Below are 113,502 nucleotides of genomic sequence, written 5' to 3'. Positions count from 1 at the left end.
GTGCTCGACCGCCATATCCAAAGGAGGGGAGGGAGGCAATGCACGACTCATCGCGTCTGCCCGGCCCGATCTCCACCCTCTGGGAGTGGCAGTACCGGGGGGCCTGCCTCGGCATGGACTCCTCGGTTTTCTTCCACCCCGAAGGAGAGAGAGGCGGTTCCCGTCGACGGCGGGACGAACGAGCAAAGGCCATTTGTCAGGACTGCCCCGTCCTGGACGAGTGCCGGGACCACGCCCTGAGCACCCGCGAGCCCTACGGCGTCTGGGGAGGCATGAGCGAGGAGGAGCGGCGCGCTTACTACGAGCGACAGGCACGCCGTTTCGCCGACGAACCGGCCTAACGCTCCGCCCTGCATCAGGGAATCGACAGCACGGACATTCCCAACTCACGACAATCATCCAGACGCAGTGCTTCAATGAAGCAGGCACTGCGTGCACATGGTGAAGGGGGAGGCACCCAAGGTGCCTCCCCCTTCACCATGCCGTGGCGCCGGGCGGCGCACACGACCTCAACGGCTCACTTGGTGACGACCGCCAGGACGTCGCGCGCCGACAGGATGAGGTAGTCCTCACCGGCGTAGCTGACCTCGGTGCCCCCGTACTTGGAGTAGATGACGACGTCGCCCTCGGCGACGTCGACGGGCACGCGGTTGCCGGAGTCATCGACGCGGCCCGGGCCCACGGCCACGACCTTGCCCTCCTGGGGCTTCTCCTTGGCGGTGTCGGGGATGACCAGGCCGGATGCGGTGGTCTGCTCGGCCTCAGCGGTCTGGACGACGATACGGTCCTCGAGCGGCTTGATGGAGATCGACATTGGAGACCTCCTCCTTCTCTTCAACGTGCAGTAGAACGGCTTGTTCGCCCTCCCCAGGCGTGCCCGGCCGCCGTCGCGGGGGTCGGTCCGGCACGATGCAGGAGTGCGAGTCGCAGAAGGTGCCCGCCCTGCGTCCCAGGACCGGGAGAGCACTCCGCTGCGCCTGACGGAGAATCTACGTCGGCGTTAGCACTCAGTCAACGCGAGTGCCAAAGCGTGGCGGCGGTTTCGCCGTGGGCGTCAGCCCTCGTCAGCGCCGGCGCTCCCGGGTCCAGGCGACAGCCTCCTTGACGCTCGTCTCCTGACGTCCCAGGGTCGGGTCGCGTCGGGAGACGACATCGGCGACGGCCTTGATCGCCGCCGCTCGCTCGCGCGCCCAGCCGACCGCCCACCCGATGCGGTCACTGCGGGCCCGCGAGTCGCCGACGCCCTCGACGTCGACGCCGACCGCACGGCAGATAGCGACCGCGCGCGGCTCATGGAAGTCCTGGGTCACGAGCAGGGCCCGTTCAATCCCGAAGATCCTGCGTGCCCGCACGCAGGTGTCGTAGGTGTCGAAGCCCGCGTAGTCCACGGCGATCGCCTGGTCGGGAATCCCCTGGGAGAGGAGGTACCTGCGCATGACAGTGGGCTCGTCGTAGCCGGCGCGCCGGTTGTCCCCGGAGACCAGGATCGCCTCGACGCGACCGCTGGTGTAGAGCTCGGCGGCGGTGTCAAGGCGGTGAGCCAGCCAGGGCGAGGGCTGTCCGTCGGCGTCGACGGCCGCCCCCAGGACGATCGCCACCGGCGCCTTGGCAGCCTCGCCGTCGCCGCGGCCTTTACCGGCGATCTCGATGTGCCCGGCGCTGATCGTCCACGCCCAGATACTGGCCCCGGCCGCCAGGAGGGCCATGACCCCCATAACTGCCGCAGAGATCCGCACCAGCGACCGCAGAAGCGCCCTGGGGCGCCCCGCAACGTCAGGCCGCCGGGCTGTGCTCACGCCGTCGTCCTCGCACCCCGCAACGGCACCGGCACCCTGACTGGCACCGCCCCGGGGTTCCCCCTCAGTCATCAGTCCCCACCCGTCTTCCCGTCCAGCGCCTTTTCGGCCCCGCCGGTGCGCGGCGCCTCGGCACACAACCCTACTCACCGCCTGCCAGGCAGGGCCCCAGGGCCTTCTCAGCCCCTCTCCCGACCTCCCTGCGTGGGCCCCTTCCCGCTCCACCCAGTGAACATCACGCCCACTGGCAGGTTCTGCATGGAATGATCGGGGGTGATGGCTGAGAACCACGTCGCGCTCCTGCTGACCCCCGAGGGCTGGGAGCTTCTGTCCTCCCTGCCCCCCTACGACCCCTCCGAGGCCCTGTCCCTGGGTCGTTCTCTGCGCGAGGAGGGACACTCCCCCGCCCTGGTGGCGGCCGCGCTGACGCAGCAGCGCCTGCGCGAGCGGGCCACGGCGAAGTTCGGCCCCTTCGCCCAGCAGATGCTCTTCACCGCCGACGGCCTGGAGCAGGCCACCCGCCTGACGGTCTCGGCCCACCATGCGGCCCGTTACGCGGCCGCGGGCGTGACGAAGGTCGCGGACCTGGGTTGCGGGATCGGGGGCGACGCCGTCGCCCTGGCCGGGCTCGACCTGCCGGTACTCGCCGTGGACCGAGATGAGGCCGCAGCCGCCCTGGCCACCATCAACCTCATGCCCTTCCCCCACGCGAGCGTCGAGTGCGCCGACGCCCTGGAGATCGACCTGGTCGAGCGAGGGGTGGACGCCGTCTTCGCCGACCCCGCACGCCGCGCCGAGGGACGTCGCATCACCGATCCGGAGCAGTGGTCCCCGGCCCTGTCGCAGGTGCTCGCACTGCGCGAGACCGTGCCCGCCCTGGGCGTCAAGGTCGCCCCCGGCATCGACCACGCCGCGCTGCCATCGGACGCCCACACCCAGTGGGTGAGCGTGGACGGCGACGTCGTCGAAGCGGCCATCTGGTGCGGACCGCTGGCGCCGGAGGGCCCCGGGCGCTCCGCACTGATCCTGCGCTCAGGAGCGCAGAACGCAACCGCCTGCACACTGGTTGATCCGAGCACCTCCGACCCCTCGCAGCCGCCGGTCCAGGTCGATCCGATCAACTCGCCCGAGGAACTGGGCAGCATCATCCACGTTCCCGACGGCGCCGCCGTGCGCGCCGGACTCATCGCCCACCTGTGCGAGACCCTGGACGCCAGGCCAGTGGGACCCCGGATCGGCTACCTCACGGGCGAGCGCCTGCCCGATGAGGCGACTGCCCCCTTCGTACGCTCCTTCCGACTCACCGAGGTCCTGCCGCTACGGCTCAAGACCCTGCGCTCCCGTGGGCGCGAGCTGGGCATCGGGCGCCTGGAGATCCTCAAGCGCGGAGTCGACGTCTCCCCCGACGCCCTGCGCGCCTCGCTGAGGCTCAGCGGCCAAGAATCGGAGACCTGGATCCTGACCCGGTTGGGAGACAAGGCGAAGGGCGCCGTCCTCGTCGTCGAACCGATCACCGGCACCTCATCAGCTCACTCATCGACATAACAGACCCCCATTATTCCCGCGACGACAGACCCCCGGTCAGCACCCGCGAGGGAACCGGGGAACCCGAGGAGGCCAGGACATGCAGAACACGACTGACACGACGAGCCCGAACGCCGCGTCCGCCGACGCTCAACTGCCGCCGGCCCGCCGCCCCCAGTCCCTTGACTTCGCCGGATCGGCCCGCTCCACGTTGGGGGTGGAGTGGGAGCTGGCCCTCATCGACCGAGACAGCCTCGACCTGCGTCAGTGCGCCGAGGAGATCCTCCAGAAGGTGGGCCCGGACCCGCACGTGCACGGCGAGATGATGCTCAACACCATCGAGCTGGTCTCCGGGGCGCGCAGGACCGTGGCCGAGTGCATGGAGGACATCGCCTTCGCCTTCGACCGCGTTCTTTCCGTCACCGACCCGCTGCGCGTGGACCTGGCCTCGGCCGGGACCCACCCCTTCGCCGACCCGCTGGTGCAGAAGGTGACCAATGCCGAGCGCTACGCGCGCCTGGTGGACCGCACCCGGCTGTGGGGCCACCAGATGCTCATCTTCGGCACGCACGTGCACGTCGGCGTCGAGGACCGGAGCAAGGTCCTGCCGATCCTCAAGGCCCTGCTCACGCGTACCGCCCACCTGCAGTGCCTGAGCGCCTCCTCGCCCTTCTGGGCGGGGGCGGACACTGGCTACGCGGACAACCGCGCCATGATGTTCCAGCAGCTGCCCACCGCCGGCGCCCCCGAGCAGTTCAGCACCTGGGAGCAGCTGGAGAGCTACACCGGGGACCTGGTCCACACCGGCGTCATCGAGGACTTCACCGAGATCCGTTGGGACGTGCGCCCCTCGCCGCGCCTGGGAACCATCGAGGTGCGGGCCTGCGACGCCGCCACGAACCTGACCGAGCTGGCCGGCATGGCGGCACTGACCCAGTGCCTCGTGGAGTCCTTCTCCCGCACCCTGGACCGGGGTGAGGAGCTCGATGCGCTGCCGGACTGGTACGTCGCCGAGAACAAGTGGCGCTCAGCCCGCTACGGCATGGACGCGATCCTCATCGTCAACTCCGCCGGTGAGGAGGAGCTGGTGGGAGACACGGTTGAGCGGATGCTCACCGAGCTCGCTCCCGTCGCCGAGGATCTCGGTTGCGCCGCCGAACTGGACTCCGTGCGCACCACGTTGGAGACGGGGGCCTCCTACCAGCGTCAGATCGCCGCCGTCAGGGCCTACGGAGGGCAGCGGGAGGCGGCCGTCAGGTTGCTGCTGGCCGAGGCCCGGGCGGGCAGGCCCCTGCGTCCCACCGAGGTGCTCTCGCTGGCGGCCAAGTCCTGAGCCGAGCGCCGGCGACCTACCTGTGGCCGGTGGCGTCGGGGCCCCGGCTGCGGCTCAGGAGCGCCCTGTGCGCTTCCGCATCTCCTCACGCAGGAGGCTGGTCATGCTGGTGACGGGAATCCCCAGCAGGGCGGGAAGCGGGATCGTCGTGTGACCGTGGGAGAAGCTCCTCTCCAGCCTGCGCACCACCCGCGGAGGCAGCGTGGGGCGCAGGCGCGCCAGAGTCGCCTGCGGCGCACGCAGGTGGACCAGGACACAGTCGTTGTTGCCGACCTTGAACCAGCCATTGAGGGTGCGCGCACCGAAGCCCTCAATCTCCTCCCACCAGATGAGACCCACCGAGTCTCGCCCCATACGGTCGTGCACGCCCGCGGAGTCGATGACCAGGGTCGGCTTAGGTCCGGACAGGTATCGCCACAGGTCCACCAGGCTCAGCGGCAGTCCGACGGCGCAGGCGACCACGCCCACGATCGCAATCACGGGCAGCCTGCGGTACTGCGACAGGAAGTCCACCGGATACCCCACCCACAGGCACGCGCTCACGATCCCGACGACCACGAACATGACCAGAGCGCCGAGCTTTCCTCGAAGGACCGCCGAGGAGGCGGAGAGGACCCGGGCGGAGGGGTCGGCGTGCGCTGCAACAGAAGATGTGGACACGAATTCTCCTTATCTTCCCACGGGACGAAAAATGGAAAATGCACGAGAGAATAACACGCACTGGCGCCACAGCAGAATAAGGAGCGAAATACTGAGGGGATATCGGAGCATTTTCCGCTCCACCCGCGCCGCGTACTTGCCACGCCGTTGAATTGTTGCCACCGCAATACTCCGAAACATTGCGTTTAAATAATGAACATCCTACATTCGCGCCCATGACCTCATTCCCCTCTCAGTCCTCCCCTGAGACTCTGCGCACCAGCGGAATCGGCGTCTCGTCACAGCCCCTCGCAGGAGGCAGCGAGCCCCTGACCGTGCGCCCGGGTTGGTTCATGATGACGTGCAGCGCCCTCGTGGGCCTGATCGGCACCGCCCTGATCGGCTTCGCCGCCTTCCTGGTGACAGTGGCGATTCAGCGAGGAACCCTCGCACAGATCGGCGCGGTCAGTGCCGCCATCATCGTCATCGGGCTGCTTCTTCTTGGAGTAGCGGCCGGCAACGCGCGTTCCCGCACCATCGTCAGCTCTGCAGGACTCGAGCTTCACCCATTCATCGGACGGACAAAGACGCTGAGCTGGCAGCAGGCCCATGACCGCATCTGGCTCCACACCGCCCATATCTACGGCAGCTGGGCGATCACCGTGTGCAAGATCAGCGTCGCTCTGGATGAGAAGCAGGTGGTGCTACCGGGCGCCGTCACCCAGGGGCTCTTCCGTAAGCGCACTCAGGCCCGTGCGGAGCGGATCATCGAACAGATCAACGCCATGGATCCTCTGAACCGCTGACTCAGCCCATAACTGAGAAGTCAGCCTGATATCCGGGCCCGCACCCTGTTCCGATTCCGAGCGAGCACGGGCCCGAGTACTCTCCCGTAATCGCTGTTCTCCGGGGCGATCACTCCTGACTTGATACGAGGGCCCAACCACGTGCCCGGGTGCGCTGCTCCCAGAAGCTGCGGTAGGGCCCCTCAACGGCTACGAGCTCGTCGTGGTGCCCCCGCTGGGCGACGTGCCCGGCGTCGTCGAGGACGACGACCTGGTCGGCGGCGGCGATCGTCTCAAGCTTGTGGGCGATGACGATGAGGGTCGAGGTGCGGCGCAGCTCCTGCATCGCGGCGACGATATTGGCCTCGTTCTCGGCGTCCAGTGCGCTGGTGGCCTCATCGAGCAGGACGATCGGGGCTCGTTTGAGCAGGGCACGGGCAATGGAGACGCGCTGGCGCTCCCCACCGGACAGGGCCCGCCCGCCCTCTCCCACGCGCGTGTCCCAGCCATGGGGCAGGCGGTCGACGATCTCCGTGACGCCGGCGAGGTCCGCGGCCCAGCGCACCTGGGCGTCGTCGGCCGCGGGGTTGCCGATGCGGATATTGGCGGCCAGGGTGTCGTCGAAGAGGTAGACGTCCTGGAAGACCATGGAGAGCTGCTCCATGAGCTGGGAGGTCGGCATATCGCGCACGTCGGTGCCGCCGACACGCACGGTTCCCGAGTCCACATCCCAGAAGCGGGCGACGAGGCGGGCGATAGTCGTCTTTCCGCTGCCGGAGGGACCCACGATCGCGCACATGGTGCGTGCCGGCACCTTCATCGAAACCGCGGTCAGGACGGGCGCGTCGGGGCGGTAGCCGAAGACGACATCGTCGAGCTCGACGACGCCCGGCTCGGGCAGCGAGCTGGGCTCCTGCGGCTCGGCCATGAGCTCGGCGTCCATGACGGCGTCGAGGTGGTTCATCATCTGGCGCCGCTCCTCCACGCCCATGACGGCTGCTCCGATGTCGTCGAGCATGGTGGTGAAACGCAGGCACATGCCGATGACGGCGATGGCCACCAGCGGCTCCATGGCGCCAGAGGCGGCCAGCGAGGAGGTCAGGACGATCATGGCGACGACGACGATCTGGCTCAGCGCGCCGTTGACGAGGTTGCCGGCGGACTCCCACCACAGGGCGTGCCTGGAGGCTCGGGCCCCGTCGTCGAAGGCGGCGGTCAGGCGGCTGTAGCCGGAGGCTGCCCGACAGGATCGCAGGGCGCCCTGGCAGCGGGCGATCTCGACGATGCGGGTGGCGAGCTCGCGCTCGGCGGGCTCGGAGATGGACTTGCCGCGGTCCAGCAGACGGCGCGAGAGGCGCACGAGTCCGGCGAACAGGGGCGCGGCCAGCGTCAGCAGGAGCCCCAGGCGCCAGTCCCAGGCCCAGGAGCCGACCCCGACGACCACGCATGCAGCAGCAGTGGAGGTGAGCAGGTACATGAAGTGGGCGGCGGACTCCCCCAGGGCCACCATCTCCTGGCTCACAGCCCGGGACAGGGTACCGGCGGAGTCGGCGGTGAACCAGCGCAGGGGCAGGCGCGAGATCCGGTCGCCCACTGCGTGGTGAACGTCGTGCATGAAGCCCAGCGCCCCCGACATGCCCAGGCGCCGCCCATGGAAGTCACAGACGGCCGCACCGAGACCGAGAACGACCAGCACGACGAGCCAGCCACCGAAGGACAGCCCCCACCGGGGCGCTCCGGTTGCCAGAGCCACTGAGGCGGGCAGCAGCACCAGCAGCGCCAGTCCCACCAGGACCCCGTTGACTCCCGCCAGGGCAATGCACCCCCGGGTCTGTCTCCAGGAGGAGTCGGTCATGAGTCGGCGGAAGCGGGACAGCAGGGAGTCCGCCGGCTGGGAGGACCCACCGGGAGCCGAGGGCTCCGGACGCGCGGCCCCCGTCCGCCCGCCCCGGTCATCGATGTGGGAGGCCACTGCTGCCGGGGCACCGCCGTCAGCCGCACTGTCGGCCACACCGTCGTCCGGACTGTCGGCCGCGCCGTCGGCGAGGGCGGGGCCAACCGTCCTGGTCTCAGTCTCGTCACCGTCCACCTCCGTGGCACCTTCGATCTCGCCGGCCTGGCGCAGCAGGGCCCGGTAGTGGGGCTCATCGGCCAGGTCATCGTGGGCGCCGGCGGCGACGATGCGTCCGCCGTCCATGACGGCGATGCGGTCGGCGCCGCGCACGGCGGCCGGCCGGTGGGCGATGACCAGGACGGTGCGGTCCTTGACCAGGGCGCTCAGTGCCTGCTGGATCTCGGCCTCGGACTCGGGGTCGGCCATGGCGGTGGCCTCGTCGAGCACGATGACGGGGGTGTTCAGCAGGATGGCGCGGGCGATGGCGATGCGCTGCTCCTGACCACCCGACAGTGCCGTGTCCTGCCCCAGGACGGTGTCGTAGCCCTGTGGCAGCGCCATGATCTCCTCGTGGATGCGGGCCACGCGGGCGGCGGCGCGCACCTGCGCCAGATCGGCCTCGGGGCGCCCGAGGGCGATGTTCTCGCGCACGGTGGTGGCAAGCAGCTGGGCGTCCTGGAGGACGAAGGAGACGGTGGAGTACAGGGTGGACTCGTCCATGTCCCGCAGGTCCACCCCGCCGATGCGGACGGCTCCGGCGTCGGGGTCGGCGAAGCGGGCGATGAGGGTGGCCAGTGTCGACTTGCCCGAGCCGGAGGGGCCCAGCAACGCGGTCACGGTTCCCGGTTCCAGGGTCAGGCAGGCGTCGTCGACGGCGAGGACCTCCCCGTAGGAGAAGGAGACGTGGTCGATCTCGACTCGCTCCGCGCGGGGCTGTGCGGGCCGGTCGGCGGCGGGCAGGACGGGGGTGTCGAGGACCTCGCACAGGCGCAGGGCTGCCGCGCCTGCGAGCTGGTAGGACCAGGAGATCGAGGCGATGGTGATGAGGGCGGCGGGCAGGACCAGGGCAACGAGGGTGGTGGCCAGGACCTGGGGCAGGGTGACGGCCCCGGCGTGGATGAGCAGCGCCCCACCGCCGAGGTTGACCAGGAGCAGCACGGGGATGGAGACCCAGGTGAAGGACAGGCAGGTGACGGTCACCAAGGGCATCGCCCAAGCGCGGTAGAAGGCGGAGAACTCGTCCGCAGCGGTGAGGTAGGCCGAGTGGGCGCGTCCCACGCGTCCGAAGGCCTTGACCACACCGATCCCGGAGACGAACTCGACCATGGCCGAGGAGATGGCGGCCAGCTTGCGGTCCATCTCCACGGTCTTCTCGTTCATGCCGCGCATGGACACCGAGTAGGTGAGCGCGTAGAGGACGAGTGCGGAGACGGCCAGCAGGGCCAGCCGCCAGTCGATCCAGAAGGCGCACCCCAGCAGGGCCAGCGGGGTGACGATGGCGTTGAGGCGCTCGACGGGACCGTGGGCGATGACGGTGTGGACGAGGGTCGTGTCGTCCTGAACGGCCTTGCGCAGGCGCCCGGAGGTGGAGGCGGTGAACCAGGACAGCGGGGCGTGGGAGATGCGCGCAACGATGTCGCGGCGCAGGCGGTCGCGCAGGGACAGGTCGGCCAGGTGGGTGATGAGCAGCGCCAGGAAGTACAGCAGCAGGCGGGTGGAGTAGGCGCTCACGAGCACCATGACCACGCCTGACACCTGCTGAGGATCCGGGCTCAGGCCCGCCCGGTGGGCGCGCAGCAGGATATCGCCGAGCTGGACCAGTGCGATGTAGGGGGCCACCGCCAGGACCGCGGAGAGCAGGACGAGGACCTGACCGATCCGCAGGCGGGTGCGCACGGGGGCGCCGAGGCGGGCGATGGCTGCCTGCCCCTCGCGCGAGCGCTGGGCGTTGCCCTGAGTGGTCGGCTCAGCTGCGTCGTCAGGCGCTGCTGCACCGGCTGAGGGCGGCGACGACGGCGCGGGCGATGGATGCGGCGAGGCTCCCGGAGCTGACGACTGTGTCCGCGTGCTCATCAGGTATCCCAACCTTCCGTCGACCCTAATTCTGAATGGCTTTCAGAACTTAGTGAGGTCCACCTTACTCTCGCCGCTGAACCTCGGGCAACAGCTCGCACGGACCACTACGGTGCTGCCATGACACGATCTGCGCGACTGGGCCGACCGACCGGACCGAGACCGGGCTTCTCGCGCGACGACGTCGTCGATGCCGCCCTCGGGATCGGCATCGCGGAGTTCACGCTCACGGCGGTGGCCAACACCTGGGGGTGGCGGTCTCCGGGCTGTACCGCACGATCTCCTCGCGCGAGGATCTGCTGGCCGCCTGCCTGGAGAGGATCGCCGCCGAGGTGGAGACTCCGGGCGCCGGGAGGCGCTGGCCCGATGCGGTGCGGGCCCACGCCGAGGCCATCTGGGCGATGCTGGAGCGCTACCCCGGCCTGGCCGGAGTCATCATGGGGGTGCCGTGGGCCCACCAGCTCTTCGCCGCCCCCGTGGCCCAGGCGTGCCAGGTCCTGGTCGACGGCGGCCTGGGGGTCGAGGAGGCCGGGGTGGTCCTGGACTTCGTCGGCGACACCGTCATCTCCACGCACGCGCAGATTGAGGTCATGCGCTCCCCCGTGGCCTCCTCGGGGCTGGGCGGCCCCACAGGACTGGAGGAGACCAGCCGGTTCGCGGCCGCCGCCGGGAACCCTCCCCTGCCCGAGGCGCTGACGCCCAACGAGAGCTGGCTGGAGCGCGGCGGCCTGGACCGCAAGATCGAGATCATCATCCGGGGAGTGGCCGTGGGCCTGCCCCCGAGCGCAACGGATACGGGAGGGCAGTCGGCGTCAGGGGGCGACGTCAGTGGGCGACGCTGACGTCCAGCGGCATCCCCGAGTCCGGGGCGAAGTCCATGGGGCTGGGGGCGACACCGGCGCGCACGGCCGCTGACCCCAGGGCTGCGATCTGGGCGCCGTTGTCGGTGCAGAAGCGCAGTGGTGGCAGGCGCAGGGTGATGCCGGCCTCCTCGCAGCGCTCGGCCGCCAGGGAGCGCAGGCGGGAGTTGGCCGAGTACCCTCCCCCGACGACGAGCGTGTCGCAGCCGGTGTCCAGGCAGGCCTGGACCGCCTTGGCCGTCAGGGAGTCGTTGACGGCCTCGGAGAAGGCGGCGCAGACGTCAGCACTGGGCACCTTCTGGTCTAAGTCCTCCAGAGACTCCACGTAGCGGGCCACGGCGGTCTTGAGACCGGAGAAGGAGAAGTCGTAGCGGTGGCGCTCCTTGTCCTTGCCCGCGGCCAGCCCCCGGGGGAAGCGGATGGCGCCGCGGTCGCCCTCCTGGGAGAGCCGGTCCACGTGCGGGCCACCGGGGTAGGGCAGGCCCAGGAGCCGGCCGACCTTGTCGAAGGCCTCACCGGCGGCGTCGTCGAGAGTGCCGCCGAGCTCGACGACGTCGGTGGCGACGTTACGGATGCTCAGGAGGTTGGAGTGGCCGCCGGAGACGATGAGTCCGACGAAATGCTCCGGCAGGGGGCCGTCAACCAGCTCATCGACCGCCAAGTGCCCGATGACGTGGTTGACGCCGTAGATCGGCCGGTTCAGGCTCGCGGCCAGGGCCTTGGCGGCGGAGATGCCGACGGTCAGGGAGCCGATGAGTCCGGGACCGGCGCACACGGCGACGGCATCGACCTCGCTGAGGTCGACACCGGCCTTCTCCAGCGCGGCGTCGAGGGTCGGCAGGAAGGACTCCAGGTGGGCGCGTGAGGCGATCTCGGGGATGATGCCGCCGAAGCGCGCGTACTGGTCCATGGAGGTGGCGGTGACGTCGGCGAGGAGCTCGCGGCCGCGCACGAGGGCCACGCCAGTCTCGTCGCAGGTGGACTCGATACCGAGAATGAGAGGGTCGCTCACGGGGCCAGACTATCGCCTGGAGAGACGGACGCCGAACAGGCGCCTATCGAGGCCTCGGGTGCCGCAGCCTTCATGACAGCCCTGATCGATGCCCGCGTTCCGCTGGCCCTGGTGACCTCCGCCCGGCGCGCCGGCGCACAGGTCCTCCTCGTGGGCGACGGCGTCCCCGAGGCCAGCTCGCACGTCCCCCGCATCGCGGACTTCACCGGGATCACCTTCACCATCCATTAACGCCGAGCCGGGCACTTCACGGGCGGGGACATTCCACGCGGCCGGGCGCGCGTCGTTCCGGGCGGGGCCATTCGACGCCGTCGGGGACAGCAATCCTGTCACCGTACGCGCAACATGCCCCCGTCCGGAAGAGAATGCCCCCGCACGCGCAGAATGCCCCCACCGGCGTGCGCTGGTAGAAGGTATGCACGTAGAACACCACCGAGCCGGGCACTTCTCGCGATCCCCGACAGAATGTCTGGAGGACGACGCGAGACGTGCCCGGCTCGGTATGGAGTGAGGCAGGTGGATCAGTGGGCGTGCTGGCCCTTCCACAGGGCGTGGCCGAGATCCCGGTTGAGGCGCGAGATGACCTCGAGCGGAACCGACTTGGGGCACACGGCCGCACACTCGCCGATGTTCGTGCAGCCGCCGAAGCCTTCGGCATCGTGCTGGTTGAGCATGCTCACCACGCGGGCCAGGCGCTCGGGCTGACCCTGCGGCAGCAGACCCAGGTGCGAGATCTTCGCACCGGTGAACAGCATGGCCGAGGCGTTGGGGCACGCCGCCACGCAGGCACCGCAGCCGATGCAGGCGGCCGCCTCGAAGGCGGCGTCGGCCTTCTCCTTCTGCACGGGCACCGAGTGGGCCTCCGGGGCCCCACCGGTGTTGACCGAGATGTAGCCACCGGCCTGGACGATGCGGTCCAGGGCGGAGCGGTCCACGATGAGGTCGCGCAGCACCGGGAAGCCGGTGGAGCGCCACGGTTCGATCGTGATGGTGGAACCGTCCTTGAAGGAGGGGTCCTCCGCCAGGTGGCGCATGTGCAGCTGGCAGGTGGTCGAGCGGATGGGCCCGTGGGCCTGCCCGTTGATGACCACACCGCACTGACCGCAGATGCCCTCGCGGCAGTCGGAGTCGAAGGCCACCGGCTCCTTGCCCTCGGCGAAGAGCTGCTCGTTGAGCAGGTCGAGGACCTCGAGGAAGCTCATGTGCTCCTCGATCCCACTCATGGCGTACTCCTCGAAGTGGCCCTTCGAGTCCTGGTTCTTCTGGCGCCAGATCTTGAGCTTGATGTTCACTTGTAACTCCGCTGCTTGAGCTCGATGTCCTTGTAGACGAGGTCCTCCTTGTGGAGGATCGGCGGCTGGTTCTCCCCGCCCCACTCCCAGGCGGCGACGTAGAGGAACTCGTCATCGTGCCGCAGGGCCTCACCCTCGGGAGTCTGGGACTCCGCCCGGAAGTGGCCACCGCAGGACTCCCGCCGGTGCAGGGCGTCGATGCACATGAGCTCGGCCAGCTCGAAGAAGTCCAGCAGTCGGCCGGCCTTCTCCAGGGCCTGGTTGAGCTCGTCGGCCTGGCCCGTGATGCGGGCGTCGCGCCAGAACTCCTCCTTGAGGGCCCGGATCTGCCCAATGGCGTCGCGCAGCCCGGCATCGCGCCGTTCCATGCCGCAGTACTCCCACATGATGCGGCCCAGGGCCATGTGGAAGTCGTCCACACTGCGGGTGCCGCGAAGAGCCATGAGGCGGGCGACGCGCTCCTCGACGGAGCGCTTGGCCTCGGCGATCTCCGGGGCGTTGGGGTCGACCTTGCCCAGGCGCAGCATGTCCGCCAGGTAGTCGTTCATGGTGTCGGGCAGGACGAAGTAGCCGTCGGCCAGCCCCTGCATGAGGGCGGAGGCACCCAGGCGGTTGGCGCCGTGGTCGGAGAAGTTGGCCTCTCCGGCGATGTAGAGGCCCGGGACGTTGGACTCCAGGTCGTAGTCCACCCACAGGCCACCCATCGTGTAGTGCACGGCTGGGTAAATGCGCATGGGGACCTCGTAGGGGTCGTCCCCGGTGATGCGCTGGTACATCTCGAACAGGTTGCCGTAGCGGGCCGAGACGGCGTCCTTGCCCAGGCGGTTGATGGCCTCGGAGAAGTCCAGGTAGACGCCGCGACGCATCATCCGCTCGTTGCCGTTGGCGTCGCGCTCCTTGATGGCCGGCCCCACGCCACGACCCTCGTCGCACATGTTCTTGGCCTGGCGCGAGGCGATGTCACGCGGCACGAGGTTGCCGAAGGCCGGGTAGATGCGCTCGAGGTAGTAGTCCCGCGCCTCCTCGGGAATGTCGCGCGGGTCCTTGTCGCAGTCCTCGGCCTTCTTGGGCACCCAGATGCGTCCGTCGTTGCGCAGGGACTCACTCATGAGGGTGAGCTTGGACTGGAAGTCCCCGGACTGCGGGATGCAGGTGGGGTGGATCTGCGTGTAGCAGGGGTTGGCGAAGTAGGCGCCCTTGCGGTGCGCGCGCCACACGGCGGTGGCGTTGCACCCCATCGCGTTGGTCGACAGGAAGAACACGTTGCCGTAGCCGCCACTGGCCAGCACGACAGCGTCGGCCAGGTGGGTCTCGATCTTCCCGGAGACCATGTCGCGGGTGACGATGCCACGGGCGCGACCGTCGACGATGATGAGCTCGACCATCTCGTGGCGACGGAACTCCTTGACCGTGCCGGCGTGCACCTGACGCTCGAGGGCCTGATAGGCACCGATGAGGAGCTGCTGGCCGGTCTGGCCGCGGGCGTAGAAGGTACGGGAGACCTGCACGCCACCGAAGGAACGGTTGTCCAGCAGACCGCCGTACTCGCGGGCGAAGGGGACACCCTGGGCCACGCACTGGTCGATGATGTTGGCGCTGACCTCCGCCAGGCGGTAGACGTTGTCCTCGCGGGCGCGGTAGTCACCACCCTTGACCGTGTCGTAGAAGAGCCGGTAGACGGAGTCCCCGTCGTTGCGGTAGTTCTTCGCGGCGTTGATACCGCCCTGGGCGGCGATGGAGTGTGCGCGGCGGGCCGAGTCCTGGTAGAAGAAGACCTTGACGTTGTAGCCCTGCTCGCCCAGGGAGGCGGCCGCGGCGCCGCCGGCCAGGCCGGAGCCGACGACGATGATGTCCAGCTTGCGGCGGTTGGCGGGGTTGACCAGCTTGGCCTCGAACTTGCGCTGCTCCCAGCGCCGGTCGATCGGGACGGAGTGGGGGGCCTTGGTGTCGGCGATCTTCTCGCCCTCGTAGTACAGGCCGTCGATGAGTTCAGTCATAGTCGTTCACTCTCAGTGGGTCGCCGCAACACACTCGGCGAAGTGCTCGGCGGAGGAGCCGATCGCGTCACAGAACTGCGGGTAGTAGTCGCCAGTGGCCATGGGGGCATCGACATAGCCGAAGAGGATCGCCGTCGGAACAGCCATGAAGGCGGCGAACAGCGCGAAGGCCAGCACGAAGGCGATCAGCCGGATGAAGGGGACGGTGTTCCCCCGCACCGCGCCCAGCGTCTGCAGGGCGGACCACACGCCGTGCCACACGTGCAGGCACAGGGCGGCCAGAGCGACCGCGTAGATGAGCCACACCCACCACAGCTGGAAGCCGTAGTACATGTTGAGGTAGGCCCGTCCGTGCACGTAGTGTCCCCCCGGCGTCAGTGACAGGGTGGTGTACTGCAGGATGTGCCAGATGATGAACAGCAGGAGGATGACACCGCCCCAGCGCATGGTGCGCATGGCGTAGCGGGAGGCGAAGTACTCGGCGCCGGGCTTCTTGACGGCGTACTTGTCGTTGCCGCGGGCCCGCTTGTTGCGCGCCCACAGGTGGAAGGCGCTGCCGGCGTGAGCCAGGAGGCAGGCGATGAGAGCCAGGCGGAGGATCCACAGGACACCGCCGTAGGGCATGATCGGCACCAGCAGTGCTCGCAGGAACACGGCGTAGTGATCGTAGGCGACCTCACCCTCGAAGTAGTGCAGGTTGCCGTAGGCGTGGAAGAGTACGAAGAACAGGAACACCAGTCCCGAGATCGCCATCATGCGCTTCATGAAGACGGTCGTGGAGAAGGCGGTCCGCCTCTTCAGGGAAGGAGCAGATGTTTTGGCCACGGCAGAAGGCTAGCCGGGCACCAGGTCCCGTAGGCCCCATCTGCGCCCCCACCAGCGATGTTGGGGAGACGATCCGCGGAATCCTGGGGATCTCAACGGGTCTCGATTCGTCATTCAACGCCGCGGAATATGCTGACGCCGACGTCTGAGGCCTCCTTTTCGTCACGGGGGCGTCAGACAAATCTGTGAAGTGGCCGACACTCACCGCTTGTCCTCCCGCGGCCCGTGTTTATCTCCGGTCGCTGCAGCATCCATCTGCTTCTTAAGGCCCAGCGCAATCCGTCCAGTCGGACTCTGGGGCTTGCTCCCGGTGAGACGCCCCACGGACTCAGGTCTCGCCGGGCTCACCGGCCTCGGCCCCCACCGGCCCCGGGCGCGGGCGCAGGGTCAGACGCATGACCACGGCGTCCTCCGGCGGCACCTGGTAGTAGCGGCGGCGCCGGCCAATGGGGACGAAGCCGTGCCTGGTGTAGAGCCGCTGGGCGGCCTCGTTGGACTGGCGCACCTCCAGCAGGACATCGGGGCAGCCCGCCTCTCGGGCGGTGGAGACGAGCTCGGTGAGCATGAGGGAGGCGATCCCTCGTCCGCGCGCGGCCGGGATGGTGGCGATGGTCAGCAGGTCCGCACTGGTCAGACCGCCGGCGTGGTAGAGCCCGGCGTAGCCCAGGAGCCGTGGCCCGTGCGCCCCGGTTCCAACAGCGCAATCCGCGGGGTCATAGGCGTCACCGTCGCCATCGCTCTCTTCGGACTCGACGACGACGTAGCGGCGGTCCGCCATCGGCCCGTGGGAGGCCGCCAGCTCGGCGGCCAGCAGGTCTCGGCTCCAGGCCTCGGCTCCGAAGAGCTCGCCCTCGAGTCGGGCGACGGCCTCCAGGTCCCCCGCCGCCATCTCCCGCAGACCGGGGGCCCGGCCCGCTCCGGTCGCCTCGGGCACCTCAGTGTCCTTCTTCACCCCGGTGTCAGTGCACGCGCTTGCGGGCAGCGGGCATCTGCACGTCGGCGTGGCGCAGGTAGAGCGGCTGAGTGCTCAGCTCCTCGCCGCGCTCGAGGCGGGCCAGGGCGATGCGCACCTGGGTCAGGACGTCACCGGAGACGGGAGCCAGGGCCTCGCGGCAGGAGGCCGTCTCCACCAGCTCGGGGTAGAGAACAGCGCCGGAGCCGGCCACGACGTCGATGCTTCCACTCCCCCCGCCCGGTCCCGGTGCCTGCTCGGCGAGGCGCTGGGCGACCTGGGCCGGGGGGCAGACGATGATCTCGGTCAGGCGGGTGACGTCGTCGGGACCGTTGGCGCGGAAGAGTGCCGTATAGACCTCGCGCCTGCGGGCGTCGGTGGCGACCAGGACGACCGGATCCGCCTGCCCCTCCTGGGCTCCGAGCTCGTCCAGGGCGCGGCGGGCGACGGCGTCGAGGCTGGAGACACCGTGAACGGGGATGCCCCGGGTGCGCCCGACGACCCCGGCCGTCACCAGGCCCGCGCGCAGACCGGTGAAGGGGGCCGGTCCGGTGGCGGCGACCACGGCGTCCAGCGGGCGCTCGGCCGCCTCGGGAGCAGACATGGCCTGGGAGAGCATCTGTCCGAGGGACTCGGCGTGACGGCGGGTATCGGCCTGTTCGTCCTGGCTCAGCACCTGCAGGGCGCGTGTGGCGGCGGGGGCGGCGTCGACGACCGCGACCTGAGTCCCCAGGGAGGAGTCGATGGAGAGGATTCGCACCGGACCAGCCTATGCCCTCGGGTCTCGCGGCAGGTTGACGCGGCTCTCGGGGATCGTGTCCCCCAGGGTCTCACCGGCGGTCGCGTCGGCGTCGTCCTCGGCCCCGTCCCCCAGGAGGGACAGGTCGATGGCGGCGCGGGGGATGCCCCGCCGTACTGCGGCGCCCTGGGTGTCGAACTCGTTCCGGCTGAGCCGGTCGGCGCGCTCGGCCATGTCGGCGCGGTTGCGGGCCTGGCGCAGCGGGGCAGTCACCTTGCGCTCGTGACGGACCGTGATGATGACGGTGACGATCCCGACGACGACGACCGCCAGGACCGGCCCCCAGATCGCCCAGCCCCCCGTAGTGGAACGCTCCTCGCTCTGAGCGGCAGAGGTCTTGGGCTTGGACCCGGCGCGCTCACGCAGGATCTCTCCGTAGTCGCGCAGCTCGATGGGGCCGGCCAGGCGCCGCGTGGCGGCCTCCCCCATCGCCGTCACCGTGGTGCCACTCAGCGAGTACCAGGCGTTGGCGTTGCGGTCGTGGACGAGGTGGGCCTCGCCCATCTGGTCGACGTCGGTGGCCAGGTCGTCGTCAAAGACGGGGGTGCAGGTGGCGTGCCCCTTGTCATGGACCACCTCGAGAAGACCGACGGGCTTGCCGCCCGAGGAGACGGTCGCGGCCCAGTCGCCGGTGTCGACGGGTTGGGCGGAGGGCTGGGAGCCGTCGAGGAAGCCGGAGGCCCAGGTGTAGACGCTGCGCGGTTCACCCACCGTGATCTCGCCCTGCTCGCCGGTGCTCTGACGCACCTGCGCCACGCACTCGCTCTCCATGAGCGCCTTGGCCTCGTCACGCGAGTCGGCGTCGGCTGGGACACCCGCCACGCCGCCGGCCGACGTGATCGGCACGGGGCGGGGGCCGGTGTCGGCAACGGCGCGGGCCGGCCCCGGGGTCAGGAGACAGACACCCAGGAGCGTCGCCGCCGCAGTCGGCAGGATCAGGCGCCGAGAACGCCGGGGACGCCGGGAGCGCTGAGCGGCCCGGATGGGGATGGCGTTGCGGACCGGTGCCACGGTGGCGGGAGTGTTCACAGCGGCACTCCCGGCTGGCAGGAGGCGTCTGCTCCCAGTGCGCTCAGGTCGACGTCGGCCCAGCGCGGACCGACGGCGCGCACGATGATCGTCCGGTTGCCGTCGTCGACCTCGCCGAGGTCCACGACCGGCTCCCCGGCCACCGAGCCGGCGGGAGACTCCGCCCCGGCGGGGGCGTCGTCGGGCTGCGGGTGCTCGGCGCGCACGGCTCCGTGGGGGCGCAGCACCTGGATCTCCAGGCGGTCGGGGCTCAGGGCCTCGACCTTCTCCTCGCCCCACTCGACCAGGGTGACGGCCCGTTCCAGGGAGGAGTCCAGGTCGAGGGCGTCGATCTCCTCCAGGGAGGTGATCCGGTAGGCGTCCACGTGGATGAGGTCGGGGCCGTCGGACAGGGCGGGGTGCACGCGGGCGATGATGAAGGTGGGTGAGGAGACCCGGCCACGCACCTCAAGGGCTGCGCCGATGCCCTGGGCGAGCGTGGTCTTGCCGGCCCCCAGCCCCCCGGAGAGCATCACGAGGTCACCGGCGCGCAGCAGGCGGGCCAGGCGGGCCCCCAGTGCCCGGGTCTCTTCGGCGTCGCCGGTGGCGACGGTGATCCCGGGGGCGGTCTGCGGTGTGTGCGGCGCTGGGCTCATATTCCCTCCTCTTCCATGCATGGCTCCGATGGTGGAACCGGTCGGCCCGGCGGGGACCGGCGATATCCGACGTCTGCTGTCTAGGGTCGAGAGTAGTCGCCGGTGCCGGATTCCCCGACGTAGCAGCGCGGGACACGAGCTCCCAACCGGGTCACGATCTCGTAGTTGATGGTGCCGCAGGCCTGCGCCCACTCATCCGCGGTGGGGACGGCCTCCTGGTCTGATACCGCGGGGGCTCCCCAGAGCACGGCGGTGTCCCCGACCCGGGCCGCTGCCGGCAGGGGCGCGCCGGTCTCGTCCACGGCCGGGCCGAGGTCGATAACCACCTGGTCCATGCACACCCGCCCCACGACGGAGGTCATGAGGCTGCCGACTCCCACGGGACCGGCGGAGCTGGCGGCGCGCGGGATGCCGTCGGAGTAGCCCAGGGGCACGAGCCCCACCCAGCGATCAGTGGGGGCGCTCCAGGTCCCCCCGTAGGAGACGGCCTGCCCGGCCTCGATGCGCTTGACCTGCACCAGCGGGGACTCCAGGCGCATGGCGGGCCGCAGCCCGAGCTCGGCGCCGGTGGCCACGGAGGGGTCGGGACTCAGCCCGTACAGGCCGATCCCCACACGCACCAGGTCCATGCGGGCCTGCGGGTGCCACAGGAGTCCTCCGGTGGCAGCAAGGTGGTGAGTGGGTGGGTTGAGGCCGGCGTCTCGTACGACCTGCTCGGCCTGCCGGTAGCGCTCCAGGTGCTCCTCGGTGGAGCCGCTGGCCGGCTCGTCGGCGCGCGACAGGTGCGACCACAGGCCGACGACGTCGACCGTTCCCTCATCCTCGGCCCGCCTCAGCGCGGCGGCCAGGGCGGGCAGCTCCTCGACGGTGGCACCGCCGCGCGACATGCCGGTGTCGACCTTGAGATGGAGACGCGCCGCCCTCCCCTGCGCCCGGGCCGCCGCAGACAGGGTCTCGAACTGGGGCAGGGTGGAGACCGACAGGTCCAGGTCGGCCGCCAGGGCGGCACGCAGGGGCGAGTCCTCGGCGGCCGCTCGGTCAGGCTCCGTGACGGGCAGGAGCCAGGTGAGGAGCCGGGGGGCCTGCGAGGCGGGCTCCCCCGCCGGGCGGCTCACACCGGCCTCGTCCAGAAGGGCACGCAGAGTCAGGGCCTCGGCGAGCTGGGCCACCCCCAGCCAGGAGGCTCCCGCCGACAGGGCCGTCAGAGCGACCGGCCCCAGCCCGTGACCGTAGGCGTCGGCCTTGACCACGGCCATCCACGGCACGCCCGCCACCTGCGCCAGGCGCCGCCCGTTGTGGGCCACAGCCGCCAGGTCGACGACGGCCCGCGAGGTAGTGGCCGCCAGTGGTGGCGCGCACTGGGCGACTGCCGGGCGCGGAGCGGCGGACGGGGGCATTGCGGCTGAGTCCAAGGAGGTGGTCACGGCGCGATTGTCGCACTGGGGCCGGTAGCGCCGCTGTTTCCTGGCGCACGCCTCCGGTCAGGAGTCCTGACGGATACCGCGTGGCTGACACGTCTCAGGCGTGGGGCACCGCCTGGAGCCAGTTGAGCTCGAGGCGGGCCGGACCGAGGGCAGCGGCGATGTCCAGGGCGGCGATCGGGTGCCCGCCGGTCCCCGCGCTCCCGGTGCCCTGCGGGCTTGCTGCGGCGTAAGCCCCGGCGAGCGCGTGCAGCCTGACGCCGGCGGCCACCGAGTCGACCAGCGCGTCCAGCACCGGGTCCGCCCCGGAGGCGTCCGGCGCGCCCTGCTCCCAGAGGGCTGCGGCGCCGGCCAGGACTGCTCCGAGGATCCCGGCGAGCACGTCCCCGCTTCCGGCGCTCGCCATCCAACCGGGTCCTCCGTCCACGCTGACCAGGGGGCGCTGCGGCGCGGCGATGAGGGTGGTGGCCCCTTTGAGCAGGACGGTGGCACCGGTGAGGCGGCAGATCTCGCGGACGGCGAGCCCCGGGTGGGCCTCGACGCGCTCGCGGCTCCAGCGACGGGTCTCCTGCGTCGGCGGCCCTTTGTCCGCCAGTGCGCTCAGCAGCGCGGAGGCCTCTCCGGCGTGCGGGGTCAGCACGTGCAGCGGTGTGCAGCTCAGGTCCTCGGTGAGGAGCTCGGGCAGGATACTCAGGGCGCCGGCGTCGACGACGGTGGGGATCCGGGTCGGGCACTGCCGGTCTTTGCCGCAGGGACCCAGGGTGGAGGCGAGTACGGTCCGCACCTCATCGGCCCTGGTGGTGTCAGCGGGGTCGATGCCCGGCCCCAGGACGAGCGCCTGAGCGCGTCCGGCGGCGGGGACGACCTCGGGTCGGGCGGCCAGGACGAGGTCCTCCACGCGCCTGGGGGCGGACAGGCGCACCATGCCGGCGCCGGCTCGTACTGCACCGCTGGCGACCAGGACGGCGGCGCCGGGGTAGGTCTCGCTGCCGGCCCACAGGCCGACCACGCCGCGGGTGTACTTGTGGTCGCCGGGGCCGGGCTCGCCAACGGCGCGGGTCAGGTAGTCGCCCAGGGCGCCGTCGACGGGGCGGCGGGCCAGGGGCCGGCTCGTGGGCGCGGGCAGCCCGAGGGGGACGACGTCGACGACGCCACACAGGTGCCGGGCCGGGGGCAGGCACTGGCATCCCTTGAGGCAGGTGAAGGTGACGGTGCGGTCGGCGGCCAGGACCGGGCCGTTCACTGTGCCGTCGTCGACGCCGGTTCCGCTGGGCAGGTCGACGGCGATGACGCGCAGCGGGCGACGCCCCGGCTCCCCGGCGGCGATGAGCGGGGCGATGAGGGCGGCGGCGTCAGGTCGCAGCGCCCCGGTGGCGCCGATGCCGGTGAGCCCGTCCAGGACGAGTCCGCCGTGGACGAGGAAGGCCTCGATAGCGGCCACGGCCTCGGCGGAGTCCTGGCCGGTTCCGTCGTCGCTGCGGTAGCCGGCGCCGTGAATGGTGACGCCGTGGCCGCGGGCCTCCTCCAGGGCGACGGGATGGGGGTGCTCGGTGGCGAGCACGGCGCTGACCGCGCAGCCGCTGTGGGCGAGCAGACCTCCAGCCAGGAGGGTGTCGGCCCCGTTGTGGCCGCCGCCGACTAAGAGGAGTACCGGGGCCCCGGAGATCCATCCGGGGCCTGTCTGCGTCCCCGCCGTCTCACCTGCTCCTCCCAGCGGCGTCGCCGGGGACAGCGGTGAGGCTGGGGTGGCGGCCACCCCCATGGGGCTCATCGAGGTCAACGGCGCCGGAACCGGCCGGGCGGGGGCCACCGCGGCGCCCGCATTGCCGGTTCCTTGGCGCAGCTCGCGCAGCGCCGCCCGGGCCACCGCGTGGGCGGCGGCTCTCATGTAGCGGTCAGTGCCTGCGGTGACAGGGGCCTCCGCGGCCGCTATCTCCTGAGCGGGCCAGGCGCAGGTGGTGGGGTCGGTGACGTCGTGGGAACGCGGGAGGTCGTTGAGGTCACTCATCCGTCCCATTGTCCTCCGCTCCGCTCTCCTCGCCCCTTCAACACGACTTTGAGACGGGCAGTTTCACAGAGCAAGACCTCGCGGGTGGCCGCCGGTCCGCTTTGTCCGTCCGCGGCCGAGCGCCAAGAAGTTGTCTTTTCCAGAATTGGTGGCGCGTTCACCCCTCGCGCTGCCCGCTCACCCGGCACAATGGCCGAGTGATCCGCGCTGTAGGGACCGACCTGGTTGATATCCCCCGCCTCGAAGGCTACATGGACCGGGTACCCGGCCTGCGCGAGCGGCTCTTCACCCCCGCCGAGCTGGCCGCCTGCCAGAAGCGGGCCGCCTCACTCGGGGCGCGCCTGGCGGCCAAGGAGGCGGTTCTCAAGGCCCTGGGGTCGGCCTACGCCGAGCTCGGGCTGGACGCGCCCCAGGGGTGGGAGTACCAGGACATCGAGGTGACCTCCACGCCCGGCACCCCACCGCGCCTGCGCCTGACCGGGGCGGCCGCGATGGCCGCCCGCCAGGCCGGCATCGGCCACTGGCACATCTCCCTGGCACACGACGGCGGTATGGCCCAGGCCTTCGTCGTCGCCCAGGCCGATCGCGTCGACAACGACGACGACCTGACTCTGTCCTCTCAGCGCTCACAGGCCCGCACGAAGCAGCAGATCCGGTCCCTGCGCCCGGCCCTGTAGACGACGGTGCCGAGCCCGGACTGCGGGCTCGGCACCGTTGCGGGGCGAGTCGACGTCTCGGCGTCGGTCCTACTCAACGGTCACGGACTTGGCCAGGTTGCGCGGCTGGTCGATATCCAGCCCCTTGGCCCCGGCCAGCGCAGCAGCGAAGATCTGCAGCGGCACCACGGTCAGCAGCGGCCACAGGATCGTGGGAGTGACGGGCATCCGGATGATGTGGTCGGCGAAGGGCTCGACGTCGGTATCCCCCTCCTCCGCGATGACAATGGTGCGCGCGCCGCGGGCCCGGATCTCCTGGATGTTGGAGATGACCTTGTCGTGCAGGACAGGGCGGCGCGGGGTGGGCACGATGACGAAGACCGGAAGGCCCTCCTCGATGAGCGCGATCGGGCCGTGCTTGAGCTCACCGGCGGCGAAGCCCTCCGCGTGGACGTAGGCGAGCTCCTTGAGCTTGAGCGCCCCTTCCAGCGCCACCGGGAAGCCGACGTGGCGGCCCAGGAACAGGAAGGAGGACTTGTCCGCCAGCTCGGAGCCCAGCTCACGCACGCGGGCCTCCTCGTGGTCCAGGACGTGCTGGATGCGGTCCGGCATGGCGGCGAGGTTGTCCAGGTACTCGGCGACCTCGTCGGGCCACTTGTTGCCGCGCAGCTGGGCCAGGTAGAGCCCCAGCAGGTAGCAGGCGGTGATCTGGGCGAGGAAGGCCTTGGTGGAGGCCACGGCGACCTCCGGGCCGGCGTGGGTGTAGAGGACGGCGTCGGCCTCGCGGGCGATGGTCGAGCCGTAGGTGTTGACGATGGCCAGGACCTTGCTGCCCTGCTCGCGAGCGTGACGCACGGCCTGGATGGTGTCCATGGTCTCGCCGGACTGGGAGATGGCCACGGTCAGGGTCTTCTCGCTGACGACCGGGTCGCGGTAGCGGAACTCGTGGGCGAGCTCGACCTCCACGGGGATACGGCACCAGTGCTCGATGGCGTACTTGGCGACGTGCCCGGCGTAGGCCGCGGTGCCGCAGGCGATGACGATGATCTTGTCGACGCTGCGCAGGACGGCGGGGTCAATGCGCATCTCGTCGAGCTGGAGCTCACCGCGCTCATCGACGCGGCCGCGCAGGGTGTCGGCCACGGCGGTGGGCTGCTCGTGGATCTCCTTGTCCATGAAGGTGTCGTAGCCGCCCTTGACGGCGGCGGAGGCGTCCCAGGAGACCTCCCAGGTCTTGGGCTCGACGGCGTTACCGTCCTTGTCCCAGACGTGGACGGCGTCGGCGGTCAGCAGGAGGACCTGGTCGTCGTCGACCTCGGCGGCCTTCTTGGTGAAGGCGACGAAGGCGGCGACGTCGCTGCCCAGGAAGTTCTCGCCCTCGCCCAGGCCGATGACCAGGGGGCTGGAGCGGCGGGCGGCGACGATCGCCGCGGGGGCCAGGTCGGTGACGGCCAGCAGCGCGAAGGCGCCCTCGAGGCGGGCGGTGACGGCCTGCATCGAGGCGACCAGGAGGTCGGCGACCCGGGTCGGGTCGGAGGCGGCGGACGGGTCCTGGCGCAGACGGGAGGTGAAGTCGATGTCCAGGACGTGGGCGACGACCTCGGTGTCGGTGTCGGAGACGAGCTCGCGCCCGGCGGCCTCGACCTCCTCGCGCAGCGGGCGGAAGTTCTCGATGATGCCGTTGTGGACCACGGCGAGGTGGCCGGCGCGGTGGGGGTGGGCGTTGGCCGTCGTCGGGCCGCCGTGGGTGGCCCAGCGGGTGTGTCCGATGCCCGCGGTGGCGGGAGCCGGCGGGGTGGCCTCAAGGATGGCGCGCAGCCCGGAGAGCTTGCCCGCCTCCTTGACGACATCCAGGCCGGAGGGCCCCACCAGCGCGACGCCCGCAGAGTCGTAGCCGCGGTACTCCAGACGGCCGAGGCCATCCATGAGAACGGTCAGGGAACGGGAGGAACCAGTTTCACTCAGAGGGCCGACGTGGCCGACAATTCCACACATGCTCCGATCGAATCATGCCGGCGCGGCGTTGACAACGAGCGCAGGCACACGTCGATGTGATCTCGGTGTGATCTCTGCGTGATCCCGTTCCCCGTCGGCGCCCCACCGACACCCCGACGGGCCCCATTCGTTCCTCGGGGATTGTCCGCCGGGCGTCTTCATTTGCGACACTGTGTCGGTGACATCCGAGCTGAGCGACCCGAGTGACCTGGGTATTCCGGGCGCCTCGCCCTACATTGAGCTGGACCGGGACCAGTGGTCCGCCCTGGCGTCCTCGGCGCCGCTGCCGCTGACCCAGGCCGATGTCGAGAAGCTGCGGGGACTGGGTGACCCCATCGACCTGGCCGAGGTCGACGCCGTCTACCGGCCCCTGACCGCTCTGCTGGAGGACTACATCGCCACCTCACGGGAGCGGGCGCACCGCACCGGCGCCTTCCTGGGGGTGAGCGAGCCGCCCACGCCCTTCATTGTCGCGGTGGCCGGGTCGGTCGCCGTGGGCAAGTCGACGACGGCGCGCCTCATCGCCCACTTGCTCGGCCGTTTCCCGGATACGCCCAGGGTGGACCTGGTGACCACCGACGGCTTCCTGCTGCCCAACCGGGTCCTTGAGGAGCGCGGACTCATGGCCCGCAAGGGATTCCCCGAGTCCTACGACCGTCGCGCCCTGCTGGAGTTCGTCGCGGCAGTGAAGTCCGGTAGCGAGCGCGTCCAGGCGCCCGTCTACTCCCACACGGTCTACGACATCGTCCCGAACCGGCACGTGACGGTGGAGCGCCCCGACATTCTCGTGCTGGAGGGACTCAACGTGCTCCAGCCCGCCCCGCGGGGATCGCGGCCGGGGGCCTCGGCGCTGGCGGTGAGCGACTTCATCGACTTCTCGATCTACGTCGACGCCGACCCCGGCGACATCCGCCGCTGGTATCTGGACCGGTTCCTCACCCTCAAGCACACGGCCTTCACCCAGCCGGGCTCGTACTTCCGGCGCTTCGCCGAGATCCCCGACGACGTGGCCCTGGCTGGAGCGAACGAAATCTGGGAGAGCGTCAACCTGGTCAACCTGCGCGAGAACATCGCCCCCACCCGAGGGCGGGCCACCCTGGTCCTGACCAAGGACGCCGAGCACCGCATGAGCCGGGTCCTGCTGCGCAAGTCCTGAGCGCCCGTCCCCCTCGTCCTCGCGCTGAGACTCCAGCGGGGGCGAGCCGCCTGGGGGTGGGAGTCGTCCGCCGGCTCCTTGGAGGGGCGGGCCGCCCGCTGTCGCCGTGCAGGCCTTGGGCGCGCACTGCACGAGGGTCGGGTGCTACTGCGGGAGGGTTGGGTGTACTCCAGGTAGGTCGGACCTTCGTGCAGTGCGCACAACCCCTGGCCAGTAGATCCCCACCCTCGTGGAGTAGACCGCACCAGAAGAGGGACATGCCCGAACCGGCATCAGACATGCACCGTCAGCAACCCGAAGAGGGGCCAAGGATGTCCACATCGGTGACAAAAGGCCCAGACCGTTCTCGTGGTGACGAAGCAAAACCGCATGATTTCAAGGTTCTCGTTCACGCGACCTGGAGTTCGAACATCCCTTTGTCACCGATATGGACACCAACAGGCCGATTCCCCGAAGAGTCCAGTGTAGCACCCAGCGTTAACACCGTGGTGTCGGCACCGATTTTAATTTTCAGAAAACACTCCTATCCCACTCCTGCAACAAGGTTAACGAAGATCATCGACGGCCTTGATAAAAACCTCAGGTTGTTCAGAATGAATATCATGACCGCTTTTAACGTTGTCGACTAGAGTGCCACGAGAGAGAAGCGAGTGGACACGCGACGCGTCACGATCATCCATAGCACCGAGCAGTACCCCACGATCATCATAGTAGCCCCGCATGTTTGACGGATGAGCAGCATGTAAAATAATTGACGGACAGCGCACAGCCTTCAACGTTTCCACCTGATTAAAACCTGCAAACCACGAGAAATCATAGAAGGTCTCACCAAATCGTAAGTCATAGGCGCCCGTACCATCCTGCAAGTTAGCCGTCAAGTCGAAGAACTCATTGACATGCAACTCAGGAGGGTAGTACCAAAGACGCGGTATTTCGCCGGGATGACGCCTCATGTAATCGAGGGCAGGCCGCTTAACAAACACATCAAAGTTCTTTTTCCCAAGAACTTGCGCAAGATAGGTGTGCTCAAGCGAGTAGCGGGTGAAATTTCGTTCACCGCTTCGCAAAAAATGATGCATATCGCGAAACCCGAGCCAGGCAAATGTCTTCTCGGCCCTTCCAGGTTCAGTCGCAAAGAATGGCGCATCCTCAATCAATAAACCAGTGACAAGCTGTGGAGCCCTGGCGGCAACGATGGTCGCCAACAGACCTCCCGAAGAGTGACCGGAGATCAGGACAGGAGACTTGACAACGTGCTGGATAAACCACACGAAATCAATCGCATTCTTGATCGCCGTATAATCTGCCGGATTTTTACTCGATCCACCATGACCATAACAGTCGACCGCAAACACGTGATAGCGTTGAGATAGCTCTCCAAGCACCGCACTATAGTCCCTCCACGTTGTTTGCTGACCGTGAACCAACATGAGCGGTGAACCATTGTTCGGTCCCTCACCATAGTGAATGATTGCACCGCTCGGCAACGTTACACGCCTTTCAACAAAACCAGCACGACGAACAACCGCCCCCGCTGCCCGATCATAGGTCATATTTCGATGAGCATAATAAGTCACACCTCCCCCAAGCAGGCCAAGCACGACGCAAACGATTATCAGCACACGCACCCTCTTTCGCTTAGTTTTCAGTATTGTCATGTGCCGCACGATGGTCCCCCTCCACGTGACGAGCAGCCTGCACAAAGAACTGCGTATCCATCAAAGCGAGCCCCCGGTCGATGTCGCCAATAAGTAGGAGCTCGTCACCAGCCTTAATGTTGAAAACCGTTCTGGCACGTACTGGAAGCGTGAGTCTCCCATCCTGATCGATGACAACGGTGCCAAATATGTATTTGCCGGGGCGATCGAGCATCGCAACAAATGAAGTGTCGCCGTTGACAAGATCGTCGATCGAAACATCGAACAGCTGCGCTAGGCGAACACATGAGGAAATGTCGGGATTACCACCCGGAGCCTCCCACTTGGCAATGGTCTGCCGAGAGACGCCAACCTTGTTTGCCAATGCTTCCTGAGTCCAGCGATGCTTTTTACGCAAGGCGGCGATGTTACTACTAATCATAAATGAATGATAAAACGACACACTATGGTCGTCAATCAAACAAAACAGACACGATGAGGTTTACATGTTAAAAATAGTGGCATCCACGCCTGTTTGAATCACACCAGAACCCGCCCTTCACCGATCCTGATCTGATGACCTTCCCGGGGCGGGCAGCCCTGGTCCCGGCCAAGGACGCCGAGCACCGCATGAGCCGGGTCCTGCGGCGCAAGTCCTGAGCGCCCGTCCCTGAAGCCACCGTGAAGGCGGTCTGAAACCGGAGGGCCACAGGCTCACGGTCATGACAACCCAGGCAACACCTACAGCTCCCATGAACGTCCTCGTCGTCGGTCTGGGGGTGATCGGGACGACGTACGGATACCTCTTTCAGAAGGCCGGTCACCACGTCGAGCACCTGGTGCGACAAAGCAGCACGAGGGCCTCAGTCAGCTCGCTCGAGGTCGAGATCCTCGATGGCAGGACTGACCCGAAAGGCTCGCTGACCCGCGACCAGTACACCGTTCACCACCGAGGACACACGAGCTACGACCTCATCGTGGTCTCGGTGCCGCAGGGCAGGATCGCCGAGGCAATGGCCGCCCTCCGTACGGGTGGGATCGAGGGACCTGTGCTTCTGTTCTGCGGGTTCTGGGGAGAGCGCGAGGAGCTCGACCGTTTGATGGCCGGCCGCGATGTCCTCCTGGGGTACCCGGTGGCGGGCGGGAGCATCACGGGAGAACGGCTCACCTGCTGCGTCTTCGACCACGTCATGCTGGAGCGGCACGACAGAGCCCGTTTCCCGGGCTACGAGGGGGTGGAGGCGCTGTTCGGCTCCTGCGGCATCAGCCTCGAGCACCCCCATGACATGCTCGAGTGGATCTGGCTGCATATGGCGATCAACGCCGGTGTCGGTGCCGTGGCAGCAATGTACGGCGACGTCGAGGACACGACGCGCGCCGCCGAGCAGCTCATGGGCTCTACCAGGATGCTCGCCCGGGTGGTCAAGGCGATCCGGGAAGCATCGAGGATCGTGGCCTCGCGCGGCGTTGATCTGAGGCACTACCGCGGCGAGATGCTCGCCTACCGGCTGCCGACCGCCGTGTCCGCACCCCTCATGAAGCGGATGTTCGCCAGGAATCTCCTCACCCGACGGATCATGACACTGCATGGCAACACCGCCGACCTGTTGTTCGTGTGCCGGACCGTCTACGAGCAGGGCCGGACCAACGGAGTCTCTGCGCCCATCTTCTACAGAAGCTACGAGGCGGCCCAAGACAAGGCCACCCGTCACGATCAGCACCTACCTGGCATGGTCCGTGGACGGAACGAAACGGCGTGAAACCGAGTGGCGTCGCGGTGAAGCCGCTGTGAAACCGCCGGGGTCCAGCCTTCGCAGCATGGCAACACGAACAGCAAACGAATCGCTCTCACCGGGCGAGGCACCGGCCATCAGGACAGATGGCCTGACCCGCACCTTCGGCTCCTTCACCGCCGTCGACCGCCTGGACCTGGAGATCCCCACCGGCATCGTCTACGGCCTGCTCGGCCCCAACGGTGCCGGCAAGTCGACGGCGCTGCGCATGATGACCACCCTGTTGGCCCCCACCCGGGGCCGGGCGATGGTCCTGGGGCACGACGTCGTCCGCGAGCGCCACGCGGTGCGCGGCCTCATCGGGGTGACGGGACAGTACGCCAGCGTCGATGAGACGCTCACCGGCTCGGAGAACCTGCGCCTCTTCGGGCGCCTGCTGGGCCTTGGCCGGCGTCGGGCGCGGGAGCGGGCCGAGGAGCTGCTGGCCGCCTTCAGCCTGACCGAGGCAGGCGGCAAGCGGGTGAGCGGTTACTCCGGTGGGATGCGGCGGCGACTGGACCTGGCGGTCTCGCTCATCTCCCGTCCCCCGCTCATCTTCCTCGACGAGCCCACCACTGGTCTGGACCCGCGTACGCGTGAGCAGATGTGGGACGTCATCCGTTCCCTGGTGGAGGGCGGCTCGACGATCCTGCTGACCACTCAGTACCTGGAGGAGGCCGACCGTCTGGCTCACCGGGTCGGCATCATCGATGCCGGACGGCTCATCGCCGAGGGCACCCCCGATGAGCTCAAGGACCGGGTGGGCAGCAGCTCCCTCATGCTGACGCCGGCGACCCCCGAGGACCAGGGGGCCACCGCGGCGATCATCGAGCGGGTGACCGGTCACGCCCCGGCGACCGTCGACCAGGGCACCCACCTGCAGGCGCCGCTGAGCGAGGCCTCGGTGGCCACCGAGGTGCTCGTGGCCCTACGCGACGCCGGATTGTCGCCCAGAACCGTCTCGGTGGACCGCCCCAGTATGGACTCGGTCTTCATGGCCTTGACCGGGCAACCCACGAAGCACGATGACGCGGCCTCACCCGATGTCGCCGCGCTGTCGGCGCCATCACCCGCTTCCTCGTCCTCCCGTCCCGCAGACTCTCAGGAGCAGTCATGACCGTCCCCACCACCGCGACCGCACCGACCAGTAGCTCCCTCTCCCCCGGCGTCCGGCGTTTCAGCGAGGCCCGGCTCGTCCCGGACACCCTGGCCATGTCCTGGCGCTCACTCATCACCATGGTGCGCAACCCCGGGGAGTTCTACGACATCCTCATCCAGCCGGTCATGTTCACTGTCCTGTTCGGCGAGCTCTTCGGCGGCGCCATCGCCGGTGACGTCAAGGCCTACCTGCCCACGATCGTCCCGGGTCTCATCATCATGAATGCCTTGACCACGAGCCAGAGCGTGGGCGTGGACCTGCGCGAGGACATGGACAAGGGCGTCTTCGACCGCTTCCGCACCATGCCGATGTCCCGTATCGCGCCGGTCCTGGGGCCGATGGTCTCCGACGTGCTGCGTTACCTCATCTGCACCTCACTGACCGTACTCACCGGCTACGTCCTGGGCTACCGGCCTGGCAACGGCTGGTCGGGGACGATTGGCGCCATCGCCCTGGCGGCGGGCTGCGCCTGGGCCATCGCCTGGATCTTCCTCTTCCTGGGGACGGTGTTCTCCTCGGCCCAGGCGGTGACCTCCTTCACTGTGATCGTCCTGTTCCCGCTGACCTTCCTGTCCAACGCCATGGTGCCCACCTCGACGCTACCGGGCTGGCTCAAGGCCTTCGTGCGCCACAACCCGGTCTCGCACATCGTCGACGGCGGCCGGTACCTGCTGGACGGAACAGCGGGCTCGGCCGGGGACGTGCGGGCCGCGATCATCGGCTCGCTGCTGATCCTGGCCATCATGGCTCCCCTGACGGTCGTGCGCTACCAGCGGCGCAACGCCTGAGCCGCACCTCAGGGACTCAGCCGACCTCGCCCGCCAGACGGCCGGCGAGGTCGGCGGCGTGAGCCACGAGCCCGCCGCGGTCCAGGGGCCGGATCCTCTCCTCGGCCTGAGCCAGCGCCCGGGCGTCCAGCCGCTCAGTGCGGCTGCGCAGGTAGTCGTGGGAGAGCAGGCGGCAGGTCTGGTTGGTGCCCACCGCCAGGGCGGTGGCGACCAGCTCGCCCCCTACTGCCCGCCGGTCGGAGCCCGCGTCCTCAGCAGCCACGGTGGACAGGCCGACGGCGGCCGCGAAAGCCATGAGCGTGGGAATGTCACGCTGCAGTGGAGCCGGATCGGAGAGGATCTCGCGCAGCAGGGAGGTGGCTCGGGCACGGACGGCTCGGGTATCGAGCTCGACGGCATCGTCGGGGCTGAGCTCGACGTCGGTGACTAGGCACATGCTCAGGATGTAGAGCTCCCACTGGGAGCCCGATCCCAGGATGGAGCGCCAGTTCCCGGCGTAGCGCAGGCTCACGCGCTGGATGAGGGCGGCGGTGCGCACGTTCCCGCGGGTGAGCTCGAGCTCGCCGCGCACGGAGCGGGCGATGAAGCGCATGGTTCCCGGCAGGTCGACCGGTTCCAGGCTCTCCAGCAGCCTGCCCGCCGTCTCGGGGCGCGGATCGAGGTAGACCGCGCAGTAGGCCCCCTCCATGTGCAGTGTCGTGTGGAAGAACTCGCCCCAGCTGGGCAGGACCCGTTCCAGGAGCACCTGGGCGCGCGAGCAGGCGTCGACGACCTGGCTGTAGCGTCCCAGGGACATGAGCACCTGCAGCCGGTGGAGGTGCAGCTCGAGCAGGTGAATGCCGGCCAGGTCGTGGCCGTGGAGCCGCCCCAGGAGGGCCTCGATGGTCTCCAGGGAGGCTTGAGGGTCGCCGTCGTCCTCCTGCTGGGCGGCCAGGCAGCGGGTCGCCGCCCAGGCGACCCAGGGGTCGGCGTCGCCGGTCAGCTCGGGCCACTGCTCGTCGCTGGCACGCAGGAAGCGCCTGACCCGGCTGAACGGTCCCTCTCCGTCGAAGGAGGCCGGCAGCAGGGAGCGGACCTGTGCGGGCACGTGGCTCAGGAGCCCGAAGAGGGTGACGCACAGGGCCAGGACGCTCAGGCCTGCCTCATTGCCGCGTGAGTCCTGGGCGGGTTGGACAGCGGAAGCGATGAGGCGCGCACCGTAGTCGGCGATGCGCTCATAGCTCCAGGTGACGCTCCACAGGCGCATGAGGGCGGCACCGATGAGGCAGATGGCGTCGCGCAGCTCCGCCGGCAGGTGATCCGTGCCGTGGCCGTCGGCCTGTGCCAGGAGCCGGTCGAGCTGTTGAAGGATGACGGCCTCATCGTGGGAGACCTGCCGGAAGAGAAGGTCGTGGCGGCGCGCCTCGGGGTGACGGGCGTCGCCGAAGTCGCCGGCGTCCACGGGAAAACGGATCTGGGAGCACAGGTCCACCGCCCACTGGCGCAGGGCCGCGCGGGCCTCGGCCTCGTCACCGGAGGCGGACAGCTGCGCCAGAGCGAAGTCGCGGACGGTGACGAGCATGTGGAAGCGGGGCAGGCCGTGGTCGCGCACCACGAGCAGGGAGTGGGAGACCAGGGCGTCGAGGAGGTCGGCGGCCTGCGCGCCGATGAGCGCCTCCGCGGGCAGGAGGGTGAAGCCGTCGGCGAGCAGGGCCAGCCGGGCCAGGGCGCGGCGTTCGGCGGCGTCGAGCAGGTTCCAGGACCAGTCGATGACCGCTGTCAGGGTGCGCTGACGGGCCGGGGCGTCACGGGCGGCGGTGAGCAGATCGGGTCTGCCGGGCAGTCGCTCGGCGATCTGGCCGACCGACAGGCTGCGGGTGCGTGCGGCGGCCAGCTCGATGGCCAAGGGGATGCCCTCCAACCGGCTCAGGAGCTCGCCTAGGTCGTCATCGTCGATGACCTGGCCGGGGCGAGCGGCCAGAGCGCGGGCACGGAACAGCTCAGTCGACGATGCGGCATCGAGGGCCTCGAGGCGGTGGACGTGCTCCGCTGCCAGGTCGAGGGGGCGGCGCGAGGTCGCCAGGACGCGCAGGTCGGGGCAGGCGACCAGGAGCGGCCCGATGAGGTCGGCCGCCTCACCGGCCAGGTGCTCGCAGTTGTCCAGCACCAGGACGGTTCCGGGCTGGGAGAGGGCGGCGGCCAGATCGCGGTGCGGGTCACCGTTGACGACTGCAGGGCCTCCGATCGCGTCGAGCACGACCCTGGCCAGATCGGCTCCGGGTGACACCTCGGCGAGGGCGACGACGTAGACGGCGGGGCGGCGGCTGCGGGCCGCCACCACCTGGGCCAGGGTGGTCTTGCCGACCCCACCGGGGCCGGTGAGCGTCACCAGACGGTGGGTGCTCAGGGCCTTGAGAACACCGGTCACGTCCGCCTCGCGCCCCAGGAAGTGCTCGGGCTCGGGCTGCAGGCCGTGGCGCACAGGGCTCTCGGCGGCCAGGACCGCCTCGTGGGCGGCGCGCATGGCCGGACCGGGCACGGCTCCCAGCTCACGCAGTCGACGGCGGTAGTGCTCGTAGATCTCCAGGGCCGCAGCCGGTGAGCGTACCCAGGACTCGGCGCGCATGAGGGCGGCCAGGACCGCCTCATCGCCGCCGTCACGCTGGGAGGCCTCACGCAACAGATCCGCGGCCCGCTCGTACTCGCCGGTGGCCTCCAGGGCGAGCCCCCGGTCGCGGCGGGCCCCCTCGGTCAGGGCTGCAGCCCGCTCTCGCAAGAGGGCCATAGGGGCGGCTCCTGCTCCACCGTTGTCATCGGCCTCGTCGGGAACGGGCACCTGGAGCAGTCGGTCGGTGAGATCGAGGACCTGCTCCCACTGGCCGGCAGCGGCGCAGGCTCGGGCGCGCTCCGCCCGATACGACAGGTCCCGGACATCAGCCTCCGCCTCCGCCAGCTCCAGTCGGTAGCCATCGCCGCTGCGCTCGACGACACCCTCCCCCACGACGGCACGCAGCCGGGAGACGACGACGTGCAGCGCCCGCAGCGGCCGGGCCGGGGCGTCGTCGGGCCACAGGGCCTCAATGAGGGCGCCGTCGCTCACCCTGGCGTCCTGGCTGCCGGCGAGCACGGCGAGCAGGTCAAGGCTCCTTCCGCTCAAGGGCCGGCCTTGCCAGGTCGGCGGCTCCGTCAGGAGAGCCAGGCGGTACGAGGAGGTCACGAGGCCATTCTCACCCATCACCGTGAGGCGGTGCTCCACGTGCCGGGGCCGGTCACGACGCCGGCCACCGTACTGGTGGCGGCGGCTGCGACCGGCCCCGGGGAGGAAACCGCCGTCAGCTCACAGGCTGAGGTTGTTCTTGACGGTGTCGGCCAGGGAGCGGGCCACGCGGTCGGCCTCCTCCTGGGTGGCGGCCTCGACCATGACGCGCACGAGCGGCTCGGTGCCCGAGGGGCGCAGCAGGACCCGGCCGGTCTCGCCCAGGTCCTTCTCCGCGGAGGCCACGGCGTCCTGCACGGCCTTGTTGGTGCTGGCGGCGCCCTTGTCGACATTCTTGACGTTGATGAGGGTCTGGGGCAGGCGGGTGACGACGCTGGCGAGCTCGGCCAGCGTCTTGCCGGTGCGCTTGACGCGCGCAGCCACGTGCAGGGAGGTGAGCACGCCGTCACCGGTGGTGGCGTGGACGGTGTCGATGACGTGCCCGGACTGCTCGCCGCCCAGGGTGTAGCCGCCCTGGAGCATCCGCTCGAGCACGTAGCGGTCGCCCACGCCGGTCTGGACGGTGCGGATGCCGTGCTCACGCATGGCCAGGATGAGGCCGAGGTTGCTCATGACGGTCACGACGAGCGTGTCGGAGCCGAGAGTGCCGTCCGCCTTCATGCCGATGGCGAGCATGCCCATGATCTGGTCACCGTCGACGAGCTTGCCGTCGGCGTCCACGGCCAGGCAGCGGTCGGCGTCGCCGTCGTAGGCCACACCCATGTCCGCCCCGACCGCCGTGACGTAGTTCTGCAGCTGCTCGGGGTGGGTGGAGCCGCAGTTGTCGTTGATGTTGAGGCCGTCCGGGGAGGCGTTGATGACGATGACCTCGGCGCCGGCGGCCCGCAGCGCGGCCGGGCCGACGACGGAGGCGGCGCCGTTGGAGGCGTCGACGACGATGCGCAGGCCGGACAGGTCAGTGGCGACGGAGTCGACGAGGTGGTTGATGTAGTTCTGATCCGCGACGGTCTCCCCCTTGATGACACGGCCGACGTCGGCGCCGGTGGGGCGGTCGTTGACCTTGCCCAGGAGGGCCTCGATCTCGTCCTCGACGGCGTCGGCGAGCTTGTAGCCGCCACGGGCGATGAACTTGATGCCGTTGTCCGGGAAGGGGTTGTGGGAGGCGGAGATCATGACGCCCAGCTCGATGTCCTGGGTGGCCGTCAGGTGGGCGATCGCCGGGGTGGGTAGGACGCCCACGCGGGTGACGTCGATGCCGGAGGAGGCCAGGCCCGCGCTGATGGCGTGGTCGAGGAACTCTCCGGAGGCGCGGGTATCGCGGCCCACGATCGCGCGGGGGCGGCCGCTGCGTGAGCTCCGTGCGGCGGACGTGTCCTTGGTCAGGACGCGGGCCGCGGCCTCACCGAGCTGTACGGCCAGGGTGGGCGTGAGCAGGTCGTTGGCCAGGCCGCGTACGCCGTCGGTTCCGAAGAGACGAGCCATGGAAATCCTCCTGAAGGGTGACGAAACAGCACCATCCTGCCACGGGGCGCCGAACATCGGGGCCCAACCTTCGGCCAGAGCACAAGGTCTGATGTCCTGCGCCGACCCCGGCCCGGCGGCTCGCGCCTGAGATCGCGCCCCTCACCGCCGCGCCTCGGACGTCTGTCGGCCGCTTATCGACTGATGCGCCGCCGCCCGGGAGGCTCCCCACCACCCCTGACACATGACGACGGCGGCCGCCCCGGGAAGGGGGCGACCGCCGTCGTAGGTAAGCGGAGGGAAGGCCCGGCCGGCTCGGCCAGGACCTGACCCGATCAGCGCTTGGAGTACTGAGGGGCGCGGCGGGCCTTGTGCAGACCGGCCTTCTTGCGCTCCACGATGCGCGAGTCGCGAGTGAGGAAACCGGCCTTCTTCAGGGTGGCGCGGTTGGCCTCACGGTCGATCTCGTTGAGCGCGCGGGCGATGCCCAGGCGCAGGGCGCCGGCCTGGCCGGAGACGCCACCGCCGTTGATGCGGGCGACGACGTCGAAGCGGCCCTCGAGGTCCAGGATGGTGAAGGGGGCGCGCACGAGCTGCTGGTGCAGCTTGTTGGGGAAGTAGTCCTCCAGGGAGCGGCCGTTGAGCGTCCACTGGCCGGTGCCGGGAACGAGGCGCACGCGAGCGACGGCCTCCTTGCGGCGACCCAGGCCGGAGCCGGGGGCGGTGATGGACTGGCCGCGACCCGGAGCGGACTCCTCGGTCTCGGTGGTGTAGCTGGAGGGGGCGTTCTCCTCGTCCAGCGCGTCAATGTCGACAGTGGTCTCAGCCACGATATGTCCTTTGCTTGTCGCGGGGTGCCGAGCGCTGGAGCGCTTACTGGGCGACCTGGGTGATCTCGAACGTCTTCGGGCTCTGGGAGGCGTGCGGGTGCTCGGCACCTGCGTAGACCTTGAGCTTCTTGAGCTGGGCGCGACCGAGCTTGGTGTGGGGAACCATGCCCTTGATGGCCTTCTCGACGGCGCGCTCCGGGCGGGTGGCCAGCAGCTCGCGGTAGGAGACAGCGGTCAGGCCACCCGGGTGGCCGGAGTGGCGGTAGGCGAACTTCTTGTCAGCCTTGCCGTTGGTGAGAGCCACCTTGTCGGCATTGATGATGACGACGTAGTCGCCGCAGTCCTCGTTGGGGGCGAACTGGGGCTTGTGCTTCCCACGGAGCAGGGTGGCGGCCTGGGCCGCGAGTCGACCCAGGACGACGTCGGTGGCGTCGATGACGTACCAGTTCTTCTCGACGTCGCCGGGCTTCGGTGTGTACGTGCGCACGGGCGTTGCCTTCGTTTCTCTTGGCGAGTGGGCACGCCGAAGCGCGGTGAAGCGTTCGCGGTTCGGCGAGACCACCATGGTCAGGTGAGTGGTCGGAGCACAGGCGATCCGGGGCGAGTGGGACGGCACCGCGGACACGCACACGTGTGCTGCACGACGATTGCCAACAGTACCGGGAGCCCCGCGGAAGGGTCAAAAGGTGCGGCTTCCCAGTTCCGTGAATCGCACCACGCGGCCCGGTGGGTTCCTAACCGCCGATCAGCAGCTCAGACGCCGGGTGGTGCGGGCCCGCTCGGCCTGGGCGGAGAGCTCGTCGTCGGCCGGGTAGGTGACCTCCTCCAGGGTCAGCCCGTGCGGCGGGGCGACGGGGGCGGCGCTCTGGCGCGTGCGGGCGTCCAGGAGCTCGCGCGGCCAGGTGACCGGCTTGCGTCCCTGCCCGACGGCCAGGCCGGCCCCCACCAGGGAGCGGACCATGGAGTGGCAGAAGGCGTCGGCGACGACGCTCAGGGTCACGAGCCCCGCGTCCGGCCCCGAGTCCGGCCCGGCCTCGGCCCGGCGCCACTGCAGGGTGCGCAGGGTGCGGATGGTTGTGGCACCCTCGCGGGGCTTGCAGTAGGACAGGAAGTCGTGCTCGCCGAGCAGGGGCCGGGCACAGGCGTCCATGGCCTCGACGTCGAGCACATCGGGCAGCCATAGGACGGTGGCACGCCGGGCGGGGTCGCGCGGGGCGGCGGCGTCGGCGATCCGGTAGGTGTAGCGGCGGCTCAGGGCGCCGAAGCGGGCGTCGAAGGCCTCCGGCACGGTGCGCGCCCCGGTGATGACGACGTCGCCGGCCCCGCGCGGCGTGCGCGCCAGGCTCTGCTGGGCCTCACGGGCCAGGACGCCCGCCACCCGGGTGAGCAGGGCGGTCTCGGGGAGGCGCTCGGAGCGTCCGGGCAGTGCGGCCCAGGCCTCGGGGCTCACATCGAGGTGGACCACCTGGGCGGCGGCGTGGACGCCGGCGTCGGTGCGTCCAGCCACGGTGAGGCGGACGGGCTCACGCAGCACGGTGGCCAGGGCGGAGGTGAGGACCCCCTCGACGGTGCGCAGCCCGGGCTGAGCGGCCCACCCGGAGAAGAAGGTGCCGTCGTAGGCCAGGTCGAGGCGGATGCGTGGCATGCCCCCATTGAACCGCACCGGCTTCGCGCTTCCACTAGGCTCGCGGCCGTGAGCACAACGACTCTGTCCGTGGACTGCGGAGGCGGCGGCATCAAGGCCTCGGTGCTGGACTGCGAGGGCAACATCATCTCCCGCGCCGTGCGCACCCCGACCCCCTACCCGCTGCCGCCGGAGAAGCTGGTGGAGACCATCGCCTCGCTGGCCTCCCAGCTGCCGGGCGCGGACCGGGTGACGGTGGGGATGCCGGGCATGATCCGCCACGGGGTCGTCATCGCCACGCCGCACTACATCACCAAGGACGGCCCGCGCTCCAAGGTGCTGCCCGACCTGGTGGAGGCCTGGGGCCGCTTCGACATGGGTGCCGCCGTCTCCAAGGCCCTGGGCATCCCCTCCCGGGTCCTCAACGACGCCGAGGTCGCCGGGGCCGGCGTCGTCACGGGCCACGGCCTGGAGATGATCGTGACCCTGGGCACGGGCCTGGGCAACGCCGTCTTCGACAACGGGGTCCTGGCCCCGCACGTGGAGGTCTCCCAGGGGCCGGTGCGCTGGGGACTGACGTACGACGACTACATCGGCGAGCACGAGCGCCTGCGCCTGGGCGACGCGCACTGGTCGCGCCGGGTGCGCCGCGTCGTCGACGCCCTGCGCCCCATGTACCTGTGGGACCGCCTCTACCTGGGCGGCGGCAACTCGCGGCGGATCACGGCGGCCCAGCTGGCCAAGATCGGCGACGACGTCGTCGTGGTCCCCAACGAGGCCGGCATGACCGGGGGCGCCCGCTGCTGGGACATGGCCCGCCCCTGATTCCCGTTACTCCGTCCGTCGCCGGCACCCTCCCCCAGGGGAGGCCGGTTACCTTCGCGGCGCACCCGGCCGCTCACATCTCCGACTCAGCACCAACAGTCCCTTGCCGAGGGGCGCATCACCTTCTATCTTGCCGATAAGTTATGCGACGTGCCCACGGCGGCACCCTCATTGTGCAAGGAGGCACTATGAGTATCGGAGTCCCCTGCGAGCCAGCCGATCAGCCGCGTGCCGCTGCGAGCCCGCAGACGGTGGAGCGGATGATCCGCCTGGGCTACGAGGTCCTGGTGGAGAGCGGCGCCGGGGCGCGGGCGCAGTTCCCCGACGAGGCCTATGAGGCCGCCGGGGCCCGCCTGGCCGGCGGGGCCCGGGTCTGGGGCTGCGACGTCGTGGTGAGCGCGTCGGCCCCTGCCGAGGAGCACCTGGCACTCATGAGCCGGGGCGCGGTCCTCATCTGCCGGCTGGACCCGGCGCGCCACCCCGAGCTCCTCGAGTCGCTGCGCGAGCGCGGCATCACCACCCTGGCCCTGGACGTGGTCCCCAGGATCTCGCGGGCGCAGTCCTTGGACGTGCTCTCCTCGCAGGCGAACCTGGCCGGTTACCGCGCCGTCATTGAGGCGGCCTCCCACCTGGGCAGGCTGTTCAGCGGGCAGGTGACCGCCGCCGGTAAGTTCCCGCCCGCCACCGTCTATGTCATCGGCGCGGGCGTGGCCGGCCTGTCCGCCATCGGGACCGCCTGCTCCCTGGGCGCGCAGGTGCGCGGCTCCGACGTGCGCCCGGAGGTCGCCGACCAGGTGCGTTCCATGGGGGCTCAGTTCGTGCCGCTGCCCAGCGCCCAGGAGGTGTCCTCCGACGGCTACGCCAAGGAGATGAGCGCCGACCAGGCGAGTGCGGCCAACGCGCTCTACGCCCAGCAGGCCGCCGAGTCCGACGTCGTCATCACCACGGCGAGCATCCCGGGGCGCCGCGCCCCGGTGCTCCTGGACCGCTCCGCGATCGAGGCCATGCGCCCCGGATCGGTCATTATCGACATGGCGGCGGCCACCGGCGGCAACACCGAGCTGACGGTGCCCGGTCAGGTGGTCACCACCGACGGCGGTGTCACGATCGTCGGGCACACGGACCTGGCCGGGATGCTGCCCGCACAGGCGACCCAGCTCTACGGGCGCAACATCGTCAACCTGCTGAGCCTGGTCACCCCCGACAAGGATGGGACCCTCGCCCTGGACCTGGACGATGAGGTGGTCCGGGCCATCGCGGTCACCCACGACGGCGAACTGCTGTGGCCCCCTCCCCCGATCCAGGTCTCGGCCGCCCCCGCCGCGAGCCAGCCGGAGCGGACGGCCGCTGACGACGCGGCCGCCCAGGAGGCCGCCCGCGCGGCTCAGGCGCGCTCACGCTCCCGGCAGTGGCTGGGTCTGGCCGCGGCGACCCTGGTGGCCGCCGCGCTGGTGCTGGTGACGCCGTCGGCCGCCACGAGCCACTACATCGTGCTCATGCTCTCGGTGATCCTGGGCTTCCACGTCATCTCCAACGTGACCCCGGCCCTGCACACGCCGCTGATGTCGGTGACCAACGCGATCTCGGGAATCATCCTGGTCGGGGCGATCTCGCAGGTCGGCCACCCCCATCCGCTCATCAGCGCCATCAGCCTGGCGGCGGTGGTCCTGGCCACGATCAACATCGTCGGTGGCTTCGCGGTCACCCACCGCATGCTCGCCATGTTCACGAAGGACTGAGGTGAGGAGCAGATGATGACTCACATCCTGATGCCGGCCACGTCGTCAAGCACGTTGATCGCCGCCGTGCCGTCGCTGCCCTCGCCGGTGGTCCTGGCCTATATCGCCGCCGCGATCCTGTTCATCCTGGCCGCGGCCGGCCTGTCCCGCCATGAGACGGCCGTGGCCGGCAACGTGGCGGGCGCCGTCGGCATGGGAGTTGCGGTGCTGGCCGCCATCGGCCTGGCCCTGAGCAACCACCCCGCACGCGGTGTGCTGCCCACGCTGCTGCTCATCGCCATGGGCCTGGCCCTGGGCTCGGTCATCGGGCTGGTGGTGGCCCGGCGCGTCGCCATGACCGGGATGCCCCAGCTCATCGCCGTGCTCAACGGGCTGGTGGGGCTGGCGGCCGTCCTGGTGGGCTACAACTCCTACGTCTCCCCCGACGCCCTGTCCGCCTCGCTGGGCGCCTTCCACCTGGGTGAGGTCTTCCTGGGCGTGTTCGTCGGCGGGGTGACCTTCACCGGCTCGGTCCTGGCGGCCGCCAAGCTGGCCGGCCGGGTGCCGGGGCGGCCGCTGACGCTGCCGGGCCGCAACCTGCTCAACCTGGGGGCGCTCATCGGCTCCCTGGTCCTCATGGTCGGTTTCATGATGGCGCCGGCCGGCTCCGCCGCGGGCTGGGCCCTCCTGGCGGTGATGACGCTCATCGCGCTGGCGCTGGGGGCGCACCTGGTGCTGGCCATCGGCGGCGGCGACATGCCGGTGGTCGTCTCGATCATGAACTCCTACTCGGGGTGGGCCTCCGCCTTCACCGGCTTCATGGTGGACAACGACCTGCTCATCATCACCGGGGCGCTGGTGGGCTCCTCGGGGGCCTACCTGTCTTACCTCATGTGCCAGGCCATGAACCGCTCCTTCGTCTCGGTGCTGCTGGGCGGCTACGGGACCGACTCCACCAGCGCCGCCTCGAGCGGTTCGGGACAGGAGGGCACGGTGCATGAGACCACTGCCGGCGAGGTGGCCCACCTGCTGCAGTCCGCCCGGCGCGTGGTCATCACCCCCGGCTACGGGATGGCCGTCGCCCAGGCCCAGTACCCGGTGGCCACGCTGACCGAGATGCTGCGCTCGGAGGGCGTGGAGGTCACGTTCGGCATCCACCCGGTGGCGGGCCGCCTGCCCGGGCACATGAACGTGCTGCTGGCCGAGGCGAAGGTCCCCTACGACATCGTCCTGGAGATGGACGAGGTCAACGACTCCTTCGACGAGGTCGATGCCGTCCTCATCATCGGCGCCAACGACACCGTGAACCCGGCCGCGAAGGAGCCGGGCTCCCCGATCGCGGGCATGCCTGTACTGCACGTGTGGGAGGCCAGCCGGGTCATCGTCTTCAAGCGCTCCATGGCGACCGGCTATGCGGGGGTGAACAACCCGCTCTTCTTCCGGGAGAACAGCTCCATGCTGTTCGGCGACGCCAAGGACACGGTCGAGGCCATCATCCGCGCCCTGGAGTAGGAGGGGCGGGCTCAGTCGAGCCGGCCTCCCTCGAGGCACTCGACGCCGTCGACGCCGTCGAGTCCGGAGAGTGCCTCGATGAGGTTGACGGCGGGGCGCTGCCCGTGGAAGCGCATGACGGCGTTCATGGTGCGCCCGTGCTCGCCGCGGGTCACCTCGGTCTCCTCCAGGGTGGCGGTGAAGCCCGATGCGGTGGCGACCTGGAGGATCTCGGGCATGACGGCGCTGCCGATCTCGTAGTCGATGCGCACGGTCACCTCGCCGCGGCGGCGCTGCAGGCGCGAGGTGAGGGGCCCCAGGAACAGGACGACGATGTAGTCCAGCGCGACCGCCGTGGCCGCCAGGGGGATCATGCCCGCCCCGCAGGCCATGCCGATGGCGGCGCTGAGCCAGACGGTCGCGGCGGTGGTCAGGCCCCGGACGGTGTCGTTGTTGACGAAGATGACCCCGGCACCCAGGAAGCCGATACCGGAGACGATCTGCGCGGCCACGCGGCTGGGGTCCACTGCAACATCCGAGCCGGTGATCGGGGCGAAGCCGTAGGCGGACACCAGGGTGAACAGGCACGAGCCCAGTCCCACCAGGACGTGCGTCTTGACGCCGGCGTCCTTGTGGCGCAGGTGGCGCTCGGCGCCCAGCGTCAGGCACAGGACGAAGGTGGCGAGCATCGCGACGACCTGCACCCCCACGTGGTTCAGGCTGAACAGCGTGTCCACACCGACTCCCTTCCGTGTCGTCACCGTGCCTGTCCTGCCGGCCGCCGCCGGCCCCCTGCCGGCCCGCTGCCAGCACAGCGCCGATTCTAAAGGAGCCCCTGGCCGGGCGCGCCTTTGGTGATGTCTCCCCATCGCGGCGCCGCGCAGGCACCGTTTAGCGTGAGCACACCATCTTCCCCCTGTTCCTGAGGCTTGTCAGACGTGTTGCTCTCCCCCTGCGCCGCCCCCGAGGGAGCTGCTCGCGCCGGTCGGCTGCTGGAGCTCAGTGAGCGCCTGGCAGAGTCGGGCCGTCGGGGGGAGGCTCTGGATGCCGCACGGGATGCCTGCCAGGTTCTCCGGAGCCTGGCCCGGCTCAGTCCGGACGTCTACCTGCCCGATCTGGCAGAGGGGCTGTCGGTCATGGCGGACCGCCTGCGCGAGGCCCGCCGCATGCGTGAGGGGGTTGCGGTCTCGCAGGAGACGGTCCGGCTCCGACGGCGCCTGACCCGGTACGACTACGACGCCCACGCCTCCGGGCTGGCGCAGGCTCTGTGCCGCCTCGCCGTCGACATGAGCGCTTCCGGCGATCTGCGTGACGCCCTGGCCAGCGCTCAGGAGTCCGTGGACCTCTACCGGGGCCTGCGCCGGGATGATCCCGTCAACGACGAGACCGGGTTGGCTCAGGCACTGGTCACACTCGCCTGCTGCCTGAGTGAGTCCGGTCGGCCCAGCGACGCCTTCGTCACCGCCCAGCAGGCCCTCACCGTCCGACGGCGTCTGGTCCGGGCTGATCCGGATGTGCACACGCGCCGACTCGCGGCGGACCTGGCCCGTCTGGCTCCCAGACTGCGCACGGTGGGATATGTCGATGAGGCCCTCGAGCTGGCCCGGGAGGCCGTGGGTCTCTACCGCCGCCTCGATGAGGAGGAGATCGGTTCCTGCACCGGCGATCTTGCCGGTGCCCTGGAGGTGCTGGCCGCCTGTGGGGCCGCCGTCGGGCGTCGAACCAAGGCCCTGGAGGCGGCCGAGGAGGCCGCTGCACTCTACCGGGGACTGGCCCGTCGCACGCCGGCGCTCTACTCGCCGAAGGCCGCCCATGCCCTGGGGACACAGGCTCGGCGCCTGAGCGACGTGGGGCGGCACCGTGAGGCACTCGCCGCGGGCGAGCAAGCAGTCAACCTCGCTCGCGCTCTGGCCCACAGTACCCCCGACACCCACCTGCCCGATCTGGCCGACGCCCTCACGGTCCAGGCCGCCTGCCTGCGTGAGGCTGACAGGCTGGACCGCGCTCTGGCTTCGGCACGGGAGGCGGTCAGCATTCGACGCGCACTGGAGCACAGCCGCCCCAGCACTGAGACCCCGGCCCTGGCTGAGTCCCTGTACGTCCTCGCCGTCTACCTGTACACGGCCGGGCAACTGCAGGAGTCCTTCGCGATGGCCTGGGAGGCCATCGACATCTACCGGCAGCTGGTCCGTACCAACCCGGCTCCTCATACCGCCGACCTGGCTCGGGCGCTCAATATCCTCACCTTGAACCTCAGCCGGGCCGGGCGTGCGCACGAGGCCCTGGCCGCGGTGCAGGAGGCGGTCACCTTCTACCGGAGCCTGGCTCAGGTCGATCCGGCCGCCTACAAGCCGGACCTGGCGGCCTGCCTGCACAACCTGGCCACGTGCCTGAGTGACGTCGGGGACCGCTCCGCTGCCTTGGCCGCAATCCGGGAGACGGCGGCCATCCGACGAGAACTGGCCGAGCGCGATCCGGCGACGCACGCCCCGGCGCTGGCCCCGTGCCTGCACCGGCTCACCAAGCGCCTGGCCGAGGCCGGTCACCGAGGCGAGGCCCTGGAGACCGCACGGGAGGCGGTCGCCCTCTACCGGAGCCTGGCCCGCAGGCGCCCGGAGGACTTCAGCCGGGGGCTCGCCGGCGCGCTGCGAACCTATGCGTCAGTCCTCGAGTGGGCGGGCAGGGAGGCCGACGCCGCCCGCATCCGCCAGGAGAGCGAGGCCATGACAGAGGACAAGGCCTTGGAGGACTCCATCAGGGGATTCTGAGGGGCGGCGCCGGCCCGGCAGTGCCACGGTGCGGGCGGGCGAGTGCGACACGCAAAGCCGGGCGGATCGGGAACTGCGATCTGCGCCCAGGACGTACTTCTCCCCCACACGACTGCGGCCCGTCCCCAGTGATCTGGAGGACGTCGCAGTTCTCGTCGGCGAAGTACGTCCCCGATCGCGATGTCCGACGCACACGGTCCCGATCTACCGGCCTGCCCTGAACTTCCCGCTTGCCTCGTCAGCCCCACCCCATCGCGGCATACCTGGGTGGTCGTCGTCTACTAGTGCGGGGAGTCAGCACGGGCAGGCCGCATCCTCCTCTGGTGCGTGCCAGGCCCCGGCCAGTGCCGATGCCGTCGGCCAGCATCTTCCGCCACACACAGGGAGGGCCGGTCACCATCAGGTGACCGGCCCTCCCCGGAGTTTTGACTCAGAGCGTCGAGCTCTGGCTCACTTCTCGACCTTCTGGGCGGCGGCGCCGCCGGCGGGGGCGAAGCCCGCGGCCTCGGCGTCCTCGGCGCTGGCGAACCAGACCTCGGCGACCGTGGCGTCGTACCAGCGCGAGCCGGGAACGTGGTACTTCATGGAGTCCTCGTTGCCCTTGACCAGGTGGTCGTCGTCGGGAGCGTCGGTGGCGCCCTCCTCGAGACGGACCGCGCCGGCGTACTCGGCCTTGTCAGCCTTGTCAGCCTTGTCGGCCTTCTCCTCAGCCTTCTCGGTCGTGGCCTTCTTCTCGGCCTTGTCCTCGTCGGCGACGGCCTTCTGGGCGGCCTTCTTGGCGGTGGCGACCGCGTCCTCCACGATCTCCTTGCGGGCAACCGGCTCCAGCACCAGGGAGATGACCGCCATGGGGGCGTTGTCGCCCTTGCGGGGGGTCGTCTTGATGATGCGGGTGTAACCGCCCTCGCGGCCCTCGAACTTGGGGGCGAGCTCCTCGAAGAGGCGGTAGACGGCGTACTTGTCCGTCACCTTCTTCAGCACGGTGCGGCGGGCGTGCAGGTCACCGCGCTTGCCCTTGGTGATGAGCTTCTCGACGTAGGGACGCAGGCGACGAGCGCGAGCCTCCGTGGTCTTGATCGACTCGTGAACGATGAGCTGCGTGGCCAGGTTGGCGAGCAGGTGACGCTCGTGCTGGGCGCTGCCGCCCAGACGGGGACCCTTAGTGGGGCGAGGCATGGTTGTCTCCTAGGTGAATAACGAGCCGGCTCAGGCCTGGGTCTCGTCGCTGAACGTGGGGTTGGCGTAGTCGTCGTCCGAGACGTAGTCGACCGGGGAGCCCTTGAGGGAGAGCCCCAGCTCGGCCAGCTTGTCCTTGATCTCGGAGATGGACTTGGCGCCGAAGTTACGGATGTCGAGCAGGTCGGCCTCGCTGCGCGAGACGAGCTCACCGACGGTGTGGATGCCCTCGCGCTTGAGGGCGTTGGAGGAGCGGGCCTGCAGGTCGAGCTCGTCGATCATGAGGGCCAGGTCCTGCTGGAAGGCCTCGTCGATCGGCGAGGGGCCGACCTCGATGCCCTCGGCCTCGACGTTGAGCTCACGGGCCAGGCCGAAGAGCTCCACGAGCGTCTTACCGGCCGAGGCCAGGGCGTCACGCGGGGTGATGGAGGACTTGGTCTCGACGTCGACGATGAGACGGTCGAAGTCGGTGCGCTGCTCCACACGGGTGGCCTCGACGGAGTAGGAGACCTTCTTGACCGGCGAGTAGATCGAGTCCACCGGGATGCGGGAGATCTCCGCGTTGGGGTCCTTGTTCTGGTTGGCGGAGACGTAGCCGCGGCCGCGCTCGACCGTCAGCTCGATCTCCAGCTTGCCCTTCTCGTTGAGAGTGGCGATGACCAGATCGGGGTTGTGGATCTCGACGCCGGCCGGCGGGGTGATGTCACCGGCAGTGACCTCGCTCGGACCGGACTTGCGCAGGTACATGACGACCGGCTCGTCGTTCTCCGAGGACAGGACGATCTCCTTGATGTTGAGGATGATCTGGGCGACATCCTCCTTGACCCCGGGGATCGTGCGGAACTCGTGGGGCACCCCGTCAATGCGGACGCTGGTCACGGCCGCCCCCGGGATGGAGGACAGCAGCGTGCGGCGCAGGGAGTTGCCGAGCGTGTAGCCGAAGCCGGGCTCGAGGGGCTCGAGCACGAAGCGCGAGCGGCGGTCCTCGACCACGACCTCCTCGGTGAGCGTGGGTCGCTGTGCAATGAGCACGTGGTTTCCTTTCGTCGCGGCGCCCGCTATATGACGCCGTTCCTCATGGGTGGAGCAGCCGGCCCGACCGGGCCGGCCCTACTCCGCGTCCCGCCGTGGGGGCGGAACGTGGTGAGACGACGACGCAGCAACCGGCTGCGCCGTCGTCCCTTAAAGCTCAGACGCGACGGCGCTTGGGCGGGCGGCAGCCGTTGAAGGCCTGGGGGGTGACGTCGGTGATCGAGCCGACCTCGAGGCCGGCGGCCTGGAGGGAGCGGATCGCGGTCTCGCGGCCGGAGCCGGGACCCTTGACGAAGACGTCAACCTTCTTCATGCCGTGCTCCTGGGCGCGCCGGGCGGCGGCCTCGGCGGCGAGCTGGGCGGCGTAGGGGGTCGACTTGCGCGAGCCCTTGAAGCCGACCTGTCCGGAGGAGCACCAGGCGATGACGGCGCCCTGCGGGTCCGTCAGCGAGACGATGGTGTTGTTGAAGGTGGACTTGATGTAGGCGTGACCGTGGGTAACGTTCTTGCGGTCCTTGCGGCGCGTCTTGCGCGCGGCGGCGCGGGTCTTGGGAGGCATTCTTCCTTCTTCGTGATGAGGTCGTCACTGCGCCCTGCGCTGGGCGGGGCGCGAGCTGCTGCTTACTTGGCCTTCTTCTTACCGGCCACGGTGCGCTTGGGGCCCTTGCGGGTACGCGCGTTGGTCTTGGTGCGCTGACCGTGCACCGGCAGGTGGCGGCGGTGGCGCAGGCCCTGGTAGCAGCCGATCTCGATCTTGCGGCGGATGTCCGCCTGAACCTCACGACGCAGGTCACCCTCAACCTGGTAGTTGCCGTCGATGTGGGTGCGGAGCTTGACCAGCTCCTCCTCGGTGAGGTCCTTGACGCGGGTGTCAGGGTTGACGCCCGTCGCCTTCAGGGTCTCGTCCGCGCGGGTGCGTCCGATCCCGAAGATGTAGGTGAGTGCGATCTCGACTCGCTTCTCGCGAGGCAGGTCGACACCGGAAATGCGTGCCACGGTGTGGTTCTCCTGTGTGCTCCCGGAGGTCGTCACCCATCTCCTCCACCTCGCCTGGTGGCCCCGGCCTCCGAGAACCGGGGGTTGCGGACCCGCGGTGCGGGTGCGCTGGGATGGGTGCTGGAAAGGGCCGTCCAGGTCTCTGGGCGGCCCGGCGCCGGGGACTCAGCCCTGACGCTGCTTGTGCCGCGGGTTCTCGCAGATGACCATGACGCGGCCGTGGCGACGAATCACCTTGCAGCTGTCACAGATCTTCTTGACGCTCGGCTTGACCTTCATGATGTTCCTCCGCCGGCTCTGAGAGCCGACATGTCACTTGTACCGGTAGACGATTCGGCCGCGGGACAGGTCGTAGGGGCTCAGCTCCACGACCACCCGGTCCTCGGGGAGGATGCGGATGTAGTGCTGCCGCATCTTTCCGGAGATGTGCGCGAGCACGACGTGCCCGTTGCTCAGCTCCACCCGGAACATCGCGTTCGGAAGGGCCTCGACGACCGATCCCTCGACCTCGATGACTCCGTCCTTCTTAGCCATGTTCCTCCATCGGTGCTTTCTCGCTCGAGTTCACCCCGACGACGTCGCCGCCGGGCAGCCGCGGTCGCCGTTGCGCAGGCCCACCGCGGGCGGGTCCCCGTTGCCAGGGTCGTGAATGCGGTATGAGGGCATGCGTCATCGACGGACGCGCGTCCAGCGGATAACTTTACGGCAGACGGCCCAGGCTCCACCATGCCAGATGGCGCGATCACGCGGTGTTTCCTGACACACCGCAGGCGCGTGCGTCGTCGAGGACGCACCCCCGCAGCAGTTCCCGCATCAGCGACTCAGCCCAGCGCCTTGGGCTCGATGCCGTAGGGGGCCAGGCCCTCGGCTCCGCCGTCGGGCGCGGTGAGGACCCAGACACCGCCGGGGACGATGGCCACGGTGTGCTCCCACTGGGCGGCGTGGGAGCCGTCTCGGGTGACGACGGTCCAGCCGTCGTCGAGCTCGCGGGTGGCCGGGCTGCCAGCGGTGAGCATGGGCTCGATGGCCAGCACCATGCCGGGGCGCAGGCGGGGGCCGCGCCGTTTGACGGAGTAGTTGAGGACGTCGGGGGCCATGTGCATGCTCGTGCCAATGCCGTGGCCGACGTACTCCTGAAGGATCCCCAGCTCGTGGCCCTCCCGCTCGGTCACGTCCGCGACAACGGTCTCGACGGCGTCGCCGACCGCGTTGAGGCACAGCTGGCGCCCCCGCCCCTCCCCCGCTGCGGCGCGGGCGACGGCGGCAATGGCCTCCCACAGGGCCTGTCGGGTGGTGGTGTCCACGAGCCGGTCGGTCTCGCTCAGGTAGTTACCGCCGACGACAGTGGTGAAGGCGGCGTCGCCGTGCCACTGGGTGCCGTCCTCGTCGACGATGTAGGCGCCGCAGTCGAAGGTGACCAGGTCGCCGTCGGCCAGGACCCGTTCACCGGGGATGCCGTGGACAACCTCCTCGTTGACCGAGATGCACACGGTGGCCGGGTAGTCGTAGTAGCCCAGGAAGTTGGAGTGAGCGCCGGCGGCCTTGATGACGCCGGCCGAGACGGCGTCGAGCTCGGCGGTGGTGATGCCGGCGCGCACCGCCTCGCGCAGGGCGGCGTGGATGTCAGCGACGACGAGCCCGGCCCGGCGCATGAGACGAACCTGCTCTGGCGTCTTGATCTGGATCTGTTCGCGTGAGAGCACGGGTGCCTCCTGGGGTCGTGTGTAGCGGGCTGGGCCTGGGGCGGTTCCGGCTCCCCCGTCAGGGACGGGGACGGGCCGGAGCATGCGCAGGCGGGTCGTCCGCGTAAGCAGACGACCCGCCGGTGAGCGTGGGCTTCAGGAGCCGGTGATACCGCGGGAGGCGAGGGCCTCCATGATGCGGCCGGTGACGACGTCGATCTCGCCCATACCGTCGACCTGAACCAGCAGGTCGCGCTCGGCGTAGAGGTCGGCCAGCGGCGCCGTGGACTCGGCGTAGACCTCGAGGCGGCGGCGGATGACCGGCTCGGTGTCGTCGGCCCGCCCCTGCTCGCCGGCCCGCTTGAGCAGGCGGGCGACGACGGCCTCAGCGTCGGCGGTAATCTCGACGACGACGTCGAGGGCCAGGCCGGAGGCCTTCAGCATGGAGTCGAGCTCTCCGACCTGGGCCGTGGTGCGCGGGTAGCCGTCCAGGAGGAATCCGTTCTCGCAGTCGGCCTGGGCGATGCGGTCGGCCACCATGGCGTTGGTGATGGAGTCGGGGACGTACTCGCCCTTGTCCATGTAGGCCTTGGCCTGGGTGCCGAGCTCGGTGGCACCGGCGACGTTGGCGCGGAAGATGTCTCCGGTGGAGATGGCCGGGATGCTCAGGCGCTCGGCGATCCGGGCGGCCTGGGTGCCCTTACCCGCTCCGGGGGGACCGAGAAGAACCATGCGTGCACTCATGACAAGAACCCTTCGTAGTGACGCTGCTGCAGCTGGGAGTTGACTTCCTTGACGGTCTGAAGGCCCACACCCACCATGATGAGGATAGTGGTTCCACCGAAGGGCAGGTGCTGAGCCAGGTCCAGCCAGATGACGGCGAGCGTCGGGATGAGGGCGAGGACCACCAGGTAGATGGAGCCCGCCGTCGTGATGCGGTTGATGACGTAGGACAGGTAGCGCACGGTGGGCTCACCGGCGCGGATGCCGGGGATGAAGCCGCCGTAGCGCTTCATGTTGTCCGCGATCTCCTCGGCGTCGAAGGTGATGGCCGTGTAGAAGAAGGCGAAGAAGAGGATGAGGACGCCGTAGGCAGTCAGGTAGATCGGGCTCGTCTGCTGCAGGTTCGTCATGATCCACTGCACCCACTTGCTCGTCTGGTTGCCGAAGCCGGCGATGAGCTGGGGCATGGCCAGGATCGAGGAGGCGAAGATGACGGGGATGACCCCGGCGGTGTTGATCTTGACCGGGATGTAGGTGGTCGATCCGCCGTACTGGCGGCGCCCGATCATCCGCTTGGCGTACTGCACGGGGATGCGCCGCTGGGCCTGCTCGATGTACACCACCGCCAGGGTGGCCAGGAGGACGACGGCCACGATGATGGCGAAGTTGGCCGCGCCGTTGTTGCCTCCGGCGATGGAGAACATGTTGGAGGGGAACTGGGCCACGATGGAGGTGAAGATGAGCAGCGACATGCCGTTGCCGATGCCGCGCTCGGTGATGAGCTCACCCAGCCACATGATGAGGCCGGTGCCGGCGGTCATGGTGATGATGATGAGCAGCGGGGTGACGATCGAGTCGCCGGCGATGATGTGCTGGGCCCTGGCGCACCCCTGGAAGAGCTGACCGCTCTTGGCCGTGGCCACGATGGTGCTGGACTGCAGCAGTCCCAGGCCGATGGTGAGGTAGCGGGTGTACTCGGTGAGTTTGGCGGTGCCCGCCTGCCCCTCCTTGTGGAGCTCCTCGAAGCGGGGGATGACGACCCGCAGGAGCTGGATGATGATGGAGGCGGTGATGTAGGGCATGATGCCCAGCGCGAAGACGCTCAGCTGGAGCAGCGCACCACCGGAGAAGACGTTGACCAGGCTGAGGAGGTTCTGGTCCTTGCCGGCCTCCCCGATGCAGTACTTGGCGTTGGCCAGGTTGACGCCGGGCGCCGGCAGGATCGACCCGAGCCGGAACAGGGCCATGATGCCGAGGGTGAAGAGCAGCTTCGCCCTGAGGTCTGGCGTTCTGAACGCCTGAGTGAACGCGCTGAGCACTCGATCTCCTGTGGACTCGGGGGTGGGTTCGGCCTTGCGGGCAGCAAGGCGGAGCGCAGGGGAACTGCGCCCGGCCCAGACTACCCCGCCGAGCTCGCCACCTGGGCGCTGAGATGGGCTTGCAACGTGGCTGGGGTGCGGGTTTTCTCACGTCTCGTCCCGGTGCGGTGGCCCGGGGTGATCCAAGGCACCCGGCCACAGGTGCGCAGGAGCCGCCGTGCGGTGCGACGCCCGCGCGCGACAGACCCCGGCGGCCCAGGTTTACCTGGACCGCCGGGGTCTGTGATGTCGCTTCTCGTCAGGGCTGCGCCGTCGGGGTGTCACCCGTGCCGGGCTCGGCCCGACGACGTTCAGCGCGTGGCGATGGTGCCGCCGGCGGCCTCGATCTTCTCCTTGGCGGAGCCGGACCAGGCGTCGACCGTGAGCGTCAGGGCCACGGTGACGTCGCCGCCGCCGAGAACCTTGACGAGCTGGTTCTTGCGAACCGCACCCTTGGCGACGAGGTCCTCCACGGTCACCGTGCCGCCCTCGGGGAACAGCTCGGCGATGCGGCCGACGTTGACGGGCTGGAACTCGACCCGGTTGGGGTTGCGGAAGCCGCGCAGCTTGGGAAGACGCATGTGCAGCGGCATCTGGCCACCCTCGAAACCAGGACGGACCTGGTAACGAGCCTTGGTGCCCTTGGTACCGCGACCGGCGGTCTTACCCTTGGACGCCTCACCACGACCCACGCGGGTCTTGGCCTTCTTGGCGCCGGGGGCGGGACGCAGGTGGTGCAGCTTGACGACGCGCACCTTCTCCTCCTGCGTGTTCTCGGTGTCAGCCATCTCAGACCTCCTCAACGGTGACCAGGTGGTGCACCGTGGCAATCAGGCCGCGCACGCTGGGGCTGTCCTCGCGCACGACGGACTGGCGGATCTTGCGCAGACCCAGGGTCTTGAGGGACTCGCGCTGGCGGTGGGTGCCCCCGATGCCAGAACGGACCTGAGTGACCTTGAGCTGCTTGGTCATCTGCTTCGACGCGGTCTCAGCCATCACGCACCCACTCCTTCAGCGGCCTTCTCGGCCTCCTGCTTCTCAGCCTGAGCGCGCTTGTCGGCCTCGCCCTCGGCGCGGGCCCGCAGCATGGACTGCGGGGCGACGTCCTCCAGGGGCAGGCCACGGCGGGCCGCAACGGCCTCGGGCTGCTCCAGCTGCTTGAGGGCGTCCACCGTGGCGTGCACGATGTTGATCGCGTTGGAGGAGCCCAGCGACTTGGACAGGATGTCGTGGACACCGGCGCAGTCCAGCACGGCGCGCACCGGACCGCCGGCGATAACACCGGTACCGGGGGACGCCGGGCGCAGGAGGACGACTCCGGCGGAGTCCTCACCCTGGACCAGGTGCGGGATGGTGCGGCGGATCATCGGGACGTGGAAGAAGTTCTTCTTCGCGATCTCGACGGCCTTGGCGATGGCGGAGGGAACTTCCTTCGCCTTGCCGTAGCCCACGCCGACGGTGCCCTCACCGTCACCGACGACCACGAGAGCCGTGAAGGTGAAGCGGCGGCCGCCCTTGACGACCTTGGACACGCGGTTGATGGTGACGACGCGCTCGATGTACTTGTCGTCATTGCCGCGACCACGGTCGCGGCGGTCGTTGTTGCGGTCGCGGCGGCCGCGGCCCTCGCCCCGGCGCTCGTCGTTCTCGCGCTGGGCCGAGCCGTCGGACGACGCGGACCTGTCTCGCTGCGGTGCAGCCATCAGATGTTCCTCTGCTTTCTCGTCGTCTTAGTGCTCACAGCTTCAGGCCGCCCTCACGGGCGCCCTCGGCGACGGCCGCGACACGGCCGTGGTACTTGTTGCCGCCGCGGTCGAACACGACTGCCTCGATACCCAGTGCCTTGGCCCGCTCGGCGATGAGCTCGCCGACCTTGTGGGCGGCGCCCACCTTGTGGCCCTCGACGCCCTTGGCGGCCTCCTCCAGGGTGGAGGCGGCGCACAGGGTGTGGCCGATGGTGTCGTCCACGACCTGAGCCACCATGTGGCGGTTGGACCGGGTGACCACCAGACGGGGACGCTCGGGCGTGCCGGAGATGTGCTTGCGCACGCGCTGGTGACGGATCTTGCGGGCGATGGCGCGGGGGTTGCCCTTGCCCCTCTTGATCGAGTAAGCCATGGTCACTTACCAGCCTTTCCGACCTTGCGGCGCACGTTCTCGCCGGCGTAGCGCACGCCCTTGCCCTTGTAGGGCTCCGGCGGACGGATCTTGCGAATGTTCGCCGCGACCTCGCCGACCTGCTCCTTGGAGATACCGGAGACAGTGATCTTCAGGTTGCCGTCGACCGTGAAGGTGATGCCCTCGGGGGGCTCAACGGTCACGGTGTGGGAGAAGCCGAGGGAGAGCTCGATGCCCTGGCCCTTGGCGGCGACGCGGTAACCGGTGCCGACGATCTCGAGCTGCTTGGAGTAGCCCTCGGTGACGCCGATCACCATGTTGTTGATGAGGGTGCGCGACAGTCCGTGCAGCGAGCGCGAGCGGCGCTCGTCGTCGGGGCGCGTGACCAGGATGGAGCCGTCCTCCTGGCGGGTGACGCTCAGGGGCTCGCTGATCGTGCGGGACAGGGTGCCCTTGGGACCCTTGACCGTCACGTCCTGGCCGTCGATGGTGACGTCCACTCCGGCAGGAACCGGAACGGGGAGCCGTCCAATACGAGACATGGTTTTCCTCCGTTCCTTCTCTTACCAGACGTAGGCGAGGACTTCGCCGCCCACGCCACGCGACTCGGCCTGCTTGTCGGTCAGGAGGCCGGAGGAGGTGGACAGGATCGCCACTCCCAGGCCGCCGAGGACCTTGGGCAGGTTGGTGGACTTGGCGTAGACGCGCAGGCCGGGCTTGGAGATCCGGCGCAGGCCCTGGATGGCCCGCTGGCGGTTGGCTCCGTACTTGAGGCTCAGCGTGAGCGTCTTGCCGACCTCGGCGTCCGTGACCTCGTAGCCGGCGATGTAGCCCTCGGCCTTGAGCATCTCAGCGATGTTCACCTTGAGCTTGCTCGACGGCATCGACACGGTGTCGTGGTAGGCGCTGTTTGCGTTGCGCAGACGGGTCAGCATGTCTGCGATGGGGTCTGTCATTGTCATGAGTGGGCCTTAGCCCTTCCTCGTCGTGGTTTCCTCAGCGGACCTGCGACGTAAGTTCTTACCAGCTGGACTTGCTCACGCCCGGGAGCTCGCCGCGAAGGGCCATCTCACGCAGGCAGATACGGCACAGGCCGAACTTGCGGTAGACCGAGTGCGGGCGGCCGCAGCGCTGGCAGCGCGTGTAGGCACGGACACCGAACTTGGGCTTGCGGTTCGCCTTCTCAATCAGTGCGGTCTTCGCCATCTCACTTCTCCTTGAAGGGGAAGCCGAGCTGCTTGAGCAGCGAGCGGGCCTCCTCGTCGGTCTTGGCCGTGGTCACCACGGTGATGTCCATGCCGCGGACGCGGTCGATCTGGTCCTGGTCGATCTCGTGGAAGACAGCCTGCTCGGTCAGACCGAAGGTGTAGTTGCCGTTCCCGTCGAACTGCTTGGGGCTCAGACCGCGGAAGTCGCGGATACGGGGCAGCGAGATCGAGACCAGACGGTCCAGGAACTCCCACATGCGGTCGCCGCGCAGCGTGGAGTGCGCGCCGATCGGCATACCCTCACGCAGCTTGAACTGCGCGATGGACTTGCGGGCCCGGGTGACCTGGGGCTTCTGGCCGGTGATGGCGGCGAGGTCGCGCACGGCGCCCTCGATCATCTTGGAGTCGTGGGCGGCCTCGCCCACACCCATGTTGACGACGACCTTGACGACGCGCCCGACCTCCATCACGTTGCCGTGCTGGAACTCCTTGAGCAGGGCGGGGCGCACCTCCTCGGCGTACTTCGTCTTGAGACGGGGGGTGGTCTTCTCAGCCATGGTCACAGGTCCTCCCCGCTCTTCTTGGCGTAACGCACGCGGACGGTGCGCTTGCGGCCGTCGGGACGCACGCCCTCCTCGACGCGGAAGCCCACGCGGGTGCGCTTCTTCGTCTTGGGGTCGACGAGCATGACGTTGGAGGCGTGGATGGGCGCCTCAACGGTCTCGATGCCGCCGGTGCGGGCGCCCTGCTGGGACTGCCCCACCTTGGTGTGCTTGGTCACGCGCTGGACGCCCTCGACGATGACACGGTCAGTGCCCTTGAGGACCTCCAGAACGCGACCGGTCTTGCCCTTGTCCTTACCGGCGATGACGATGACCTGGTCGCCCTTCTTGATGCGTGCCATGTTCAGATCACCTCCGGGGCGAGCGAGACGATGCGCATGAACTTCTTCTCACGAAGCTCACGGCCGACGGGTCCGAAAATGCGCGTACCGCGCGGCTCCCCATCGTTCTTGAGGATGACGGCGGCGTTCTCGTCGAAGCGGATGTATGAGCCGTCGGGACGACGACGCTCCTTGCGGGCACGCACGACGACGGCCTTGACGACCTCGCCCTTCTTCACGTTGCCGCCGGGAATGGCGTCCTTGACGGTGGCGACGATCGTGTCGCCGATACCCGCATAGCGCCGACCCGATCCACCGAGAACACGGATGCAAAGGATCTCCTTGGCACCGGTGTTGTCGGCGACCTTCAGTCGCGACTCCTGCTGGATCATTGAGTGTTCTCCTGTCGTCGAGCCGGTTCTCAGGAAGCTCCTGAGCCTGGCCGAACGTTCTTCTGGTCTTGCACACGTCTCCCCCGGCCGCAGGCCGCACGATGCTGACCCAGGGATAGGGGATTCCCGCGGTACGTTGTCCCGACAGACACAGGCGCAGACTGCACGAGGTCTCTGCCGGGCGCACCGAGGGCGCGCGCAACTCCATTAGCCTAGTCCAGCCGCCGCATCACGCGGAACCTGAGATGACCAGCCCGCCCTGTGCCTTTGCTCACCGGCTTTTCCCGGACCTCCGACGCCGGCGCTCGAAGCACCCGGTCGGCCCATCGACCCCTGGTCGAGGACGTACCGGCCCGCCGAGGACTGCGTTGCCCTCCAGACGACTGGGGTGCGACCGTCGCCCTGTGGAGGTCAAGGACGTCCCCGTCGCACACCGCAGTCCCCGATCCGCCTACTTGACTGTCGGCCGTGGTCCGCAGCCGGCCCTGGCCCGGGCCTTTTCAGAACCGCCTCTACTCCACGAGGGTCGGGATCTCCTGGCCAAGGGTTGTGCACACTGCACGAAGGCCCCATCTACCCGCAGTACACCCCATCCTCCTCCAGTAGTGCCCGACCCTCGTGGAGTACTACGCGGTCCGGCACCGGCGCCGCACCGCAAGGCTGCTCACATCCCGTGGGGCCGCCGCCCCTGAGAACCTCGCCGTCAACAACGCCGACGCCGCAGCCTCCCGGGTGGGATGCTGCGGCGTCGGGGGCCGGCTCGACCGAGTCGAGGGCGGCGTTCAGCCGAGGGTCACTTGGCGCGCTCGAGGATCTCCAGGAGGCGGAAGTGCTTGGTGGCGCTCAGCGGGCGGGTCTCCATGATGGAGACGAGATCGCCAACACCGGCCTCGTTGTTCTCGTCGTGGACCTTGACCTTCTTGGAGCGACGGAGGACCTTGCCGTACAGGGAGTGCTTGTAGCGCTCCTCGACGAGGACGACAACCGTCTTGTCCATCTTGTCGGAGACGACGTAGCCGCGACGCACCTTGCGCTGGGGGCGCTCGGTGGACTGCTCGACGTTCTCAGTGCTGGTCTGCTCGCTCACTTGGACTCCTCCGTGCTCGGGGCGGTGCGAATACCGAGCTCACGCTCGCGCACGATCGTGTAGATGCGGGCGATGTCGCGACGCACAGCCTTGAGACGTCCGTGGTCCTCGAGCTGGCCGGTCGCCGAGGCGAACCGGAGGTTGAACAGCTCGGCCTTGGCCTTGGAGAGCTCCTCGGAGAGGCGCTCGTTGTCCATGCCGTCGAGGTCGGCGGGGGTCAGGCCCTTGGAACCGATTGCCATCAGACGTCACCACCCTCACGAGTCACGAAACGGGTCTTCATCGGAAGCTTGTGCTGTGCGCGGCGCATGGCCTCGCGGGCGAGGGCCTCGTCGACACCGCCGAGCTCGAACAGGATGCGTCCGGGCTTGACGTTGGCGATCCACCACTCGGGTGCACCCTTACCGGAACCCATACGGGTCTCGGCGGGCTTCTTGGTCAGGGGGCGGTCCGGGAAGATGTTGATCCACACCTTGCCGCCACGCTTGATGTGGCGGGTCATGGCGATACGGGCCGCCTCGATCTGGCGGTTGGTGATGTAGGCGGGCTCGAGGGCCTGGATGCCGTACTCACCGAAGGCGATCTGGTTGCCGCCCTTGGAAAGGCCCGTGCGGTGCGGGCGGTGCTGCTTGCGGAACTTGGTCCGGCGGGGGATGAGCACGGCTCAGGCCTCCGTTCCCTGGTCTGCGGCAGCGGTCTCGGCGGCCGGCGTCTGCTCGGCTGCCTGCTGCTGCTCGGTGTTCTGACGCGAACCGCGCTCACCGCGGTCGCCACGACGGCCGCCGCGGCGCTCGCCCCGGCCCCGGCCACGGGAGCCGGACTCGGCCTGCTGGCGGGCGAACTCGCGCTCGGTGATGTCGCCCTTGTAGATCCACACCTTGACGCCGAGGCGGCCGAAGGTGGTCTTGGCCTCGTAGAAGCCGTAGTCGATGTTCGCGCGCAGGGTGTGCAGCGGCACGCGTCCCTCGCGGTAGAACTCGCTGCGGCTCATCTCGGCGCCGCCCAGGCGGCCGGAGCACTGCACCCGGATGCCCTTGGCGCCGGCGCGCATCGCTGACTGCATGCCCTTGCGCATGGCGCGACGGAAGGACACGCGGGAGGCGAGCTGCTCGGCGATGCCCTGGGCGACCAGCTGGGCGTCCAGGTCGGGGCTCTTGACCTCGAGGATGTTGAGCTGGACCTGCTTGCCGGTCAGCTTCTCGAGCTGACCGCGCAGGCGCTCGGCCTCGGCCCCACGGCGACCAATGACGATGCCGGGACGGGCGGTGTGCAGGTCGACGCGCACGCGGTCACGGGTGCGCTCGATGTCGACCTTGGAGATTCCGGCCCGCTCCATGCCGTCCTCCATGAGGCGGCGGATCTTGACATCCTCCTCCACGAAGTCGCGGTAACGCTGACCGGGCTTGGTGGAGTCGGCGAACCAGCGCGAGCGGTGGTCCGTGGTGATGCCCAGGCGGAACCCGGTCGGGTTGACCTTCTGCCCCATTACCGGGCTCCTTCCTTCGTTGCGGCGTCGGACTTGTCCCCGACGATGACGGTGATGTGGCTGGTCCGCTTGAGGATCCTGCTGGCCCGACCCTGCGCACGGGGACGGAACCGCTTCAGGGTGGGACCCTCGTCGGCGAACGCCTCGATGATGAACAGGTCGTTCTCGTCGAAACGCTCACCGTCACGCTCAGCCTTGAACCGGGCGTTGGCGATTGCGGACTCGAGGACCTTGCGCACCGGCACCGCAGCGGCCTGCGGGGCGAATCGGAGCACGTTGACGGCCTCGACGGCGCGCTTGCCGCGGACGACATCCACGACCCGGCGCGCCTTCATCGGCGTGCAGCGCACGTACTTGGCCTGCGCCTTGGCTTCCATGTTCTCTGCCTCTCAAACTTTCCGACGTCCGTCAGCGACGCGACTTGCGGTCGTCCTTGACGTGCCCGCGGAAGGTGCGGGTCGGAGCGAACTCACCGAGCTTGTGGCCCACCATGGACTCGGTAACGAAGACCGGCACGTGCTTGCGACCGTCGTGGACGGCGAAGGTGTGCCCCAGGAAGTCCGGCGTGATGACCGAACGGCGGGACCAGGTCTTAATGACGTTCTTGGTGCCCTTCTCGTTCTGAGCGTCCACCTTCTTAAGGAGGTGGTCGTCGACGAAGGGACCCTTCTTCAGACTACGCGGCATGATTCAGGCTCCTATCAGCGCTTCTTGCCGGTCCGACGACGACGCACGATGAGGCGGTCGCTGGACTTGTTGGGACGGCGGGTGCGGCCCTCGGGCTTGCCCCACGGCGAGACGGGGTGACGACCACCGGAGGTCTTGCCCTCACCACCACCGTGCGGGTGGTCCACCGGGTTCATGACGACACCGCGGACGGTCGGGCGCACGCCCTTCCAGCGCATACGGCCGGCCTTGCCCCAGTTGATGTTGGACTGCTCGGCGTTGCCGACCTCGCCGATGGTGGCGCGGCAGGCGGCCTCCACGTTGCGGATCTCCCCGGAGGGCATGCGCAGCTGCGCGTACTTGCCCTCCTTGGCGACCAGCTGGACGGAGGTGCCGGCGCTGCGAGCGATCTTGGCCCCGCCACCGGGACGCAGCTCGACCGCGTGGACGACCGTACCGGTGGGGATGTGACGCAGCTGCAGGTTGTTGCCGGGCTTGATGTCGGCGCTGGGGCCGGCCTCGACGACGTCGCCCTGACGGAGCTTGTTCGGGGCGATGATGTAGCGCTTCTCGCCATCCATGTAGTGCAGCAGGGCGATGCGCGCGGTGCGGTTGGGGTCGTACTCGATGTGAGCGACCTTCGCGGGCACGCCGTCCTTGTCGTGACGACGGAAGTCGATGAGACGGTAGGCGCGCTTGTGGCCACCACCCTTGTGGCGGGTGGTGATACGACCGGAGGAGTTACGTCCACCGGACTTGCTCAGCGGGCGCACCAGCGACTTCTCGGGCGTGCTGCGCGTGATCTCCACGAAGTCGGCCACGGAGGAGCCGCGACGACCCGGGGTCGTGGGCTTGTACTTACGGATTCCCATATCGATCCTTTACCTTCCGTGGCGCACTAGGCCACATCACCGAAGATGTCGATGGTCCCCTCGCGCAGGGTGACGATCGCACGGCGGGTGTCCTTGGACTTGCCGATCCCGGTGCGGGTGCGGTGCGTCTTGCCCTTGCGGTTGATGGTGTTCACCGAGGAGACCTTGACATCGAAGATGGCCTCAACGGCCTGCTTGATCTCGGTCTTGTTGGATCCCGGCGCCACGATGAACGTGTACTGGCCACGGTCCATGCAGGCGTAGGACTTCTCGGAGACCACCGGCGCGATGATGACGTCGCGGGGGTTCTTGGACTTCTCGAGGCTCACTTGGACTCCTCCTCACCCTTGCCCAGGAACGCGTCCAGGCCAGAGGCCGTGAAGACGACGTCGTCGGACTTGAGGACGTCGTAGGTGTTGAGCTGGTCGGCCCACAGGACGTGCGCCTCGGGGGCGTTGCGCAGGCTGAGCCTGGACAGGTCGTCCTGACGGTCCACAATCACCAGGGCCTTACGGTCGGTGAGGTTGCGCAGCGCGACCAGGGCGTTCTTGGTGGAGGGCACCGTGGTGGTGACGAACTCGGTGATGACGTGGACGCGGCCGTTGCGGGCGCGGTCGGACAGGGCGCTGCGCAGGGCGGCGGCCTTCATCTTCTTGGGGGTCCGCTGGGTGTAGTCGCGCGGCTGCGGGCCGTGGACGGTGCCACCGCCGACGAACTGCGGGGCGCGGGTCGAGCCCTGGCGGGCGCGGCCGGTGCCCTTCTGGCGGTAGGGCTTGCGACCACCGCCGCGGACGTCGCCGCGGGTCTTGGTGGCGTGGGTGCCCTGGCGGGCCGCGGCCAGCTGGCCGACGACCACCTGGTGCATGAGCGGAATGTTGAGGGGGGCGTCGAAGACCTCGGCGGGCAGCTCGACGCTGCCGGTCTTCTTGCCCGCGGAGTCGACGACGTCGACGGTGAGTGCCTCAGTCATGGTCTCAGGCTCCCTTCACGGCGGTGCGGACGACGACGACCGAGCCCTTGGGGCCGGGGATCGCGCCGTTGACGAGCAGAACGCCCTTGTCAACGTCGATGCCGCGGATCTTGAGGTTCTGGACGGTGCGGCGCGCGTGGCCCATACGACCGGCCATGCGCAGGCCCTTGAAGATGCGCCCGGGGGTGGCGCAGGCGCCGATGGAGCCGGGCTTGCGGTGGTTGCGGTGAGCACCGTGGGAGGCGCCCACACCGGCGAAGCCGTGGCGCTTCATGACACCGGCGAACCCCTTACCCTTGGAGGTCCCGGTGACGTCGACCAGCTGGCCGACCTCGAAGGTGTCAGCGGCCAGCTCCTGGCCGGGGGTGAACTCCGACGCCAGGGAGGTGCGGATCTCCGCCACGTGGCGGCGGGGCTCGACCCCGGCCTTGGCGAAGTGGCCGGCGAGCGGCTTGGTGACCTTGCTGACGTCGATGTCGCCGAAGGCGAGCTGAACGGCCTCGTAGCCATCGGTCTCGATGGTGCGGACCTGGGTCACGACGTTGGTGTCGACCCGGACGACGGTCACAGGGCGCAGGACCCCGTTCTCGTCCCAGATCTGCGTCATGCCGAGCTTGGTGCCGAGCAGCGCCTTGGCAGGCGCGGCGGCAGCCGGCGTGTTAAGCGTTGTCATGGCAGTCCTCAGAGCTTGATCTCGATGTTGACGTCAGCGGGCAGGTCGAGACGCATGAGCGAGTCGACGGCCTTGGGCGTCGGGTCGACGATGTCGATCAGCCGCTTGTGCGTGCGCATCTCGAAGTGCTCGCGGCTGTCCTTGTCCTTGTGCGGCGACCGGATCACGCAGAACACGTTCTTCTCGGTCGGCAGCGGCACCGGGCCCACGACCGTCGCGCCAGCGCGGGTCACGACGTCGACGATCTTGCGCGCCGAGGAGTCGATGACCTCGTGGTCGTAGGACTTGAGCCGGATGCGGATCTTCTGTCCCGCCATGGCGCCTAACCTCTCTTGTACTTGCTTCTGGCCGGTCCACGCGCTCGGGCGTGTCGCTTCAGGACGCGCGCCGCTCCCGTGGTGGGAGGCGGTGAACCGGTCTGGACACACGGAAACCCGTTCAGGAGGAACGGGTCCGTCAGTATGAATCCCGGGGCGATCCCGGGGCGGCACAACCAGGGGCACGCATGTGCACGCCCTTGGCCGGCCGGATTACGTTATCAGGGCCCGCGCGGGCAGCGGAACCCAGGATCGGGCCTAGAGGCTGTGAGTCCGCCCACTGGCCCCCGCGCTCGGGCGTGTCGCGTCCAGTACCGGGATCTCCGCGGTATCGATGAGCTCCTGGTTATCCCATTGTCCCGACGGCGCCGACAGCGACGCGATCTCCTCCAGGAGCGCCAGGTTCTCCATCTCGGAGGGCTGGGGAGGGACCGGAAGGTCGGTGAACCACCGTTGGGGCTCGACACCGGCGTCGTCATCCATCCAGATCCGCATCTGCTCCGCCCAGGTCTGGGGGCGCGGCTCCTCCTGCGCAGCACGGGCCCTGGCCAGGGCCCGCTCCTTGGCCCGCGCCGCCGCGTAGCCCGAGCGCCACAGGTACAGCCCGATGACAATGAGCCCCGCGGCCAGACCCACGGCCCACCAGGGGAAGTGGGGAACGTCGGGGCGCTTGCCCGCCGCCGCGAGGTCCTTGGCAGGGGTCGGGTAGATGCGCTCGCCGGTCAGCAGGATGCGGTGGGTGTTGATGCCCAGGGGCGTGCAGGTCACCAGGGTGAGCAGGTCCTTGCCCTCCTCGACGCGCAGAGCCTCGGTCTCCTCGGGCTCGACGACCTTGGTGCTGGTGACCCGGTAGGTGAGGACCTCTCCGAAGACCTCGACGATGAGGCTGTCACCGGTCTTGACCTTGTCCAAGTTGGTGAACATGGTGGCCTCGGCCAGACCTCGGTGCCCGGTGATGACCGAGCGGGTCCCCTCTCCCCCGACCGGCAACGAGGTGCCCTCCAGGTGCCCCAGGCCCTTGAGCAGGGTGTCGTCGGCCGTGCCGTGGTAGACGGGCAGGTCCAGGGAGATGGAGGGGATCTTGAGACGGGCCATGAGGCCCTCGTTATTGGCCTTGAGGATGTTGGCGTACTGCAGGGAGCTGTCCTTGCTCGAGCCGGCACCGGTGGGGACGTGGTTGTTGGCCTCCAGGACCGCCCCAGCCGAAAGCGCGTCGTTGTAGGCGTGCGCCTGCTCGACCTGGGTCTTGGCATCGGGACGAGCCCCATCGACCTGGGCGGAGTAGTCGGCAGTCACCTTCGACTGGTTGTACTGGGAGACCCAGGAGGCCGCCGTCGGATAGGTCAGCAGCCCCATGCCCACCACCGCCATGATGGAGGTGACCAGGGCGGAGACCGACAGGCGCCAGGCCCGGGGACGACGATGCTTCTGGAGGCTCGAGGCGCGGGTGCGCGGAGTCCGGGCGGTGCGGGGTGTGCGTGCTTTGCGAGAGATCATGGGGGCCTCGTGCGCTTCCAGGGTCGGGTGTGTCGGGGTGGGGATGGTGCGGGTTCGCACATGGCGGTGCAGGCGCCCGGCGGATCGGGGTCCGTCGAGTGCCTGCACCGGTTCCGCTCAGGCCACCACCTCACGATCGAGACGGGTTCAGAACCGGTCACGACGTGGGTGAGGTGGTGCCCTTGCGGTCGTGGCTGTCGGCCGGGGCTCACTGGTCCCGACCGACAGCCGGTGTCATCAGAGCGCGAGGTTCGCGTTCTGCTTGCGCTCGCGGTAGCGGGCCACGAGGACGGAGCCGACGGCGATCATCAGCAGGGACGCGCCGGAGGCGGTCAGGATGAGCATGCCGTTGGCACCGGTCAGGGGCAGGCCCGGAACCGACTGCTTGGTGTTCTCGATGGTGACGTTGTCCGTGGTCACCGCACCGACCTCAATCTTGACGGGGGTCACGGCGCCGTCACCGGCGGGCAGGACGTAGCCGGCCGGAGCCTTGGTCTCGACCAGGACGTAGCAGCGCGCGGTGGCATCCTTCTGGTTGTCACGGTCTGCACCGTCGATGGAGTCGGAGATGAACAGGCCCTTGACGTTGATGGCGCCCTGCGCGTCCGTGGTCAGCGTGGTCTCGCCGTTGATGGCGATGGGGTCGCCTTCCTTGTCCTTGGTGCAGGTGTTGGCGTAGGCGTTCTTGGCCTTGTACAGCTGGAACTGAGCGCCCTGGAGGCCGGCTTTGTCCTGGCCCTGCTGGTGGTTGTCCACCTTCTTGATGAGCAGGTCGCCCCAGCGGGAAGTCACCTCGTTAGAGGTCGGCGGGTCGTTGGGGTTCGCCGGGGGCTCCTCGGGCGTCGGGGGCTGCTCGGCGTAGACGGTGTCGCTGATCACCTGAGCCCGGTTCGTGATGGCGCCGTTGCGGGCCTCGGTCACCTTGCCCTGGAAGACGGCGGACACCTTCTTGCCGGGGGCGGCCTTGATCTTCTTCAGACCCTCGGCGGTGAAGGTGACGGTGACGGTCTGCCCCTTGGTGTCCACCTTGTAGTCGGTGGGATCCAGGGTCGTGCCCTCGAGGGAGACCTCAGTGGCGGTCACCGCCGTGAGGCGGTCGTCCAGGGTGTCCCTGAGCTGGAAGTACTTGTAGAAGGACTTGGCGTCGAGAGTCGGCGCCGTCGAGCTCACCGGGAACTTGATGAGGGAGCCGACACCGTAGCCGTTGAGCTTCTGCTCCTGGATGCTCTTCTCAACGCTGATGGCCTCGTTCTTGGGGTAGACGTGGACATCGTAGATCCACTGGCCGTCGGCGCCCGCAGCGGTGTTCGGGTGAGGAACCGTCACCACGAAGGGCTTGGCCTTCTGGACGATGTTGCCGGGGGTCGTGGTCTCGCACACGAGGTAGGCCTGAACCGGCATGTCCGTAATCGTGGCGAGTCCCTCGTTGTTGGTGGCCGGGGAGACCTTGGGGGTGCCGAACTTGTGCGCTCCCAGCGTGGGGGCGGCGGGGTTGGTGCAGGCGCTGTCCGGCACGCCGGCCTTGGACAGGTCACTGATCGTGTCCCACCCGGCGGGGTCCTTCAGGTTGATGTCGGTGATCGGGTAGGCGGTGAAGACGACGCCCTGGACGGGAGCCCCCTTGCTGTCCGCGTTCTGCGGGGTACCGGTGGGGTTACCGATGTCCTTGCCGCCGCCGGTGAGGTGCTTGTGGATGGCGAGGGAGCCCGTCGCATCCGTCTTGATGTTGCCGTAGTTAGGCGTTTCCGTGGCCACGGCCGAAGGGGCCAGGCCGAGGAAGGCCAGGGTGAGGACACCGGCTGCGGCAGCAGCCCGACGCCCCAGCGTGCTGGCGTTGTGCTTCATGGGTTGGGATTTCCTTTCACTGTGCGCCGCGGGGAGATGCGAACGCGTGGCAGAGGTATGGATAGGGAGTTTTTCTCCGGTGGACGGCTCCGTCTTGTCCGACGGCGTCACCGGCGCCTCCGACCTTTCATGCGTGGGTCGGTGGGCGGATCAGTCGAGGTTGCAGTGACGGCGCCTCCTGAGGAGTCCGGTGGAGATCGCCAGAGCGGAGACGACCGCTCCTGCGATCAGGAAGATGTGCGCACCGCGTCCGCCTGTCAGGGGCAAGCGGGGGGTGGCCGCCTTCTCGTTGGTGAAGGCCTTCGAGAAGGAGTACTGGAGGGCGTTGGGCTTGATGGCGAAGCTGCGGCTCGTCGTGTCAAGCCGGTATCCCGCGGGAGCCCGCTTCTCCACCAGGGAGTAGGAGCGCGTGTCCCAGGGCAGGCCGGTCAAGGTGAAGGAACCGGCCGCGGGGTCCGTGTCGGCGTAGGGGCCGCCCGGGCACCGTCCCCTGCCACCGGCGATGACGCAGTCGGTGACGGTGGTCCTGGCCGGGACTCCGGGGCCGCTGAGCGTCCACTCCGAGCCGCCCAGGGCATGTCCGCTCGTGTCCTGCTTCTTCCAGGACACGGCTCCGGTCAGACGCTGGTTGGTCACGGCTCCCCTGGTGACACCGGTGGTGTCCTTGAGCCCAGCCTTGAGGTTGGCGCCGGAGACGTCGTTGAAGGCCAAGGTCTTGTCCAGGCGCTGGTATCCACTGGGGGCGGTTCTCTCGGTGACGGAGTAGCTCCCCCACGCCAGTCCACTGACCTCGAAGACACCCGGAGCCGGGTTGGTGTCCCGGTAGGCGCCGCCGCGGCAGCCCGCCGCCTGGCAGTCCTCGACGACGGTGCCGGCGGGGACGCCGGGACCGGTCAGGGTCCAGCTGGTACCGCCCAGGGGTGTCTGACCGTCCTGGTCGACCTTGGTCCAGGACAGCGCTCCGGGCTTGGTCGTGTTGGTGACCGAGCAGGTGAGGCGATCGGTGCCCCGCACCTGGATGTTGGATCCTGTCAGGCTCGAGCGGCTCCAGCTGCCGCGCGTCCCGGGGGTCTGGGCGCACTGCCATGCGCTCGCCTCGTAGCCCGGTGCCTGGGGGTTCGTGGAGGACTCGCTGAGCACGTACTGTCCTGGACGCACCGCCTTGATCCCGGTGTCAACGTTGCCGGTCACCTGCTGGGACGCCGCCCCACCGTTGCCTTGCTGGGCCTTGAGGGTCCACTGGTCGGCCCCGAGGGCCCTGACCTGCCCGGTGTAAGGGGCCTGGACGTTCTTCACGAGCCGGATCGTGGGGACGCGCACCGCGATCCGGTAGTCCTCCACCTCGCCGCCCATCGTGCTGCCGGTGGGCTTGAGGTTCACTCCTGCCTCAGCTGTCCTCACCCGTAGGTAGGTGTGGGGCTGGGATCCGGCCTCTCCATCGATGCTGCGCACGACGTCCTCGGGGACGGTCCAACGCAGTGTGGCATTGCCCCAGCCGTCACAGGTGGTCTGACCGCTCTTCTCGGTGGCGTCAAAGACGCCGTTGTGGTTCCAGTCGATCCAACCGGCCACCGCTCCCCGGCCGCCGCAGCGGACGTTGGTGGTGTACTGCTGTCCCGGGGCGGTCTCAATGCCTGAGGCGGGGATGGAGACACCGTCCTCGTCGTTGCCGTACCAGCCGTCGTTGTCGTCGCCGTCGGCCCCGTCGCTGAAGCGCTGCTGGGACTCGGCGTCAGTACCCGAGCCCAGGTAGGGTCCGGTGGGCTGCATGCGGGTGGTGTTGATGAGGCGGCCACCGAACAGGTCATAGCCGTTGCGGTTCGTGACCTCACCACCATCCCACCTGGGCTGCAGGAGAGCGGAGGCACTGCCGTAGGAGACCGGCGCGTCACCGAAGTCGGTGACCAGGACCAGCCCGAGGGCGACGGCGGAGTAGCCCGACCCCTGCATGGTGATGGTGGCGCTGGTGGCCCCTTCCATGAACATGGAGACCGCGGGACCACCGATGCCGTTGGGCTTGGAGTAACCGCCGCCACTCTGGTAGACGCACTCCTGTGCCGTGTTATCCAGCCTCAGGGTGTGGTTCCCGTTGGAGAAGGACGCGCGGGTCGTGACCGGCCGCCCGGTACCTCCTCTGGTGTCCGTGCAGTTACTGGAGCGCCCACCGTCGAGGAGGCGCCAGGTGACTCGCTGGTCATTGGGGACCTGGGCCTGGATCCACTCGCCGTCGAAGGGGTCATTGGTGCTGCCGGGGTTGGAGGCCTCCGCGTCGGCGAAGACCAGGCCGTTGAGGGCCACCGGCGTGGAGCTGCCGTCGGGGGCCTGGACAGCTGCCGAGCAGGAGACGTCAAAGCTGATGCGCGAGTATCCGCCCGTGGGAGTGCGGTCGGCCCGACGATCGTTCTTGTCCCTGCCGTCCCAGGTCTTCTCCCCGTTGTAGGCATAGCCGTTGGCCAGCCCGATGACCATCTGGTTGTGGTTGACGTAGTTGTCCGGGTACTTCAGACCGCTCTGCCACTCCATACCGCCGTTGCTCCAGCTTCCGGCACCACCAGTGTTGTAGAGGTTGTCGAGGATGTCACCGGCCCAGGTGCCCGGAATCGTGGCGACCAGCGGGCCGCGAGAAAGGTCGTCGGGAAAGTCCTTCCGGTGACCAAGGTGCTTGAGATTGGACAGGTTGCAGGTGGTGACCAGGTATCCGGCCTCCCCCAGGTCGCGGTAGTTGGTGAAGGTCCTGCGCTGCCCGTAGTCGAGCACGGGAACATTCGGCTTGGCCTGGCCGGCGAAGTTCTGGTCATAGTCCGCCCACTGGAGCCACTGGATGGTGTCCCGATACCAGCTGGTGCCGCCCTGGGCGAAGACCGCCGGAAGCGCGTCGGCCGGAAGCCCGCTCGGGGCCGCCCCGGCAGAAGGCTGCTCAGTGCCCACGAGCGCCGCGGCGACGCAGGTGAGTGCCGCAGCGCCGGCGATGAGCTTGCGCAGGCGAGGCTTGATGGCACGACGACGCAGCAAAGGGAACACACTCCAATTCATGAGGAACCAACAGCGCTGGGACCGCCCTCTCTTAGGCGTCGACTCCATGCCCTTGGCAACAGGGATTAACTTAGTTGACGTATCCGGGCAATACAGGATCGGTGATGGATCTGAAATCGTCCGTTATAGCATTGCGACACAATTCATTACATCGGAATCACGAAGACGCGGAAATCGTGTCATTCATATTTCTATTCATGTTGACGGTCGGCTGTGCCCTTTCCCGTCATGGGACACGAAAAAGACCTCCCCGGTCAGAGCAGATGCTCTGACCGGGGAGGTCTTGTGCTACGCGGAGGCGCGGAGCGTCAGTGGGTCACTTGATGACCTTGGTGACGCGGCCGGAGCCGACGGTGCGGCCACCCTCACGGATGGCGAAGCCGAGGCCCTCCTCCATGGCGATGGGCTGGATGAGCTGGACGGTCATCTCGGTGGTGTCGCCGGGCATAACCATCTCGGTGCCCTCGGGGAGGGTGATGACACCGGTGACGTCCGTGGTACGGAAGTAGAACTGCGGACGGTAGTTCGAGTAGAAGGGGTTGTGGCGGCCACCCTCGTCCTTGGTGAGGATGTAGACGTGGCCCTCGAACTCGGTGTGCGGAGTGATGGAGCCGGGCTTGCAGACGACCTGACCGCGCTCGACGTCCTCGCGACGGGTGCCGCGCAGGAGCAGACCGCAGTTCTCGCCGGCCCAGGCCTCGTCCATCTGCTTGTGGAACATCTCGATACCGGTGACCGTGGTCTTCTGAGCCTCGCGGATACCGAGAATCTCGACCTCGGAGTTGATCGGGAGCTTGCCGCGCTCCACACGACCGGTGACGACGGTGCCGCGACCGGTGATGGTGAAGACGTCCTCGATGGGCATGAGGAAGGGCTTGTCCATGTCACGCTCGGGGGTGGGGATGAAGTCATCCACCGCGTCCATGAGCTCCTTGATCTTGCCGGCCCACTCGGCGTCGCCCTCGAGGGCCTTGAGAGCGGAGACGCGGATGACGGGAGCCTCGTCGCCGTCGTAGTCCTGGGAGGACAGCAGCTCACGGACCTCCATCTCAACCAGGTCGAGGAGCTCCTCGTCGTCCACCATGTCGGACTTGTTGAGGGCCACGAGGAGGGCGGGGACGCCCACCTGACGGGCGAGCAGGACGTGCTCACGGGTCTGGGCCATCGGGCCGTCGGTGGCGGCGACCACGAGGATCGCGCCATCCATCTGGGCGGCACCGGTAATCATGTTCTTGATGTAGTCGGCGTGCCCGGGGGCGTCGACGTGCGCGTAGTGGCGCTTGTCGGTCTCGTACTCGACGTGCGCGATGTTGATGGTGATACCGCGCTGACGCTCCTCGGGAGCCTTGTCGATCTCGTCGAAGGGGGTGAAGGGGTTCAGCTCGGGGTACTCGTCGTGCAGAACCTTGGAGATCGCAGCGGTCAGCGTCGTCTTACCGTGGTCGACGTGACCGATCGTTCCGATGTTGACGTGCGGCTTGGTCCGCTCGAACTTGGCCTTGGCCACTGGTGTCCTCCTGGGACTCGGGTAGTTCTCTTCGTCGGGATTCGACTAGCACACATGCTAGCCGCCCGGGCGTCGAGAGTCTCTACTGGTGGATGTTGGAAATCTTACTGAACTGGGTCCCGGTCGGCACCCGAGGGGCGCCGTCGGGCCGGGGTCCGCCGCGGTTGCGTGCAGCCGGTGCGGACCCCGGAGGCAGGGCGTCAGGCGCCCTTGACCTTGGCGATGATCTCGTCGGCGACGTTCTTGGGAACCTCGGCGTACGAGTCGAAGGTCATGGAGTACACGGCACGTCCCTGCGTCTTGGAGCGCAGGTCACCGACGTAGCCGAACATCTCCGACAGGGGCACGTTGGCGCGGATGACCTTGACGCCGACGGCGTCCTCCATCGAGGCGATCATGCCGCGACGGGAGTTGAGGTCACCGATGACGTCGCCCATGTACTCCTCGGGAGTACGGACCTCGACGGCCATGACGGGCTCGAGGAGGACCGGCGAGGCCTTCTTGGCACCCTCCTTGAACGCCATGGAACCGGCGATCTTGAAGGCCATCTCGGAGGAGTCGACCTCGTGGTAGGCGCCGTCGATGAGGGTGGCCTTGATGTCCACCATCGGGTAGCCGGCCAGGACACCGGTGAGCATGGCGTCCTGGACTCCGGCGTCCACGCTGGGGATGTACTCGCGGGGCACGCGGCCGCCGGTGACGGCATTGGCGAACTCGTAGTGCGCCTTCTCGCCGTCGGCGGTCTCGGCGGCCTCGTCGGCCACGAGGGGCTCGAAGCTCATCTGCACCTTGGCGAACTGGCCGGAGCCACCCGTCTGCTTCTTGTGGGTGTACTCGACCTTGTCCACCTTCTTGCGGATGGTCTCGCGGTAGGCGACCTGCGGAGCACCCACGTTGGCCTCGACCTTGAACTCGCGGCGCATACGGTCCACGAACACGTCCAGGTGGAGCTCGCCCATACCGCCGATGACGGTCTGGCCGGTCTCCTCGTCGAGGGATACGGTGAAGGTGGGGTCCTCCTCGGAGAGCTTCTGGATGGCCACACCCAGCTTCTCCTGGTCACCCTTGGTCTTGGGCTCGATGGCCACGTGGATGACCGGGGCCGGGAAGGTCATGGACTCCAGGACGATCGGGGAGCCCTGGGCGCACAGGGTGTCACCGGTGGTGACGTCCTTGAGGCCGATGAAGGCGTAGATGTGGCCGGCGTGGGCCTCCTCCACCGGGTTCTCCTTGTTGGAGTGCATCTGGAAGAGCTTGCCGATGCGCTCCTTCTTGCCCTTGGTGGCGTTGAGGACCATCTCGCCCTGGGAGACCTTGCCGGAGTAGACGCGCACGTAGACGAGCTTGCCGTAGAAGGGGTGGGTGGCCACCTTGAAGGCCAGGGCGGAGAAGGGAGCCTTCTCGTCGGCCGGACGGGTGAGCACCTCCTCCTCGTTACCGACGGCGTGACCCTCGACGTCGGGGACGTCGAGCGGGGAGGGCAGGTAGTCCAGGACGGCGTCGAGCACGGGCTGGATGCCCTTGTTCTTGAAGGCGGACCCGGCCAGGACCGGGAAGGCCTCACCGGCCACGGTGAGCTTGCGGATGCCGGACTTGAGCTCGGCGATGCTGAGCTCCTCGCCCTCGAGGTACTTCTCCATGAGGGCGTCGTCGGCCTCGGCGACCGTCTCGACCAGCTGGGCGCGCAGCTCCTCGGCCTTGGCGACCAGCTCGGAGGGGATCTCCTCGTACTCGACGACGGAGCCGCGGGTCTCCTTGCCGTCGGCGTCCTTCTCGGGGAAGCGGATGGCCCGCATCTCCAGGACGTCGACGAGGCCGGAGAAGTCGTTCTCGGCGCCGATCGGGAAGTTGAGGACGATCGGGGTGGCGTGGAGGCGGTCACGGATGGTCTGGACGGAGAAGTCGAAGTCCGCGCCCAGCTTGTCCATCTTGTTGATGTAGCAGATGCGCGGGACGTTGTACTTGTCCGCCTGGCGCCACACCGTCTCCGACTGCGGCTCCACACCCTCCTTGCCGTCGAAGACCGCCACGGCGCCGTCGAGCACGCGCAGGGAGCGCTCGACCTCGACCGTGAAGTCCACGTGTCCGGGGGTGTCGATGATGTTGATCTGGTTGTTCTTCCAGAAGCAGGTGGTGGCCGCGGAGGTAATGGTGATACCGCGCTCCTGCTCCTGCTCCATCCAGTCCATCGTCGAGGCGCCGTCGTGCGTCTCGCCGATCTTGTAGTTGATGCCCGTGTAGAACAGGATGCGCTCTGTCACGGTGGTCTTACCGGCATCGATGTGGGCCATGATGCCGATGTTGCGGACCTTGGTGAGGTCTGTCAGCACGTCAAGTGCCACTGGTGGTGTCCTTCGTTCGTGTGGGGTACGGAGCTGATTCCGGCACTACCAGCGGTAGTGGGCGAAGGCCTTGTTGGACTCGGCCATGCGGTGCATGTCCTCACGGCGCTTGACCGCGGCGCCCAGGCCGTTGGAGGCGTCGAGAATCTCGTTCATGAGACGCTCGGTCATGGTGTTCTCGCGGCGCTGGCGGGAGAAGTCCACGAGCCAGCGCAGCGCCAGGGTGGTGGCGCGGCCGGGGCGGACCTCGACGGGCACCTGGTAGGTGGCGCCACCGACGCGACGGGAGCGGACCTCCAGGGCGGGGCGGATGTTGTCCAGAGCGCGCTTGAGGACCGAGACCGGGTCCTGGTCCGTCTTGGAGCGCACGCCCTCCAGGGCGCCGTAGACGATCCGCTCGGCGGTGGACTTCTTGCCGTCCAGCAGAACGCGGTTGACGAGCTGGGTGACGACCGGCGAGCCGTAGACGGGGTCGACGACGAGCGGACGCTTGGGTGCGGGACCCTTACGAGGCATTACTTCTTCTCCTTCTTGGCGCCGTACTTGGAACGTGCCTGCTGGCGGCCCTTGACACCCTGGGTGTCGAGGGCACCGCGCACGATGTGGTAGCGGACACCGGGAAGGTCCTTCACACGACCACCGCGCACGAGCACGATGGAGTGCTCCTGGAGGTTGTGGCCCTCACCGGGGATGTAGGCCGTGACCTCGATACCGGTGGACAGGCGCACACGGGCGACCTTACGAAGGGCGGAGTTCGGCTTCTTGGGGGTCGTGGTGTACACGCGGGTGCACACGCCACGGCGCTGCGGACTGGCCTTGAGCGCCGGCGTCTTGGACGCGGAGCGCTTCGTCGAGCGGCCCTTGCGGACCAGCTGCTGAATGGTAGGCACTACTGATTCTCCATGGGGACGTGAGTCTTGATCTGGCTGCTGCCTGCGTGCCGGGCCGCTCCCCCATTGGTGGCTCGACGGCGCACGTCACCGCGGAGAGGGCCGGCCCGCCGGGATCGGGGCGAGCCCGAAGACGACGTCCGGAGCCCCGCAGTACAGGGGCCCGTCGGTTCCCGCCGCGGCAGACCCGCGTCACGATGTCGCACCTGAGCCGAGCAGGCCTGAGGCCTGGACGAAGCCGACGTCGCTGGGAACGGAATGGAGATGCGGTGACCCGTCTGCGGGCACCGTCGGCCAGGCTACCCGTTCGCAGCAGGAGGGCGCCAGGGCGGAGGGCGAGGTGAGGGCGTGGTGCTGGACACGCCATACTCGAACAGCACCACAGGCCGCACCCCGCAACGATGGGGCGAACGCCCCTGACGTTACTCAAGCCGCCCCTCCTACCATCACTAAGCATGAGCACGACGACACCCACCTGGTCAACCGTTCCGGTAGGCGCCCTCCCCCACCTCACCGTGGATGGGCAGGACACCGGACTGGCGCTGTGGACCGCACGCACCCGGCGCGAGCGCAACATCGGCCTGCTGGGCACCGACTCGATCGACGGGGCCCTGTGGATCACTCGTTGCAACTGGGTGCACTGCTTCCGCATGCGTCACACGATCGACGTCGTCTACGTGGGGCGCCGAGGGAAGGTCGTCGCAGTGACAACGATGCCGCCCAACCGGATGGGAATGCCCCGGCTGCTCGCGACGGCCGTCGTCGAGATGCGGCAGGGAGACGCCTCTCGCCTGGGAATCCGCAGGGGCAGCATCCTGGCCGCAGCTCCCACCGATCCGCCCCCACAGCCCGATCCCGCTTCAGCGGGAGCCCAGAACACCATGCTCGGCTCGACTCACTGAAAGGCCCCTCATGTCTCCCCAACCTTGGCTGCTCGGCACCGTGGCGCTCGTCTCCGTCGCGCTCATCGCCGGCCCCGTCTCGGCATGGACGAGGCGCTACGTGCACGAGCCTCTCAACGACGAGGACAAGTCCGACGCCGGCGCGCGCTCCGCGGCGGTCACCTCAGAAGACGCCGCGGATGGCACCACGGCCAGCACAGGCGGCGCCACCGAGCCACTCTCAGAAGCCTCAGAGCCTCCCGCCTCACCTGAGTATCCGACACTGAAGCATCCCGGCCTCCTCGGCACGGCGCCACAAGGACTACTGGCTCTGGCCCTATGCCTTCTGTGCTCCTGGTGGGGCAGCCGGATAGGCACCACCGCCGCGACGCTCACCGCCATCCCTGTGTACGCGCTGCTCGGATGCGCCGGAAGCGTCGACGCCGTGGCGCACCTGCTCCCCAACCGCCTGCTGGGCGCCACAACCGCCTGGCTGACCGCATGCGGAGTGGTCGCCGTCGTCCTGGATCCCGACAGGGCGCGTACCGCCCTCACCGCAGCACTGTGCGCACTGGCAGTGGGGAGCGTCAGCCTGGCCCTGGCGTATCTCCGCACCGGCCTGGGACTGGGAGACGTCAAGCTCGGCGCGGTGATCGGTCTGTGGCTGGGATGGCTCGACCCCTGGATGCTCGCCTTCGGACTGTGCATCGGAGTTTTCCTGGGCGGAATCGCCGCATTGTTCCTGCTCATCACCCGCCGAGCCTCTCGCAAGGACCCCATGGCCTACGGCCCGTACCTCATCGCAGGAGCGCTGCTCACCTGGCCGCTGGCGATCGTTTGACACAAGGAGGGGAGTCACACCACATGGTGAGAACTCCACAAAGCCACCAGCACCTCCTCGTGGTACGGTCATAACGCGTTACCACTTTGTAACCTTTGGGTGTGGCGCGGACCACCATTGAGAATTCCGCCGCCCCTTCGCCCGACTTCCCGTCCCATCGACTCCGTCCCTTACGGGGCAAGACAACGTAAGGCCTCTCATGCTAGTGCTCACCGGCTCCCGGTCCCACCCGGACGCGACCAAGGACTGGGATATGGGCCAGGCCGCCGCGATCCTGCAGCAGGTGGGCCAAGGACCGGCCCTACTGCTGTGCCGCACCGGGGAGGATGAGCACGCAGCTCGCTCCGTTCGAGGGATACTCAAGCGCAAGGACCTCGGCATCCTGGCAGTGAATGAGCCGGAGACCCGTTTCCGCGCCCTGGGCTACTGCCTTCTACAGCTTCACTCCCGGGTCTACGGTCAGGCACAGGTCGTGGTCGACGCGCTGCGGCCGGCACTGCGCACCAGAGTGGCCCTCAGCTCCGTCAGCAAGCTCACCAACCCGTCGCCGACGATCGGGCAGCACCTCCAGTCGATGGTGCCGGGCTCTCGTTTCACCTTGGACCTGGGGAAGGCACAAGGCCGTGTCACCAAGGTCAAGAACGTGGTCTGGGACAAACCGCCTCAGGGAAGTCTGGCGATCTGGGCAGCCGATGACGAGCAGAACCGCGTCACGGGCGCCCTGGCCTCCCTGGGGCTTCACCGGGAACCCCTACTCCCTATGTCCCACACCTGGCCGGCCAAGTCATGGGCGGAGATGACCATGCTCATCACCGACCCCGGCCCTCTCGTCTCTCAGGCGCTGGCACCCCTCGCCCAGACCTACTGCCCCTACTGCGGTCAGATGGCCGTCCCACAGGGCTGCCTCCTGTGCGGCACCTGGCCCAACGTGCCTGTGCAGCCGCCCCGCACTTCCGCCCCCCACCCAGTCAAGGAGTCCAGATGAATCCGCGTCAACGGCGAGGCGTCCTGCTCATCCTCGTCACGGTCCTCGGAGCAGTGGTCACCTTCGTAGCCATGTTCAGCTACGTCCAGTCGATCTCCTCTCAGGTCGGCCCGATGACGACCGTTCTCAAGTTGTCGCAGCAGGTGACCGAGCTCAAGGAGGTCACTGCGGCTGACGTGGTCACCGAGCAGGTTCCCAAGCGATGGGTTCCCGAAGACGCCATCCATGACGTCAATGACCTCAAGGGCAAGGTGGCAGCAGCCACCCTGAACAAGGGCGCGGTGCTGCAGACCAGCATGCTTCAGGATCCTCCGCAGCTGACGGAGGGATATCGAGAGGTGTCGATCATGATCGACGCCGAGACCGGCGTCGCCGGCAAGGTCACCCCGGGCTCCCGCGTCGACATCGTCTCCACGGTGGAGGACCCCAACACCAAGGCGCAGAAGTCGGAGATCATCATTCAGAACGCGCTCATCACCGAGGTCGGCGTGACCACGAAGGTCCAGGACAAGGACGAGAACGGGAACTTCTCCGAGGAGAAGGACAGTGTCCCGGTGACCTTCTCACTGACGCCTGAGCAGTCCCTCAAGCTCGCCTACGCCGAGAGCTTCTCGAAGAAGGTCCGCCTCCTGCTGCGCCGCGACGGCGACCAGGGCACCGCCCAGACCCCGGAGTACTCCGCCAATCCCGGAACCCCTGCTCAAGGAGCGAACTGATGCAGTACCTAGTGACCGATCATGAGGAGACCCGTCAGCAGGTACTGGCAGCGATGTCCGAGGCCGAGGGGCTTGGCGAGGTTCGTACCGTCGCCTCGCCCGAGAAGCTCAGAGAGCTTCTGGAACCGGAGGTCACATCGTGCATTCTGGTCGATGAGGCCCTGGAGGGGCGGATCGCCCTGCCCATCGTTCAAGAGCTTTCCCGCACCTACCCACTCATTCCCGTTGTCCTGCTGAGCCGGGCCCGTACCTCCGAGAGCGTTGTGGCAGCGATGGACGCCGGAGCACGGACCGTGCTGGCGCTGCCCTTGTCCCTCGAGGAGATCTCCAACCGTCTGCTCCCGGTCCTGGCATGGTCGCGGGCGGTTCGCAGCGAGGCCTCGAGCCGGGAGGAGATCACTGCACGTCGCCAGGGCACGATCACTGCCGTCGTCGGCGCCAAGGGCGGCGTGGGCACCTCGACCGTCGCGCTCATGGCTGCCGCTCAGCTCGCTCAGGGCGCTCGCACCTGCCTGGTGGATCTCGATGTCCGCGGTGGCGATCTCGCCGCCATGACCGGGATCTCGGTGCGACGTTCCATCACTGACCTGGCCGACATCGCTGCGGAGGTCAGCGCCCGGGAGATCTCCGAGGTCATGTACCCCCTCCCCGGTGGGATCGCCCTCCTGCCCGCCCCGGAACAGGGCGAGACCGGCGAGATGCTGACGGAGTCGGCCACACGTCAGATCCTCACCATGCTGCGCTACCAGTTCGACCACGTGGTCCTGGACTGCGGCAACCGGCTTGACGACATCCTGGCCATGGGGCTCGACTCCGCGGACCGGGCTCTCATCGTCACAACCCCCGACGCTCCGGCCCTGCGCTCGGTACGCAGGCTGAGCGATGCGCTCGACCGCCTCGATATCGCCCGTGGACGCCCCTTCGGCCTGGTGGTCAACCTGACCAGCCGGCAACGTGAGATCCAGCCGGCCACCGCAGCGAAGATGACGGGAGTGGCACTGGCCGCCAGCATTCCCGATCTGACGGCGCAGATCGAGATGGCCGTCAATTCCAACACTCTGCTGACATCACGAGTGCCGGCCATGGCTAAAGCCGCACAGTCCATCGCCGGCGCCATCACGGCCGGAACGGCGCCCGGCCCCGGCAGCGTTCCCGATCAGAGCGCGACGGCCGGCTCAACCAAGGCCGCGCGACGAGGCCGCAAACGCCGCCGCTCGCAACGGGGCCAGATCACGGTGGAGTTCCCGGTGGTCTTCGCTCTGGCAACCGTTGCGATTCTGCTGTGCATCCAGGCACTCAGCCTTGGAATCTCTTACATGTATGCCACCCATGCCGCCAATGAGGCGGCCCACGCCTATGCCATCGGGAAGAGCCCGGGTCAGGTGCAGCACGAGGTCACCAGCCGCCTGCCCAACAGCTACGCCGCACGTACCAAGGTGACACGTTCCGGAGCGGACAGGGTCACCGTCACGCTTCCGGTCCTCTCCGTTGTCGATATGAATACCTCCGCAAGCGCCGGAATCGTCTGGGAGAAGTAATGAGTACTACGACCACGGCTACAACCCTCCGCCCTGCCCGTCTCACCTCATCCCCGAAGCGGCTGATCCGTCGCCTGCGTCATGAGGAGCGAGGTGTCCTTGATATTGAGCTCATCGGCTTTGTGCCGATTCTGGTCCTAGTCACCATGTTCCTCGTTCAAGGCTTTCTCGCCGTCTCCACAGTGACCTCCGTCAGCGCAGCAGCTCGAGACGGCGCGCGCGCAGCCATGCTGGGCCGCTCCCCCGAGCAGGCCGCGCATGAGGCGCTACCGGACTGGGTGCGCCTGGAGTCCGTGTCGGATGGTTGCGGTTCCGGACACTGTGTCCAGGTCACCGCTCGGGTGCCGATCGGTATCCCAGCCATCACCAGTGAGCACCTCACCGTGACTCGTACGGCCTACTTCCCCGAGGGCTGAGATGGCACTACGAGATCGAGTTGCCCAGCCCCAGGGAGGAAAACGGCAGAGCGCCGGCAGCAGAGAGGACCTGGTGGCGCTCTACCGGACCCGCCTGCTCAATGAGATCGACCTTGAAGAGGTTGCCGGACTGGAGCTGGCCCAGCAGCGCGCCCGACTGGAGCGGGTACTCTCGCGGCTTCTGTCACTCGAGGGCCCCGTCATGTCTCCACGCGAGCGGGCCTGGCTCATCAAGCGTGTGATCGACGATGCCGTTGGGTTGGGAGTGCTCGAGCCCCTCATCGCAGATCATTCCGTCACCGAAATCATGGTCAACGGCCCGGAGGACGTCTTCATCGAGCGATCCGGACGAATCGAGCGGGTGCCCACCCGCTTCACCTCCGAGGCCGAGCTGTACCAGCTCATTGACCGCATCGTCTCCTCGGTCAACCGCCGGGTGGACGAGTCCAGTCCGATGGTCGACGCACGCCTGCCCGGAGGAGAGCGTGTCAACGTCATCATCCCACCCTTGGCGCTCGACGGGCCGACCATCACCATTCGACGGTTCCCTCAGCCCTTCCGCCTTCCGGATCTCGTCGCTCGCAACAGCCTGCCGCAGCAGGCCGCCGACCTTCTGGGCGCCCTGGTGGCCGCTCGGTTCAATATTCTTGTCTCCGGCGGAACCGGTTCCGGCAAAACCACCTTCCTCAACGCGCTGTCCGGGATGATCTCCGATCGCGAGCGGATCATCACCATTGAGGATGCGGCCGAGCTGTCCCTTCAGCAGCCCCACGTGGTCCGGTTGGAGGCGCGGCCGGCCAATACCGAGGGAGCAGGCCAGGTAACGATTCGTGATCTCGTGAAAAACTCACTGCGTATGCGCCCCGATCGCATCATTGTTGGCGAGGTCCGTGGCGGCGAAACGCTCGACATGCTCCAGGCGATGAACACCGGTCACGAGGGCTCGCTGACCACAGTGCACGCCAACTCCGCCACTGATGCGCTGAGTCGCCTGGAGACGCTGTCCTCCATGTCCGATGTCACGCTCCCAGTCGAGACCGTCAGAGATCAGATCAATGGCGCCATCGACGTCATTATCCAGCTGGAACGCGACTCCACCGGCGTGAGACGGGTCAGCACCATTGAGGCAGTGACATCCCGTCACCGCGAGAATTACGCGACCTCACTCATGATGCGTTACGTCCATGCCGCCCAGCGCGATCAAGGACACTTCGAGTTCCACGGCATTTCACGGGCCATGGCGGACAGGATTCAACAGCACGGCCTGCAGCTCCCAGCGGGGCTCCTTGTGGGGGAGACAGCATCATGAGCAATGTCCTTCTCATCTACATCTGTGGAGCCGTCACCCTCATCATTGGAAGTGCTGCGCTCATCACCTTGTCCACCAATGCGGGGCGTACCGCCGAGCTCGCACAAGGTGTCGGTGCCGCAGACATCACTCAGCGAGGAACCGCTGGAAGCGCTCTTCTCGCCCTCCTTCGTAGACTCCCTTTCAGCAAGCCGCTACGGCGGCGGCTCTCCAGCGCCGGGTTGAGCTGGGATGTAGCCATCACCGAGCTGGCGCTCATCACCGCGACCATCGCAACGTTTTCCCTGACACGCCCGTTGATCGGACAGATCGCCAGCGGCATCCTAGCAGCGCTCATTCCCATCGTGTTCTTCCGATGGTTGCATCGACGCAGAACTCAACGAGTGGAGCGATTCATCGCCCAGCTCCCAGAACTCTCCCGCATTCTATCCAATGGAACATCCGCCGGAATGTCCGTGGAAAGATCTCTTATCCTGGCGGCCCATGAGATGTCCGAACCGGCGAGCGTGGAGCTCAAGCGAACCACCTCTCAGCTCGCACTCGGATGGTCTTTGGACGGAGCTCTCTCCGAACTCGCTCGACGGATGCCCTCTCGCGAGCTCAATGTCCTCGTGCGCACCATCATCATCCAGTCGACAGCTGGCGGTGCGCTCGCCAGCGCCCTGCACGACATCGCCCTAGCCCTAGAGGACCGCAAACAACTACACCGCGAAGTCCGGACCGCCATCATTGGATCGGCATTCAGCGCCTACCTCGTACCATTAATCGGACTCGCAGCCATTATCTTCATGAACATCATGAAGCCCGGCGTTCTAGACGACATGGCATCATCCTTTATCGGACGCCTCATCCTGCTCGCGGCTTTAATCTGCTTCGGATTAGGGGCACTGTTGATGAAACTCGTTTCACGCGTGGAGGTATGAAGTGCTACCTTTAATCTTCTCCTCAACAGCGGCTTTAGTTGTACTCATTGCTGCTTACGGCCTCCACCTCGTTAGAGATGATGGCACCAGCCAGCTTGGCCTGCACGTCGACATTGAAAACAAAACCCAGCAAGTTAGTGCATTTGTCAAGCTCATCGACACCCTCGGCATTAAAACCCAGAAGTTCCTTCGCAAGATCTACGGCGCCACCCACTTAAGGTCTCTTGATCGCCGCCTAAAAAATGCAGGAAACCCGGAGGGACTCTCCCTCGATCTTTTCATTCAACGAGAAGCGGGGTTTATCACCCTCAGCATTCTCCTTTTTGCGATAATCACGCTTATCGGACGGCCTCTTCTGGGAATCGTCTTCGGCATAGTATTTTCTGGATGGATGTACTTGTGGCTGCTCCTGGCGGTACGTAAACGGCAGGCATCCATTGACCGCGACCTGCCCGACTTCCTCGACGTTCTTGCTATTACAGTGCGCTCAGGCATGTCATTTCGAAGTTCCTTGGAACGCGTCTGCGATCATTTCGAGGGTCCGATAGCCGAAGAAATGCGTAAGGCCCTTCATGAAATGAGGCTCGGAGTGTCACGCCGAGACGCCTTCACAGCCATCAAGGAGCGCTGCCGATCCGATAATGTCGACAACTTCGTCGCCGCACTACTTCAGTCTGAAGAACTGGGAACCCCAATCGGTGAAGCTCTCACTTCGATCGTCAAGGAGATTCGACGCGAACGAGCGCAGCAGATTCGGCGTGCCGCCGCCAAGGCTCAGCCCAAGGTGTCGCTCGTCGCTACCACCACCATGGTGCCAGGCGCCATGATTCTTATGCTTGGCGGCATGGTATACGCCAATCGAGACATGTTTATCAGGCTGTTTGGGGGGTGACGTGTTGACATTTACTCGCCACGCTTCGCAGCTTCCCGACCATTCCGTTCAACAACAAACCCTATTCAGCGCTGTTGTTCTAATTTGCGACATACGTCTAGGCATATTATTAGCCTGTGAACTTGGGATCACCACCTCCGACAACGAACGACAGTTAATGATTATCCCGCTGCTCGGCATAGCTGTCAACTGGGTGACGTTAAGGTTGTTTCGTAACCGTTCATCCTTGATTGTCAACTCTTGGTCGTTCTCATGCACTGATCTCATAGTCACATACATCATCATCACTGCACTCCCAGCATCGTTCTCCGGAGGCCTTCACCTCTCACTCGCCTACATCCTCGTTTCATCCGTTCTCATCGGACTAGTCAACCAAACGCTTTGGACATCGTTTTGGAGTTCAGGCGTCGTACTGTCGCTTGCCCTTCTTAAGTTTCAACACACTGAACTCTCCACAGTCGTGGCAGCCACGATGGTCGTGGGCATATTCGCCAGCACCCTCTTAGGAAATCGATTGAACCGACAGTTCACGGAAATCAGTCGTCTTTCCACCGAAGTCGCCTCCGCGCGAGCGGAGGAACGTGCACTAGCGGAGCGACTCACCATCGCTCGGGACCTGCACGACTCGCTCGCAAAAAGCGTTCACGGTATTCGCATGCTTGCCGAAACCTTGGACAGTTCCCTCACCTCCGAGCATCACCCAAATGCTCCACTCAGTCACACACTCTTCGAGTCGGCGGATGAAGCGAGCAGAGAAGCGCGACTCGTCCTCGACGGTCTACGCTCAGGTGGCGATGAGGACATCATCGGCGCACTCATAGAAGAAGCAAACAGATGGGGGGCGCGCACAGGCCTATCGGTCTCTGTCGACCGCACTGGATCGAACACCCCTCTGCCCTGTTCAACTGAGGCAATGTGGCAGCTTCAGCGTATTCTGGGTGAAATTTTGACCAACATCGAAAAACATGCTCATGCCACGTCAGTCGACCTCCTCATATTCCACGACGACAATTGCTTCGGCCTGGATGTCCGCGATGATGGTATCGGCCTCGACAAGGACTTCAAAAACCTTCATCGAGAGGGGCACTATGGGCTGGCCGGACTGAAAGAACGCTCCGAAACACTGAACGGTGCTTTTACTGTAGATTCACGTTCCGAATCGACTCACGGGACTCATGTTCGACTTCGCGTACCTATCGCCTCACTTCACAGCACTACGAACAAGGAGAAGATCATATGAAGGTGATGGTTGTCGACGATAATGTCATCGTCCGACTCGGACTCCGCTCGGTACTCAACCGTATTGATGCCGTTGATGAGGTCATCGAAGCGAACGACGCTTTTTCCGCGCTCGAGGCGAGTCAGACACATTCCCCCGACATCATCTTGCTTGACGTCTCTATGCCTCCCGGGCGCAGCGGACTTGATATCCTTCCCGAGCTTGCCAGTGACGCATCGGTCATCATGCTCACCTCGAATCGTGACCCGAGCAGTATCCGCCGGGCACTCGACGCCGGTGCGCGGGGCTATCTGGTCCATGGCCAGTTGGGCATCAACGAGGTGGCCGGAGCTATCGAGACCTGCCGCAGTGGCGGCTTGGTGCTCGGTAGAGAAGCGGCTGACGTCATGCTGAACCCTTCCACACAAGACGTGCCCAATCCCTTGCGAGACCAGGTTTCCGACAGGGAGGCCGAGATCTTGGATCTTGCCGCAACCGGTATGTCCAACACTCAGATCGCCCGGCAACTTTTTTTGTCTGAGAGAACCGTCAAAAATTACCTCAACAGCGCCTACCCCAAGATTCAGGTCCATAGCCGCGCCGAGGCGATCGCCGCCTGGATGTCACCTTCCTCCCACCCACCGGTAGGCCACAGGACAGGGCGCACGCCCCTACCCGGTGGGGCACGCGGCCCCCTACCTTAGATATCGTCAAACACGTGAGGCACCGGAATGACGGCGCCAACCAGCAATGGAGGTCATCATGAACAACAACGCACTGCTCCGCCTTCAGGTCCGTCTCCAGCAGGCCTGGATCAACGTTCGCGACAATGAGCGCGGACAGACGATGGTTGAGTACGCTGGCATCGGTCTCATCGTCGCAGCGCTTATCGTTGCCGTCGTCGGTGCGGTTGGGGGCGGAGCTGGCGACATTGGGGAGGCTATCACCAAGAAGATCGCCCAAGCCATCAAGGACCTGCACAGCTAGTAGTTCCACTACTCGCTTGCCACCTCGTGGTTGTATGCGCCAGAGTTTCCTCATCAGAGACAATTGTCTCTGATGAGGAAACTCTGCTGATTTTTCCTAGGAGTTGTTGTGTCCTCTGCGTTCTCGCGTTCACTAGTTGTTCCTTCGAGGGGGGCGTCTCGTCGGTCCTTCGTGGTTCTCTCGGCCCTGGCGGGACTCGGGTTGCCGGTACTGGCCGGGTGTGATCTGCCGGGAGTCTCCAAGGACAAGGGTGGATCGGCCTCACCGTCGGGCTCCACAGCCTCGGCCGGGGGATCGGCCTCGGCCAGCGCTCCGGCTCAGGCGGGTAGCACCGAGTGGCAGAAGCTCGACGGTCACGTCATGGGCCACAAGGTGAGCGTGGAGGTCTCCCCCGTCGTCCGCCAGGACGACAAGAGCTCCTACATCGCCGTGAAGCTCACCCGTGCATCCGATGACGCCTCCATCGATGCGGTCAAAGCCAGCTCCTACAAGGACGACAGCGGCAACAAGCTCAGCATTTCCAACTACCTGGGAGCAGGCCCCTTCCGTCCTGGTACCGGGGCCTCGCTGGTCAAGCTCCTGGACACCGCCTCGGGGCGCGTGTGGAGCGCCATCGACGGCAGCGGACTGTTCCTCGAGCTGGCCCCCGGCGAGGACATGACCTCCTACCTGTCCTTCGGCAAGGTCGACACCGACACCGTCACCGTCATGGTCCCCATGGCCGGCTTCACCACCGTCTCAGTCCTGGACGCCAAAGACGCCAAGAAAGCCAAGATCGACCTGTCCATCGCCCAGGCCGCAATCAAGCAGTCCTCCCACGACGTCCCCGAGCTCGCCGACCCCGTCGCCATCGAGCGCTACACCCGGGCCCTGGACGACTCCACCAGCACCCACGCCGGAGGCAAGGACATCACCGTCACCCTCGCATCAGACGTCACCTTCGCCTCCGACTCCGCCGACCTCGCCCCAGGCGCCGAGGCCCAGCTCCAGACCGTCGCCGGCCAGCTCGGCCAGCACCCCGACGGCGGGACCCTGACGATTGTGGGGCACACCGACGACATCCAGGACGACGCCTACAACCAGACCCTGTCCGAGAAACGCGCCAACGCCGTCAAGACCAGGCTCGAGCAACTCACCAAGCTCGACAAGTGGAAGACATCCGTCTCCGGCAAGGGCGAGTCCGAGCCCAAGATCAAGGACACCACCGACCAGGCCCGAGCCGCCAACCGACGCGTCGAGATCACCCTGACCCCCACCGGCGGCACCACCCCCAAGGGCAGCAGCACCGCCACCCCCAACAGCAGCGGTGGTGGCAAGCTGCCCGACCCGAAGGGCCCCGTCGCCAAAGGCCCCGAGGGCGTCACCCTCACCACCAAGGGTGGCGGCACCCAGGGCGATGTCACCATCACCCTCGACCACGTCACCCGCGCCGGCAGCTACCTCCTGGGCACCGTCACCTGCACCGTCAAGGACGGCTCCACCGGAGCACAACTCCACCCCCTGCTCGACGACCCCGAAACCGCCCTGAGCAACCAGCGCGACGAGGACGGCAGTGCCATCTCAACCTTCTACGCCAGCGACGGCCTGACCCTCCTCAGCAACGGCGAACGCATCTTCCCCGCCGACTACAACGACGCCAACGCCAAGCAGCACCTCCCCCTGACCGAGCTACGCCTCCTCGACCACCTCAAGACCGGTACCACCACCATCTGCGTCGTCTGGCCCGACCCCGGCGGCGACACCATCACCCTCGACCACCCCGAGGGCAAGTTCTCACCCAAAGACACCGCCTACCGCCTCACCGACATCCCCATCAAGAACAGCTGAGCACCACCATGTCTCGTCTTCTGCGTAAGCCCCCCCGTTCTCCATCCGGACCGGCAAGCACTGAACGCGGCAGCATCCTGCCCTACCTCAGCGTTGCCGCTGCACTCGTCGCACTCGTGGCGCTGGGACTCATGACTGGCCTCGGAGACGCCATCCTGCACCGCCGGGATGCCAGTAACGCGGCCGATGCAGCTGCTTTGGCGGCAGCACGAGCCTGGGCTGATTCTATTGAGTCGACCTACGGGAACGCCGTGGATGCCACCAGCGAGGACGGGCTCTGGAGCAATGCCGGCCGGGGACTGGGTTCTTTCGCCGGTCCGGGAGCCAAGCGAGCAGCGGAACGCTATGCCTCGTTGGACGGGGCCACGCTCACTGCGTACTCCGTGGACACGGCTCGCGGAACCGTCACCGTGTCGGTCCGCACGAAGTCCGCCGTCACCGGCACCAACCAACGACTCACTGCAACCTCGACCGCGAAGATCGAGCTTGAGGACGGTGCGTGCCTGAGCGGTGGCCAGGTCGGTTTCGAGATCCACGGAAAGTGCGTCACCAGGCGTCCCCAGGCCAAGAGCCCAGATCAGAAGAAGGGTGCCAAGCAGGCCCCTCAAGCCGGTGCCAAGCAGGCTCCCTTCAAGGTGCCTGCGGGGATGAGCAAGAAGGCCAAGGTCTCCACCCACCTGGTCTCAGCCTGAGCTCTAGGCTCCAGAGCAGGGGGCTTCGTCTCGAAGACGCCATGCCCCACCTGACACCGACCGACCTCGACAAACGTTGGCGCTGGCGCATCTCAGTCCGTAGAGTCTCAGTCAGATAACGGTATCGACCCCGACGACACCGCTCTGCATCTGTCGCCTCATCGAAAGGACGCACTCCGTGCGCTGCCGTTCCCAGTTTCCCCGGCTGGCAAGGACAGTCGTCCTCACACTCTTCGTCGGTATCTCAGTCAGCGCCATTCAGCCCGCTGCCGCAGTCCCAGACTCAGGGGGGAAGCAGGCCACCAGTACCACACGGTCACTGACCAGCGGATACAGCGCGGAAAGTTCCGGAACCAACCCGGTGACCGCACAAGTCACCGGCGCGAGGGCCAAGCGAGCGACGTCTCAGTGCGCCAACCAGCGCTCCTGCCCATCTCCCTCATCCCCGGAGGTCACCAAGCAGGCGGAGAACACGGGGGCCGGTCGGGCCAAGCATTCTCACCCTTCTGTGGCATCTCAACCCGACTCCACGCTCGAGTCGTCACCCAGCCAGCTGACAGTCGGCACGACGGCGTCGGGCAAGGCTCCCGGCAACTCGGCGACGCCCCAGCCCTCGGTCACGTATCCGGTTCTGACCATCAGCGGTGATGTCACCTACCGGCGAGCAACCTCCGCTGAACCCGATGGAACCGGCGCCGTCAGCCATACGCTCTCCTACAAGGCCGACGTCCCAGTCCCGGAGCACAGTCAGGAAGTCGACTCGGCATGGAACAGCTTCGGTATCGTCTCTCCCCCGAAAGGGCAGCGCATCAGCCTGGGAAACCTCGCTCTCTCCTACGACACCGGCGGTGACCTCGACAAGATGACCTTCACCCATGTCACCGAGGGATCTGCTAACGGCGGCATCTCCGGAGTCGCCGCGGGCACGGCGGTCACGACGGTGGTCACCACGACACTTGACGTCTCAGCACTCAGTGGATCGGATCGCGATCTGGCCAACGACTACGCCTCAACCGTCCTGCTCTCGTCGGGCACCGTCAACATCCCCGTGGCCTCATTGTCCGTGGGTGATCCGCAGGGCTCCTCTGCCAGTGGCACATTCGCCGCCGTCCTGGCTACCAAGGCGAGCACCAGGCAGCTCGTTGTCAACGGCACGGCGATCACCGATAACGGCGGCTTCGACGCCCTCTCCGGGAGCTGGAGCACCGACAAGCTCACGAAGGACCGTAAGCAGCTGGCAAGTCAGACCCATTAGCCGGTTCCTCTTGTGGACGCCTGACGACAACGCAAGGACAGCGTATGAAGACTCCTGTAAGAGCTGCGACGGCAGCGATGGCCGCGTTCGCCCTGTGCGCCTGCGGCCACAGCGGCGCCTCAGACTCCAGCACCGCCTCGGCTGCAGCATCCGCATCTCAGCCATCGACGTCGAATGACTCCAGTGCGGCGGCGTCGGACGGCATGATGACCCTTCTGCCCACTGGAAACCTCGTCATCCAGGTACCCGGGGACGCCATCACAGAGGCCACCACGACCTATGACGACGGCATGCAACAGACCTACTACGACAGTAGAGGAGGCGCACCCCTCACTGTTGCCGTCGAGTACTACGCCGCCGGGGCCAAGCCCGCGGCAAGCATCCTGACCGCAGAGCAGCAGGCTCTGACCGCTCAGTCCATCCAGCCGAAGGTCACCCCCGTTGACGTCCCCGGCGGATCCGGCGCGAACCGTCTGGACTGGCAGACCACGGCGATCCCGCCATGGCTGCAGGACCGTAAGACCTCCGAGGTTCCCATCACCTGCGCTGGGATCATCGTCGACGGCCCAGGTGGAGAGAGCTACGGCGTCTATGTCTTCGCGGACCCCAAGAACAAGGAGAGTCTGAACCGCATGTCGTCCGTCCTCACGTCAGTGGCGGTGAGCGCCTCATGAAGCGCCGCCTCCTCATGGCCGCCGGCGGTATCGCCTCCCTGACCGCAGTCGCCTCATGCAGCAAGTCTCCAGAGAAAACCCCTGTGTCAGGAATGACCTCGGTTGAGGACGTGAAGCAGCCTCAAGCCCCGTCCAAGAGTCCACAGGATGCTCCCCAGGCCTGGATGAGCATGAACTTCTCCGGCATCTCTGTCAGTCTGCTGTCCTCCCTCAAGGGCCCCACTCGGCGCAGCGGGTGGCCCCCGTATGCCGTCTCCTACGACCTGCAGACCAACGACACCAGCTTCGAGCAGCGGGTCCTGCTCTCCGGCATCGACGCGAGCACCACTGCCGACGGCGTCAGGCAGACCGTCGATCTCACGAGCTCCTACCTCTTTGAGAACTACTCGGAGATCGGTCGGGTCTCCTGGGAGGCCAGCGGGGACAAACCAGCCACGGAGAGAATCGCCTTCTCCTGGGGACCTGCAACATCCTGGCTGGGGTGGACCTGGCTGCTTGCGTCACAGGTGGGGACCGGCGTCGTCACTCTTCTGAGCACCACCCTGGATGACGGGCTTCGCAACGGCATCGAGAACTCTCTGACCCTGACGAGGCAGCAACAATGACCATCCAACGACGACGTGCCCTCCTGGTAGCCTCAACGGCCACAGCCGCAACACTTCTTAGCGGTTGCTCCTTCGCCAAGCACCCAGGCCCAAAAGGTGACTGGGACCGCCTTGAGGACGGCGACCTGCTTCTCGCGGTTCCCAAGGGCTGGGATCGGTCAGTGGCGCAGTCCAGCATCTGGGGCACCAAGTGGACCGACCCGTCAGACAAGTCCGCCGTCCTCATGACAGCCCAGTCCATCGAGGCAACGGACGGCTATGACGCCCTCGACCTCGCCATGAACGCCGCCCGGGCCGTCACTCGCGGCTACCAGCCCGTTGGCTCTCGGACCGCTGTCACTAACGGCTCCATCATCCTGGCACAGCAGCAGTACCAGACCACCTGGCCCTACCAGAAGAAGGGCTCCCTCTGGGCCATCAGCCGAGATTCAAAGATCTGTCTGGTGGACTTCTCCGGAGAGAAGATCACCAGCGATCAGATCTCGACTCTGGGCCAGTGGATCGAGCTGCGCTGAGGCGGGGCGTCCACCCCCTCACCCCCAGCGCACATCAACGTGGCGGTTGGCGGCCTTGCCCGCCTCATTGACGCTGCCGTCCGTGTTGGTCTCGGAGGCCACAGGCTCGCTCTCCCCCTTGCCAGAGGACTGGACGTTCAGGGAGGGGACCTTGGAGGTCAGGTAGTCGGCGACGGCCTTGGCCCGCTGCTCGGAGAGCGTCTGGTTGTGAGCGTCGTCGGCGACGGAGTCCGTGTGCCCCACCACGGTGACCGTGGCGGGCGGCTTACCATTCCAGCGCTTGACGATCTCGTCGAGCACCTGCTTGGCGCGGTCGGTCAGGGCGGAGGAGTCGACGTCGAAGGTGACGTCTCCGGACAGTGAGGCCACCGTGGTCTGGCCGTCCGAGGAGTAGGTGACCGCGCTGTCCGAGCTGCTCGAACGCGACACCGGCGTGACGACGCGGTCCACGGTCTGAGCCACCCGGGGGTTGCCCGGCCCGGCACTCTCCGGTTGCTTGGTGATCGTCGTCGGGTCGGCTGTGGCGCTGTTACTCGCAGCCGCCAATGGGTGGCCCGCTTGCGGTGGTGCGGGTAGGGCAGCAGCCGAGGCGGACACTGACCACGATGTTGCCCATACGACGACGACCGCGGCGGCAAGCGCCCCTGACCGAGGCCGAGACGTGGCGCCCCTTGCCCATCCCCCATTCATCTGCCGTCTCATCGGGTCACCGCCACGTTGCTGAAGGTCCCTCCATTCGGGATGGTGATGGTGACGTTCTTCGCCTCGGCCGGTACACCGGTGAAGGTCGCCTGAAGCGCGATCGTCTGACCGGGTTTGATGTACTCCGTGAGGTCGCTGGAGCACAGGCAGCCGCCCTGGGAGTCGTAGGAGACGCGGTAGATGCTTGAGGAGGACGGTTCAATGAGCGTCAGGCCGTCAGCGTTGTTCGTACTCCCTCCCGGGCTCGCCTTTCCACTGGGCTGAGGCACCGAGTCGTCTCCGTCGGAGAATGAGTCGTAGATCCACATGTCATTCTTTTTGTCATTATTCGTCACGGAGAACATGACGGTGATCGTGGTTCCTGCACCGGACACGGAGTTCAGAGAGACAGTCCCGGGTTTACTGTCAACGGTCGTGGGATGAGACTCAATGGCCGCGCCATGACCGCCACCCCCGGCCTGCGCCGATTTCGATGCGGACGCGGAAGCCGACGCACCCTCCCCGTTCGCCCCCGAGCCTCCCGGCAGCTGGCAGGACGCCAGGGTTGCCGCCACACCAATGGCGCTCATGGCAGCCAGGATTCGCTTCGAAGCAGTCATCATGATGGAACCTCCGTTGCTCTCGATCAGGCCACGTCGACCTGAGGAATACCGAGACTCTATGCAGCACCCATCATTCGAGAAATGGGGATACTCCCACGGGGAAAAACTGTGCAGTACCCGGTGCTCTACGGGGAGCCCAGGGGACCCACATGCTCCCCATGCAGCAATGGGGAGTACCTGGGGAGCGATGGGGAGTACCCGGGTAGCTCCTCTTGCTGGAATGATTACGTTATGATTACTCTCGATCGTTAAGAAATTTCAGCGGCCCTATGAAGGAGTTCTTGTGTTGCCTGTATTGTCTGGTTCGTCTTGTGTTTCTTCGGCACCGTCTCGTCGGTCTTTTGTGGCTCTCTCGGCCCTGGCGGGACTCGGGTTGCCGGTGCTGGCGGGCTGTGACCTGCCGGGGACATCGAAGGACAAGGCAGGGGCGGCCTCACCGTCGGGCTCCACAGCCTCAGCTAAGGGATCGGCCTCGGCCGGCGCGACTAAGGCGGGTAGCACCGAGTGGCAGAAGCTCGACGGTCACGTCATGGGCCACAAGGTGAGCGTGGAGGTCTCCCCCGTCGTCCGCCAGGACGACAAGACCTCGTACATCGCCGTGAAGCTCACCCGCGCATCCGACGACGCCTCCATCGACGCCGTCAACGCCCACGCCTCCACCTCCAGCGACGACAAGCTCAACATCTCCAACTACCTGGGAGTGCCGTCAATCTACCGTCCCGGTACCGGGGCCTCGCTGGTCAAGCTCCTGGACACCGCCTCGGGGCGCGTGTGGAGCGCCATCGACGGCAGCGGACTGTTCCTCGAGCTGGCCCCCGGCGAGGACATGACCTCCTACCTGTCCTTCGGCAAGGTCGACACCGACACCGTCACCGTCATGGTCCCCATGGCCGGCTTCACCACCGTCTCAGTCCTGGACGCCAAAGACGCCAAGAAAGCCAAGATCGACCTGTCCATCGCCCAGGCCGCGCTCAAGCAGTCCTCCCACGACGTCCCCGAGCTCGCCGACCCCGTCGCGATCGAGCGCTATACCCGGGCCCTGGACGACTCCACCAGCACCCACGCCGGAGGCAAGGACATCACCGTCACCCTCGCCAGCGATGTCACCTTCGCTTCCGACTCAGCCGACCTGGCCTCGGGCGCCGAGGCCCAGCTGAAGACCGTGGCCGGCCAGCTCGGCCAGCACCCCGACGGCGGCACGCTCACCATCGTGGGGCACACCGACGACGTCCAGGACGACGCCTACAACCAGACCCTGTCCGAGAAACGCGCCAACGCCGTCAAGACCCGCCTCGAGCAACTCACCAAGCTCGACAAGTGGAAGACATCCGTCTCCGGCAAGGGCGAGTCCGAGCCCAAGATCAAGGACACCACCGACCAGGCCCGAGCCGCCAACCGACGCGTCGAGATCACCCTGACCCCCACCGGCGGCACCACCCCCAAGAACACCACCACCCCCACCCCCAACAGCAGCAGCGGCAGTGGCAACGGTGGCGGTAAGCTGCCCGACCCTCAGGGCCCCGTCGCCAAGGGCCCCGAGGGCGTCACCCTCACCACCAAGAGCGGCAGCACCCAAGGGGATGTCACCATCACCCTGGACCACGTCACCCGCTCCGGCGGCTACCTCCTGGGCACCGTCACCTGCACCGTCAAGGACGGCTCCACCGGCGCACAACTCCACCCCCTGCTCGACGACCCCGAAACCGCCCTGACCAACCAACGCTCCGAGAGCGGCGCCCTGTCAACCTTCTACGCCAGCGACGGCCTGACCCTCCTCAGCAACGGCGAACGTATCTTCCCCGCCGACTACAACGACGCCGACGTCGACCACCACCTCCCCCTGACCGAGCTCAACCTCAGCGACCACCTCAAGACCGGCACCACCACCATCTGCATCGTCTGGCCCGACCCCGGCGGCGACACCATCACCCTCGACCATGCCAAAGGCAAGTACTCCATCCCAGGCAACTCCTACCGCCTCACCGACATCCCCATCAAGAACAACTGAAAGGACCCGCAGCCATGCGTCGTCGCGTAGTTCTCTCCGGAGCGATCCTGACCGGTGTGGGCGTGCCGCTGCTGGCCGGCTGCAAGGCCCCCTGGCAGTCGAAGCGTCAGACCGGCTCGACCTCGGCCTCGGCGGGTGGGGCAGCGGGGACTTCTGCGGCGCCGCAGGGCTGGCAGCAGCTCGACGGCCACATCGCCGGTCATCACATCATCGTGAACGTCTCCCCAATTATTCGCAAGAATGAAACCACCTCGATTCTGGCCTTGGAGCTAGTTCGAGCATCCGATGACAAAAACCGCACAGAAAACAAGCCAACGTCTTCTACGCCGGAAAACAAGATCACCATTGTTGACTACTGGAGAAGCCGAGCAAACCTTCAACCAGGGAACGTCGCCTCGGCTGTCAGAATCATGGACTTGCAGACCGGACACGTATGGAACTCCATCGATGGAAGTAATACCGACCCCGGGATCGCACCGGGAGAAAAGGTCACCTACTACGTTGTCTTCGGCAAGGTCGACTCCGAGCAAGTGACCGTCTTCGTTCCTATGGCCGGGTTCGTGACTGTCTCGGTCCTCGGGGCAGGATCCGCCCAACAGGCAAACATCGACCTATCTGCGGCTCAAACCGAACTGGATACGCACCCTAATACTACGCTCGCCACCCCGGCACCCATTGAGCGATACACGCGCTCTCTGGACGACTCCACCAGCACCCACACGGGCCGCAAGGACGTCACCGTCACCCTGGCCAGCGATGTCACCTTCGCCTCCGACTCAGCTGATTTGGCGTCGGGTGCCGAGGCGCAGCTCCAGAGTGTAGCCAGCCAGCTGGGGCAGTACCCCGACGGCGGGACACTCACCATCGTGGGCCACACCGACGACGTCCAGGACGACGCCTACAACCAGACCCTGTCCGAGAAGCGCGCCAACGCCGTCAAAACCAGGCTTGAGCAGATCACCAGCCTGGACAAGTGGAAGACATCCGCCACCGGCAAAGGCGAGTCCGAGCCCAAGATCAACGACAACAGCGACGAGGCCCGCGCCGCTAACCGACGCGTCGAGATCACCCTCACCCCCACCAGCGGTACTACCAAGAAGGGCGCATCCTCCACCCCCAACAGACGCAATCCCGGCACCCTGCCAGCCTCTGAAGGACCCACCGCCAAAGGCTCCGACGGCGTCACTGTGACGGCTAAGAGTGCTGGCAGCAACGGCGAGGTCACCATTGTCCTCGACCATGTCACTCGCCAAGGTGGTTACCTTCTGGGCACCTTGACCTGCACCGTCAAGCCCAGTTCTCACAGCGCAAATCTCACCGTGCTACTCACCGACCTGGAGAGCAGATCCGGAAACCAGCGAGATGAGGACACTGGAAGTACCGCAACCTTCATGGCCACCGACGGGCTGACTCTCATCTCAGGCACCGAACGAGTCTTCCCCGCCGACTATGAGCAGGCCGACATCAAAGCTCATATACCGCTGACCGAGCTTTATGTCGGCGACGAACTCCTAGGTGGAACTGTCACCGCCGTTGGCGTCGTCTGGCCCGACCCCGGCGGCGACACAGTCACGCTCGACCATCCCCAATCAGAGGGCAGCTACTCGACCACTGCCTTCCGTCTCACTGACATCCCCGTCAAGAACAGCTGACAATGCAAAGGAGGCGAGGTTGTCCACGAACTGGAGACCGCACCTCAGCGGAGCGCACACAACAGAGAGGACGCTATGCGACGTCGTGACTTTATGGACAACCGGAACTTGCGATCGTTGGATTGACGGGCCTTGGAATCACAGAAGAACTTTTGAAGACGTTTGCGGCCGGAATCGAGATTAACCATGATTGACACTCACAGCACACCACAGAAACGAAGCCCATATCCCGCTTTATTGCTGACCTGGACACTGAGTGCCGGATACTTCCTCTTGTCATGCCTAGGCCTTTCAACCCTACACGATTCCATCATAAAATCCATAGGAGTGAGTGGTGCCGGCATTTTGGCACTTATGATACCTTCGAGCACCTCACTCTTCAGCACCTTCCTCATCCCACGTTGGTGGGCCAAGAGATTCGTGACGTGCTGCGCATTTTCTTTCCCCATCCCGTCACTTCTGTGCATCGGATCGACTTTCCTAATCCCCTACGGCATCCCCAACCGCGAACTATATGTTTCCGAAGTCATAGCGCTCGGATTCCTGACCTCATTGTTCGGAACTATTATAGGGTGGACCATTCGACGTCGAAAATGACACCAGGCTAACTCAATCGAATTCCACTGCGCTGCGAACTCCGCTAAGTAGCCGGTTCCGACGCGGAGACCTGTCCGGGCCTCCTTCACGGCGGAGAGGTCGTCCCCATCCTTGCGAGAGGGAGAGGCAAGGACGGGGACGACCGGCTTTTCCACTTCCCTCCCCCATTCGGTGCGCCACCGACGCCTTCACCGTAGTCAGCGCGGCACCCCGCGGACCATGGGCAGATGCCCCCGTGGAGGGCTCGTGCAGTCCCCGGGCAGCACGAAACCCGTACAGGCGAAGAACGGCGTCGGCCGTCTCCCGCATGAGGAGGCGGCCGACGCCGTCGTGAAGAAAGAGAGCCTCAGGCCTTGGTGACATCCATCGGGATGCCGGGGCCCATGGTGGTGGTCATGGTGGCCTTGAGGATGTAGCGGCCCTTTGAGGTCGAGGGCTTGAGGCGCAGGACCTCCTCCAGGGCGGCCTGGAAGTTCTCCGTCAGCTGCTCCTCGGTGAAGGAGGCCTTACCGATGATGAAGTGGAGGTTGGAGGCGCGGTCCACGCGGAACTCGATACGGCCGCCCTTGATGTCGGAGACGGCCTTGGCCACGTCCATCGTCACGGTGCCGGTGCGGGGGTTGGGCATGAGGCCACGGGGGCCCAGGACGCGGCCCAGGCGGCCGACCTTGCCCATGAGGTCCGGGGTGGCCACGGCGGCGTCGAAGTCCGTGTAGCCCTTGGCGACCTTCTCGATGAGCTCGTCGCCACCGACCTCGTCCGCGCCGGCGGCGAGGGCCTGCTCGGCGCGCTCACCCTGGGCGAAGACGACGACGCGGGCGGTCTTACCGGTACCGTGCGGCAGGGACACGGTGCCGCGGACCATCTGGTCCGCCTTGCGGGGGTCGACCCCCAGGCGGAAGACGACGTCCACGGTGGCGTCGAACTTGGTGATCGAGGTGGACTTGGCCAGGTGAACGGCCTCGGCCGGGGTGTAGAGGACTCCGGACTGGATCTTCTCAGCCGCGGCGCGGTAGGCCTTGGAGCGCTTGGTCATCTGCTTCTCCTTGCAGTCGTGGTGTTCGGGCCGCGCGAGGCCCTTCCACGGTTTCGTATGGGGATTGAGTTGAGAGAGCCGGTGAGCCGGCGAGTGTCTCAGGCCTCGACGGTGATGCCCATGGAGCGGGCGGTGCCGGCGATGATCTTGGCGGCGGCCTCGATGTCGTTGGCGTTGAGGTCGGGCATCTTGGACTCGGCGATCTCACGCACCTGAGCCTGGGTCAGGGAGGCCACCTTCACGGTGTGGGGGGTGGCGGAGCCCTTGGGGACACCCGCGGCCTTCTTGATGAGCTCGGCAGCTGGCGGGGTCTTGGTGATGAAGGTGAAGGAGCGGTCCTCGTAGACGGTGATCTCCACGGGGATGACGTTGCCGCGCTGCGACTCGGTCGCCGCGTTGTACGCCTTGCAGAACTCCATGATGTTGACGCCGTGGGCACCCAGGGCGGGGCCGATCGGCGGAGCGGGGTTGGCCTGGCCGGCCTGGATCTGGAGCTTAATCAGCCCGGCGACCTTCTTCTTGGGGGCCATAGGAATGGGTCCTTCTTACTTGTCCGGATGTGCTGCACGCCTGCCGTGCAGCCGTGGGTGCATGCGCACACACAAGCGCTCATCGTAGCCCGCTGCTGGGCCGCGCAGGGAGCCCGGTGCGCGGTATCACAGGAGATCCGCCTGTGATTCACGGCTCCCGTGCCGTGGCCGCTCTGGGCGACCCAGGCGGTTGTGGCCCGACGACGCCTGCTTGCGTCGTCGGGCCACAACGGCTGACGGGGCCTGCCCTCAGGTCCGCCTCAGATCTTGGCGACCTGGTTGAAGGAGAGCTCGGCCGGGGTGTCGCGGCCGAACAGGGAGATGAGCACCTGGAGCTTCTGAGTCTCGGGGAGGATCTCAGCGATCGTGGCCGGGAGGGACTCGAAGGGGCCGTCGGTGACGATGACGGACTCGCCGACCTCGAAGGCGACCTCGAAGACCTGTCCGCCGGTGGCGATCTGGGTGCCGGAGCCGGACTCGGGGGCCGTGGCCTCCACGGCGGCGGCCTCCTTGGCGGCGATCTCCTCGGGCGTGGGGCCGAGCTGGGCGACGGCCTCCTCGAAGGTCAGCGGCACCGGGTTGTAGCGGTCCCCCACGAAGCCGGTCACGGCCGGGGTGTCCTTGATAGTGCGCCACACCTTGTCCGAGGTCTCCGGGTCATCCAGGTCCATGCGCACGAACACGTAGCCGGGGATGCGCACCCGGGAGACTTCCTTCTTCTTGTTGCCGTTCTTGATCTCGATGACCGTCTCCATGGGGACGGTGGCGTCGAAGATGTAGTCCTCGACCTCGAAGTTCTCGGCGCGGGCCATGATGTCGGCGGCCACGCGGCGCTCGTAGCCGGAGTAGGTGTGCAGCACATACCACTGGCCCGGCAGGGCCGACATCTGGCGGCGGAACTCGGCCAGCGGGTCGACGACGGGCGCCTCCTCGGCCGGCTCGGCGGCCTCGTCGGTCGCATCGGCCTGGGCGGCCTCAACCGGCTCGACGGCGTCACCGGCGTCGTCGGTCGCGAGCGAGGTCAGGGCCTCGACGTCGTCGGGAGTGGTCTGCGAGGAGACATCCTCAGACATGGTGTACCTGCTTTCCAGTGGCGTGAGACGAGCGGATGCGACGGGCCGCGCGAACAGCAGCGGCGTCGGGAGTAGACGTGGTCAGGGGCGCAACCGCGCATCCCCAATGAGGGTACGGCCGCAGAGGCCGGGAGGTCAGGCGAAGAGCCACATGACGGCCCGGTTGAAGGCGAAGTCCAGTACCCCGGTGAAGGCCATGATGGCGATGATGAAGACGACCACTACCGTGAAGTAGGTCCACAGCTCGTTCATGGTGGGCCAGACGACCTTGCGCAGCTCGTCAATGACCTGGCGGATGAACAGGGCGATGCGCCCGAAGAAGCCGCGCTTGGTGGCCGACTTGCCTGTCGCAGCGCGTGCGCTCTCGCTCATGAATATGGGTCCTCAGGGTCGACGGTCAGGTCAGTTCCCGCACAGCGGGGAGAAGACGAAACCGACGGGATCTCCCGACAGATCCGCCGTTCTCAGCAGGGCAGGCGGGACTCGAACCCACAACCGCCGGTTTTGGAGACCGGTGCGCTACCAATTGCGCCACTGCCCTTCAGCGGTGCTCTAGTCTGCCATACGAGGAAGCCTTTGCGGTAACCGCAGGCCGTGGGGTGCGCCACGCCGGGGCCGGCCGGGGTGCAGTGCCTTGCCGCGTCACCAGAGGAACCCTGGAGGCGCCCCGGAGGTTCTCCGGCGTTGTCATCAGCGGATCAGACGTGTTTCAGACGCACGGATGTCGCTGGTCGTGGGACCATGGTCGGGTGACACCTGCACCCACGCACCGCGTTTCCGCCCGACTGTCCGCCATCGCCCCCTCCGCCACCCTGGCCGTCGACGCCAAGGCCAAGGCCCTCAAGGCCGCCGGCCGCCCCGTCATCGGCTTCGGCGCCGGAGAGCCCGACTTCCCCACCCCCGACTACATCGTTGAGGCCGCCGTCGCCGCCGCGAAGGACCCGGCCAACCACAAGTACTCCCCCGCCAAGGGACTGCCGGTCCTGCGCGAGGCCATCGCCGCCAAGACGCTGCGCGACTCCGGCTACGAGGTCTCCCCCGACGACATCCTGGTCACCAACGGCGGCAAGCAGGCCGTCTTCCAGGCCTTCGCCGCACTCGTCGACCCCGGCGACGAGGTCCTGCTGCCCGCGCCCTACTGGACCACCTACCCCGAGGCCGTCGCCCTCGCCGGAGGAACCACGGTCGAGGTCTTCGCCGGGGCCGACCAGGACTACAAGGTCAGCGTCGACCAGCTCGAGGCCGCCCGCACCGAGCGCACCAAGGTGCTGCTGCTGTGTTCGCCGTCCAACCCGACCGGCTCGGTCTACACGCCCGAGGAGCTCACCGCCATCGGCCAGTGGGCCCTGGAGCACGGGATCTGGGTCATCACCGATGAGATCTACGAGCACCTCCTCTACGACGGCGCCCAGAGCGCGCACGTCGTCAAGCTGGTTCCCGAGCTGGCTGAGCAGACGATCGTCCTCAATGGCGTGGCCAAGACCTACGCCATGACCGGATGGCGCGTGGGCTGGATGATCGCCCCCAGCGACGTCATCAAGGCGGCCACGAACTTCCAGTCGCACCTGACCTCCAACGTCGCCAACGTCTCGCAGCGCGCGGCGCTGGCAGCCGTCAGCGGCGACCTGGCTGCCGTCGAGCAGATGCGCACCGCCTTCGACCGGCGCCGGCGCACGATGGTGGAGTTGCTCTCGCAGATCGAGGGGCTGACCGTGCCCGTGCCCCGCGGCGCCTTCTACGCCTACCCCAGCATCGAGGGGCTCGTGGGGCGCACGCTGCGCGGCACCACGATCGACAGCTCGGCCACGCTGGCCGCGCTCATCCTCGAGCACGCCGAGGTCGCCATCGTTCCCGGTGAGGCCTTCGGCCCCTCGGGCTTCGTGCGGCTGTCCTACGCGCTGGGCGACGACGACCTGGTCGAGGGAGTGGGCCGGGTCCAGAAGCTGCTGGCCGAGGTCGAGTAGCGCCTGAGGCTCCACCCCTCCGCCTCCTCGCCGAGCCGGGCAGGTTTCGCGCAAGCCGACAGAACGTCTGTCGGGCGCCGCAAAACCTGCCCGGCTCGGCGTTTGATACCAATGTGGTTGCGGCCCGGCCTTCCGTCTCCTTGAGGGATCTATCATCCGATTCGTGCCCGCCCACACTCCCGACGATGAACGTCGCGCCGCCGACCCCAGCACCGAGCCCGAGGTGCTGGAGTACCTCGCCAAGGCATTTCCCGACCTACGACCGGTCGTCGCCGCCAATCCCGCCATCCCCGCGGTGCTGCGCGAGCAGGTTCTCCAGATGGGCGCGAACGATCTCCCCAACGTCTCACCCGCATCCCCCACCAGCACCACGGACGCATCAGACACGAACCGTCCGAGGACCGCGGAAACCGCGTGCCTGCCCACGGCATCAACCGCGGACTACAGCAGCGTCTCGACATACTCCGCGATCCCCGTCGAGACAGCTCCTCAGACGATGGTGCTGGGAGCCTCGTCGGCAGCGCCAGCGACGGCTTCAGCTCCAGGGACCGCAGCGCCACCCATGTCCGGCACCGCCTCAGCAGCCTCGGCGGCGCCGGCACCGCCTCTCAACCGTCCTGCACCTCGTTCCAGCTCTCATGCTGGGCTCATGACCGCACTGGTTGTCGTTCTGATCCTCGTCGTCGCAGCGGCCGGAGTCTTCGGCGGCATGCTGCTGGCGAACCGTGGACGACAGTCCGATACGACATCCGCCTCGGCCGCCACTGCGGCCCCCTCCTCAAGCGCGGGTACTGCGGCAGAGCAGGCCGCACCCCCCACCGGTGGGCCGATACTCCCCAGCGGCCCCGCCCTCCCCACGTCCACAACGACGTACTCCTACCAGTACGTGGACACCCCGTCGAAGAACATCTCCTGCATCCTCTCCAACGAGGGAGTCGGTTGCTCGATCCTGGAGAGGAACTACGCCTCCTCCGGGATGCAGGACTGCCCCGACCGGGAGTTCTCCATCATGGCGCTCGCCGGTCGCACCGAGGTCCGCTGCGGAGAGGAGTACCTGGGACAGCCCGGGGACACCTTCCACACGCTCGAGTACGGGGAGACCACGATGTTCTCCGACTACGCCTGCACCTCGCAGTCCAAGGGGATGACCTGCTGGAACACGATCACCGGACGAGGATTCACCATCTCCAGGAAGTCACTCATCCGCTTCTGACGACCTCGAGCCGAGCATCCGGCGGGACTGTCAGTGGGCGCCGCGGCGGGCCTGGATCTCTCGGCCCTGCGCCAGCCAGGTCTCGGCGCGAGCCAGGCGGCCCTCGGCGTCGGGGCGCCACGGACCGCCGTCCTCGCGGCGGGCGCCGGCCACCAGGGACAGGACCACGCCGGCGCAGCGCGCACGTAGGGAGACCGGATCCACCTGCCGCTCGGCCATGCGGGTCCAGGTCTCCAGGATGGGACGCAGCTTCGGGTAGGAGGCGGGCGCCAGGTGGTCCAGCACGCTGACGTGCCCCAGCAGGCAGGCCAGGTCGTCAACCCGGTAGCCGGGCCCCAGGGAGTCCACGTCAAGCAGGCTGGTGACCGACTCGCCCTCCATGAGGACATTGGCCTCGTAGAAGTCGCCGTGGACCGGGACCGGCCGACCGGCGTCGGAGGCGGCCATGAGCTGCTCGACCCCCTCGGCGACGGCCCGAGCGCGGGCGGCGTGCTCGGGCAGGACCGTGGCGGCGGCGTGCGCGTAGTGGCGGGCCCGCTCCGACCAGGCGGCGTGCGCCGGCAGCTGCATGGCGCTGGCCGGCAAGGCGTCCAGCAATGAGATGAGGCCGTTGAAGACGCGTTCGCTGCGCGAGACGCTCATGCCTTGGGACAGCAGGCCGGACAGGGCCACTCCTCGACCGGTGGACAGCAGGACGAGCCCATCGGGGTCCTCCCGCAGGACCTCGGGAGCGGGCACGCCTGAGGCCGTCAGCAGGCGGTGGCGCTGGGCGAAGGACGGGGCCTGGCTCGGGCGCAGGACCTTGGCGTAGGCGGTGGTCTCATCCGGGAAGGTGGCGCGCACGACCGCTCGACGGGTGGGACGGTAGGCGACCATCGTGGCCTTGACCTGCGTGCCGATCCGGGCCGAGAGCAGCGAGGGCGTACAGGCCACCACCAGGCCGGGAAGCTCGGGGTCGGCCGGGTGGCGCCACACATGGACCGCGGGGCCGTCCCCGCCGGTGGGGGCTACCCGGGTCAGTCCCGGTGCGTGCGCGTTGGACAGGCGAGCCGTCGTAGCACACAGGTACTCGGTTGTAGAACGCCCGTTGGGCGCGACGACAACGGCCGTGTACCCCACGGACACCCCCGCTCCGGGGCGATGGTGGACTGAGTGGACCTCCCAGCTGGCCAGACGCTGGCCGGCCGGGGCGAGGGCGGCGGAGAGCACGGACGCGGCACGCGGCCCCGTCAGCAGGGCCACCTCCTCGGGCTCCTGGGACGCCGACGAGTGGTTCATAGCAGTTAGTCTGCCCCACCCACCTGATGGTTCGCCTCCAAAACGGCCCCGAGTGTTCGACAACAGCGGAAGCCCACCCGTTCCCGCACGGTGCGCCAGGTGATCCAGGTGGAGGACGTGCAAGGGCACAGATCTGTCACTAGATCTGTCACTCCTGGCGACTTTCAGGCCGGCTCGGGGAGGGAGCGCCGGGACCTTGCCCTCTATCTGCGCAGGTCAGCGCCGTTCCCACCTGTCGCAGACTGTCGGTACCGGGCAGAAAAGTCGCCAATCGTGACAACGAAGGCACTGACAACACCGAGGGACGCCCGACGTTATCCACAACGCCGACCCACGCCTTTTACCTTGAAGTACTGTTTGACATGATTTAAATATGTTTGATGATGTCCGCCGCAGCGATGTGCGCGCCCGGCTGCTGGCCAGGAACGGCGCAGCCCGGCTCTCCTCACTGAGCCTCACCCGGTCAGAGCGCAGGACGGTGGCGCGCATGCTGTCTGAGAAGGCGTTGACCTCCCACCCCGGTCACGTCGTGTCCCTGCCGTCGGCCAAGACCTTCGTCGTCACCTGCCGCCGGCTGGGAGGCGTGGTGAGCTGTGGACACGCGATGGAGCACTACGGCATTCCGCTGAGGACATTACCCGGTGTTCTCCATGTCGCCATCCCGGCACAGCGAAGCCGCGTTCCCGATGCGATCGGCCGCACAGTGGTCCACCGCGTCAGGAGACTGGCCTTGCCCGAGGACACTCAGCCACCAGTTGCGCAGGTCGAGCAGGCTCTCATCTGCTTCATGCGCTGCGCCGATGAGCTCGATGCCCTCATCGCTCTGGATGCGGCCCTGCGCCTGGGATACACGACCCGCGCTCAACTGGAATCCGCGTTGCCGGGCCCGCGCAACGCATCGCTGCGCTCCCTGCTCTCCCAGGCCTGCCCAGGGGCGCGCTCCCTGCTGGAGACGATCGCCCGCCACGACCTGGAGCAGGCCGGCTACCGCCCCGTCGCGGCGGTCATGGTGGACGGGGTCGGCGAGGTGGACCTGGTTCTCAGCCGGATGCCTCAGGCGATCGTTCCCGGGCCTGCGGAGGGCACCCATGTCCTCACCGCAGCGGCCTACCCGGCCCTGCTCATCGAGACAGACGGCTACACCTACCACTCCTCCCGCCCGGACTGGCACAGCGACCACCTACGCGATCAGGCTGCTCTCGCTCGCGGTCATACCCCGTTGCGTCTGACCAGCGACCAGGTACTGGATCGGGAGACGGTGCGGATCGTCTCCTCGGTGGCGCGCCGGCTCGGAATCCACCCGGATGTCACTCCTGGCGACTTTTAGGTCGAGTCGAGGCGGGGTGGCCGGGCACCTCTCCCCTATCTGCGCTGGTCCGCTCCATCCTCTCCCCTCGCAGGCTGTCAGTGGCTCCGGGAAAAGTCGCCAATCGTGACACTTCGGTGCCTCCTACCTCGCGTGGGAGGGCTGCCGGCGGAGTGCGAACGCGTGGAAGAATCCACCCATGCGAGACCTCGCCACTCTTCCCAAGGCGCACCTGCACCTGCACTTCACGGGGTCGATGCGCCTGGAGACCCTCATTGAGCTGGCCTCCAGCGCGCGCACGCGCCTGCCCTCGAACTTCCTGGACGGCGACCCCCTGCGCGTGCCCGCTGACCGGCGCGGCTGGTTCCGCTTCCAGCGCGCCTATGACACGGCCCGGGCCCTGGTGCGCACCGAGGAGGTCATGCGCCGCATCGTCCTGGAGGCCGCCCTGGATGATGCCGCCGAGGGCTCGCGCCGCCTGGAGATCCAGGTCGACCCGACCAGCTACGCCCCCTTCGTCGGCGGGATCACCCCCGCCCTGGAGATCATCCTCGATGCCGCCAAGCAGGCCACGACCCTGAGCGGGGTGGAGGTGGCGGTCATCGTGGCGGCCTCCCGGATGCGTCACCCGCTGGACGCCCGCACGCTCGCGCGCCTGGCAGTGCGCTACGCCGGGGACCAGCCGGGCGAGGTGATCGGCTTCGGCCTGTCCAACGATGAGCGCGCCGGGCAGACGTCCTCCTGGGAGCGGGCCTTCGCCATCGCCCGCCGGGGCGGCCTGGCCTCCATGCCGCACGGAGGCGAGCTCTTAGGGCCCGACCACCTGCGCGAGGTCGTCTCCGCGCTTAGCCCCACACGCCTGGGCCACGGGGTTCGCGCCGGTGAGGACCCCGCCCTGCTGGACGCGATCGTCGCTTCCGGCATTAGCCTCGAGGTCTGCCCCGCCTCCAACGTGAGCCTGGGGGTCTATCACAGCCCCGACGACGTCCCTCTGCGTACGCTCATGAGCCACGGGGCGCAGATCGCCCTGAGCGCCGACGACCCCTTGCTCTTCCAGTCCCGGCTCGTCGACCAGTACGAGATCGCCCGGGCCCTGGGCTGCGGCGACGCCGAGCTGGCCGAGCTGGCCCGGGGGTCGATCCGCGCCTGCCTGGCCTCCCCGACCGCGAAGCGGGCCTGGCTGGCCGAGGTGGACGCCTGGTTGGCGGCACCCGACCAGGCTCCGGGAGCGGAGAGCCTCGACGGCCCGGAGGCCGGCGACCTCGAGCCTCACCCGGTCGCGCGCTAGGCCCTGTTGCGTATGTCCGGGCGGAGGCCGGTTCTCGCCAGTGGCCGACATCGCGGTCGTACCTTAGGGCTCGCATTCGAGGGGTAGAGGGTACGAACGCGCGCCCTAAGGTACGAACACGCGGACGCTTCACCCCACTTTCGCAACAGGCCCTAGGGGGCCAGGACCGGCTGCGAGCATTTGCCGGATGCGGGGTGCCGCTACGCGCTGACGTGGTCCGGCGCGCAGGCTGTGCCGGCAGCGACCGCCGCCCAGGGCCAGGGGCGTCCATGACTGACCGCGTCTTCGCGCGGCGAGCCCCGGGGCCACCGTTGCTGTGGACAGGCGGCCTAGAAGCCGACCTGGACGGGCTCGGGCACAAGGGTGATGCCGTAGCGCTCACGCACGCCGGACACCACCGCGTCACGCAGGCGCGCCAGGTCCGCCCCTGTCGCACCGCCCCGGTTGGTCAGTGCCAGCACGTGCTTGGTGGACAGCCCGGCCGGTGCGCCGGCCTCCACGGCGAAGCCCTTGCTGAAGCCGGCGTGGTCGATGAGCCAGGCGGCGCTGGTCTTAACCAGCCCCTCGATGACGGGGGCGGCCTTGGTTCCGAGCACCACCTGCGAGTGGTCGGTGACCGGGAAGCGCGGCGCGTCCTCCGGCAGCTGCTCGGCCTGCTCCGTGGTCAGGATCGGGTTGGTGAAGAAGGACCCGGCCGACCAGGTGTCGTGGTCGGTGCCGTCCAGCACCATCCCCTTGGAGCGGCGCAGCTCGAGAACCGCCTCACGCAGCTCGCGCTCGGGCACGCGCTCACCCAGCTCGACGCCGAGCGCCCCGGCCAGCTGGGAGTAGGCGAGCCGCGAGGACAGGGAGCCCTGCCGCACGGCGAAGGTGGCGTCGAGAACCACCCAGCGCCCGGTCGGCCCCCACAGGCGCCCGCCGCCCACCTCGGTGTCGGTGAGGGACTGCTTGAGGCGCGAGTCCCGGTAGGCCAGCCCCAGCTCGCCCAGGGCCAGCCAGACCACCCGGTTGCGCAGGCGGTCCCAGGCACGCACGCTGGCGATGAGCTCGGCGACCTCGGCGCCGTAGGCCCCGATGTTCTGCACGGGGGCGGCGCCCACCGTGCCAGGGATCCCGGACAGGGGCGCGAACCCGGCCCACTGGCTGGCGATGGCCTCGCGCACCAGGTCGTCCCAGGTGGTGCCGGCGGTGGCGGTGACCTCGACGCCGCCGCACACCGAGTCCGAGACGAGCGAGACCTCGGCGCGGGTGTCCCGGATGACGAGACCGTCGAAGCCGGCGTCGGAGGCCAAGATGTTGGAGCCGCCGCCGATGACGAGGACGGGCGTTCCGGCGGCGTCGGCCTCGCGGATCGCCTCGGTCAGCTCGCTCTGCGTGGTGGCCTCGACGTAGCTACCCACCGGGCCGCCCACACGAAGCGTGGTCAGCTCGGCCAGGCTGGTCGGCCGGGCGTCGGAGCCGGGCGTGTGCGCCAGGGCCTGGACGGGTGCGGGCCAGGCGGACGGGTCGACGTCGACGCTCAGCGGGACGGTGCAGTCGCCTGCCACCAGCTGCGGCTCGATCGACGGCGCAGCCGGCACCGTCGAGGCCTCAGCGGGGGCAGCGGGGGCGCGGTCATCTGGGGTGGTGGTCAACGGAGGTCTCCGCTCTTCCTGATCGGTTCCTCGTGAGACAAGCAGGGCCCCGCTCACACCAGTAGTGTGCACGGAGCCCCGAGACGCGGGCGGGCCGCTCGTCTCACTTCTTGTTGCGACGCTGGTGACGCGTCTTGCGAAGCAGCTTGCGGTGCTTCTTCTTGGCCATGCGCTTGCGGCGCTTCTTGATGACGGATCCCATGAGATCTCCTCGCAGTTCGCTTGTAGTGCCCGCAGACCCTCCCTGCGGGCCGAGGCAGGCCGGCGAGGGTTATGCCATGGGGCGGTTGGTCGGCGCGTGAGGCTCAGCGGCCGACCACGCAGGTGACCGCCTGAGTGTAGCGGCTCCTAGGACCCTGATGCCTCTGACGCGTCGTGGCCCCAGTCACCCAGCCCGGCGGACAGGTAGTCGTGAACGGCACGCTCGGGGACGCGGAAGGAGCGTCCGACCTGCATCGCGGGCAGGTCACCGGAGTGCACCATCCGGTAGACGGTCATCTTGGACACGCGCAGCATCGCCGCCACCTCAGCCACGGTGAGGAACGAGGGGGCGCCGGAGGCGCTGGGGGATGTGGGAAGGCCCGGTGCCATGAGCTTGAGGTCCGTTCGTCGCGGGTGGCCCCGTCGGGGCAGGAACACAGCCAATATATCTCCGCACCAGCCTTCGCACAGGGTTTCTCGGGCCCCATTCGCCACAGGCGTCGCATTTCACACTCGGTCACCAATTGTCGCTGCGGCATCCTCACAGATCCGCCCCCGATCCGGCCGTCACGACGGCGAGCACCGGAGCCCGCTCACCGGCCCCACTCGAACACACCCGACCCACGACGCCGGGAAACGTGACGAAGCCCCACCAGCGGGACCACAATGGCGACCGTGCCCCAGACAGACACCGCCCAGGAGCCGGAGCCCGGCCGCGGATCCCGCGGCGAGACCCCGCCCGGGAAGCGCGGCGCCTCCCAGGCCGGCCGGCGCCGTCAGGCCCACTGGCACGCCCCACTCGTGGGCGTCGTCGGCCATGCGTGGAAGCGCCACAAGAAGCCCCCGAATTCCAGAGAGGGAGCCGGCCCCCTCGAGGAGCCGCTGCCCCGCCCCCCGCTGCCGGGTACGGAGCCCACCGGGATTCGCCGCCTGCTCAGGCACATCGAGCCCCTCGGCCAGATCGCGAGGGCCGCCCGCTTCTACCCGGCCCGGCTGGCCGTCATCGTCTTCGCGGCCATCATCGTGGTGGTGACCGGCCTCCTCAGCCTCCCCATCGCCACGACCAGTGGGGAGCACGCCGACTTCCTCGACGCCTTGTTCACCGCTACCTCGGCCGTGTGCGTCACCGGCCTGAGCACGGTGGACACGGCTGCCTACTGGTCCACCTTCGGACACGTCGTCATCATCCTGGCCGCGGCCGTGGGCGGTCTGGGAGTCATGACCCTGGCCTCCCTGCTGTCCCTGGCGGTGTCCCGGCACGTGGGACTGACTCAGCGGATGCTGGCGGCCTCGGAGAACCAGTCGCGCCTGGGCGAGGTGGGGCGGCTGCTGCGCGCCGTCATCTACACGGCCGCCGGCTGCGAGCTCCTCCTGACGCTCATGCTGCTGCCACCCTTCCTCAGTCACGGTCTCGATGTGGGCCACGCACTGTGGTACGCGGTCTTCATGGCGCTGTCGATCTTCAACAACGCCGGCTTCGTCATCATGCCCGAGGGCCTGGAGGCCTACTCCACCGACTGGTGGATCGGCCTGCCGATCATCCTGGGGACCTTCATGGGCGCCGTCGGCTTCCCCGTCATCTTGGACATCATGGGCCGACGCCGCCGCCCCCGCACGTGGAGCCTGCACACCAAGCTGACCCTGACGACCTACCTGGCCCTCACGGTCGCCTCGACCATCGCCATCGCCACCTTCGAGTGGAACAACCCCCTCACCTACGGCTCTCTGCCCACGAGCGGGAAGATCATGACCGCGCTCGTCAACGGCGTCAACGCCCGCTCCTCGGGGCTGTCCACGATCCCGCCCGAGCACATGCACGAGGCGACCTGGTTCCTCCAGGACGCCCTCATGTTCGTCGGGGGCGGCTCGGCCTCGACGGCCGGCGGCATCAAGGTGACGACCTTCGCGGTCCTGCTGCTGGCGATCCTCGCCGAGGCCCGCGGCGACCAGGACATCGAGGCCTTCGGACGGCGCATCACCCCCTCAACCGTGCGCCTGAGCGTGGCGGTGGCCTTCATCGGCTCCAGCATCATCGGCCTGGCCACGCTCCTGCTGCTGCAGATGACCAACCTGTCCCTGGACCGGATTCTCTTCGAGGTCATCAGCGCCTTCGCGACCGTGGGCCTGTCCACGGGCATCACGCCCTCCCTGCCGGACGGGGCCAAGTACGTCATCGTGGCGCTCATGTTCGTGGGCCGCGTGGGCACGATGACGGCGGCCAGCGCCCTGGCGCTGCGCGAGCGGCGCCGCGTCATCCGGATGCCCGAGGCCAGCCCGATGATCGGCTAGCGCCCACCGCCCTGCTCTCCGCACTTGCTCACCCGAGAGCCTGCAGGCACCAGGGAGAACGATCAGCTCCCCTCGGGTTTCGGCCCATCCGGCGCGAGCAGCTGCCTGAGAGTGGCGGCCGCGCCCTCCACATCAGCCCGGCCGGTAATGAGCTGCTCGACGATGAGACCGAAGGAGACGCTCTGGATGAGGGAGGCCAGCTGATCGGGACTCAGACGGCAGGAGATCGTCCCCACCCTCTGCCCATTGCGACACAGGCGGGCAAGACCTCCGTGGATGTCCCGGTAGCTCTCCTGGACCAGGACGCTCATCTCGGGATCACGGGTCAGCTCCCCCCAGGCGTGGTAGGCCAGAGGCGCCCAGGAGCTCAGACCGACGTCGTCAGAAACCCCAAGAGCCTCATCCTGCCGGCCCGCCTCTGAGTCGTCTGCCGCCCCGTGCCGCCGGTAGTTGAGCAGGGTGAGCGCCTCAATGAAGTCCCGTTCGAAGTCGAGAGGCTCGTCGGACTCGGCGATCCGCTTGATCCGCTCGGCGAGCGGCCCCATGCGCCGGGTCAGGACCGCCCGAATGAGGGATCGCTTGCCCTCGGGGAAGTAGCGGTAGACGGTCGACGACGACATTCCGGCCGCGGCGATGACCTCGTCCATGGAGGCGGCCTGGAAACCGCTGCGCGCGAAGCACTCCTCGGCGGCCTGCAGGATCCGGTCGGTCTGACGCTCCCGATAGGCGGCAGTCACTCGTGGCATGAGTTCAGGATAAGCGACTCAGAGCACACTCCAAATCGAAACGATCGTTGTTGACTAGCCGCCACACACTCCCTAGACTCCCGAACGCAAACGAAAACGATCATTTTGATATGGAGGTCGCAATGACATCCTCAGAGGCATCCGCCCTCAAGGAGCGGACCGAGTCGGCACAAGAGACACAGGAGGAGACGACCGTCATGACCGCGCGGCGCCCCAGTCGCCGTGCAGTCATGGTCAGCGCCGTTCTCACTCAGCTGATGATCGTCTTGGACCTGACGATCATCGCCATCGCCCTGCCTCGGATGCAGGACGACCTGGGGATGACCGTGTCCCAGAGCCCGTGGACGGTCACCGGCTACAGCCTGGCCTTCGGTAGCCTCGTGCTCTTCGGGGGAAGGCTCTGCGCCGTGGCGGGTATCCGCCGCTCCTACCAGGTGGGACTGATTGGCTTCGGGGTCGCCAGCCTCGCAGCCGGGATGGCGACCTCCTTCCCCATCTTGCTGGTGGCCCGCGTGGCCCAGGGCTGCTTCGGCGCCCTACTGGCCCCCACCTCGCAGGCGCTGCTCAACGTCACCTTCACGGAGCGCACCGAGCGAGAGCGGGTCTTCGCCGTCTTCGGTGCCACTGCCGGACTGGGCGCGGCCATCGGACTACTCGTCGGTGGGGCCCTGACCGACTGGTTCAGCTGGCGCTGGGCCCTCTACATCAACATCTTCCTGGCCGCCGCCGCCCTGCTCATCGGGCAGCGCAGCCTTCCGCCGGCCAACCAGCGCGACCGCGGCTCGCGCATCACTGATGACCTGAGCGGCCTGGTCCTGGGCTGCGGAGCCTGCTTCAGCGCCGTCTACGGGCTCGACCGGGCCCAGCAGACCTCCTGGACCTCCACATCGACCGTCAGCTGGCTGGCACTCGGCGGCATCGCCGCGGCGCTGTTCGTGGTCCGCGAGCACCTCGCGAGCCGCCCGGTGCTGCCCCTGTCGATGATGGCACTGCCCGTGCGGGCGGCCTCCTACGCCACGCAGTTCATCGCCGGCGCCGCACAGATGGGGGCGATCATCTACCTGACCTACTACATGCAGAACCACCTCGGTTACTCGCCCTTCAAGAGCGGAGTCGTCTTCCTCCCGATGGTCTTCGCCCTGATCGCGACCGCGATCCCGGCCGGACGCGTCATCGTGCCCAGGCTCGGGGCGCGCGGCACCCTGCCCCTGGGGGTGGCGGTACTGGCCGGTTCCTTCCTCATCCTCTCGCGCATGACGACGGATTCGACCTACTCCCAGGTCGCCCTGCCCGGCCTCATCGTCTTCGGGATCGGCTTGGGGCTGACGATGCCGGTCACCTTCAACTCCGGCACGCGCGGGGTGGACGCGAAGCGGACCGGGCTGGCCTCAGCGATCCTGAGCGCGGCCCAGCAGATCGGCGGTTCCTTCGGAGTGGCACTCATGACCTCTTACGCCACCCAGCACGCCGAGGACTACGTGACCGAGCACACCGAGGAGGTCAAGGCGGCCGCCATGGAGGCAATGATGCGGGCTCAGGCCCTGCCGCAGTCGCCCGCAGGCAAGCGGATCATCGAGTCCCTCAAGGCCGAGCTGATCGACCGGGCTCAGATCGAGGCCTACTCCGGCGGCTTCTCGATGATGGCCTGGGTCCTGGCCGGCGCCGTCGTCATCCTCGTGGCCTGTGGGATCGGCTTGAGCCTCCGCCGTCGCCGCAGGCGGTAGCGTAGGGGCCACTGCCTCACGGCCGACCTCAGGAGACCTCATGCCTGCCCCGCTCTCGCGCACTGACTCCACGCTCGTCATCGGGCTGGGACGCTTCGGCTCGGCCGTGGCCGCCACCCTGGACCGGCTGGGGCGCGAGGTGCTGGCCGTGGAGGCCAATCCCGCCACCGTGCGCCGGTGGACCGGCCGCATCCCCTTGGTGGAGGCCGACGCCACGGACGTGGAGGCCCTGGAGCAGCTGGGCGCCACCGAGTTCGGCACCGCGGTCGTGGGGGTGGCGACCTCCCTGGAGGCCTCCGTGCTCATCACCGGCAACCTCGTGGACCTGGAGACCCCCCAGATCTGGGCCAAGGCGATCTCCCGCGCCCACGGCCGCATCCTGCGCCGCATCGGCGCCCATCACGTCGTCTACCCCGAGTTCGACGCCGGTCAGCGGGCCGCCCACCTCGTCTCGGGCCGCATGCTCGACTACATCGAGATGGAGAAGGGCGGCTTCACCATCGTCAAGATGCGTCCGCCCACGGAGCTGCACGGCTTCACCATCGGCCAGTCCAAGGTGCGCTCGCGCTACGGGGTGACCGTCTTCGGTCTCATGAGCCCGGGCGAGCCCTTCGAGTACGCCACCCCGGACACCCTGGTGTCGGCCGAGGACGTGCTCGTCGTCGGCGGGGACGCCGCCCT

General features: G+C 67.7%; 112 protein-coding genes, 1 tRNA gene and 1 pseudogene (1 of these 114 running past the window's edge). 42 read left to right on the top strand and 72 right to left on the bottom strand.

Annotated elements, in window-relative coordinates; translation table 11 throughout:
• Nucleotides 1-38 precede the first annotated feature (38 nt).
• Complete coding sequence (locus tag JJJ14_RS03185; protein WP_003789399.1) at nt 39-341, top strand: WhiB family transcriptional regulator; 303 nt, start codon at nt 39-41, stop codon at nt 339-341.
• A 176-nt stretch (nt 342-517) separates the two neighbouring features.
• On the opposite strand, the gene groES is transcribed toward JJJ14_RS03185, so the two are convergent.
• On the bottom strand, nt 518-814 hold the full coding sequence (gene groES, locus JJJ14_RS03180; RefSeq protein WP_070661353.1) for a co-chaperone GroES: 297 nt from the start codon (nt 812-814) through the stop codon (nt 518-520).
• 250 nt (nt 815-1,064) lie between these two features.
• Nucleotides 1,065-1,715: a SanA/YdcF family protein gene (locus JJJ14_RS03175; RefSeq protein WP_101559467.1), complete on the bottom strand. Its 651-nt coding sequence runs from the start codon at nt 1,713-1,715 to the stop codon at nt 1,065-1,067.
• A 357-nt stretch (nt 1,716-2,072) separates the two neighbouring features.
• Between JJJ14_RS03175 and JJJ14_RS03170 the strand changes: the two genes are divergently transcribed.
• The gene (locus JJJ14_RS03170) at nt 2,073-3,341 is read left to right on the top strand and encodes a class I SAM-dependent methyltransferase (RefSeq protein WP_201444661.1); all 1,269 of its coding nucleotides are present in this window, start codon (nt 2,073-2,075) and stop codon (nt 3,339-3,341) included.
• 79 nt (nt 3,342-3,420) lie between these two features.
• Nucleotides 3,421-4,653, top strand: coding sequence for a glutamate--cysteine ligase (locus JJJ14_RS03165; protein ID WP_180806246.1), 1,233 nt, complete (start codon nt 3,421-3,423; stop codon nt 4,651-4,653).
• Between the two features lie 54 nt (nt 4,654-4,707).
• Here the strand turns inward: JJJ14_RS03165 and JJJ14_RS03160 are convergent, their stop codons facing one another.
• Nucleotides 4,708-5,313 carry a hypothetical protein gene (locus JJJ14_RS03160; RefSeq protein WP_201444660.1) on the bottom strand — a complete coding sequence of 202 codons (606 nt, stop codon included), beginning with the start codon at nt 5,311-5,313 and terminating at the stop codon, nt 4,708-4,710.
• A gap of 215 nt (nt 5,314-5,528) precedes the next feature.
• Here JJJ14_RS03160 and JJJ14_RS03155 point away from each other — a divergent pair, with 215 nt between their 5' ends.
• Nucleotides 5,529-6,098: a hypothetical protein gene (locus JJJ14_RS03155; RefSeq protein WP_201444659.1), complete on the top strand. Its 570-nt coding sequence runs from the start codon at nt 5,529-5,531 to the stop codon at nt 6,096-6,098.
• A gap of 109 nt (nt 6,099-6,207) precedes the next feature.
• Here the strand turns inward: JJJ14_RS03155 and JJJ14_RS03150 are convergent, their stop codons facing one another.
• Nucleotides 6,208-10,044 (bottom strand): ABC transporter ATP-binding protein, encoded by a 3,837-nt coding sequence (locus tag JJJ14_RS03150; protein ID WP_201444658.1) that lies wholly within the window; start codon nt 10,042-10,044, stop codon nt 6,208-6,210.
• A 120-nt stretch (nt 10,045-10,164) separates the two neighbouring features.
• On the opposite strand from JJJ14_RS03150, the pseudogene JJJ14_RS03145 reads away from it, so the two are divergent.
• Nucleotides 10,165-10,886: pseudogene (locus JJJ14_RS03145) on the top strand (TetR/AcrR family transcriptional regulator).
• On the opposite strand, the gene tsaD reads toward JJJ14_RS03145, so the two are convergent.
• Nucleotides 10,870-11,916, bottom strand: a complete 1,047-nt coding sequence (gene tsaD, locus JJJ14_RS03140; RefSeq protein WP_201444657.1) for a tRNA (adenosine(37)-N6)-threonylcarbamoyltransferase complex transferase subunit TsaD — start codon at nt 11,914-11,916, stop codon at nt 10,870-10,872. The pseudogene JJJ14_RS03145 and the gene tsaD sit on opposite strands and share 17 nt — an antisense overlap.
• A 72-nt stretch (nt 11,917-11,988) precedes the next feature.
• Between tsaD and JJJ14_RS03135 the strand changes: the two genes are divergently transcribed.
• Nucleotides 11,989-12,147: a hypothetical protein gene (locus tag JJJ14_RS03135; RefSeq protein ID WP_236592896.1), complete on the top strand. Its 159-nt coding sequence runs from the start codon at nt 11,989-11,991 to the stop codon at nt 12,145-12,147.
• Between the two features lie 290 nt (nt 12,148-12,437).
• Here the strand turns inward: JJJ14_RS03135 and JJJ14_RS03130 are convergent, their stop codons facing one another.
• From JJJ14_RS03130 to JJJ14_RS03090, 9 genes are all read right to left on the bottom strand, one after another.
• Complete coding sequence (locus tag JJJ14_RS03130) at nt 12,438-13,208, bottom strand: succinate dehydrogenase/fumarate reductase iron-sulfur subunit (RefSeq protein ID WP_003789384.1); 771 nt, start codon at nt 13,206-13,208, stop codon at nt 12,438-12,440.
• On the bottom strand, nt 13,205-15,205 hold the full coding sequence (locus JJJ14_RS03125; RefSeq protein WP_010614570.1) for a fumarate reductase/succinate dehydrogenase flavoprotein subunit: 2,001 nt from the start codon (nt 15,203-15,205) through the stop codon (nt 13,205-13,207). The genes JJJ14_RS03130 and JJJ14_RS03125 overlap by 4 nt, the downstream gene beginning before the upstream one ends.
• 12 nt (nt 15,206-15,217) lie before the next feature.
• Nucleotides 15,218-15,970 carry a succinate dehydrogenase cytochrome b subunit gene (locus JJJ14_RS03120; protein WP_201445058.1) on the bottom strand — a complete coding sequence of 251 codons (753 nt, stop codon included), beginning with the start codon at nt 15,968-15,970 and terminating at the stop codon, nt 15,218-15,220.
• A 388-nt stretch (nt 15,971-16,358) separates the two neighbouring features.
• The gene (locus JJJ14_RS03115) at nt 16,359-16,964 is read right to left on the bottom strand and encodes a GNAT family N-acetyltransferase (RefSeq protein ID WP_201444656.1); all 606 of its coding nucleotides are present in this window, start codon (nt 16,962-16,964) and stop codon (nt 16,359-16,361) included.
• Between the two features lie 25 nt (nt 16,965-16,989).
• Complete coding sequence (tsaB, locus tag JJJ14_RS03110) at nt 16,990-17,742, bottom strand: tRNA (adenosine(37)-N6)-threonylcarbamoyltransferase complex dimerization subunit type 1 TsaB (protein ID WP_201444655.1); 753 nt, start codon at nt 17,740-17,742, stop codon at nt 16,990-16,992.
• A 9-nt stretch (nt 17,743-17,751) separates the two neighbouring features.
• Nucleotides 17,752-18,810, bottom strand: a complete 1,059-nt coding sequence (locus JJJ14_RS03105) for a hypothetical protein (protein WP_201444654.1) — start codon at nt 18,808-18,810, stop codon at nt 17,752-17,754.
• On the bottom strand, nt 18,807-19,445 hold the full coding sequence (tsaE, locus tag JJJ14_RS03100) for a tRNA (adenosine(37)-N6)-threonylcarbamoyltransferase complex ATPase subunit type 1 TsaE (protein WP_201444653.1): 639 nt from the start codon (nt 19,443-19,445) through the stop codon (nt 18,807-18,809). Before tsaE ends, JJJ14_RS03105 begins: the two co-directional genes overlap by 4 nt.
• An 80-nt stretch (nt 19,446-19,525) precedes the next feature.
• Entirely contained in the window at nt 19,526-20,842 is a 1,317-nt protein-coding gene (gene alr / locus JJJ14_RS03095) for an alanine racemase (protein ID WP_201445057.1), read from the bottom strand.
• A 121-nt stretch (nt 20,843-20,963) separates the two neighbouring features.
• Nucleotides 20,964-22,874, bottom strand: coding sequence for a bifunctional ADP-dependent NAD(P)H-hydrate dehydratase/NAD(P)H-hydrate epimerase (locus JJJ14_RS03090; protein WP_201444652.1), 1,911 nt, complete (start codon nt 22,872-22,874; stop codon nt 20,964-20,966).
• Nucleotides 22,875-23,071: 197 nt separating this feature from the next.
• Here JJJ14_RS03090 and JJJ14_RS03085 point away from each other — a divergent pair, with 197 nt between their 5' ends.
• Complete coding sequence (locus JJJ14_RS03085) at nt 23,072-23,551, top strand: holo-ACP synthase (RefSeq protein WP_101559479.1); 480 nt, start codon at nt 23,072-23,074, stop codon at nt 23,549-23,551.
• A gap of 69 nt (nt 23,552-23,620) precedes the next feature.
• On the opposite strand, the gene glmS is transcribed toward JJJ14_RS03085, so the two are convergent.
• The gene (glmS, locus tag JJJ14_RS03080) at nt 23,621-25,525 is read right to left on the bottom strand and encodes a glutamine--fructose-6-phosphate transaminase (isomerizing) (protein WP_101559480.1); all 1,905 of its coding nucleotides are present in this window, start codon (nt 25,523-25,525) and stop codon (nt 23,621-23,623) included.
• A 172-nt stretch (nt 25,526-25,697) separates the two neighbouring features.
• Here glmS and coaA point away from each other — a divergent pair, with 172 nt between their 5' ends.
• Entirely contained in the window at nt 25,698-26,681 is a 984-nt protein-coding gene (coaA, locus tag JJJ14_RS03075) for a type I pantothenate kinase (RefSeq protein WP_101559481.1), read from the top strand.
• Nucleotides 26,682-27,226: 545 nt separating this feature from the next.
• On the opposite strand, the gene JJJ14_RS03070 is transcribed toward coaA, so the two are convergent.
• Both JJJ14_RS03070 and JJJ14_RS03065 read right to left on the bottom strand, forming a co-directional pair.
• Nucleotides 27,227-28,339, bottom strand: coding sequence for an alpha/beta fold hydrolase (locus JJJ14_RS03070; RefSeq protein WP_101559526.1), 1,113 nt, complete (start codon nt 28,337-28,339; stop codon nt 27,227-27,229).
• Nucleotides 28,320-28,760 (bottom strand): helix-turn-helix domain-containing protein, encoded by a 441-nt coding sequence (locus JJJ14_RS03065; protein ID WP_201444651.1) that lies wholly within the window; start codon nt 28,758-28,760, stop codon nt 28,320-28,322. Before JJJ14_RS03065 ends, JJJ14_RS03070 begins: the two co-directional genes overlap by 20 nt.
• Nucleotides 28,761-29,070: 310 nt before the next feature.
• Here JJJ14_RS03065 and JJJ14_RS03060 point away from each other — a divergent pair, with 310 nt between their 5' ends.
• From JJJ14_RS03060 to JJJ14_RS03050, 3 genes are read left to right on the top strand one after another with little or no spacing between them, the layout of a single operon-like run.
• The gene (locus JJJ14_RS03060) at nt 29,071-30,078 is read left to right on the top strand and encodes a ketopantoate reductase family protein (RefSeq protein WP_201445056.1); all 1,008 of its coding nucleotides are present in this window, start codon (nt 29,071-29,073) and stop codon (nt 30,076-30,078) included.
• 58 nt (nt 30,079-30,136) lie between these two features.
• Nucleotides 30,137-31,207 (top strand): ATP-binding cassette domain-containing protein, encoded by a 1,071-nt coding sequence (locus JJJ14_RS03055; RefSeq protein ID WP_201444650.1) that lies wholly within the window; start codon nt 30,137-30,139, stop codon nt 31,205-31,207.
• Complete coding sequence (locus tag JJJ14_RS03050; protein ID WP_201444649.1) at nt 31,204-32,037, top strand: ABC transporter permease; 834 nt, start codon at nt 31,204-31,206, stop codon at nt 32,035-32,037. The genes JJJ14_RS03055 and JJJ14_RS03050 overlap by 4 nt, the downstream gene beginning before the upstream one ends.
• A gap of 16 nt (nt 32,038-32,053) precedes the next feature.
• Here JJJ14_RS03050 and JJJ14_RS03045 read toward each other — a convergent pair whose 3' ends face one another.
• From JJJ14_RS03045 to truA, 5 genes are all read right to left on the bottom strand, one after another.
• Nucleotides 32,054-35,251: a BTAD domain-containing putative transcriptional regulator gene (locus JJJ14_RS03045; RefSeq protein ID WP_201444648.1), complete on the bottom strand. Its 3,198-nt coding sequence runs from the start codon at nt 35,249-35,251 to the stop codon at nt 32,054-32,056.
• Between the two features lie 102 nt (nt 35,252-35,353).
• Nucleotides 35,354-36,715: a phosphoglucosamine mutase gene (gene glmM / locus JJJ14_RS03040; RefSeq protein ID WP_010614548.1), complete on the bottom strand. Its 1,362-nt coding sequence runs from the start codon at nt 36,713-36,715 to the stop codon at nt 35,354-35,356.
• A gap of 314 nt (nt 36,716-37,029) precedes the next feature.
• Nucleotides 37,030-37,524 (bottom strand): 30S ribosomal protein S9, encoded by a 495-nt coding sequence (gene rpsI / locus JJJ14_RS03035; RefSeq protein WP_003789348.1) that lies wholly within the window; start codon nt 37,522-37,524, stop codon nt 37,030-37,032.
• A gap of 43 nt (nt 37,525-37,567) precedes the next feature.
• Nucleotides 37,568-38,011, bottom strand: a complete 444-nt coding sequence (rplM, locus tag JJJ14_RS03030) for a 50S ribosomal protein L13 (protein ID WP_003789346.1) — start codon at nt 38,009-38,011, stop codon at nt 37,568-37,570.
• A 258-nt stretch (nt 38,012-38,269) separates the two neighbouring features.
• Complete coding sequence (gene truA / locus JJJ14_RS03025) at nt 38,270-39,169, bottom strand: tRNA pseudouridine(38-40) synthase TruA (protein ID WP_201444647.1); 900 nt, start codon at nt 39,167-39,169, stop codon at nt 38,270-38,272.
• A 48-nt stretch (nt 39,170-39,217) separates the two neighbouring features.
• Here truA and JJJ14_RS03020 point away from each other — a divergent pair, with 48 nt between their 5' ends.
• The 3 genes from JJJ14_RS03020 (at nt 39,218) to JJJ14_RS03010 (ending at nt 43,203) form a co-directional block, all read left to right on the top strand.
• Nucleotides 39,218-39,973: an ROK family protein gene (locus JJJ14_RS03020; RefSeq protein ID WP_201444646.1), complete on the top strand. Its 756-nt coding sequence runs from the start codon at nt 39,218-39,220 to the stop codon at nt 39,971-39,973.
• Nucleotides 39,974-40,161: 188 nt separating this feature from the next.
• Nucleotides 40,162-41,712 carry a Re/Si-specific NAD(P)(+) transhydrogenase subunit alpha gene (locus JJJ14_RS03015; RefSeq protein ID WP_201444645.1) on the top strand — a complete coding sequence of 517 codons (1,551 nt, stop codon included), beginning with the start codon at nt 40,162-40,164 and terminating at the stop codon, nt 41,710-41,712.
• A 12-nt stretch (nt 41,713-41,724) separates the two neighbouring features.
• Complete coding sequence (locus JJJ14_RS03010) at nt 41,725-43,203, top strand: NAD(P)(+) transhydrogenase (Re/Si-specific) subunit beta (protein WP_201444644.1); 1,479 nt, start codon at nt 41,725-41,727, stop codon at nt 43,201-43,203.
• An 11-nt stretch (nt 43,204-43,214) separates the two neighbouring features.
• Here the strand turns inward: JJJ14_RS03010 and JJJ14_RS03005 are convergent, their stop codons facing one another.
• Nucleotides 43,215-43,943 carry an MgtC/SapB family protein gene (locus JJJ14_RS03005; protein WP_003789333.1) on the bottom strand — a complete coding sequence of 243 codons (729 nt, stop codon included), beginning with the start codon at nt 43,941-43,943 and terminating at the stop codon, nt 43,215-43,217.
• Between the two features lie 177 nt (nt 43,944-44,120).
• Between JJJ14_RS03005 and JJJ14_RS03000 the strand changes: the two genes are divergently transcribed.
• Entirely contained in the window at nt 44,121-45,950 is a 1,830-nt protein-coding gene (locus JJJ14_RS03000; protein WP_201444643.1) for a tetratricopeptide repeat protein, read from the top strand.
• 450 nt (nt 45,951-46,400) lie between these two features.
• Here the strand turns inward: JJJ14_RS03000 and rplQ are convergent, their stop codons facing one another.
• The 37 genes from rplQ to rpsL all read right to left on the bottom strand — a co-directional run bounded on the left by rplQ (nt 46,401) and on the right by rpsL (nt 74,703).
• On the bottom strand, nt 46,401-47,126 hold the full coding sequence (gene rplQ / locus JJJ14_RS02995) for a 50S ribosomal protein L17, sunset domain variant (RefSeq protein ID WP_141406395.1): 726 nt from the start codon (nt 47,124-47,126) through the stop codon (nt 46,401-46,403).
• A 30-nt stretch (nt 47,127-47,156) separates the two neighbouring features.
• Complete coding sequence (locus tag JJJ14_RS02990; protein ID WP_003789324.1) at nt 47,157-48,158, bottom strand: DNA-directed RNA polymerase subunit alpha; 1,002 nt, start codon at nt 48,156-48,158, stop codon at nt 47,157-47,159.
• 157 nt (nt 48,159-48,315) lie between these two features.
• On the bottom strand, nt 48,316-48,717 hold the full coding sequence (gene rpsK / locus JJJ14_RS02985; protein ID WP_003781888.1) for a 30S ribosomal protein S11: 402 nt from the start codon (nt 48,715-48,717) through the stop codon (nt 48,316-48,318).
• Between the two features lie 62 nt (nt 48,718-48,779).
• Nucleotides 48,780-49,154, bottom strand: a complete 375-nt coding sequence (gene rpsM, locus JJJ14_RS02980) for a 30S ribosomal protein S13 (RefSeq protein WP_010614542.1) — start codon at nt 49,152-49,154, stop codon at nt 48,780-48,782.
• Nucleotides 49,155-49,319: 165 nt separating this feature from the next.
• Entirely contained in the window at nt 49,320-49,433 is a 114-nt protein-coding gene (gene rpmJ, locus JJJ14_RS02975; RefSeq protein ID WP_003781903.1) for a 50S ribosomal protein L36, read from the bottom strand.
• A gap of 33 nt (nt 49,434-49,466) precedes the next feature.
• Nucleotides 49,467-49,688 (bottom strand): translation initiation factor IF-1, encoded by a 222-nt coding sequence (gene infA, locus JJJ14_RS02970; RefSeq protein ID WP_003781847.1) that lies wholly within the window; start codon nt 49,686-49,688, stop codon nt 49,467-49,469.
• Nucleotides 49,689-49,975: 287 nt separating this feature from the next.
• The gene (map, locus tag JJJ14_RS02965) at nt 49,976-50,857 is read right to left on the bottom strand and encodes a type I methionyl aminopeptidase (RefSeq protein WP_101559488.1); all 882 of its coding nucleotides are present in this window, start codon (nt 50,855-50,857) and stop codon (nt 49,976-49,978) included.
• A 135-nt stretch (nt 50,858-50,992) separates the two neighbouring features.
• Nucleotides 50,993-51,580 (bottom strand): adenylate kinase, encoded by a 588-nt coding sequence (locus JJJ14_RS02960; protein ID WP_180806247.1) that lies wholly within the window; start codon nt 51,578-51,580, stop codon nt 50,993-50,995.
• Complete coding sequence (secY, locus tag JJJ14_RS02955) at nt 51,577-52,878, bottom strand: preprotein translocase subunit SecY (RefSeq protein ID WP_101559490.1); 1,302 nt, start codon at nt 52,876-52,878, stop codon at nt 51,577-51,579. Before secY ends, JJJ14_RS02960 begins: the two co-directional genes overlap by 4 nt.
• Nucleotides 52,879-53,228: 350 nt before the next feature.
• Nucleotides 53,229-53,705, bottom strand: coding sequence for a 50S ribosomal protein L15 (gene rplO / locus JJJ14_RS02950; protein ID WP_003789315.1), 477 nt, complete (start codon nt 53,703-53,705; stop codon nt 53,229-53,231).
• Between the two features lies 1 nt (nt 53,706).
• Nucleotides 53,707-53,913 (bottom strand): 50S ribosomal protein L30, encoded by a 207-nt coding sequence (rpmD, locus tag JJJ14_RS02945; RefSeq protein WP_070511660.1) that lies wholly within the window; start codon nt 53,911-53,913, stop codon nt 53,707-53,709.
• A complete protein-coding gene (rpsE, locus tag JJJ14_RS02940; RefSeq protein WP_003789310.1) occupies nt 53,913-54,620 on the bottom strand; it encodes a 30S ribosomal protein S5 in 708 nt (235 codons plus the stop codon). Before rpsE ends, rpmD begins: the two co-directional genes overlap by 1 nt.
• A gap of 34 nt (nt 54,621-54,654) precedes the next feature.
• Nucleotides 54,655-55,035 (bottom strand): 50S ribosomal protein L18, encoded by a 381-nt coding sequence (gene rplR, locus JJJ14_RS02935; protein ID WP_003789309.1) that lies wholly within the window; start codon nt 55,033-55,035, stop codon nt 54,655-54,657.
• A gap of 2 nt (nt 55,036-55,037) precedes the next feature.
• Nucleotides 55,038-55,577, bottom strand: a complete 540-nt coding sequence (gene rplF, locus JJJ14_RS02930) for a 50S ribosomal protein L6 (protein ID WP_003781878.1) — start codon at nt 55,575-55,577, stop codon at nt 55,038-55,040.
• 21 nt (nt 55,578-55,598) lie between these two features.
• Entirely contained in the window at nt 55,599-55,997 is a 399-nt protein-coding gene (gene rpsH / locus JJJ14_RS02925) for a 30S ribosomal protein S8 (RefSeq protein WP_003789305.1), read from the bottom strand.
• Between the two features lie 58 nt (nt 55,998-56,055).
• Nucleotides 56,056-56,241, bottom strand: coding sequence for a type Z 30S ribosomal protein S14 (locus tag JJJ14_RS02920; protein WP_003781856.1), 186 nt, complete (start codon nt 56,239-56,241; stop codon nt 56,056-56,058).
• Nucleotide 56,242: 1 nt separating this feature from the next.
• A complete protein-coding gene (rplE, locus tag JJJ14_RS02915) occupies nt 56,243-56,800 on the bottom strand; it encodes a 50S ribosomal protein L5 (protein WP_043537565.1) in 558 nt (185 codons plus the stop codon).
• 2 nt (nt 56,801-56,802) lie between these two features.
• Nucleotides 56,803-57,147, bottom strand: coding sequence for a 50S ribosomal protein L24 (gene rplX, locus JJJ14_RS02910; protein ID WP_003781892.1), 345 nt, complete (start codon nt 57,145-57,147; stop codon nt 56,803-56,805).
• A 2-nt stretch (nt 57,148-57,149) separates the two neighbouring features.
• Complete coding sequence (rplN, locus tag JJJ14_RS02905; protein ID WP_003781898.1) at nt 57,150-57,518, bottom strand: 50S ribosomal protein L14; 369 nt, start codon at nt 57,516-57,518, stop codon at nt 57,150-57,152.
• Nucleotides 57,519-58,311: 793 nt separating this feature from the next.
• On the bottom strand, nt 58,312-58,605 hold the full coding sequence (gene rpsQ / locus JJJ14_RS02900; RefSeq protein WP_003789301.1) for a 30S ribosomal protein S17: 294 nt from the start codon (nt 58,603-58,605) through the stop codon (nt 58,312-58,314).
• Nucleotides 58,602-58,847, bottom strand: a complete 246-nt coding sequence (gene rpmC / locus JJJ14_RS02895; RefSeq protein WP_009403578.1) for a 50S ribosomal protein L29 — start codon at nt 58,845-58,847, stop codon at nt 58,602-58,604. The genes rpsQ and rpmC overlap by 4 nt, the downstream gene beginning before the upstream one ends.
• Complete coding sequence (rplP, locus tag JJJ14_RS02890; protein WP_003781881.1) at nt 58,847-59,266, bottom strand: 50S ribosomal protein L16; 420 nt, start codon at nt 59,264-59,266, stop codon at nt 58,847-58,849. Before rplP ends, rpmC begins: the two co-directional genes overlap by 1 nt.
• Nucleotides 59,267-59,269: 3 nt before the next feature.
• The gene (rpsC, locus tag JJJ14_RS02885; RefSeq protein WP_003789299.1) at nt 59,270-60,091 is read right to left on the bottom strand and encodes a 30S ribosomal protein S3; all 822 of its coding nucleotides are present in this window, start codon (nt 60,089-60,091) and stop codon (nt 59,270-59,272) included.
• On the bottom strand, nt 60,091-60,468 hold the full coding sequence (gene rplV / locus JJJ14_RS02880; protein ID WP_003789298.1) for a 50S ribosomal protein L22: 378 nt from the start codon (nt 60,466-60,468) through the stop codon (nt 60,091-60,093). Before rplV ends, rpsC begins: the two co-directional genes overlap by 1 nt.
• Before the next feature lie 31 nt (nt 60,469-60,499).
• Entirely contained in the window at nt 60,500-60,778 is a 279-nt protein-coding gene (gene rpsS / locus JJJ14_RS02875; RefSeq protein WP_003786073.1) for a 30S ribosomal protein S19, read from the bottom strand.
• Nucleotides 60,779-60,792: 14 nt separating this feature from the next.
• Nucleotides 60,793-61,629 (bottom strand): 50S ribosomal protein L2, encoded by an 837-nt coding sequence (gene rplB, locus JJJ14_RS02870; RefSeq protein WP_009747234.1) that lies wholly within the window; start codon nt 61,627-61,629, stop codon nt 60,793-60,795.
• A 26-nt stretch (nt 61,630-61,655) separates the two neighbouring features.
• Nucleotides 61,656-61,958, bottom strand: coding sequence for a 50S ribosomal protein L23 (rplW, locus tag JJJ14_RS02865; protein WP_003786064.1), 303 nt, complete (start codon nt 61,956-61,958; stop codon nt 61,656-61,658).
• Nucleotides 61,955-62,599, bottom strand: coding sequence for a 50S ribosomal protein L4 (gene rplD / locus JJJ14_RS02860; protein ID WP_009403568.1), 645 nt, complete (start codon nt 62,597-62,599; stop codon nt 61,955-61,957). Before rplD ends, rplW begins: the two co-directional genes overlap by 4 nt.
• A gap of 4 nt (nt 62,600-62,603) precedes the next feature.
• Nucleotides 62,604-63,272 (bottom strand): 50S ribosomal protein L3, encoded by a 669-nt coding sequence (rplC, locus tag JJJ14_RS02855; RefSeq protein WP_201444642.1) that lies wholly within the window; start codon nt 63,270-63,272, stop codon nt 62,604-62,606.
• An 8-nt stretch (nt 63,273-63,280) separates the two neighbouring features.
• The gene (rpsJ, locus tag JJJ14_RS02850) at nt 63,281-63,589 is read right to left on the bottom strand and encodes a 30S ribosomal protein S10 (RefSeq protein ID WP_070511604.1); all 309 of its coding nucleotides are present in this window, start codon (nt 63,587-63,589) and stop codon (nt 63,281-63,283) included.
• Between the two features lie 258 nt (nt 63,590-63,847).
• Nucleotides 63,848-65,086: a class C sortase gene (locus JJJ14_RS02845; RefSeq protein WP_075374764.1), complete on the bottom strand. Its 1,239-nt coding sequence runs from the start codon at nt 65,084-65,086 to the stop codon at nt 63,848-63,850.
• Nucleotides 65,087-65,323: 237 nt separating this feature from the next.
• Entirely contained in the window at nt 65,324-66,931 is a 1,608-nt protein-coding gene (locus tag JJJ14_RS02840) for a SpaH/EbpB family LPXTG-anchored major pilin (protein WP_201444641.1), read from the bottom strand.
• Between the two features lie 150 nt (nt 66,932-67,081).
• Nucleotides 67,082-69,964: a CshA/CshB family fibrillar adhesin-related protein gene (locus JJJ14_RS02835; RefSeq protein WP_201444640.1), complete on the bottom strand. Its 2,883-nt coding sequence runs from the start codon at nt 69,962-69,964 to the stop codon at nt 67,082-67,084.
• A gap of 316 nt (nt 69,965-70,280) precedes the next feature.
• Entirely contained in the window at nt 70,281-71,471 is a 1,191-nt protein-coding gene (gene tuf / locus JJJ14_RS02830; protein WP_003789287.1) for an elongation factor Tu, read from the bottom strand.
• 200 nt (nt 71,472-71,671) lie between these two features.
• Nucleotides 71,672-73,813: an elongation factor G gene (gene fusA, locus JJJ14_RS02825; protein WP_009405721.1), complete on the bottom strand. Its 2,142-nt coding sequence runs from the start codon at nt 73,811-73,813 to the stop codon at nt 71,672-71,674.
• Between the two features lie 45 nt (nt 73,814-73,858).
• Nucleotides 73,859-74,329, bottom strand: coding sequence for a 30S ribosomal protein S7 (gene rpsG / locus JJJ14_RS02820; RefSeq protein ID WP_003786052.1), 471 nt, complete (start codon nt 74,327-74,329; stop codon nt 73,859-73,861).
• Complete coding sequence (gene rpsL / locus JJJ14_RS02815) at nt 74,329-74,703, bottom strand: 30S ribosomal protein S12 (protein ID WP_003786082.1); 375 nt, start codon at nt 74,701-74,703, stop codon at nt 74,329-74,331. Before rpsL ends, rpsG begins: the two co-directional genes overlap by 1 nt.
• 455 nt (nt 74,704-75,158) lie before the next feature.
• Between rpsL and JJJ14_RS02810 the strand changes: the two genes are divergently transcribed.
• From JJJ14_RS02810 to JJJ14_RS02725, 18 genes are all read left to right on the top strand, one after another.
• Nucleotides 75,159-75,605, top strand: a complete 447-nt coding sequence (locus tag JJJ14_RS02810; protein ID WP_201444639.1) for a DUF192 domain-containing protein — start codon at nt 75,159-75,161, stop codon at nt 75,603-75,605.
• 10 nt (nt 75,606-75,615) lie between these two features.
• Entirely contained in the window at nt 75,616-76,425 is an 810-nt protein-coding gene (locus tag JJJ14_RS02805) for a prepilin peptidase (protein ID WP_201444638.1), read from the top strand.
• Nucleotides 76,426-76,624: 199 nt separating this feature from the next.
• Entirely contained in the window at nt 76,625-77,410 is a 786-nt protein-coding gene (locus tag JJJ14_RS02800) for a hypothetical protein (protein WP_144033435.1), read from the top strand.
• A complete protein-coding gene (cpaB, locus tag JJJ14_RS02795) occupies nt 77,407-78,126 on the top strand; it encodes a Flp pilus assembly protein CpaB (RefSeq protein WP_101559496.1) in 720 nt (239 codons plus the stop codon). Before JJJ14_RS02800 ends, cpaB begins: the two co-directional genes overlap by 4 nt.
• The gene (locus tag JJJ14_RS02790; RefSeq protein ID WP_201444637.1) at nt 78,126-79,664 is read left to right on the top strand and encodes an AAA family ATPase; all 1,539 of its coding nucleotides are present in this window, start codon (nt 78,126-78,128) and stop codon (nt 79,662-79,664) included. Before cpaB ends, JJJ14_RS02790 begins: the two co-directional genes overlap by 1 nt.
• Nucleotides 79,664-80,080 (top strand): TadE/TadG family type IV pilus assembly protein, encoded by a 417-nt coding sequence (locus tag JJJ14_RS02785; RefSeq protein ID WP_201444636.1) that lies wholly within the window; start codon nt 79,664-79,666, stop codon nt 80,078-80,080. The genes JJJ14_RS02790 and JJJ14_RS02785 overlap by 1 nt, the downstream gene beginning before the upstream one ends.
• A 73-nt stretch (nt 80,081-80,153) precedes the next feature.
• Nucleotides 80,154-81,389: a CpaF family protein gene (locus JJJ14_RS02780; protein WP_236592894.1), complete on the top strand. Its 1,236-nt coding sequence runs from the start codon at nt 80,154-80,156 to the stop codon at nt 81,387-81,389.
• Entirely contained in the window at nt 81,386-82,312 is a 927-nt protein-coding gene (locus tag JJJ14_RS02775) for a type II secretion system F family protein (RefSeq protein WP_101559499.1), read from the top strand. The genes JJJ14_RS02780 and JJJ14_RS02775 overlap by 4 nt, the downstream gene beginning before the upstream one ends.
• 1 nt (nt 82,313) lies before the next feature.
• Complete coding sequence (locus JJJ14_RS02770) at nt 82,314-83,204, top strand: type II secretion system F family protein (RefSeq protein ID WP_201444634.1); 891 nt, start codon at nt 82,314-82,316, stop codon at nt 83,202-83,204.
• Nucleotides 83,205-83,361: 157 nt separating this feature from the next.
• Nucleotides 83,362-84,444: a sensor histidine kinase gene (locus tag JJJ14_RS02765; RefSeq protein ID WP_081386087.1), complete on the top strand. Its 1,083-nt coding sequence runs from the start codon at nt 83,362-83,364 to the stop codon at nt 84,442-84,444.
• Nucleotides 84,441-85,127, top strand: coding sequence for a response regulator transcription factor (locus tag JJJ14_RS02760; RefSeq protein WP_101559501.1), 687 nt, complete (start codon nt 84,441-84,443; stop codon nt 85,125-85,127). Before JJJ14_RS02765 ends, JJJ14_RS02760 begins: the two co-directional genes overlap by 4 nt.
• 58 nt (nt 85,128-85,185) lie before the next feature.
• Nucleotides 85,186-85,410 (top strand): hypothetical protein, encoded by a 225-nt coding sequence (locus JJJ14_RS02755; protein ID WP_144033437.1) that lies wholly within the window; start codon nt 85,186-85,188, stop codon nt 85,408-85,410.
• Between the two features lie 171 nt (nt 85,411-85,581).
• Nucleotides 85,582-87,237, top strand: coding sequence for an OmpA family protein (locus JJJ14_RS02750; protein ID WP_201444633.1), 1,656 nt, complete (start codon nt 85,582-85,584; stop codon nt 87,235-87,237).
• 8 nt (nt 87,238-87,245) lie between these two features.
• Nucleotides 87,246-87,929 carry a pilus assembly protein TadG-related protein gene (locus JJJ14_RS02745; protein ID WP_101559504.1) on the top strand — a complete coding sequence of 228 codons (684 nt, stop codon included), beginning with the start codon at nt 87,246-87,248 and terminating at the stop codon, nt 87,927-87,929.
• Between the two features lie 508 nt (nt 87,930-88,437).
• Nucleotides 88,438-89,184, top strand: coding sequence for a hypothetical protein (locus JJJ14_RS02740; RefSeq protein WP_201444632.1), 747 nt, complete (start codon nt 88,438-88,440; stop codon nt 89,182-89,184).
• A 44-nt stretch (nt 89,185-89,228) separates the two neighbouring features.
• Nucleotides 89,229-89,858: a hypothetical protein gene (locus tag JJJ14_RS02735; protein ID WP_233431727.1), complete on the top strand. Its 630-nt coding sequence runs from the start codon at nt 89,229-89,231 to the stop codon at nt 89,856-89,858.
• Nucleotides 89,855-90,463 (top strand): hypothetical protein, encoded by a 609-nt coding sequence (locus JJJ14_RS02730; protein WP_101559507.1) that lies wholly within the window; start codon nt 89,855-89,857, stop codon nt 90,461-90,463. Before JJJ14_RS02735 ends, JJJ14_RS02730 begins: the two co-directional genes overlap by 4 nt.
• A gap of 161 nt (nt 90,464-90,624) precedes the next feature.
• The gene (locus JJJ14_RS02725) at nt 90,625-90,978 is read left to right on the top strand and encodes a hypothetical protein (protein WP_236592893.1); all 354 of its coding nucleotides are present in this window, start codon (nt 90,625-90,627) and stop codon (nt 90,976-90,978) included.
• Between the two features lie 18 nt (nt 90,979-90,996).
• On the opposite strand, the gene JJJ14_RS02720 is transcribed toward JJJ14_RS02725, so the two are convergent.
• A complete protein-coding gene (locus tag JJJ14_RS02720; RefSeq protein WP_411674828.1) occupies nt 90,997-91,524 on the bottom strand; it encodes an OmpA family protein in 528 nt (175 codons plus the stop codon).
• A gap of 152 nt (nt 91,525-91,676) precedes the next feature.
• A complete protein-coding gene (locus tag JJJ14_RS02715; RefSeq protein ID WP_233431728.1) occupies nt 91,677-91,988 on the bottom strand; it encodes a hypothetical protein in 312 nt (103 codons plus the stop codon).
• Between the two features lie 637 nt (nt 91,989-92,625).
• Here JJJ14_RS02715 and JJJ14_RS02710 point away from each other — a divergent pair.
• Both JJJ14_RS02710 and JJJ14_RS02705 read left to right on the top strand, forming a co-directional pair.
• Nucleotides 92,626-94,290: an OmpA family protein gene (locus tag JJJ14_RS02710; protein ID WP_236592892.1), complete on the top strand. Its 1,665-nt coding sequence runs from the start codon at nt 92,626-92,628 to the stop codon at nt 94,288-94,290.
• A 14-nt stretch (nt 94,291-94,304) separates the two neighbouring features.
• Nucleotides 94,305-95,942, top strand: a complete 1,638-nt coding sequence (locus tag JJJ14_RS02705; protein ID WP_201444630.1) for an OmpA family protein — start codon at nt 94,305-94,307, stop codon at nt 95,940-95,942.
• Nucleotides 95,943-96,885: 943 nt separating this feature from the next.
• On the opposite strand, the gene rplA is transcribed toward JJJ14_RS02705, so the two are convergent.
• From rplA to JJJ14_RS02680, 5 genes are all read right to left on the bottom strand, one after another.
• Nucleotides 96,886-97,575, bottom strand: coding sequence for a 50S ribosomal protein L1 (rplA, locus tag JJJ14_RS02700; RefSeq protein ID WP_009405977.1), 690 nt, complete (start codon nt 97,573-97,575; stop codon nt 96,886-96,888).
• A 98-nt stretch (nt 97,576-97,673) separates the two neighbouring features.
• Nucleotides 97,674-98,105 carry a 50S ribosomal protein L11 gene (gene rplK / locus JJJ14_RS02695; protein WP_003789267.1) on the bottom strand — a complete coding sequence of 144 codons (432 nt, stop codon included), beginning with the start codon at nt 98,103-98,105 and terminating at the stop codon, nt 97,674-97,676.
• Nucleotides 98,106-98,365: 260 nt separating this feature from the next.
• Nucleotides 98,366-99,178 carry a transcription termination/antitermination protein NusG gene (gene nusG / locus JJJ14_RS02690; RefSeq protein WP_201444629.1) on the bottom strand — a complete coding sequence of 271 codons (813 nt, stop codon included), beginning with the start codon at nt 99,176-99,178 and terminating at the stop codon, nt 98,366-98,368.
• 135 nt (nt 99,179-99,313) lie between these two features.
• The gene (secE, locus tag JJJ14_RS02685; protein ID WP_003789264.1) at nt 99,314-99,550 is read right to left on the bottom strand and encodes a preprotein translocase subunit SecE; all 237 of its coding nucleotides are present in this window, start codon (nt 99,548-99,550) and stop codon (nt 99,314-99,316) included.
• 96 nt (nt 99,551-99,646) lie between these two features.
• Nucleotides 99,647-99,719: transfer RNA gene (locus JJJ14_RS02680), tRNA-Trp, on the bottom strand.
• 208 nt (nt 99,720-99,927) lie between these two features.
• Here JJJ14_RS02680 and JJJ14_RS02675 point away from each other — a divergent pair.
• A complete protein-coding gene (locus tag JJJ14_RS02675; protein WP_201444628.1) occupies nt 99,928-101,142 on the top strand; it encodes a pyridoxal phosphate-dependent aminotransferase in 1,215 nt (404 codons plus the stop codon).
• A 163-nt stretch (nt 101,143-101,305) separates the two neighbouring features.
• Complete coding sequence (locus JJJ14_RS02670) at nt 101,306-102,355, top strand: variant leucine-rich repeat-containing protein (RefSeq protein ID WP_236592891.1); 1,050 nt, start codon at nt 101,306-101,308, stop codon at nt 102,353-102,355.
• A 30-nt stretch (nt 102,356-102,385) separates the two neighbouring features.
• Here the strand turns inward: JJJ14_RS02670 and JJJ14_RS02665 are convergent, their stop codons facing one another.
• Nucleotides 102,386-103,633 (bottom strand): phosphotransferase, encoded by a 1,248-nt coding sequence (locus JJJ14_RS02665; protein WP_070512831.1) that lies wholly within the window; start codon nt 103,631-103,633, stop codon nt 102,386-102,388.
• 373 nt (nt 103,634-104,006) lie between these two features.
• Between JJJ14_RS02665 and JJJ14_RS02660 the strand changes: the two genes are divergently transcribed.
• Nucleotides 104,007-104,960 (top strand): hypothetical protein, encoded by a 954-nt coding sequence (locus tag JJJ14_RS02660; protein ID WP_201444627.1) that lies wholly within the window; start codon nt 104,007-104,009, stop codon nt 104,958-104,960.
• 178 nt (nt 104,961-105,138) lie between these two features.
• Nucleotides 105,139-106,227: an adenosine deaminase gene (locus JJJ14_RS02655; RefSeq protein ID WP_201444626.1), complete on the top strand. Its 1,089-nt coding sequence runs from the start codon at nt 105,139-105,141 to the stop codon at nt 106,225-106,227.
• 329 nt (nt 106,228-106,556) lie between these two features.
• Here the strand turns inward: JJJ14_RS02655 and JJJ14_RS02650 are convergent, their stop codons facing one another.
• From JJJ14_RS02650 to JJJ14_RS02640, 3 genes are all read right to left on the bottom strand, one after another.
• Nucleotides 106,557-107,861, bottom strand: coding sequence for a UDP-N-acetylmuramate dehydrogenase (locus JJJ14_RS02650; protein ID WP_201444625.1), 1,305 nt, complete (start codon nt 107,859-107,861; stop codon nt 106,557-106,559).
• A 103-nt stretch (nt 107,862-107,964) separates the two neighbouring features.
• Entirely contained in the window at nt 107,965-108,063 is a 99-nt protein-coding gene (locus JJJ14_RS02645) for a 30S ribosomal protein bS22 (RefSeq protein ID WP_003792170.1), read from the bottom strand.
• 146 nt (nt 108,064-108,209) lie between these two features.
• Nucleotides 108,210-108,452 (bottom strand): helix-turn-helix domain-containing protein, encoded by a 243-nt coding sequence (locus JJJ14_RS02640; protein WP_003789249.1) that lies wholly within the window; start codon nt 108,450-108,452, stop codon nt 108,210-108,212.
• A 276-nt stretch (nt 108,453-108,728) separates the two neighbouring features.
• Between JJJ14_RS02640 and JJJ14_RS02635 the strand changes: the two genes are divergently transcribed.
• Complete coding sequence (locus JJJ14_RS02635) at nt 108,729-110,351, top strand: TrkH family potassium uptake protein (protein WP_101559516.1); 1,623 nt, start codon at nt 108,729-108,731, stop codon at nt 110,349-110,351.
• A 62-nt stretch (nt 110,352-110,413) separates the two neighbouring features.
• On the opposite strand, the gene JJJ14_RS02630 is transcribed toward JJJ14_RS02635, so the two are convergent.
• Nucleotides 110,414-111,097 (bottom strand): TetR/AcrR family transcriptional regulator, encoded by a 684-nt coding sequence (locus JJJ14_RS02630; RefSeq protein ID WP_201444624.1) that lies wholly within the window; start codon nt 111,095-111,097, stop codon nt 110,414-110,416.
• A gap of 122 nt (nt 111,098-111,219) precedes the next feature.
• On the opposite strand from JJJ14_RS02630, the gene JJJ14_RS02625 reads away from it, so the two are divergent.
• Together JJJ14_RS02625 and JJJ14_RS02620 are read left to right on the top strand one after the other, a co-directional pair.
• Entirely contained in the window at nt 111,220-112,821 is a 1,602-nt protein-coding gene (locus JJJ14_RS02625) for an MFS transporter (RefSeq protein WP_201444623.1), read from the top strand.
• A gap of 40 nt (nt 112,822-112,861) precedes the next feature.
• Nucleotides 112,862-113,502: the 5' portion of a potassium channel family protein gene (locus JJJ14_RS02620; RefSeq protein ID WP_060956685.1), read on the top strand. It continues 28 nt past the right edge of the window; 641 of the gene's 669 nt are visible here — the first part of the coding sequence; it begins with the start codon at nt 112,862-112,864; the stop codon falls past the right edge of the window.

Source organism: Actinomyces sp. HMT 175 (genome assembly GCF_016694895.1).
GTDB classification, from domain to species: Bacteria; Actinomycetota; Actinomycetes; order Actinomycetales; family Actinomycetaceae; genus Actinomyces; species Actinomyces oris.
The sequence above is the reverse complement of the archived record's forward strand: the minus strand, read 5'-3'. Positions and strand labels throughout refer to the sequence as shown.

Excerpts from the sequence above, each read along its gene's own strand:
- JJJ14_RS02745 (WP_101559504.1), top strand. The coding sequence starts at position 87,246 with ATGTCTCGTCTTCTGCGTAAGCCCCCCCGTTCTCCATCCGGACCGGCA.
- rplQ (WP_141406395.1), bottom strand. The coding sequence starts at position 47,126 with ATGCCTCGCCCCACTAAGGGTCCCCGTCTGGGCGGCAGCGCCCAGCAC.
- JJJ14_RS02800 (WP_144033435.1), top strand. The coding sequence starts at position 76,625 with ATGCTAGTGCTCACCGGCTCCCGGTCCCACCCGGACGCGACCAAGGAC.
- nusG (WP_201444629.1), bottom strand. The coding sequence starts at position 99,178 with ATGTCTGAGGATGTCTCCTCGCAGACCACTCCCGACGACGTCGAGGCC.
- JJJ14_RS02665 (WP_070512831.1), bottom strand. The coding sequence starts at position 103,633 with ATGAACCACTCGTCGGCGTCCCAGGAGCCCGAGGAGGTGGCCCTGCTG.
- rpsS (WP_003786073.1), bottom strand. The coding sequence starts at position 60,778 with ATGCCGCGTAGTCTGAAGAAGGGTCCCTTCGTCGACGACCACCTCCTT.
- JJJ14_RS02640 (WP_003789249.1), bottom strand. The coding sequence starts at position 108,452 with ATGGCACCGGGCCTTCCCACATCCCCCAGCGCCTCCGGCGCCCCCTCG.
- JJJ14_RS03045 (WP_201444648.1), bottom strand. The coding sequence starts at position 35,251 with ATGGGTGAGAATGGCCTCGTGACCTCCTCGTACCGCCTGGCTCTCCTG.
- JJJ14_RS02845 (WP_075374764.1), bottom strand. The coding sequence starts at position 65,086 with ATGATCTCTCGCAAAGCACGCACACCCCGCACCGCCCGGACTCCGCGC.
- JJJ14_RS03070 (WP_101559526.1), bottom strand. The coding sequence starts at position 28,339 with ATGACAATACTGAAAACTAAGCGAAAGAGGGTGCGTGTGCTGATAATC.
- rplE (WP_043537565.1), bottom strand. The coding sequence starts at position 56,800 with ATGGCTGAGAAGACCACCCCCCGTCTCAAGACGAAGTACGCCGAGGAG.
- rplB (WP_009747234.1), bottom strand. The coding sequence starts at position 61,629 with ATGGGAATCCGTAAGTACAAGCCCACGACCCCGGGTCGTCGCGGCTCC.
- rpmC (WP_009403578.1), bottom strand. The coding sequence starts at position 58,847 with ATGGCAATCGGTTCCAAGGGCCTGACCCCCGCCGACCTCGACGGCATG.
- rplV (WP_003789298.1), bottom strand. The coding sequence starts at position 60,468 with ATGGAAGCCAAGGCGCAGGCCAAGTACGTGCGCTGCACGCCGATGAAG.
- JJJ14_RS02755 (WP_144033437.1), top strand. The coding sequence starts at position 85,186 with ATGAACAACAACGCACTGCTCCGCCTTCAGGTCCGTCTCCAGCAGGCC.
- JJJ14_RS03060 (WP_201445056.1), top strand. The coding sequence starts at position 29,071 with ATGAACGTCCTCGTCGTCGGTCTGGGGGTGATCGGGACGACGTACGGA.
- rpsE (WP_003789310.1), bottom strand. The coding sequence starts at position 54,620 with ATGGCTGCACCGCAGCGAGACAGGTCCGCGTCGTCCGACGGCTCGGCC.
- rplN (WP_003781898.1), bottom strand. The coding sequence starts at position 57,518 with ATGATCCAGCAGGAGTCGCGACTGAAGGTCGCCGACAACACCGGTGCC.
- JJJ14_RS03170 (WP_201444661.1), top strand. The coding sequence starts at position 2,073 with ATGGCTGAGAACCACGTCGCGCTCCTGCTGACCCCCGAGGGCTGGGAG.
- JJJ14_RS02785 (WP_201444636.1), top strand. The coding sequence starts at position 79,664 with ATGAGTACTACGACCACGGCTACAACCCTCCGCCCTGCCCGTCTCACC.
- JJJ14_RS03010 (WP_201444644.1), top strand. The coding sequence starts at position 41,725 with ATGATGACTCACATCCTGATGCCGGCCACGTCGTCAAGCACGTTGATC.
- JJJ14_RS02715 (WP_233431728.1), bottom strand. The coding sequence starts at position 91,988 with ATGTGGATCTACGACTCATTCTCCGACGGAGACGACTCGGTGCCTCAG.
- JJJ14_RS02635 (WP_101559516.1), top strand. The coding sequence starts at position 108,729 with ATGGCGACCGTGCCCCAGACAGACACCGCCCAGGAGCCGGAGCCCGGC.
- JJJ14_RS02960 (WP_180806247.1), bottom strand. The coding sequence starts at position 51,580 with ATGAGTGCACGCATGGTTCTTCTCGGTCCCCCCGGAGCGGGTAAGGGC.
- JJJ14_RS03050 (WP_201444649.1), top strand. The coding sequence starts at position 31,204 with ATGACCGTCCCCACCACCGCGACCGCACCGACCAGTAGCTCCCTCTCC.
- JJJ14_RS02920 (WP_003781856.1), bottom strand. The coding sequence starts at position 56,241 with ATGGCGAAGACCGCACTGATTGAGAAGGCGAACCGCAAGCCCAAGTTC.
- JJJ14_RS02805 (WP_201444638.1), top strand. The coding sequence starts at position 75,616 with ATGTCTCCCCAACCTTGGCTGCTCGGCACCGTGGCGCTCGTCTCCGTC.
- JJJ14_RS03150 (WP_201444658.1), bottom strand. The coding sequence starts at position 10,044 with ATGAGCACGCGGACACAGTCGTCAGCTCCGGGAGCCTCGCCGCATCCA.
- JJJ14_RS03175 (WP_101559467.1), bottom strand. The coding sequence starts at position 1,715 with ATGGGGGTCATGGCCCTCCTGGCGGCCGGGGCCAGTATCTGGGCGTGG.
- rplO (WP_003789315.1), bottom strand. The coding sequence starts at position 53,705 with ATGGCTGACACCGAGAACACGCAGGAGGAGAAGGTGCGCGTCGTCAAG.
- groES (WP_070661353.1), bottom strand. The coding sequence starts at position 814 with ATGTCGATCTCCATCAAGCCGCTCGAGGACCGTATCGTCGTCCAGACC.
- JJJ14_RS02735 (WP_233431727.1), top strand. The coding sequence starts at position 89,229 with ATGAAGACTCCTGTAAGAGCTGCGACGGCAGCGATGGCCGCGTTCGCC.
- JJJ14_RS03155 (WP_201444659.1), top strand. The coding sequence starts at position 5,529 with ATGACCTCATTCCCCTCTCAGTCCTCCCCTGAGACTCTGCGCACCAGC.
- rpsG (WP_003786052.1), bottom strand. The coding sequence starts at position 74,329 with ATGCCTCGTAAGGGTCCCGCACCCAAGCGTCCGCTCGTCGTCGACCCC.
- JJJ14_RS02765 (WP_081386087.1), top strand. The coding sequence starts at position 83,362 with ATGATTATCCCGCTGCTCGGCATAGCTGTCAACTGGGTGACGTTAAGG.
- JJJ14_RS02790 (WP_201444637.1), top strand. The coding sequence starts at position 78,126 with ATGCAGTACCTAGTGACCGATCATGAGGAGACCCGTCAGCAGGTACTG.
- JJJ14_RS03135 (WP_236592896.1), top strand. The coding sequence starts at position 11,989 with ATGACAGCCCTGATCGATGCCCGCGTTCCGCTGGCCCTGGTGACCTCC.
- JJJ14_RS02645 (WP_003792170.1), bottom strand. The coding sequence starts at position 108,063 with ATGGGATCCGTCATCAAGAAGCGCCGCAAGCGCATGGCCAAGAAGAAG.
- JJJ14_RS02760 (WP_101559501.1), top strand. The coding sequence starts at position 84,441 with ATGAAGGTGATGGTTGTCGACGATAATGTCATCGTCCGACTCGGACTC.
- JJJ14_RS02630 (WP_201444624.1), bottom strand. The coding sequence starts at position 111,097 with ATGCCACGAGTGACTGCCGCCTATCGGGAGCGTCAGACCGACCGGATC.
- JJJ14_RS02840 (WP_201444641.1), bottom strand. The coding sequence starts at position 66,931 with ATGAAGCACAACGCCAGCACGCTGGGGCGTCGGGCTGCTGCCGCAGCC.
- JJJ14_RS03090 (WP_201444652.1), bottom strand. The coding sequence starts at position 22,874 with ATGAGTGACCTCAACGACCTCCCGCGTTCCCACGACGTCACCGACCCC.
- rplD (WP_009403568.1), bottom strand. The coding sequence starts at position 62,599 with ATGACTGAGGCACTCACCGTCGACGTCGTCGACTCCGCGGGCAAGAAG.
- glmM (WP_010614548.1), bottom strand. The coding sequence starts at position 36,715 with ATGGCTCGTCTCTTCGGAACCGACGGCGTACGCGGCCTGGCCAACGAC.
- truA (WP_201444647.1), bottom strand. The coding sequence starts at position 39,169 with ATGCCACGCATCCGCCTCGACCTGGCCTACGACGGCACCTTCTTCTCC.
- JJJ14_RS03165 (WP_180806246.1), top strand. The coding sequence starts at position 3,421 with ATGCAGAACACGACTGACACGACGAGCCCGAACGCCGCGTCCGCCGAC.
- rplX (WP_003781892.1), bottom strand. The coding sequence starts at position 57,147 with ATGGCACGCATCAAGAAGGGCGACCAGGTCATCGTCATCGCCGGTAAG.
- JJJ14_RS03120 (WP_201445058.1), bottom strand. The coding sequence starts at position 15,970 with ATGAAGCGCATGATGGCGATCTCGGGACTGGTGTTCCTGTTCTTCGTA.
- rplK (WP_003789267.1), bottom strand. The coding sequence starts at position 98,105 with ATGGCCCCCAAGAAGAAGGTCGCCGGGCTGATTAAGCTCCAGATCCAG.
- rplC (WP_201444642.1), bottom strand. The coding sequence starts at position 63,272 with ATGACAACGCTTAACACGCCGGCTGCCGCCGCGCCTGCCAAGGCGCTG.
- rplA (WP_009405977.1), bottom strand. The coding sequence starts at position 97,575 with ATGACCAAGCGCTCCAAGGCCTACCGCGCCGCGGCTGAGAAGATCCAG.
- JJJ14_RS02775 (WP_101559499.1), top strand. The coding sequence starts at position 81,386 with ATGAGCAATGTCCTTCTCATCTACATCTGTGGAGCCGTCACCCTCATC.
- alr (WP_201445057.1), bottom strand. The coding sequence starts at position 20,842 with ATGCCCCCGTCCGCCGCTCCGCGCCCGGCAGTCGCCCAGTGCGCGCCA.
- rpsC (WP_003789299.1), bottom strand. The coding sequence starts at position 60,091 with ATGGGGCAGAAGGTCAACCCGACCGGGTTCCGCCTGGGCATCACCACG.
- JJJ14_RS02810 (WP_201444639.1), top strand. The coding sequence starts at position 75,159 with ATGAGCACGACGACACCCACCTGGTCAACCGTTCCGGTAGGCGCCCTC.
- tsaE (WP_201444653.1), bottom strand. The coding sequence starts at position 19,445 with ATGAGCCCAGCGCCGCACACACCGCAGACCGCCCCCGGGATCACCGTC.
- rpsJ (WP_070511604.1), bottom strand. The coding sequence starts at position 63,589 with ATGGCGGGACAGAAGATCCGCATCCGGCTCAAGTCCTACGACCACGAG.
- JJJ14_RS02835 (WP_201444640.1), bottom strand. The coding sequence starts at position 69,964 with ATGAATTGGAGTGTGTTCCCTTTGCTGCGTCGTCGTGCCATCAAGCCT.
- rpmJ (WP_003781903.1), bottom strand. The coding sequence starts at position 49,433 with ATGAAGGTCAAGCCGAGCGTCAAGAAGATCTGTGACAGCTGCAAGGTG.
- JJJ14_RS03015 (WP_201444645.1), top strand. The coding sequence starts at position 40,162 with ATGAGTATCGGAGTCCCCTGCGAGCCAGCCGATCAGCCGCGTGCCGCT.
- JJJ14_RS02625 (WP_201444623.1), top strand. The coding sequence starts at position 111,220 with ATGACATCCTCAGAGGCATCCGCCCTCAAGGAGCGGACCGAGTCGGCA.
- glmS (WP_101559480.1), bottom strand. The coding sequence starts at position 25,525 with ATGTGTGGAATTGTCGGCCACGTCGGCCCTCTGAGTGAAACTGGTTCC.
- JJJ14_RS02660 (WP_201444627.1), top strand. The coding sequence starts at position 104,007 with ATGTTTGATGATGTCCGCCGCAGCGATGTGCGCGCCCGGCTGCTGGCC.
- secE (WP_003789264.1), bottom strand. The coding sequence starts at position 99,550 with ATGAGCGAGAGCGCACGCGCTGCGACAGGCAAGTCGGCCACCAAGCGC.
- infA (WP_003781847.1), bottom strand. The coding sequence starts at position 49,688 with ATGGCTAAGAAGGACGGAGTCATCGAGGTCGAGGGATCGGTCGTCGAG.
- JJJ14_RS03185 (WP_003789399.1), top strand. The coding sequence starts at position 39 with ATGCACGACTCATCGCGTCTGCCCGGCCCGATCTCCACCCTCTGGGAG.
- JJJ14_RS02655 (WP_201444626.1), top strand. The coding sequence starts at position 105,139 with ATGCGAGACCTCGCCACTCTTCCCAAGGCGCACCTGCACCTGCACTTC.
- rplR (WP_003789309.1), bottom strand. The coding sequence starts at position 55,035 with ATGGCTTACTCGATCAAGAGGGGCAAGGGCAACCCCCGCGCCATCGCC.
- JJJ14_RS03125 (WP_010614570.1), bottom strand. The coding sequence starts at position 15,205 with ATGACTGAACTCATCGACGGCCTGTACTACGAGGGCGAGAAGATCGCC.
- rpmD (WP_070511660.1), bottom strand. The coding sequence starts at position 53,913 with ATGGCTGAGACCGCGTCGAAGCAGATGACCAAGCAGCTCAAGGTCACT.
- rpsK (WP_003781888.1), bottom strand. The coding sequence starts at position 48,717 with ATGCCTCCCAAGACCCGCGCCGCCGCGCGCAAGACGCGCCGCAAGGAC.
- cpaB (WP_101559496.1), top strand. The coding sequence starts at position 77,407 with ATGAATCCGCGTCAACGGCGAGGCGTCCTGCTCATCCTCGTCACGGTC.
- JJJ14_RS02705 (WP_201444630.1), top strand. The coding sequence starts at position 94,305 with ATGCGTCGTCGCGTAGTTCTCTCCGGAGCGATCCTGACCGGTGTGGGC.
- rpsH (WP_003789305.1), bottom strand. The coding sequence starts at position 55,997 with ATGACAATGACAGACCCCATCGCAGACATGCTGACCCGTCTGCGCAAC.
- rplF (WP_003781878.1), bottom strand. The coding sequence starts at position 55,577 with ATGTCTCGTATTGGACGGCTCCCCGTTCCGGTTCCTGCCGGAGTGGAC.
- JJJ14_RS02730 (WP_101559507.1), top strand. The coding sequence starts at position 89,855 with ATGAAGCGCCGCCTCCTCATGGCCGCCGGCGGTATCGCCTCCCTGACC.
- JJJ14_RS03055 (WP_201444650.1), top strand. The coding sequence starts at position 30,137 with ATGGCAACACGAACAGCAAACGAATCGCTCTCACCGGGCGAGGCACCG.
- JJJ14_RS03065 (WP_201444651.1), bottom strand. The coding sequence starts at position 28,760 with ATGATTAGTAGTAACATCGCCGCCTTGCGTAAAAAGCATCGCTGGACT.